Annotated in this window: 106 protein-coding genes, 2 tRNA genes, 1 other RNA gene and 3 pseudogenes (2 of these 112 running past the window's edge); 78 read left to right on the top strand and 34 right to left on the bottom strand. The window is 57.2% G+C overall.

Annotated elements, in window-relative coordinates; genetic code table 11:
• From AC1EJ1_RS01300 to AC1EJ1_RS01285, 4 genes are all read left to right on the top strand, one after another.
• On the top strand, positions 1 to 525 hold the final stretch of the coding sequence (locus AC1EJ1_RS01300; protein ID WP_480295216.1) for an aspartate aminotransferase family protein. The gene continues 735 nt to the left of window position 1, outside the view; 525 of the gene's 1260 nt are visible here — the last part of the coding sequence; its start codon lies off the left edge, out of view; its stop codon occupies positions 523 to 525.
• A 176-nt stretch (positions 526 to 701) separates the two neighbouring features.
• Complete coding sequence (locus AC1EJ1_RS01295) at positions 702 to 1565, top strand: transketolase (RefSeq protein ID WP_058237357.1); 864 nt, start codon at positions 702 to 704, stop codon at positions 1563 to 1565.
• A gap of 1 nt (position 1566) precedes the next feature.
• Positions 1567 to 2571 (top strand): transketolase family protein, encoded by a 1005-nt coding sequence (locus AC1EJ1_RS01290; protein WP_058237358.1) that lies wholly within the window; start codon positions 1567 to 1569, stop codon positions 2569 to 2571.
• An 11-nt stretch (positions 2572 to 2582) separates the two neighbouring features.
• Positions 2583 to 3368, top strand: coding sequence for a hypothetical protein (locus AC1EJ1_RS01285; protein WP_070727851.1), 786 nt, complete (start codon positions 2583 to 2585; stop codon positions 3366 to 3368).
• 750 nt (positions 3369 to 4118) lie between these two features.
• Here the strand turns inward: AC1EJ1_RS01285 and ald are convergent.
• Together ald and AC1EJ1_RS01275 are read right to left on the bottom strand one after the other, a co-directional pair.
• Positions 4119 to 5237 (bottom strand): alanine dehydrogenase, encoded by a 1119-nt coding sequence (ald, locus tag AC1EJ1_RS01280; protein ID WP_285016310.1) that lies wholly within the window; start codon positions 5235 to 5237, stop codon positions 4119 to 4121.
• Between the two features lie 18 nt (positions 5238 to 5255).
• Positions 5256 to 6668, bottom strand: coding sequence for an aldehyde dehydrogenase family protein (locus tag AC1EJ1_RS01275; protein WP_285016312.1), 1413 nt, complete (start codon positions 6666 to 6668; stop codon positions 5256 to 5258).
• Positions 6669 to 6977: 309 nt separating this feature from the next.
• Between AC1EJ1_RS01275 and AC1EJ1_RS01270 the strand changes: the two genes are divergently transcribed.
• On the top strand, positions 6978 to 7733 hold the full coding sequence (locus AC1EJ1_RS01270) for a trimeric intracellular cation channel family protein (protein WP_285016314.1): 756 nt from the start codon (positions 6978 to 6980) through the stop codon (positions 7731 to 7733).
• An 8-nt stretch (positions 7734 to 7741) separates the two neighbouring features.
• On the opposite strand, the gene AC1EJ1_RS01265 is transcribed toward AC1EJ1_RS01270, so the two are convergent.
• Positions 7742 to 8539, bottom strand: a complete 798-nt coding sequence (locus AC1EJ1_RS01265) for an SDR family oxidoreductase (protein WP_285016317.1) — start codon at positions 8537 to 8539, stop codon at positions 7742 to 7744.
• A 128-nt stretch (positions 8540 to 8667) separates the two neighbouring features.
• Here AC1EJ1_RS01265 and AC1EJ1_RS01260 point away from each other — a divergent pair, with 128 nt between their 5' ends.
• The 6 genes from AC1EJ1_RS01260 to AC1EJ1_RS01235 all read left to right on the top strand — a co-directional run bounded on the left by AC1EJ1_RS01260 (position 8668) and on the right by AC1EJ1_RS01235 (position 13785).
• On the top strand, positions 8668 to 9081 hold the full coding sequence (locus tag AC1EJ1_RS01260; protein WP_285016319.1) for a hypothetical protein: 414 nt from the start codon (positions 8668 to 8670) through the stop codon (positions 9079 to 9081).
• Positions 9082 to 9873 carry an SDR family oxidoreductase gene (locus AC1EJ1_RS01255; protein ID WP_285016320.1) on the top strand — a complete coding sequence of 264 codons (792 nt, stop codon included), beginning with the start codon at positions 9082 to 9084 and terminating at the stop codon, positions 9871 to 9873.
• Between the two features lie 162 nt (positions 9874 to 10035).
• Positions 10036 to 11067 (top strand): ABC transporter ATP-binding protein, encoded by a 1032-nt coding sequence (locus tag AC1EJ1_RS01250; protein WP_285016322.1) that lies wholly within the window; start codon positions 10036 to 10038, stop codon positions 11065 to 11067.
• A complete protein-coding gene (locus tag AC1EJ1_RS01245; RefSeq protein WP_285016323.1) occupies positions 11064 to 11891 on the top strand; it encodes an ABC transporter permease in 828 nt (275 codons plus the stop codon). Before AC1EJ1_RS01250 ends, AC1EJ1_RS01245 begins: the two co-directional genes overlap by 4 nt.
• Positions 11892 to 11896: 5 nt before the next feature.
• Complete coding sequence (locus AC1EJ1_RS01240) at positions 11897 to 13180, top strand: sensor histidine kinase (protein WP_285016325.1); 1284 nt, start codon at positions 11897 to 11899, stop codon at positions 13178 to 13180.
• Positions 13177 to 13785 carry a response regulator transcription factor gene (locus tag AC1EJ1_RS01235; RefSeq protein WP_092648880.1) on the top strand — a complete coding sequence of 203 codons (609 nt, stop codon included), beginning with the start codon at positions 13177 to 13179 and terminating at the stop codon, positions 13783 to 13785. Before AC1EJ1_RS01240 ends, AC1EJ1_RS01235 begins: the two co-directional genes overlap by 4 nt.
• A gap of 94 nt (positions 13786 to 13879) precedes the next feature.
• Here AC1EJ1_RS01235 and AC1EJ1_RS01230 read toward each other — a convergent pair whose 3' ends face one another.
• The 5 genes from AC1EJ1_RS01230 to AC1EJ1_RS01210 all read right to left on the bottom strand — a co-directional run bounded on the left by AC1EJ1_RS01230 (position 13880) and on the right by AC1EJ1_RS01210 (position 19132).
• The gene (locus tag AC1EJ1_RS01230; protein WP_285016326.1) at positions 13880 to 15331 is read right to left on the bottom strand and encodes a DUF4232 domain-containing protein; all 1452 of its coding nucleotides are present in this window, start codon (positions 15329 to 15331) and stop codon (positions 13880 to 13882) included.
• A 112-nt stretch (positions 15332 to 15443) separates the two neighbouring features.
• Complete coding sequence (locus AC1EJ1_RS01225; RefSeq protein WP_092648882.1) at positions 15444 to 16661, bottom strand: ABC transporter permease; 1218 nt, start codon at positions 16659 to 16661, stop codon at positions 15444 to 15446.
• Positions 16645 to 17409: an ABC transporter ATP-binding protein gene (locus tag AC1EJ1_RS01220; RefSeq protein WP_285016329.1), complete on the bottom strand. Its 765-nt coding sequence runs from the start codon at positions 17407 to 17409 to the stop codon at positions 16645 to 16647. Before AC1EJ1_RS01220 ends, AC1EJ1_RS01225 begins: the two co-directional genes overlap by 17 nt.
• Entirely contained in the window at positions 17406 to 18560 is a 1155-nt protein-coding gene (locus AC1EJ1_RS01215) for an efflux RND transporter periplasmic adaptor subunit (protein WP_285016343.1), read from the bottom strand. Before AC1EJ1_RS01215 ends, AC1EJ1_RS01220 begins: the two co-directional genes overlap by 4 nt.
• A 5-nt stretch (positions 18561 to 18565) precedes the next feature.
• Complete coding sequence (locus AC1EJ1_RS01210; protein WP_070727886.1) at positions 18566 to 19132, bottom strand: hypothetical protein; 567 nt, start codon at positions 19130 to 19132, stop codon at positions 18566 to 18568.
• A 248-nt stretch (positions 19133 to 19380) separates the two neighbouring features.
• Here AC1EJ1_RS01210 and AC1EJ1_RS01205 point away from each other — a divergent pair, with 248 nt between their 5' ends.
• Positions 19381 to 20049 (top strand): response regulator transcription factor, encoded by a 669-nt coding sequence (locus AC1EJ1_RS01205; RefSeq protein ID WP_058237373.1) that lies wholly within the window; start codon positions 19381 to 19383, stop codon positions 20047 to 20049.
• Positions 20046 to 21245, top strand: a complete 1200-nt coding sequence (locus tag AC1EJ1_RS01200) for a sensor histidine kinase (RefSeq protein WP_285016333.1) — start codon at positions 20046 to 20048, stop codon at positions 21243 to 21245. Before AC1EJ1_RS01205 ends, AC1EJ1_RS01200 begins: the two co-directional genes overlap by 4 nt.
• A gap of 105 nt (positions 21246 to 21350) precedes the next feature.
• Here AC1EJ1_RS01200 and AC1EJ1_RS01195 read toward each other — a convergent pair whose 3' ends face one another.
• The 8 genes and pseudogenes from AC1EJ1_RS01195 to AC1EJ1_RS01160 all read right to left on the bottom strand — a co-directional run bounded on the left by AC1EJ1_RS01195 (position 21351) and on the right by AC1EJ1_RS01160 (position 32902).
• Positions 21351 to 22076, bottom strand: coding sequence for a hypothetical protein (locus tag AC1EJ1_RS01195; protein WP_285016335.1), 726 nt, complete (start codon positions 22074 to 22076; stop codon positions 21351 to 21353).
• Positions 22073 to 22579 carry a hypothetical protein gene (locus tag AC1EJ1_RS01190; protein ID WP_070727900.1) on the bottom strand — a complete coding sequence of 169 codons (507 nt, stop codon included), beginning with the start codon at positions 22577 to 22579 and terminating at the stop codon, positions 22073 to 22075. The genes AC1EJ1_RS01195 and AC1EJ1_RS01190 overlap by 4 nt, the downstream gene beginning before the upstream one ends.
• Entirely contained in the window at positions 22579 to 23127 is a 549-nt protein-coding gene (locus AC1EJ1_RS01185; protein ID WP_070727903.1) for an MFS transporter, read from the bottom strand. The genes AC1EJ1_RS01190 and AC1EJ1_RS01185 overlap by 1 nt, the downstream gene beginning before the upstream one ends.
• Before the next feature lie 198 nt (positions 23128 to 23325).
• Complete coding sequence (locus tag AC1EJ1_RS01180) at positions 23326 to 24453, bottom strand: hypothetical protein (protein WP_285016337.1); 1128 nt, start codon at positions 24451 to 24453, stop codon at positions 23326 to 23328.
• Positions 24450 to 24767 carry a hypothetical protein gene (locus AC1EJ1_RS01175; RefSeq protein ID WP_070727911.1) on the bottom strand — a complete coding sequence of 106 codons (318 nt, stop codon included), beginning with the start codon at positions 24765 to 24767 and terminating at the stop codon, positions 24450 to 24452. Before AC1EJ1_RS01175 ends, AC1EJ1_RS01180 begins: the two co-directional genes overlap by 4 nt.
• Positions 24768 to 25866: 1099 nt before the next feature.
• Complete coding sequence (locus AC1EJ1_RS01170) at positions 25867 to 26907, bottom strand: YPDG domain-containing protein (protein ID WP_480295215.1); 1041 nt, start codon at positions 26905 to 26907, stop codon at positions 25867 to 25869.
• A gap of 49 nt (positions 26908 to 26956) precedes the next feature.
• Positions 26957 to 31417, bottom strand: a complete 4461-nt coding sequence (locus AC1EJ1_RS01165) for a G5 domain-containing protein (protein ID WP_480295214.1) — start codon at positions 31415 to 31417, stop codon at positions 26957 to 26959.
• Between the two features lie 201 nt (positions 31418 to 31618).
• Positions 31619 to 32902: pseudogene (locus tag AC1EJ1_RS01160) on the bottom strand (IS3 family transposase).
• Positions 32903 to 33115: 213 nt separating this feature from the next.
• Here AC1EJ1_RS01160 and AC1EJ1_RS01155 point away from each other — a divergent pair.
• Together AC1EJ1_RS01155 and AC1EJ1_RS01150 are read left to right on the top strand one after the other, a co-directional pair.
• On the top strand, positions 33116 to 34483 hold the full coding sequence (locus AC1EJ1_RS01155) for a glycoside-pentoside-hexuronide (GPH):cation symporter (RefSeq protein ID WP_480289148.1): 1368 nt from the start codon (positions 33116 to 33118) through the stop codon (positions 34481 to 34483).
• Positions 34480 to 36387 (top strand): alpha-glucosidase, encoded by a 1908-nt coding sequence (locus tag AC1EJ1_RS01150; protein ID WP_480295213.1) that lies wholly within the window; start codon positions 34480 to 34482, stop codon positions 36385 to 36387. Before AC1EJ1_RS01155 ends, AC1EJ1_RS01150 begins: the two co-directional genes overlap by 4 nt.
• 362 nt (positions 36388 to 36749) lie before the next feature.
• On the opposite strand, the gene AC1EJ1_RS01145 is transcribed toward AC1EJ1_RS01150, so the two are convergent.
• Complete coding sequence (locus tag AC1EJ1_RS01145) at positions 36750 to 36926, bottom strand: DUF1731 domain-containing protein (protein ID WP_480295289.1); 177 nt, start codon at positions 36924 to 36926, stop codon at positions 36750 to 36752.
• Positions 36923 to 37030, bottom strand: a complete 108-nt coding sequence (locus AC1EJ1_RS01140; protein ID WP_480295297.1) for an NAD-dependent epimerase/dehydratase family protein — start codon at positions 37028 to 37030, stop codon at positions 36923 to 36925. The genes AC1EJ1_RS01145 and AC1EJ1_RS01140 overlap by 4 nt, the downstream gene beginning before the upstream one ends.
• A gap of 82 nt (positions 37031 to 37112) precedes the next feature.
• Between AC1EJ1_RS01140 and AC1EJ1_RS01135 the strand changes: the two are divergent.
• The 15 genes and pseudogenes from AC1EJ1_RS01135 to AC1EJ1_RS01065 all read left to right on the top strand — a co-directional run.
• A pseudogene (locus AC1EJ1_RS01135) lies at positions 37113 to 37218 on the top strand (DNA-binding response regulator); the annotation flags it as partial.
• A 619-nt stretch (positions 37219 to 37837) separates the two neighbouring features.
• The gene (locus AC1EJ1_RS01130; RefSeq protein WP_480295212.1) at positions 37838 to 39562 is read left to right on the top strand and encodes a SpaA isopeptide-forming pilin-related protein; all 1725 of its coding nucleotides are present in this window, start codon (positions 37838 to 37840) and stop codon (positions 39560 to 39562) included.
• Between the two features lie 646 nt (positions 39563 to 40208).
• Positions 40209 to 40415, top strand: coding sequence for a type II toxin-antitoxin system Phd/YefM family antitoxin (locus AC1EJ1_RS01125; RefSeq protein WP_480295211.1), 207 nt, complete (start codon positions 40209 to 40211; stop codon positions 40413 to 40415).
• A complete protein-coding gene (locus AC1EJ1_RS01120) occupies positions 40387 to 42456 on the top strand; it encodes a type I restriction-modification system subunit M (RefSeq protein WP_480295210.1) in 2070 nt (689 codons plus the stop codon). Before AC1EJ1_RS01125 ends, AC1EJ1_RS01120 begins: the two co-directional genes overlap by 29 nt.
• Positions 42456 to 43787 carry a restriction endonuclease subunit S gene (locus AC1EJ1_RS01115; RefSeq protein ID WP_480295209.1) on the top strand — a complete coding sequence of 444 codons (1332 nt, stop codon included), beginning with the start codon at positions 42456 to 42458 and terminating at the stop codon, positions 43785 to 43787. Before AC1EJ1_RS01120 ends, AC1EJ1_RS01115 begins: the two co-directional genes overlap by 1 nt.
• Positions 43787 to 46774: a type I restriction endonuclease subunit R gene (locus AC1EJ1_RS01110; protein WP_480295208.1), complete on the top strand. Its 2988-nt coding sequence runs from the start codon at positions 43787 to 43789 to the stop codon at positions 46772 to 46774. Before AC1EJ1_RS01115 ends, AC1EJ1_RS01110 begins: the two co-directional genes overlap by 1 nt.
• Positions 46775 to 46880: 106 nt before the next feature.
• Positions 46881 to 47258 carry a helix-turn-helix domain-containing protein gene (locus AC1EJ1_RS01105; protein WP_480295207.1) on the top strand — a complete coding sequence of 126 codons (378 nt, stop codon included), beginning with the start codon at positions 46881 to 46883 and terminating at the stop codon, positions 47256 to 47258.
• Positions 47255 to 47926 carry an ImmA/IrrE family metallo-endopeptidase gene (locus AC1EJ1_RS01100; protein ID WP_480295206.1) on the top strand — a complete coding sequence of 224 codons (672 nt, stop codon included), beginning with the start codon at positions 47255 to 47257 and terminating at the stop codon, positions 47924 to 47926. Before AC1EJ1_RS01105 ends, AC1EJ1_RS01100 begins: the two co-directional genes overlap by 4 nt.
• A gap of 80 nt (positions 47927 to 48006) precedes the next feature.
• Positions 48007 to 48186 (top strand): hypothetical protein, encoded by a 180-nt coding sequence (locus tag AC1EJ1_RS01095; protein ID WP_480295205.1) that lies wholly within the window; start codon positions 48007 to 48009, stop codon positions 48184 to 48186.
• Positions 48187 to 48334: 148 nt separating this feature from the next.
• Positions 48335 to 49069, top strand: a complete 735-nt coding sequence (locus AC1EJ1_RS01090) for a sigma factor-like helix-turn-helix DNA-binding protein (RefSeq protein ID WP_480295204.1) — start codon at positions 48335 to 48337, stop codon at positions 49067 to 49069.
• 5 nt (positions 49070 to 49074) lie between these two features.
• Positions 49075 to 49320 (top strand): hypothetical protein, encoded by a 246-nt coding sequence (locus tag AC1EJ1_RS01085; protein ID WP_284899058.1) that lies wholly within the window; start codon positions 49075 to 49077, stop codon positions 49318 to 49320.
• Entirely contained in the window at positions 49317 to 49727 is a 411-nt protein-coding gene (locus AC1EJ1_RS01080; RefSeq protein WP_480295203.1) for a hypothetical protein, read from the top strand. The genes AC1EJ1_RS01085 and AC1EJ1_RS01080 overlap by 4 nt, the downstream gene beginning before the upstream one ends.
• Positions 49684 to 50850 carry a DUF2800 domain-containing protein gene (locus AC1EJ1_RS01075; protein ID WP_480295202.1) on the top strand — a complete coding sequence of 389 codons (1167 nt, stop codon included), beginning with the start codon at positions 49684 to 49686 and terminating at the stop codon, positions 50848 to 50850. Before AC1EJ1_RS01080 ends, AC1EJ1_RS01075 begins: the two co-directional genes overlap by 44 nt.
• 34 nt (positions 50851 to 50884) lie before the next feature.
• A complete protein-coding gene (locus tag AC1EJ1_RS01070) occupies positions 50885 to 51439 on the top strand; it encodes a DUF2815 family protein (RefSeq protein WP_480295201.1) in 555 nt (184 codons plus the stop codon).
• A 76-nt stretch (positions 51440 to 51515) separates the two neighbouring features.
• Positions 51516 to 53486 (top strand): DNA polymerase, encoded by a 1971-nt coding sequence (locus AC1EJ1_RS01065; protein WP_480295200.1) that lies wholly within the window; start codon positions 51516 to 51518, stop codon positions 53484 to 53486.
• Here AC1EJ1_RS01065 and AC1EJ1_RS01060 read toward each other — a convergent pair.
• Positions 53483 to 54436 carry an Abi family protein gene (locus AC1EJ1_RS01060; protein ID WP_480295199.1) on the bottom strand — a complete coding sequence of 318 codons (954 nt, stop codon included), beginning with the start codon at positions 54434 to 54436 and terminating at the stop codon, positions 53483 to 53485. The genes AC1EJ1_RS01065 and AC1EJ1_RS01060 overlap by 4 nt on opposite strands.
• A 475-nt stretch (positions 54437 to 54911) precedes the next feature.
• On the opposite strand from AC1EJ1_RS01060, the gene AC1EJ1_RS01055 reads away from it, so the two are divergent.
• The 8 genes and pseudogenes from AC1EJ1_RS01055 (at position 54912) to AC1EJ1_RS01020 (ending at position 64044) form a co-directional block, all read left to right on the top strand.
• Entirely contained in the window at positions 54912 to 55697 is a 786-nt protein-coding gene (locus AC1EJ1_RS01055) for a phage antirepressor (protein WP_480295198.1), read from the top strand.
• On the top strand, positions 55697 to 56137 hold the full coding sequence (locus AC1EJ1_RS01050) for a DUF7768 domain-containing protein (RefSeq protein WP_480295197.1): 441 nt from the start codon (positions 55697 to 55699) through the stop codon (positions 56135 to 56137). Before AC1EJ1_RS01055 ends, AC1EJ1_RS01050 begins: the two co-directional genes overlap by 1 nt.
• Positions 56137 to 58392, top strand: coding sequence for a phage/plasmid primase, P4 family (locus tag AC1EJ1_RS01045; RefSeq protein WP_480295196.1), 2256 nt, complete (start codon positions 56137 to 56139; stop codon positions 58390 to 58392). The genes AC1EJ1_RS01050 and AC1EJ1_RS01045 overlap by 1 nt, the downstream gene beginning before the upstream one ends.
• A 114-nt stretch (positions 58393 to 58506) precedes the next feature.
• Positions 58507 to 58797: pseudogene (locus AC1EJ1_RS01040) on the top strand (VRR-NUC domain-containing protein); the annotation flags it as partial.
• Positions 58778 to 60136 (top strand): SNF2-related protein, encoded by a 1359-nt coding sequence (locus AC1EJ1_RS01035; RefSeq protein ID WP_480295195.1) that lies wholly within the window; start codon positions 58778 to 58780, stop codon positions 60134 to 60136. The pseudogene AC1EJ1_RS01040 and the gene AC1EJ1_RS01035, both read left to right, overlap by 20 nt.
• A 21-nt stretch (positions 60137 to 60157) precedes the next feature.
• Positions 60158 to 60610, top strand: coding sequence for a hypothetical protein (locus AC1EJ1_RS01030; RefSeq protein WP_480295194.1), 453 nt, complete (start codon positions 60158 to 60160; stop codon positions 60608 to 60610).
• Positions 60611 to 60770: 160 nt separating this feature from the next.
• Entirely contained in the window at positions 60771 to 61148 is a 378-nt protein-coding gene (locus tag AC1EJ1_RS01025; protein ID WP_480295193.1) for an HNH endonuclease, read from the top strand.
• Positions 61149 to 61554: 406 nt separating this feature from the next.
• Positions 61555 to 64044, top strand: coding sequence for a glycoside hydrolase domain-containing protein (locus AC1EJ1_RS01020; RefSeq protein ID WP_004007624.1), 2490 nt, complete (start codon positions 61555 to 61557; stop codon positions 64042 to 64044).
• On the opposite strand, the gene AC1EJ1_RS01015 is transcribed toward AC1EJ1_RS01020, so the two are convergent.
• Together AC1EJ1_RS01015 and AC1EJ1_RS01010 are read right to left on the bottom strand one after the other, a co-directional pair.
• Positions 64035 to 64484 carry a hypothetical protein gene (locus AC1EJ1_RS01015; protein WP_004007623.1) on the bottom strand — a complete coding sequence of 150 codons (450 nt, stop codon included), beginning with the start codon at positions 64482 to 64484 and terminating at the stop codon, positions 64035 to 64037. The genes AC1EJ1_RS01020 and AC1EJ1_RS01015 overlap by 10 nt on opposite strands.
• Entirely contained in the window at positions 64477 to 65274 is a 798-nt protein-coding gene (locus AC1EJ1_RS01010) for a ClbS/DfsB family four-helix bundle protein (RefSeq protein ID WP_219721265.1), read from the bottom strand. Before AC1EJ1_RS01010 ends, AC1EJ1_RS01015 begins: the two co-directional genes overlap by 8 nt.
• A 40-nt stretch (positions 65275 to 65314) precedes the next feature.
• Between AC1EJ1_RS01010 and AC1EJ1_RS01005 the strand changes: the two genes are divergently transcribed.
• The 8 genes from AC1EJ1_RS01005 to AC1EJ1_RS00970 all read left to right on the top strand — a co-directional run bounded on the left by AC1EJ1_RS01005 (position 65315) and on the right by AC1EJ1_RS00970 (position 72736).
• Complete coding sequence (locus tag AC1EJ1_RS01005) at positions 65315 to 65887, top strand: P27 family phage terminase small subunit (RefSeq protein WP_004007621.1); 573 nt, start codon at positions 65315 to 65317, stop codon at positions 65885 to 65887.
• A 79-nt stretch (positions 65888 to 65966) separates the two neighbouring features.
• A complete protein-coding gene (gene metK, locus AC1EJ1_RS01000) occupies positions 65967 to 67157 on the top strand; it encodes a methionine adenosyltransferase (RefSeq protein ID WP_004007620.1) in 1191 nt (396 codons plus the stop codon).
• Positions 67129 to 68379, top strand: coding sequence for a site-specific DNA-methyltransferase (locus tag AC1EJ1_RS00995; RefSeq protein ID WP_480295192.1), 1251 nt, complete (start codon positions 67129 to 67131; stop codon positions 68377 to 68379). Before metK ends, AC1EJ1_RS00995 begins: the two co-directional genes overlap by 29 nt.
• Positions 68376 to 69782 (top strand): DNA cytosine methyltransferase, encoded by a 1407-nt coding sequence (locus AC1EJ1_RS00990; protein WP_480295191.1) that lies wholly within the window; start codon positions 68376 to 68378, stop codon positions 69780 to 69782. Before AC1EJ1_RS00995 ends, AC1EJ1_RS00990 begins: the two co-directional genes overlap by 4 nt.
• A 75-nt stretch (positions 69783 to 69857) precedes the next feature.
• Positions 69858 to 70046: a cell division protein gene (locus AC1EJ1_RS00985; RefSeq protein ID WP_480295190.1), complete on the top strand. Its 189-nt coding sequence runs from the start codon at positions 69858 to 69860 to the stop codon at positions 70044 to 70046.
• Positions 70043 to 70690 carry a hypothetical protein gene (locus AC1EJ1_RS00980; RefSeq protein ID WP_480295189.1) on the top strand — a complete coding sequence of 216 codons (648 nt, stop codon included), beginning with the start codon at positions 70043 to 70045 and terminating at the stop codon, positions 70688 to 70690. Before AC1EJ1_RS00985 ends, AC1EJ1_RS00980 begins: the two co-directional genes overlap by 4 nt.
• Positions 70691 to 70814: 124 nt before the next feature.
• On the top strand, positions 70815 to 71102 hold the full coding sequence (locus AC1EJ1_RS00975; protein ID WP_480295188.1) for an Nmad4 family putative nucleotide modification protein: 288 nt from the start codon (positions 70815 to 70817) through the stop codon (positions 71100 to 71102).
• A 29-nt stretch (positions 71103 to 71131) separates the two neighbouring features.
• Positions 71132 to 72736 (top strand): terminase large subunit, encoded by a 1605-nt coding sequence (locus AC1EJ1_RS00970; protein ID WP_004007614.1) that lies wholly within the window; start codon positions 71132 to 71134, stop codon positions 72734 to 72736.
• Here AC1EJ1_RS00970 and AC1EJ1_RS00965 read toward each other — a convergent pair.
• Positions 72706 to 73077 (bottom strand): DUF2651 family protein, encoded by a 372-nt coding sequence (locus AC1EJ1_RS00965; protein ID WP_004007613.1) that lies wholly within the window; start codon positions 73075 to 73077, stop codon positions 72706 to 72708. The two genes, AC1EJ1_RS00970 and AC1EJ1_RS00965, sit on opposite strands and share 31 nt — an antisense overlap.
• 30 nt (positions 73078 to 73107) lie before the next feature.
• Here AC1EJ1_RS00965 and AC1EJ1_RS00960 point away from each other — a divergent pair, with 30 nt between their 5' ends.
• The 25 genes from AC1EJ1_RS00960 to AC1EJ1_RS00840 all read left to right on the top strand — a co-directional run bounded on the left by AC1EJ1_RS00960 (position 73108) and on the right by AC1EJ1_RS00840 (position 97963).
• A complete protein-coding gene (locus AC1EJ1_RS00960; RefSeq protein WP_004007612.1) occupies positions 73108 to 74409 on the top strand; it encodes a phage portal protein in 1302 nt (433 codons plus the stop codon).
• Positions 74406 to 75284 (top strand): head maturation protease, ClpP-related, encoded by an 879-nt coding sequence (locus AC1EJ1_RS00955; protein ID WP_004012032.1) that lies wholly within the window; start codon positions 74406 to 74408, stop codon positions 75282 to 75284. The genes AC1EJ1_RS00960 and AC1EJ1_RS00955 overlap by 4 nt, the downstream gene beginning before the upstream one ends.
• A 14-nt stretch (positions 75285 to 75298) precedes the next feature.
• Positions 75299 to 76528: a phage major capsid protein gene (locus AC1EJ1_RS00950; RefSeq protein ID WP_004012031.1), complete on the top strand. Its 1230-nt coding sequence runs from the start codon at positions 75299 to 75301 to the stop codon at positions 76526 to 76528.
• Positions 76529 to 76563: 35 nt separating this feature from the next.
• Complete coding sequence (locus AC1EJ1_RS00945; RefSeq protein ID WP_004012030.1) at positions 76564 to 76881, top strand: head-tail connector protein; 318 nt, start codon at positions 76564 to 76566, stop codon at positions 76879 to 76881.
• 4 nt (positions 76882 to 76885) lie between these two features.
• The gene (locus AC1EJ1_RS00940) at positions 76886 to 77224 is read left to right on the top strand and encodes a head-tail adaptor protein (RefSeq protein WP_166683313.1); all 339 of its coding nucleotides are present in this window, start codon (positions 76886 to 76888) and stop codon (positions 77222 to 77224) included.
• Complete coding sequence (locus tag AC1EJ1_RS00935) at positions 77217 to 77654, top strand: HK97-gp10 family putative phage morphogenesis protein (RefSeq protein WP_004012028.1); 438 nt, start codon at positions 77217 to 77219, stop codon at positions 77652 to 77654. The genes AC1EJ1_RS00940 and AC1EJ1_RS00935 overlap by 8 nt, the downstream gene beginning before the upstream one ends.
• Complete coding sequence (locus tag AC1EJ1_RS00930) at positions 77651 to 77995, top strand: hypothetical protein (protein WP_004012027.1); 345 nt, start codon at positions 77651 to 77653, stop codon at positions 77993 to 77995. The genes AC1EJ1_RS00935 and AC1EJ1_RS00930 overlap by 4 nt, the downstream gene beginning before the upstream one ends.
• A gap of 13 nt (positions 77996 to 78008) precedes the next feature.
• Positions 78009 to 78605, top strand: a complete 597-nt coding sequence (locus tag AC1EJ1_RS00925; RefSeq protein ID WP_004012026.1) for a major tail protein — start codon at positions 78009 to 78011, stop codon at positions 78603 to 78605.
• A gap of 12 nt (positions 78606 to 78617) precedes the next feature.
• Positions 78618 to 79034: a hypothetical protein gene (locus tag AC1EJ1_RS00920; protein WP_004008481.1), complete on the top strand. Its 417-nt coding sequence runs from the start codon at positions 78618 to 78620 to the stop codon at positions 79032 to 79034.
• A gap of 44 nt (positions 79035 to 79078) precedes the next feature.
• A complete protein-coding gene (locus AC1EJ1_RS00915) occupies positions 79079 to 79228 on the top strand; it encodes a hypothetical protein (RefSeq protein ID WP_004008482.1) in 150 nt (49 codons plus the stop codon).
• Positions 79229 to 79752: 524 nt separating this feature from the next.
• Positions 79753 to 82428, top strand: coding sequence for a phage tail protein (locus AC1EJ1_RS00910; protein ID WP_480295187.1), 2676 nt, complete (start codon positions 79753 to 79755; stop codon positions 82426 to 82428).
• Between the two features lie 2 nt (positions 82429 to 82430).
• Positions 82431 to 83123 carry a hypothetical protein gene (locus tag AC1EJ1_RS00905; RefSeq protein WP_274984111.1) on the top strand — a complete coding sequence of 231 codons (693 nt, stop codon included), beginning with the start codon at positions 82431 to 82433 and terminating at the stop codon, positions 83121 to 83123.
• A 72-nt stretch (positions 83124 to 83195) separates the two neighbouring features.
• The gene (locus tag AC1EJ1_RS00900; protein ID WP_274984110.1) at positions 83196 to 86027 is read left to right on the top strand and encodes a phage tail spike protein; all 2832 of its coding nucleotides are present in this window, start codon (positions 83196 to 83198) and stop codon (positions 86025 to 86027) included.
• 16 nt (positions 86028 to 86043) lie between these two features.
• On the top strand, positions 86044 to 86466 hold the full coding sequence (locus AC1EJ1_RS00895; protein WP_274984109.1) for a DUF1617 family protein: 423 nt from the start codon (positions 86044 to 86046) through the stop codon (positions 86464 to 86466).
• Positions 86463 to 86684, top strand: a complete 222-nt coding sequence (locus AC1EJ1_RS00890; RefSeq protein ID WP_034370671.1) for a hypothetical protein — start codon at positions 86463 to 86465, stop codon at positions 86682 to 86684. The genes AC1EJ1_RS00895 and AC1EJ1_RS00890 overlap by 4 nt, the downstream gene beginning before the upstream one ends.
• Positions 86685 to 86775: 91 nt before the next feature.
• The gene (locus AC1EJ1_RS00885; RefSeq protein WP_480295186.1) at positions 86776 to 87237 is read left to right on the top strand and encodes a phage holin family protein; all 462 of its coding nucleotides are present in this window, start codon (positions 86776 to 86778) and stop codon (positions 87235 to 87237) included.
• Positions 87234 to 88055, top strand: coding sequence for an N-acetylmuramoyl-L-alanine amidase (locus tag AC1EJ1_RS00880; RefSeq protein WP_480295185.1), 822 nt, complete (start codon positions 87234 to 87236; stop codon positions 88053 to 88055). The genes AC1EJ1_RS00885 and AC1EJ1_RS00880 overlap by 4 nt, the downstream gene beginning before the upstream one ends.
• Positions 88056 to 88566: 511 nt before the next feature.
• Positions 88567 to 88776, top strand: coding sequence for a BlaI family transcriptional regulator (locus tag AC1EJ1_RS00875; protein WP_480295184.1), 210 nt, complete (start codon positions 88567 to 88569; stop codon positions 88774 to 88776).
• A gap of 46 nt (positions 88777 to 88822) precedes the next feature.
• Positions 88823 to 90073 (top strand): recombinase family protein, encoded by a 1251-nt coding sequence (locus AC1EJ1_RS00870; protein WP_274984107.1) that lies wholly within the window; start codon positions 88823 to 88825, stop codon positions 90071 to 90073.
• Positions 90070 to 91647: a recombinase family protein gene (locus AC1EJ1_RS00865; RefSeq protein WP_480295183.1), complete on the top strand. Its 1578-nt coding sequence runs from the start codon at positions 90070 to 90072 to the stop codon at positions 91645 to 91647. The genes AC1EJ1_RS00870 and AC1EJ1_RS00865 overlap by 4 nt, the downstream gene beginning before the upstream one ends.
• An 85-nt stretch (positions 91648 to 91732) precedes the next feature.
• Entirely contained in the window at positions 91733 to 93520 is a 1788-nt protein-coding gene (locus AC1EJ1_RS00860; protein WP_311586788.1) for an ABC transporter ATP-binding protein, read from the top strand.
• Positions 93517 to 95265, top strand: a complete 1749-nt coding sequence (locus tag AC1EJ1_RS00855; protein ID WP_311586786.1) for an ABC transporter ATP-binding protein — start codon at positions 93517 to 93519, stop codon at positions 95263 to 95265. The genes AC1EJ1_RS00860 and AC1EJ1_RS00855 overlap by 4 nt, the downstream gene beginning before the upstream one ends.
• 34 nt (positions 95266 to 95299) lie before the next feature.
• Complete coding sequence (locus tag AC1EJ1_RS00850; RefSeq protein WP_480295182.1) at positions 95300 to 95896, top strand: MptD family putative ECF transporter S component; 597 nt, start codon at positions 95300 to 95302, stop codon at positions 95894 to 95896.
• Positions 95889 to 96575 carry an energy-coupling factor transporter transmembrane component T family protein gene (locus AC1EJ1_RS00845; protein ID WP_480295181.1) on the top strand — a complete coding sequence of 229 codons (687 nt, stop codon included), beginning with the start codon at positions 95889 to 95891 and terminating at the stop codon, positions 96573 to 96575. The genes AC1EJ1_RS00850 and AC1EJ1_RS00845 overlap by 8 nt, the downstream gene beginning before the upstream one ends.
• Entirely contained in the window at positions 96572 to 97963 is a 1392-nt protein-coding gene (locus AC1EJ1_RS00840) for an ABC transporter ATP-binding protein (protein ID WP_480295180.1), read from the top strand. Before AC1EJ1_RS00845 ends, AC1EJ1_RS00840 begins: the two co-directional genes overlap by 4 nt.
• Before the next feature lie 149 nt (positions 97964 to 98112).
• Here the strand turns inward: AC1EJ1_RS00840 and AC1EJ1_RS00835 are convergent.
• Positions 98113 to 98186, bottom strand: a tRNA-Gly gene (locus AC1EJ1_RS00835).
• Between the two features lie 128 nt (positions 98187 to 98314).
• Here AC1EJ1_RS00835 and AC1EJ1_RS00830 point away from each other — a divergent pair.
• The 3 genes from AC1EJ1_RS00830 to trxA all read left to right on the top strand — a co-directional run bounded on the left by AC1EJ1_RS00830 (position 98315) and on the right by trxA (position 100164).
• A complete protein-coding gene (locus AC1EJ1_RS00830) occupies positions 98315 to 98752 on the top strand; it encodes a (deoxy)nucleoside triphosphate pyrophosphohydrolase (protein WP_480295179.1) in 438 nt (145 codons plus the stop codon).
• A gap of 114 nt (positions 98753 to 98866) precedes the next feature.
• The gene (locus tag AC1EJ1_RS00825) at positions 98867 to 99637 is read left to right on the top strand and encodes a TetR/AcrR family transcriptional regulator (RefSeq protein WP_480289134.1); all 771 of its coding nucleotides are present in this window, start codon (positions 98867 to 98869) and stop codon (positions 99635 to 99637) included.
• A 161-nt stretch (positions 99638 to 99798) separates the two neighbouring features.
• Entirely contained in the window at positions 99799 to 100164 is a 366-nt protein-coding gene (trxA, locus tag AC1EJ1_RS00820; RefSeq protein ID WP_058237418.1) for a thioredoxin, read from the top strand.
• A 92-nt stretch (positions 100165 to 100256) separates the two neighbouring features.
• On the opposite strand, the gene AC1EJ1_RS00815 is transcribed toward trxA, so the two are convergent.
• From AC1EJ1_RS00815 to betT, 10 genes are all read right to left on the bottom strand, one after another.
• Entirely contained in the window at positions 100257 to 101336 is a 1080-nt protein-coding gene (locus AC1EJ1_RS00815; protein ID WP_480293835.1) for an aspartate-semialdehyde dehydrogenase, read from the bottom strand.
• On the bottom strand, positions 101333 to 102649 hold the full coding sequence (locus tag AC1EJ1_RS00810; protein ID WP_058237420.1) for an aspartate kinase: 1317 nt from the start codon (positions 102647 to 102649) through the stop codon (positions 101333 to 101335). The genes AC1EJ1_RS00815 and AC1EJ1_RS00810 overlap by 4 nt, the downstream gene beginning before the upstream one ends.
• 101 nt (positions 102650 to 102750) lie before the next feature.
• Complete coding sequence (gene recR, locus AC1EJ1_RS00805; RefSeq protein ID WP_092648896.1) at positions 102751 to 103347, bottom strand: recombination mediator RecR; 597 nt, start codon at positions 103345 to 103347, stop codon at positions 102751 to 102753.
• Positions 103348 to 103356: 9 nt separating this feature from the next.
• Positions 103357 to 106344: a DNA polymerase III subunit gamma and tau gene (locus AC1EJ1_RS00800; RefSeq protein WP_480295178.1), complete on the bottom strand. Its 2988-nt coding sequence runs from the start codon at positions 106342 to 106344 to the stop codon at positions 103357 to 103359.
• 68 nt (positions 106345 to 106412) lie between these two features.
• Positions 106413 to 106508: signal recognition particle sRNA small type (gene ffs / locus AC1EJ1_RS00795), an RNA gene on the bottom strand.
• 198 nt (positions 106509 to 106706) lie between these two features.
• Positions 106707 to 107198 carry a TetR/AcrR family transcriptional regulator gene (locus AC1EJ1_RS00790; RefSeq protein WP_480295177.1) on the bottom strand — a complete coding sequence of 164 codons (492 nt, stop codon included), beginning with the start codon at positions 107196 to 107198 and terminating at the stop codon, positions 106707 to 106709.
• Positions 107199 to 107907: 709 nt separating this feature from the next.
• Positions 107908 to 108141 (bottom strand): hypothetical protein, encoded by a 234-nt coding sequence (locus AC1EJ1_RS00785; RefSeq protein ID WP_070725231.1) that lies wholly within the window; start codon positions 108139 to 108141, stop codon positions 107908 to 107910.
• Between the two features lie 4 nt (positions 108142 to 108145).
• Positions 108146 to 108382 carry a hypothetical protein gene (locus tag AC1EJ1_RS00780; RefSeq protein ID WP_480289130.1) on the bottom strand — a complete coding sequence of 79 codons (237 nt, stop codon included), beginning with the start codon at positions 108380 to 108382 and terminating at the stop codon, positions 108146 to 108148.
• Positions 108383 to 108492: 110 nt separating this feature from the next.
• Positions 108493 to 108577, bottom strand: a tRNA-Ser gene (locus tag AC1EJ1_RS00775).
• Positions 108578 to 108764: 187 nt separating this feature from the next.
• Positions 108765 to 111059: a choline BCCT transporter BetT gene (betT, locus tag AC1EJ1_RS00770; protein WP_480295288.1), complete on the bottom strand. Its 2295-nt coding sequence runs from the start codon at positions 111057 to 111059 to the stop codon at positions 108765 to 108767.
• Between the two features lie 244 nt (positions 111060 to 111303).
• On the opposite strand from betT, the gene AC1EJ1_RS00765 reads away from it, so the two are divergent.
• Together AC1EJ1_RS00765 and AC1EJ1_RS00760 are read left to right on the top strand one after the other, a co-directional pair.
• A complete protein-coding gene (locus AC1EJ1_RS00765; protein ID WP_480295176.1) occupies positions 111304 to 111690 on the top strand; it encodes a hypothetical protein in 387 nt (128 codons plus the stop codon).
• A gap of 61 nt (positions 111691 to 111751) precedes the next feature.
• Positions 111752 to 112426, top strand: coding sequence for a LytR C-terminal domain-containing protein (locus AC1EJ1_RS00760; RefSeq protein ID WP_480295175.1), 675 nt, complete (start codon positions 111752 to 111754; stop codon positions 112424 to 112426).
• 99 nt (positions 112427 to 112525) lie between these two features.
• Here AC1EJ1_RS00760 and AC1EJ1_RS00755 read toward each other — a convergent pair whose 3' ends face one another.
• Positions 112526 to 113998, bottom strand: a complete 1473-nt coding sequence (locus tag AC1EJ1_RS00755) for a uracil-xanthine permease family protein (protein WP_285015843.1) — start codon at positions 113996 to 113998, stop codon at positions 112526 to 112528.
• 285 nt (positions 113999 to 114283) lie between these two features.
• On the opposite strand from AC1EJ1_RS00755, the gene AC1EJ1_RS00750 reads away from it, so the two are divergent.
• Positions 114284 to 114733, top strand: coding sequence for a hypothetical protein (locus tag AC1EJ1_RS00750; protein WP_480295174.1), 450 nt, complete (start codon positions 114284 to 114286; stop codon positions 114731 to 114733).
• Positions 114734 to 114790: 57 nt separating this feature from the next.
• Positions 114791 to 115343, top strand: the 5' portion of a protein-coding gene (locus AC1EJ1_RS00745) for a glutamine amidotransferase-related protein (RefSeq protein ID WP_480293829.1). 185 nt of this gene lie beyond the right edge of the window; 553 of the gene's 738 nt are visible here — the first part of the coding sequence; the start codon lies at positions 114791 to 114793; its stop codon lies beyond the right edge, outside the window.

The raw sequence follows: 115343 nt of genomic DNA, 5'->3' as shown, positions 1-115343 counted from the left end.
GATGAGCGAGGCAGTGACTACCACTACGGTTTCAAGGCTGATCTGATTTGCTTCTGCAAGGCTCTGGCCAACGGGTTCAACATTTCCGCGCTGTGTGGATCTGACGAGCTCAAAGCTGCAGCTTCCTCCGTGTTCTACACAGGCAGCTACTGGTTGTCGGCAGCACCGATGGCTGCTGCGATCGAATGCCTGACAATCATGAAGGAAATCGACGGTGCCACGGTCATGAAGGAGAAAGGTCGCAAGTTGACCGACGGCTTGAAAAAGGTCGCTGAGGAAGAAGGCTACAAACTGGTCGTGACCGGTGAGCCGTCCATGTGGTTCATGCGCCTGGATAATGACCCGTCGTCGATGCTGCACCAGGCGTTCGTCGGTAACTGCGTCAAGCGCGGAGTCTTCTTCACCAACCACCACAACCACTTCATCAACTGCTCACTGACCGATGAGGACATTGAGTTCACGTGGGACGTTGCCAGAGAAGCATTCAAAGAACTGCATACCCAGGAAGATGAGTTGATCCTGTAGGCAAACCGGTCGGCGCGGACAGACGCGGCCCGCTTGGCCATGCAGCCGGCACCAGCCCACCTGTCCGCACCGGCGGCCTGTCTTCAGAAACACCTGATCTTCACCCGTTTACCTGCACGTCTGAGGCGGGCGTGCAGACTGACAGCACATATGAGAAAAGTAGTAAAGGAGCTACGATGCCCGTATCACTAGACGAGCTCAAGCGACTCGAGGATAAAGCAAATTTCCTGCGTCACGATATCGTCGATACCGTTTACCACGCGCACTCCGGCCACCTCGGCGGCGCACTCTCCATGATCGATGCAGTCACAGTGTTGTATTACCACGTGATGAACATTGATCCGAAGAATGCCAAGTGGGAGGATCGTGACCGTTTCGTCATGTCGAAGGGGCATGCAGGAATCGGATTCGTCACGGTCCTGGCCGACCTGGGATTCGTTGACCACGACGAGCTGAAGACCTTCAACCTGACAGGATCAAAACTCGGCATCCACCTGGACTGCAACAAGGTCAACGGCCTGGATGCTTCCACCGGATCGCTCGGCCACGGCCTGTCGATCGCGCTGGGCATGGGTTTGGCGGCAACGCAGCTCAAGAAAGATTTCATGACCTACTGCATGCTCGGTGACGGCGAATGCAACGAGGGTTCCATCTGGGAAGCCGCAATGGCAATCGCCAACTACAACGCGCACAACGTTGTCGTGATGGTGGACCGCAACAAGGCCATGATTGACGGCCCAACTGAGGACGTCATGAAGCTCGAGCCCTTTGCCGACAAGTGGACAGCCTTCGGTTTCAACACACTGAGCATTGATGGTCACGATCACGCAGCCATCATCGACGCCCTCGAAACGGCGAAGAACACAACAGACAAGCCCACCTGCATCGTGCTGAACACGGTGAAAGGCCAAGGTGTTGATTTCGCTGCCGGTGACTACAAGTGGCACTACGGCGCAATCAACGACGAGCTGCGCGATCAGGCGTTCGCCAGCCTCGACAAGTATCACGCCGAACGTCTAGCCAAGTTGGAGGAGAAGTAAGATGGCAGGCCTTGTTTACACCAGTATTGACACCACGAAACTGTCAACCGCTGAAGTTTACGGCGCGATGCTGTCCAAACTTGGCGAAGACGATCCCAGGATTGTTGTTCTGACCGCTGATCTGGCCAAATCCACCAAGATCGGCACGTTCATGGAATCATTCCCAGATCGCTTCTACAACCTGGGCATCGCTGAGCAGAACATGTACGGCGTGGCGGCCGGCATGGCGAGCTGCGGACTGATTCCGTTCACGTCCTCGTTCGCGATCTTCAACTCGTGCCGCGCTCTTGACCAAGTGCACACCGATATCTGCTATCAGAACCTCAACGTCAAGATGATTGGCTCCCACGCGGGCACCTCGTTCGGACAGGCCGGTTCCACGCACCACTCGATTGAGGACATCGCGATCATGCGGTCGCTGGCGAACCTGACCGTGCTGGTGCCTGCTGACGGTATGGAGACGGCGAACGCAGTCAAGGCCGCTTACGAGATGGAAGGCCCGGTCTACATCCGCATCAACCGTGGGTTCGACCAGATCGTGTACCGCGAGGCGGACTACGGCTACGAAATCGGCAAGGCTGTTCAGCTTGCCGACGGCTCAGACGCGACGATCATTGCGTGTGGCTGCACAGTCTTCTCAGCTGTTCAGGCAGCCCGCGAACTGGCCGCTGACGGCGTGAAGGTGCGCGTGCTGGACATGCACACGATCAAGCCGCTGGACGAGGAAGCGGTACGCAAGGCCGTTCACGACACCAGACGCATCATCACCGTGGAGGATCACTCGATCATCGGCGGTCTGGGCGGCGCGGTCTCAGAAGTCATCGCATCTGCCGGTATGGGCTGCGCGTTCAAGCGTCTGGGAATTCCAGACCAGTTCTCCCCCATTGGCCTGCAGGAAGACCTGATGGCCTACCACGGTATCGACACTGCCGGCGTCGTCACGGCGGTCCATGAACTGCTCAAGATGGACTTCGAAGAAGACGACGACTGGGCGGATGAGATTTAGGGCGACACTCCATGGATAAAGAAGCTATTTACACTGCGAAGATCTTCCTGAACAGTGCGATCCCCTTGCTGAAAGTCATCATCGAGGAGACCTCGCTGCACAAGATGTTCGCCAAAAAGACCGGTATCGTCCAGTTTTCCTTCCCGCACGAGGGCGACAAGTGGGCCACTCACCTCGTTTTCGACGAGGGTGACATCTCGGTGAAGCTTGGACCCAGTGAAGACGAACCGACTGTGGAGTTGGCGTTCAACGATATCGATCACTTCAACGCCTTCTTCAAAGGCACGTCGATGAAGTTACCGCAGTTCCGCCACGTGCATCACCTGAACTGGGTTGTTCCCGTAGTCATGGGGTTGCTCAAGATGCAGAAACTGCTCAGCGCTTCGGAGCCGCCGGCTGATGAGGAAACCAAGGCACTGATGGTCAAGCTCATGTTCTACCTGCTGCCGTCGGGTATCAGCCAGCTCAATAAGGCTGGACACCCGGAGGTGGCGAAATGGGCGAAGATGTCACCTGACCGTGTCTACGCCCTGGTGGTAGATGGCCGCGATGACCTGGCTGGCTACATCCGTGTCAAGGCGGGCAAGACCCGTTCTGCGCGCGGCGCATACAAGCGGTCGCAGCCCTTCTTCACGATGCGCTTCACCGACCTGGATGCGGCGCTCGGCGTGTTGTTGCAGACAGCGGACATGTTGGCGTTGACTGCACAGAAGCGTCTGATCATGGAAGGTGCGCCGGAGTTCGGTGCTCAGATCGGTGATTTCATGATGCTGGTCGGGCAGTACGCCCAAAAGTAGCCGCACGCTCAGGCTCGGCTGAGCAGCTGCTCTGTCCAGTCGAGACGGGCCCGTCAATAAGCTGTAGCCCGGCCGGGCTGCTCCTAACGCCTGAGTTGCACGAGGTGCCGGTGTTCGGATCATTCCGAACGCCGGCACCACTGCGTTGAGACCGCTTATCTGTTCATGTGACGCGCACGAGGCTCGAGATCGAAGCCGTTTTATGCACGAAGCCTTAGATTTAAGCCCTCGTAGTGCACATTCCCCTAGATTTAAGCCCTCGTAGTGCACATTCCCCTAGATTTAAGCCCTCGTAGTGCACATTCCCCTAGATTAACCGCGCTCCCCGACGCCCGCGATCACACTCACCCTCTCTGACCTGCAGGTTTGCAAATCGTCTCATGAGAACTCCGTTCTTTTCTAGGGGTATGTGCACGCAGGGCGCTTAGATCTAGGGGTATGTGCACGCAGGGCGCTTAGATCTAGGGGATTGTGCACGCGGGCCTCTTAAATCTAGGGGTATGTGCGCGCGGTGCCTTGAGATGTTGGCGGTCGTTCGCGCAGTGCGTTGAGATTCATGGGGGCGCGTGCGCGAGCCTCGAAAATCTGGGTGCTCGTGCAGGCACAGTCGCTTAGGCGAGGCCTTCGTGCGAGCCGACCCGGCATGATCTATTACGTGTTCGTCCACACTCATACATAGAAAGGGGCGGGTGTGCGGACGCTTCTGCGCCCGCACACCCGCCCGGCTGGAACCGTGAAGGTGGAATCCTCTTACGCTCCGACGATCTCCTCCGCGCTGGCACATTCCATGTCGAATGCCTCGGCAACGCCGGGGAAGGTGATCTTCCCGTCGAAGGTGTTCAGACCCTGACGCAGCGCCACATCATCGGCCAGAGCCTTCTTCCATCCCTTGTCCGCAATCGCATGGATATAGGGCAAGGTGGCGTTGGTCAGTGCCTGCGTCGAAGACACCGGGACAGTGCCCGGCATGTTCGTCACACAGTAGAACGTGGTGTCGTGCACCCTGAAGGTGGGCTCCTCATGAGTGGTGGGGTGTGAATCCTCGAAACAGCCACCCTGGTCAATGGCGATATCAACCAGAACAGATCCCGGCTGCATTGATGCAACCATCTCATTGGTCACTAGCTTGGGAGCTTTCGAACCTGGGATCAGAACCGAGCCGACCACCACGTCGGACTTCTTGATCAGGCGCGAAATTTCCAGCGGCGTGGAATAACGCGTGCACACGCGCCCTTCCCAGTGGTTCGTGATCCGGCGCAGCTTGTCGATATTGTTGTCGACAACCGTGACATCCGCGCCCAGTCCCACTGCGCCCGCAGCGGCGTTGATTCCGGCGGTGCCGCCACCGATGACCAGTACGTGTGCATCTTCCACGCCGGTCACTCCGCCCATCAGGACGCCTTTGCCCCCATGCGGCTTCTGAAGGAAATACGAGCCGACCTGGGGCGCCAACCGCCCAGCGATCTCTGACATCGGAATCAGCAGCGGCAAACGGCCGTCAGGCAAACGCACCGTCTCGTACGCAATGCCAACCGCTTTAGCTCCCAGCAGCGCATCCGTGCCGGGCTTGTCCGCAGCCAGGTGTAGGTAGGTGAAAACGATCTGGCCTTCACGGATATGACCGTACTCAGATTCGATCGGTTCTTTGACTTTCACGATCATGTCGGACTGTGCCCACACCTCGTCGGCACCGTCAACGATGGTGGCGCCCACCGCGGCATAATCCTCATCGGAAATTGCAGATCCGACACCCGCGCCCGCCTGAACCAGGACTTCGTGGCCGCCGTGCACAAGTGCAGAGACGCCACTCGGGGTCATTGAAACTCGGAACTCGTTGTTCTTCGCTTCGGTTGGAATTCCTACGCGCATTGAAACCTCCCTTGTGTGTTAACCCAGTATCTTTTTGAGGAATGAGAAGGACTTGGAATCATAGGGGTGGTGCCGCACCGGAATGTCGAAGCACCAGCTCTTATGCAGCACCGTTCGCTCGTGGCTCAGGGTTTTGAAGCCCGAGGCCCCGTGGTAGTTGCCCATGCCGGAGTTCCCGACTCCGCCAAAGGGCGCTTTTGTTGAGGACATGTGCAGCAACGTGTCATTGATGCACACGCCGCCGCTGGATATCGCCTCGACAACGCGCTGAGCAAAGCGCTTCTTCCTGGTGAAGATATACAGCGCCAAAGGCTTGTCGCGATCCTGGTAGTCCGTCAGCACGTCCTCAATATCCGTGAACTCCTTGATCGGCAAGATGGGACCGAAGATTTCTTCCTGCATGACGGGGCTGTCCCATTCGGGGTCGTCGACCAACACCGGGATGATCTGCTGCGTATCCTCCAGCGTCACATCGGCCGGCTTGGCGTCGCGCGACTTCGACGTGATCAGGCGCTGCCCTTCCAGCAATCCGGACAGACGCTTGAAATGCTTGGGGTGAATCACCTTGGCGAAGGAGTTGCGACGATACTCCTCGGTCGGCAGTGCGCTGTCGATCCCCCGCCTCAGCGCCTCGATCAGTTGGTCCTTGACGTCGCGGTGAACATACACGAAATCGACGCCCACACAGGTCTGCCCGCCGTTGGTCAGCTTGCCGAACAGGATTCGCTTCGCTGTCTTTTCGATGTCAGCGGTCTTGTCGACAAAGCACGGGGACTTGCCGCCCAGCTCCAGGACGACGGGCGTGAGGTGCTCCGCCGCGGCGCGCATCACCACTTTGCCGACGTTCGGGGAGCCGGTGAAGAAAATAAAGTCGAATTTTTCATCCAGCAGTGCCGAGTTCTCCTTGCGCCCACCTTCGATGACGCTCACGTAGCCGTCCTCGAAAATCTCCTTGCACATCTGCCGGATGAGGCGGGATGTGGCCGGCGAGTAGGCGGACGGTTTGATGACCACGGTATTGCCCGCTGCGATCGCCGCGGCGAGGGGACACATTGTCAGCTGGAAGGGGTAGTTCCACGGACTCATCACCAGTGCCACGCCAAATGGTTCATACGTCACGGACAGCACGCCGGGCATCTGCGAAAGCGCGGGAATCTTGTAGTGCGGCGCTGCCATGCATGACAGGTGCCGGCGCATGAACTTGATTTCGTCCAGGACCAGCGAAATTTCCGTCATGAAGCTTTCGGTGTCCGACTTGTTCAGGTCAGCGTGCAGCGCATCCAGAATGTCGCGTTCGTGGGCGCGTACTGATTTTTCAAATGCGGCCAGCGTGCGTTTGCGGTAGCTGAGGTCACGGGTTTTCCCAGTGAAGAAGAACTCCCGTGAGCGCGTGACTGCCTCGCGGATTTCCTCTTGTTTTGTGCGTGTCATATCCATCCTCTGGTACTCATCATTGAATGACACTCATCAGTGAGCGACTACTCACATGCTACTAGCGAGGAACGCACGGCGCTGGGTCTTCCAGATAATTTCTTCAAGATTGTTCCGATCTGCTCCATCAGCGTCCCTACTCCCTTTCTTGCCTATAGCTCCGACCAGTTTCCAAGAAGGAAAAACTATGTTTTCAAGATATGCACGGAGGAATAAAGCAGGTGAGGAGCGCAAGTATCCAGCAGGCGTTGCCTCGCACTCACAGGCAGGCTTGTTAGAGTACATTGCATGTGGCTGACGGTGCTCTTTATGATTGGAATCACGGCCGAGGCCATGACAGGCGCCCTGTCAGCGGCCCGCGAGCGCATGGACCTGTTCGGCGTGATGATGGTGGCCGCGGTGACCGCCATTGGCGGTGGCTCCATTCGTGACGTTTTGCTGGGACACTACCCACTCACCTGGGTGAAGAACCCCCACTACGTGGTCATTGTCGTGTGCGCCGCAGTGATTTCGGTTCTGATTCCCTCATTGATGAAGCATTTCCGCAAGCTGTTCCTTGGTCTCGACGCACTTGGGCTGGCGGTGTTCTCCATTTTCGGCACACGCATCGGCTGGGACGTCGGCATCCAGCAAGGCCCCGCCCAGGCGTTCATCCTCGCCTGCGTCGCCTCAGTGATTACCGGCGTGATGGGCGGTGTGCTGCGAGACCTCCTGTGCGACCGTATCCCCCTGGTGTTCCTGAAAGAGCTGTACGCCGCGGTGTCATTCCTCGCCACCTGCACGTACGTCACACTTTCCGAACTGGGCGTGCACGATGACTGGGCCGTGACCATCACGCTGATCGTCACCTTCGTCTTCCGCATTCTCGCGATTCGCTTCAGCTGGCACCTGCCTGTCTTCGACTATCAGGAACAGCACTACGAGCGCAGTCAGTCGGTGCGTCCCCGCCTGTTCATCCACCGCCTCAAGCAGTGGAGGCCAAGGCGCCCTCGTCAATTCATCAGGAAGAACTCGAAGCCTGTGCGACCAGATTCCACCGCCCCCACCATCGACGAGGGTGACTAGTGGACCGCCTACTTACCCAGTTTGCTGCGCGGCACGACCGGGCGAATTTCGAGGTTCTCCACCATTGCTTCCTCACTCGCGTCCACTGCCATGCGCACCGCGGCGGCAACTGACTGCGGGCGCAGGTGATCGCTGGGGCGGTAGGAGCGGCCGGCGCGCTGCTGAATGTCCACCTGCATATCTGTGTCAACACGACCCGGATGCACGGAAGTGACGCGAATCGTGCCGCGCTCCTGCTCACGCAACGCGTCAGTGAAGGCACGCAGGGCGAACTTGGAGGCTGAGTACACCGCGTTGTCAGCGCCCACGCGATAACCGGCTCCGGAGTTAATCGCAACGACCTGGCCACCGGCAGCGCGCAAAGCCGGCAGCAGCAGGCGTGTCAGCTCGGCCACGGCAACCACGTTCAGGCGCAGGACTCGGAGCCACTCGTCAGGCATGGTTTCGGCGATTGTACTTGAAGGCGCCATTGTTCCGGCACTGTGCACCAGTATGTCGAGGCGCTCCAGGTGCAGGTCTTCGACGGCTTGGTGCATCTGTTCGAAATCACTGAGGTCTGCGACAAATGGACGGACCGTGGCTGCTGCGTCTCGGCTGGAGATGTCCGTATTACTGCCAGTGGCAGCTGCCTGGCGTGCTGCGATGAACCTGTCGCAGGCGGCCGCCACTGATTCGTCCGAACTGCCACCAACGATGATGGTGTGTGTGCGGGACAGTTCCTGGGCAATGGCTGCACCTATACCGCGCGTTGCGCCGGTGATCAGGGCAATGGGTCGATCTGTCGAAAGCTCGTGCGTAATCGTCATGGGGTCAGCTTATCGATTCGGGCAATGCCTGTTCACCCCCTTCGATACACTGGACGCACGACACTCCTGTGTCGACTTGGCAATGATCGAGCACCAACAAGACGATCCTTTCATGCGAGGAGGCCCCCATGAAACTTGCATCCGGCATCATGCGCACCATCACCGGCGCTTACATTCTGAACTCAGGTATCGGCAAACTGCATCTGGATGCCGAGGCCGCTGCCGGACTGCAGGAAATGGCCGCCACAGGCATTCCCCAGCTCGGTGAACTTGACCCGGAGGTATTCGGCAAGTTCATCTGCGCATCGGAAATCGGAATTGGCGCATCGCTTCTGACACCGTTTATTCCTCGCAAACTCGCCGGATTGGCGCTGACAGCATTCGCCTCGGGCATGCTCACCATGTACTTCCGCAACCCTGCGATGACCGAAGCAGACGGAATCCGCCCCTCGCAAGAAGGCCTGATGCTCTCAAAGGACGTCTTCATGCTGGCGATCGGTTTGGCTCTGATCACCATGAAGAAAGACAAGAAAGCGCAGTAAATGCCTCGTGATCAGTTCCCGCTGGCCGGCCGAGTCATCGTCATCACGGGAGTGAGCCGGCGGGCAGGGATCGGATACGCTATTGCCCGGCGCGCCGCCGAATGGGGCGCTGACGTGGTATGCCACCACTTCAGCACCCATGACGACAAGCAGCCGTGGGGCAGCGATGACATTGCAGCCGTGTGCGCCGGCATCCGATCCCACCTTCGGTCCGGCGCCCGCATGATCGACGTCGGTGGTGATTTAACTGACGAGGGAGCCCCCGCGGCACTGATCGATACAGCGCGCAGCGAATATGGCCGCGTTGATGCTGTTGTGTGCAACCAGGCGCTGTCTGGCAATGACGGCGCGCTCAGTGACATCACAGCGGACGATCTTGATGCCCACTGGCGTGTCAATGCGCGCACGTCAATCCTGCTGGCGCAGGCCTTTGCGGCCGTTGCCGGCGACCAGGGGTCGATCGTGTTCATGACATCCGGGCAGGCGATGGGGCCGATGCGCGGCGAAGTTGCCTACGCCGCCTCAAAAGCAGCAATCGCAGGCATCACGCTGACACTGTCAGATGAGCTTGCGGCCAGGAACATCCGCGTCAACACTGTCAATCCTGGCCCTGTTGACACCGGCTACATGACGGACGAGGTGCGCCAGCATGTGCTCGAGCAGTTCCCCGGTGGCCGGATGGCCACCCCTGATGATCCGGCACGGCTGGTTGTGTGGCTCCTCAGTGATGAGTCTCAGTGGGTCACGGGTCAGGTGATCAACACTGAAGGCGGGTTCTCACGCTGGAAGTAGCGCCACGCTCACCGCTGCCAGGCACAAGTGTGCACACCACCAGGAAGCACGGTGGCGAAAACAGGGCACGAGAGTGTCCGCACCCACCCCATGACATTTGTGATAGATAGATCGTGACAATCGCTCTATCCACATGCGGGTAATCATTTGTACTGTGAAGACATGAACACAGATGAGATTGCCACCACACGTGGCTCCACAGTGCGATCCGAAAACGCTCACACAGCACAGACGTCATCGCAGGCATCATCGGCGGCGCCTACACGCGCACCACAATCCGCTCCACCAGCAATCGACCTCGTCGACATTCACCGCTCGTTCGGTCAAGTCCACGCAGTCGACGGTGTCACCCTGTGCGTTGAACAAGGTGAACTCGTCGCACTGCTGGGACGCAACGGCGCGGGCAAGACCACACTCATTGACATCGCTCTGGGTCTGGGCCATCAGGATTCGGGCACAGCCAGGCTTTTCGCCATGGCTCCTCATGACGCAATCAAGCGCGGCCTGATCGGAGTCATTCAGCAAACTGGCGGACTGCCGCCCGAACCGTCCGTTCGTGAAACAGTGTCAACACTGGCCAGCGCATACGTCGATCCCGCACCTGTGGATGAGGTGCTGGAGCTGGCCGGAATCACCAACCTGGCAACGCGCAGAATCGGCAAGTGTTCAGGTGGCGAACAGCAGCGCGTACGCCTGGCGATCGCCCTGCTTTCACGTCCGCGCCTTCTCATCATGGATGAGCCGACCGCCGGAATGGACGTGGATTCACGGATGCAGTTCTGGCAGACGATGGAGAAACTGACAACAGGCGGCTTGACCGTCGTGTTCGCAACTCACTATCTGTCAGAAGTTGAAGCAGTTGCTCACCGCATCATCATCATGAATCGCGGTCACGTTGTCACAGATGAAAGCTCCCGAACTCTGCTGAACACGGAGCGTGCCCATATTCGCGCAACCGTCTCAGAAGAGCATAGGGACGCCCTCGTCAATGAGATCACTGCGCTGCCCGGGGCCGACAAGTGGACCTACAAATTCGACGACGGGCAAATCGCGATCGACGGAGAAAAGCTTGAACCGGCTGCTCTTGCGGTGCTGAACACCGCAGGCATCAAGGATTTCCAAATGAAACGAACCAGCCTGGATGAAATGTTCACCCGCCTGACCGGCGCGAACACGGAGGAGTCAGATTCATGAGCACGCACGCCGCAACGACACATACCCTGACGAAACAAGACCTGACAGACCGACCTGTTCCCCCGCCGCTCAAAGGACTGGGTGCACAGTTCATGATGGCGTTGCGTGATAACACGCTGCGCAACCCGTGGTTCATCGGCGGTTCCATCGGCATCCCCGTTCTGATGTATTTCCTGTTCGCAGTTGGCAAGGAATACTCAGATACCAGCGTGGGGCACGCGAACGTTCAGGCAGCCATTCTGGCCGGTCTGACATGCTACGGAGCGCTCATATCGGCTGCGAGCGCAACATGCAACACCGCGCTGCAACGTCGAACCGGATGGTGGCGCACACTGGCACTGACTCCAATGAGCCTGTCAACATACCTGTGGGCTCAGATCTGTGCGGCAATCCTGGTCGGCGCTCTGGCTGCACTGGTGACCTATGGTGTAGGGGCACTCACCGGCGCTGAAATGTCAGGAATTACCTGGGTTGTGACGTTCGCGTTGATTGTCGTGTGCAGTTTTCCCCTGGCGGCATTCGGATTCGCGGTTGGCCAGCTTGTCGGTGAGAACGCCGCGAACTTCATCGTCTCAATGACGGTGCTGGTCAGTGCATTCCTGTCCGGCATGTTCATACCGATGGAGCAGATGGGCTCATTGGTCCAGAAAGTCGCGAAGTACACACCAATGTATGGGATCATCAATCTTGTTCGGGCACCGCAGCTTGGCTGGGATACCGCGTTCGAATGGAGCTGGGTCATCAATATCGCGGTCTGGTCGCTCGCAATGTTGGCCGCAGCTGTCTGGACGTTTACTCGCTCGAGCCGTACTGAAAGGAACTGACAGCGATGAGCTGGAGCTGGCTGTGGCACTCACCGGCGGCTTCAAGTTCGCTGCACGAGCGCCTCAGCTCGTTGCCGTGGGCACTGCCGTACCTGATCTTCATGATCATCGGCATCATCCTGGGAGTGCGCAGCAGCCCGGAGCAGGCTGTGCCCATGTTCGCCTGGCTCACCGTGTTCATCCTGGTGTACGTTTCCACGTGGATCCGTTCCGACTCTGCCCCCGTTTCACGGTCAACGGACCCGTGGGTGGTGGCGACGATCGTCGTCATGAGCGTCCTGCTCGCAGGTATGATGCCGTTTTCGGATGCGGTGTCGGTGTTCTTTTTTCTGCCGTACATCAGCGCGGTGATTGTGCTGCAGCTTCCGCGCCACCTGTACACGCGGTGGGCGTGCGCGCTGCTGATCGGCTCAGTCCTGCTCGCAGTGCTTTTGGTGATTCTGCGTCTGGCCAACATCAATGAGGCGTCCTTTGGGCTGGCGATCCTGCTGTGCACGATTTTCATGACGTTCATGGCTCGTCGCGCCATCGACAATGACCGAGAAGACAGGATCCGTCAGGCCGAGCGCGTCCAGACCTCCCAGTCAGAAGAACGCAGCCGCATCAGCGCGGATCTGCATGACGTCCTCGGGCAGACCCTGACCGCCATCAACGTCAACGCGCAGGTCGTCGCCCGGTTCGCCCAGTTGGGCAAGATGGACGAGGGCGTCCCCTACCTTGAACAGCTCCAGGAATTATCACATGACGCCCTGGCGCAGATGAGACAGGTTGTTGCCGCCACGCGTGAAGCGGATCTGGATCAGGAGCTGGCGCAGGCCGCGCACCTGGCGGACGCTGCGGGCATCGTGCTGACGCTGAGCGATGAGGGGCATCCACCTGAGGGCAAAACCAGTCAGGTTGCCGCTCACCTGGTCCGTGAATCGATGGCGAATGTCGTCCACCATTCCGGTGCTGACCGGGTATGGGTGGAGCTCAGTCCGGTTCGCGTGAGCGTACATGACAACGGTCGGGGCAGCAGGCCGGCTGCCGCGGGTCGAAGCCGGGCCGCTGCCGGCCAGAAAACCATTGCGGACAGTCAGCAGAGCGCTCACGCGGGACAGCGCATGTCCACCGGTTTGGAGTCGCTGGAAAAACGTGCCGAAGGTGTGGGCACCGTGACCTGGGGGCCTGCTGACGGGGGCGGATGGCACGTGACGTTCACGGTAGATCCGGTCGATGGGGCGGATTCTCCTGCCCTGTCAATGGTGGGCGACACTATTCGTCCCGTCAGTGAAGGAGCACTCTCATGAGGGTCGCAGTTGTCGATGATCAGGGAGTTGTCCGCGCCGGTATCGCCGCGCTGATCGGTTTGGAGCCTGACATTGAGGTGGTCGCTCAGGCTTCGAACGGCAGCGAAGCGGTTGACCTTGCCGAGACCATGGGCGCAGAGATTGACGTGATGCTGCTGGATGTGGAGATGCCCGGTATCGATGGTTTGCAGGCGCTGCCGCGCGTGCGCGAGGTGAGCCCTCATACACGCGTGTTGATGCTGACAACGTTTGACCGTCCGGGGTGGGTGGCGCGTGCCCTGTCGCTGGGGGCGGCCGGCTTCGTGTTGAAGGACCAGCCGGCGGAGGCTCTGGCCGCGTCGATCCGCGCGGTCAACGACGGTAAGCAGGTTGTTGATCAGGAGCTTGCCGCGCGCACACTGGGCCTAGGGATCAATCCGCTCACCCCGCGTGAGATCGATGTGCTGCGTGCGGCCGAGGGCGGCGGCACCACTGCTGATGTGGCGCGTGAAGTCGGTCTGTCTCAAGGCACCGTCCGTAACCATGTCACCAGTGCCATGGCGAAAACCGGTGGCTCATCCCGCATGGATGCCGCGCGCCGCGCCCGCGACAACGGCTGGCTGTAGGGACTGCCCGCGGGGCTTGCGTAGGGGCCCGAGGGGCCCTGCCTCTGGTTCAGGCGTCGTGCTGACCGCTGCTGATCGGCACGATGAGCGTTTCCTATCGCCAGGGCTCGCAGGTGATCTGGGTTCCGGTCTCCATATCCAGACTGCCGCCATCCTGGCCCTGTGCTACGTCGACCGGCACTTCACCACCTGCGATGCCCAGTGTCATATCAACCGTGTCAGATTCCTCCGTCCCCGCTCCGCGCCAGGATAGTTGCATCGCGGCGCTTGCACCTGCAGGAATATCCACTCCCCGGTCAAATTCGGCCGCCGAGGCGCGGGGCGAGGCAACAGTGCTCACCGCTAGGTCTGCTCCACTCATCGTGATCTGCAGGTCGGGCACACCGCTCACAGAGCACGCGGTGTCGCCATTGTTAATCACTGTCAGTATCGCGCCTCGAGCACCCAGCGCTCCCTGCACCGGACCGAGCACGGCAGTAAGAGAGTCCGGGCTGCACAGTGGCTCCACCGCCGACATCGCTTCACCTCCAGACTCAGCGACCGCCCCAGACTCAGCGACCGCCCCAGATTCAGAGGCCACCGCAGCTCCAGACTCAGCTTCTTCCGGCGGCACCGAAGACGAAGCAGGTGGAGTCTGATCAATCGGGGTCGACCGGTCAGCCGGTGCAGGCAGAATCATCAGGGCGCTCACGCTGACAATCCCCGCCACCGTGCACACCACCGCCGCGCATCGGGCGATAGGACGCCACGCAGCGGTGGTCGGGTCACCCTCGTCGATGATGATTGCCGAGGATGGAGCACCGCCTTCATACTCGACGGCAGAGTTTTCGCGAATGCTCTCGTAGGCGGCGGCGCGAGCCAGCAGCATGGCGACAATCCCGATAACAGGAACCGCGAACAGGCCCGGCCCAGTGAAAAGCAGCGCGATTCCGGAGATGAAGACTGCGATGATCGCTGTGAGCGCGACGGCTCCGCCTGCAATCCAGGCGGGTCGGGTTGTGCGAGTCTGAATACTGGTCGTGAGGGCGAACACCAACGCGAGCAGCACGCCGGCCACGCCCGCAAATCCAAGTGCCGCGGCGTATCCACCGAAGGCCAGCGCCAGGCCACCGACTGCCAGGATCGGCGGCGCAACGACGCATAGTGCCACATCAACGACGAGGGAGACCCATTGACTGGCTGTCCGTGAACGCGTGGGGCTCTTGCGCGACTGATCCAACAGCTCAGCAGAGCCGCCAGAACGCGGCATCCCCGACCAGCTGCCTGTCAGTTGGCGCGCCAGCGCGACCCACAGCCCGATAACGGCAATGACGAGCAGCAGCATCGCGATGAGGTAGCCGTAGGGGAAGGGGTAGTCACGGCACTGCCCGGGGAAGTCATTGCAGTCGAACTGGAGTTCGGGACCGGGCATGCGGATGTCCTGTCCTGTGATGACGATCAGTGCGCTCAGTGCGAGGCCGAGGAGCGCTGCGGTGCCCAGCAGGTTGCGTCTGCGCCTGATGGGGCAGGCCCCTGTTGGTACGCGCCGCCGCCGTGTGCTCTTCACAGTGTCAGTGTGCCACACAGGCGGCACAGCCAACCGGATGTGCCTGTAAGAGATGACAGGCACATCCGGCAGGACATGCCACGCGGGCAGGACTGCAGCCTCAGTTCTGGATCTATTGCGAGTTCAGGGCGGCTGTGGGGGGTGTGCGTGCGGCGCGCACTGCCGGGTACAGGCCGGCGACAGCGCCAATCACCACGGTCACGGCCAGACCTGCGGCCACCACGTACAGCGGCATGACGAACAGCCATCCACTGACAGTGGCCACGACAGCAGTGATCAGTGTGCCGATGATGCAGCCGAGTGCTCCGCCGATACCGGCCAGCAGCAGTGCTTCAGACAGGAACTGGATACGGATGTGAGCGCGCGTTGCTCCCATGGCCCGACGCAAGCCGATTTCCTGGCGGCGCTCGAGGACTGAAATGATCATCGTGTTGGCAACGCCGATACCGCCGACCAGCAGAGCAATTGATCCGACGCCGGCCAGCAGCGTCGTGAATGCATGATCGGCAGCGGCTTTCGCACTGAGCGCTTCTGAAGGTCGCGACACTTTGATACCACCTGATGCCTGCGGTGAAATGGTCGGTGCCAGGAGGTCACGGATCCGGGCGACCTGGTCATCGGCGCTGCGCTCGTACACTGTGGTGGGATGGTCATCATGGCCGTACAGTCGTTGCGCCACTGTGCGACTGATCAGCGCCGCGGAGTCCAGTTCCGGTGCCAGTGGTACCGGTTTGAGGATACCGGCCACCGTGACGAGCTGGTTGCCCATCCAGATCTGTGTTCCGGGAGTGACAATGCCGAGGCGCTGGGCTGCACTCGCCCCCAAAACGGTTGTCGGATACTGCGCGAGCGCTTCGTTGAGCCACGTTCCATGCGCCACTTCGCCTGCCACCACGTCCAGCAGTGTCAGATCAGTGGAGACGGTCGCGATCCCACCTGTTTCTTCTGCAGGAATCAGCGAGCTGCGATAGACCTTGATGTCGGTCAGGGCAGCTGTGCTGGTTGCATCGGTAACACCCGGCAGGAGCGCCACTTTCGCTGCAGCGTCTGGTGGCAGTGTGGCAGCGGCTCCCGTCATGTCGCTTCCGGCAGTGACTGTCAGCAGATTTGTGCCGAGGGCGTCCAACTGTCGAGTCAGTTGAGCTCTGCTGGAGGTGGAAATTCCGATCACCGCCACCATTGCTGCGATCCCGATCGCGATGCCCAGTGCTGACAGGAAGGCACGCATCGGGCGTGAGCGCAGCCCCACTGTGCCGAGCCGCACCGCATCTGATGCCAGAAGCGTTGACGCGGCCGGCGCTGAACGAGTGTGATCAGATGTGTGAGTCATGGTGCTCCCTTCCAGCCACGCCGCCCGCCGGGCATTCAGTCGAACCGCCTGTCGCGCCGCCCGCCGCACCGTCGGCCGAGTCAGCCACGATCCGTCCGTCACGGATGGCGATTCTGCGCGGCAGGCGCGCAGCCAGGTCGTTGTCGTGTGTAATGACAACGATGGTTGTGCCCGCCTCATTCAAGTCGTGGAGAAGCTGGACGATTGAATCACCCGAGCGTGAATCCAGATTGCCTGTCGGCTCGTCTGCCAGCAGCAGCGGCGGTTCAGCGACAACGGCTCGTGCAATCGCCACACGCTGGCGTTCTCCACCTGACATCTGGTGGGGTCTGTGCTCCAGACGATGCCCCAGTCCGACGCGTTCCAGCGCTGCTCGTGCTCGCTCACGGCGCTGCGAGCGCGCTACGCCCAGGTACAGTAATCCGTCAGCCACATTGTCCAGTGCGCTCACTCCCGGTGAGAGATGGAACTGTTGAAAGACGAATCCGATCATGCGGGCGCGCACCGCTGACACACCTGCATCATCAAGTTCACTGACGTTGATTCCATCAATGAGGACCCGTCCCGACGTGGGAGTATCCAGTGTGCCGATCATGTTAAGCAACGTTGTTTTACCTGATCCGCTCGGTCCGACAATGGCCGTGAATTCGCCGCGATTAATCGTCATGCTCACACCCGCACATGCTTGGACGGGCGGGGAGCCGAACGAACGAGTCACGTCATCCAGTTGCACCAATGCGTCGGTCATCGTGATGGCACCACCACGTGCTGACCTTCGGCAAGGTCGTCTCCGGATACTTCCACGCGTCCGGCTGAAAACAGTCCCGTTTCAACAGGTATCTGTGAAAATGAGCCGTCCTCGCGTGCGATTTCCACGCCGAACTGTGTCGGTGTCAGGGCAAGCAGGGCGTTGACTGGAACGGTCAGCACGTTTTCGCGGGTTTGGGACGGTAGCGCAACTGTCACGGATGCTTCCTGGAGCGTTGATGTGGCTTCCGGGTCGGAGGGGGTCACGGTGATGGGAAGGATGCGTTCCTTGTTTCCCGCAGCCGGGCCTGCCTGGTTTGCCTGTGAGCCCTGCCCGTCGGCCTGGCTGTCCTGACCGTTTCCAGCGCCACGCTCAACCGGGGTGCCAACTGAGCTGATGGTGCCCGGCGTTGTTGACCCGTCGGGAAGCTGAATCGTCACCTCGCGGCCCTTTTCAGCCAGGTCCTGCTGTGCGAGCGAGACGTTCGCATCCACGACCTGTTGCATGGAGGACACGCTGAAAAGGCTGGTGTCCAGCGTGACTCGATCTCCCACACGGGTAGACAGTGTTCCGACGCGCAGGTCAGCTGGCGCAAAAATGATTCGTCCCAGCTGCAGGCGACCACTACGTGTCAGTCCGACTGCGTCCTGCCAGTTCTTGATCGCACTGATCGTCTGCGCATCGAAGCGCTCATCTGGCTCATCGGCAAAATAGCCCAGATCCTTGAGGGACTGTTCGAGCTGCTGAACATCCTGCCCGTTACTCATACCGTCTTCAAAGTCACGCCACGCAGGGGTGGCACCGCGCATGAGGTAGGCCGGGTCGTCACCTATCTGGTACAGCTGTGCACCGGCGCTGATTTGAGTGCCCGGTTCAGGCAGCTGTGTCACGATTCCGTCGAATCCGGCACGAAGCTGGTGCGAATCAGCGTAATGTAACGTGCCGGCAACATTCACACTGCCATGCAGATCCTCGCGCACAACGGGTTCGGTGGCAATTGCAGAGCCTGCCTGCCCCGTTGCACCGCTCTGACCCGATTGTGCGGCATTGGCCTGCCCGCCGTGCCTGAGCCAGATGGCACTTGCCACCACCAGCGCCACAACCAGGATTGCCGCAATGCCGAGGACGACAAGCGTGCGCCGCTTCGTCATAGCTTTCACTTGGTGTTCTCCGTCCCGGTGTTGGAGGCATTGGCCGCATCAGCCTTGTCGAAGCATTGAGAAATGGCTGCTGGCGGCACGTCATTGAGTCGGATTCCCTGGCCTCGCACTGGATCTTCCACGTGATAGCCGTCCTGGCGCAGGCATTGAGCGACACGCACAAGCCGATCGAATTCTTGGTCAGTCATTTCACTGTCCGCGCCTGCCGTTGGGCTGTCACCGACTTTTTCCCAGCAGCCCTGCACGGCGGTGTTCCACGCGTTCGCATCGACACCAAAATCTTCGCCCGGGCCGTAATTTTGAAGGTCGTCGGGCACATTCACACCGGCTTCGCGCATACAGGCAGCGAATTTGAGATTGTATTCTTCCACAGCTTTGGTCTCTGACTCTGATGCGCCAGCGCCCTTGCCCGCAGCGTTGCTGTCCGATCCGGCTGCGTCGCTTCCGACCGGCATATTGCTCGAACAGCCTGCAAGCGCGACCAGGCTCATCAGCGCAGCTCCAGTCACCGCGCGCGCCCTGAAAGCTTTCAGCACGCCTCCAACTGAGCTCTCTGCCGTCACGTTCGAAGCCCTACCATGTATGCGCAGTTGCATCGTCAATTTCCTCCACGTATTTGGTCCTGCAGTTTGCGCGAGGTACCCGGATCAGTACTCCACGCGTCTGAAGAGATTTAAACGCATCATGCGTTGCCGTAGCGTTGCGGTTTTTGTTTATGTTTTGCTAACACTGACATCGTTAAGATGTCGCCAGCGGAAGGGGCTCAACTGAGTCGCCCTCGTCAAGAGGAATGAATGAAAGGCACACCACTATGAAGGTTCTCATCGCCGAGGATGAAGAATATCTCGCACAGGCAATCGCTCAGGGGCTGAGGCGCGAAGCAATGGTTGTTGACGTGACTTTCGATGGCGATGACGCGCTGGAGATGGTGCGTAGTTCTTCCTACGACGCGATAGTTCTGGATCGTGATTTGCCGGGAACTCATGGTGACGAGGTGTGCAGGATTCTCGCGCACCACTACCCTGAGGTGCGCATCCTGATGCTCACTGCCGCCCGCACGCTCAACGCACGCGTCACGGGGTTCGAACTGGGAGCTGACGACTATCTGGTCAAACCGTTTGAGTTCCCGGAGCTGGTTGCCAGACTGCGAGCTCTCGGCCGCCGCTCTCAACCGGCACGAGAACCTGTCCTTGAATCGTGCGGAGTGCGTCTGGACCCGTTCCGTCGCGAAGTTTACCGCAATGGGCGCTTCGTCCGTCTGAGCCCCAAGGAATTCGCAGTTTTGGAATTGCTGATGGAGGCTGACGGCGGGGTCCTCAGCCAGGAAACGCTGCTGGAGCGCGCATGGGACGCGAACGCTGATCCCTTCACCAATTCGATTCGCGTCACTATTTCACATCTGCGTCAGCGGCTCGGATCCCCCTGGGTTATTCAAACCGTGCCGGGCGCAGGATATCGCTTTGGGGAGGCAGACAGATGACGAGGACACCGCGCGGGGAACGCCGCCTGACCCTGCGAATGCGCCTGACCTTGTCGTATGCGGGACTGGTGGGCGGTGTGGGCCTGGTGATGATTGGCCTGGTGTACGCCTATATGCGCCTGGTGCCGATGCGACTGAACACCACGTTCGCTCCTCCCGCGCCTGACGGGCAAAGCGCCAGTTTTGACCTGGTGATCCCAGTGGCCCGCTCCATGCTCAACACCATGCTGGTCACATCGCTTCTGGTTCTGACGATTCTGACGCTTCTTTCCGGCCTGGTCGGGTGGATCGTGGCGGGACGCGTGATGGCGCCGCTGGTTGACATGAAGAAAGCTGCAGCTCTGGCAACATCAGGCGATTACAGTTACCGCCTGAACCTGAAGGGACCGGATGATGAGGTGCGCGAGCTGGGCGTTATGTTCGACGCGATGCTTGATTCGGTCGATCAATCACTGCGCTCCCAGCAGCAGTTCGCGGCCAATGCGTCGCATGAGCTGCGTACTCCTCTTGCCACGACTCAGACAATGATTGATGTGACGCTGTCTGATCCGGATGCGACCACTCAGGAACTGCGGGACCTTCTGCGACGGGTACGCGAAACCAATCACGCCAACGCTCAGACTGTGGATGCGCTGCTGGATCTGTCGGCAGCTCAAGGCGGGATGCTGGCGCGCGAAGAGGTGGATCTAGCCGAAATTGTTCGCCAAGCCGTCCATGAAGTTGAATCTCTGGCGAAAGACCATGGTATAGCCATCCATACGAGCATCACTCCCGCTGCAGTTACTGGAGATCAGGTGCTGTTGCGCCAGGCAGTCTCGAACCTGCTGCGCAACGCCGTCACCTACAACCAGGCGGATGGATCTGTGAACGTCACCCTGCAGGTACACCATTCGCCTTATGCCAGTGCTTCCTGCGCAGTGCTGAACGTGACCAACACCGGTCCCCTCGTCGATGCTGATACCGTCAGCTCACTGTGTGAGCCTTTCGTGCGTGGATCCAGACGTACAGCCGGTACCACGCGCGGACATGGCCTGGGACTCGCAATCGTGCAGGCTGTCGCTCAAGCTCACCGCGGCAGAGTCACTATTTCCGCACTCGACGAGGGTGGTCTGAGCGTGACACTCACCGTTCCTGCAACAGCGCGCATTGCCAGCCGTTCAGTGGATGCGACACGGGCTACGCCCAGCACCACGTGAAGACGTCCGGCCCCAGACAGTGATCCCGGTCAGTATTGCCACCCCAGAGATATGGCGGGTAGCTCAACAAAGACCTGCGGCCTCGCGTGGAGGCCGCAGGATCGATCAGGCGAACAGGTAGGGGTTGATCATCTGCCACGCGAGCGGCGATGTCAGCCCTGCCAACTCCACTTCCGGTTCATCGGCCTTGGTGCCGTCCATCGCGTACAGGCACGTCGGAGTACTCAGGAAGAGCAGGGATCCAGCGGGCGCCATCTGCTCGTCGACCGCGGCGAAAATGTCGAACACATTCATCGCCCAGGTTCCCTCAAGACCGGCCTTGCCAAATCCTGTGTCGTCGTGATCTCGGCATTCACTGGCGATGACGCGTTGCAGCTGATCGACATCACCTTGGTGTGCCAGACGAATGACGTCGGAGGGCAGGTGAAGTGGGCCGTCGAAAACATTCATGTGCGGCCCGAAAACCAGCCAACGCAGAATCAGTGAGGGAACTTCTTCCGGGTCGGAGCGGAACAGGTTCATCGAGTCACCCTCGGGCACGATCCACGTGACGTCCGTTGAAGAAATCCACACGGTGAGGGTGATCCGTTTGACGTCTTCCGACGGTGCGATGCGGGTCAGTTGAATCATGTGGGAACGCTGGAACAGACCGGCGAAGAGGCGTTCGGCACCGTCCGTCAGGGATTCCTCATCGCTGATGAACCCCAGGTCGACCAGATTCTTCCAGCCGTCTGAATTCGTGTCAGCTTTGCCGTCCAGCAAATCGGTTAGGGCTTCCCAATCGGCCTCGTTGAGAATTGCAGCTGATTCTTCCGGGTTAAAACGGCTCATTGTGGGTTCCTCAAGCTATTCGACATTTCAACAAACGTGTCGTACATCGGGTCAAATTCGCGTGTCGCGCATGTCAGGGTGGCGGTCAGTCCGGCCTCGCCGTTCACCCACAGCCACTGGCACGACGACACGGACAGATCTTCCATCATGTAGACCCCCATGCGGGCTACACCATTGAGGTGTTCGTTTTCCCATGCTGCGTTTTCCAGCACCAGGAATCCGGGGATAGATTCGACGAGTTGACGCAACGTGCCGTCGTACCAGTCGATCGGATCGTCCGAGCCGGTCGCGGCTTTCGTCACGACGAGGCTGGGGCGGAACCCTGATGCAGCTTCAGGACCAAGTGCGATCAGCGGGAAGGTGCTCTCAACTTCCTGGAGCATCTGCTGAGTCGGGCCTTCTTCCGGCACTTGCTGGGTGAATTGCGCTTTTTCTTCAGTGCTGAGTTCTTCCCAGTCTGCGGGAAGAGTGACGAACTCAGCGTCACTGCTCGTTGGACTCATCAATATCCTCCATCGCTTCGGTGGTTATTGTCGGACTTAAATTCTTGATGTTCGGGCTGGGTCAGGCGGGTCGGATCACTGTGGGAAGTAGTCGGATCACTGTGGGAAGGCGGGACGATACCTTCAGCAAAATGGCGATCGGCCGGGTACGAGCCCGGATCGACCTGAGTCAGGGCTTGCTGCTGACGTTTTTCCAACCGCTTCTCCGGATACATCGCGTCAGGCAGACGGAAGGGGATCACTGATATCAGCGCGACAACCATACAGGCCATTGCAACGATGACGATGATACGCATTCCCTGTTTGCTCATCCCCAGTGTTCCAGCAGTAAATGCAACTCCGAAAAGCAGGAACGCCAGACCGATGGCAGGAGTGGTGAGTGCTTCGGAGTTTTTCCACCATCCGAAGATGTTCCCAACTGAGCGGGCGAGTTTTCCGAGCGTGGAGTCTGAAAACATCGCAAGAGCCCATTGAGCCAGGATGAGGCCCCCAAACAGGAATGCCAGTGTGATCATCCAGAAGGTATCACTACTCGAAAAATCATCCATCGATTTCCTCATCCTCAGCTACAGAGCCTGTACTGCCGTGGCCGGAGCAGCGGCGGGACAACGCAAGAAGTGGTTTCGCCGTCAGTCCGCAGCCACATCCAAATCTTCGGCTCTCGTCAGATTACCTTGAGGTCACTACGCCTCGCAGCGTTAATCACCATGCACAACGCTCACACATCAGTATCGGTCTTGCTGGCGCTAATCGAACAGGCCGAAGGTAAAATCTGTTGCTTTTCCGCCAAGCCACTTACCGCCGGCACCACCCGCGACGCCACCGATGATGCCGCCAACAGCCGCTCCGATCGGTCCGCCAACAGCCATACCAATAGCTGCGCCACCCATCGCGCCAGCTTTGCCGCCAGCCCAGCCACCGCCGACTTCCAGCAGTGTTCGGGTTCCGGCACGTGCAACCTTTTCTCCGGTTCCCATATCAGGATTGAGCACACTGTCCGTCTTCCACTGGTCGTAAGCGGTGGTGCCAGCATCGACTGCGGTGAGCACACGCCCGGCATGCTTCGTGACCTTGCTGACTTTGTCGAGGATCTCTGGCGAATCTCCCCATCCCTTACCAAGGTTAACCTTGTCTTTAAATGTGTGGAACCGAACCTCTGGCGTATCTTTGAAATGCTTTCCGAGCCTCTTCGGATCGAACGTGGCACCGTTGAGCTTGAAGTTGATGCCCTTAATAAGCTTGACGGCATCGCAGGTGCGAGACTTCAGCATCTTCAGGAAGCCCAGCGTCGTACCGCCACCTGAGAACATCCCAGTGAAAGCCTTGACCAGCCAGTTGGCGGAAGTAACGGCACTGCATGCGTTCTGCAGCTCACTGTGAGCAACGTCCTCATCGCGGCGGACGATGCTCACCTCTCCCGCGAGGGTCGAATAGAGGGCCTGCTTTTCCATGTACTCAGTCCACGCCTGGATGAGAGTCGCATTCGTCACCGGATCCGCCGGAACCGGCAGCGGAGGCGGAGGCGGAGGCAGTTCGATTGAAGTCTTGGGGATAACAATCAGCTTGCCTGTTGCCGCCCGACCTTCAATGTCTTTGAGGCGGGTCTTACATGAACGAATCAACGTCACAAATGAGTCAACGGCACCAGCAAAAGTTTCGATCTCATCATGGATCTCCTGCGCTGATTTAGTGGCAGACTGGATAGCCGCGGACGCTTCAGCTGCCGTGTAGCCCACCAGCTCAGACTGCACGATGCTATTGGCCCGATCGAGGTCCTTAATACCGTCGTACACTTGGCCCCTGCCATGCAGGAGGACTCCACTCTTCCAGGAGGAGAGCGTTTCGGGTTCTATATCGAGCTTGGTGTCAATCATTTACCCATTCCTCCTGACTGGGGGTAGTAAACCCCGCCCTGGGGGTAAACCGAGGTAAGTTCGCTAAAGATTCGAGCTTCTGAAGCTTCGAAATTCTGATCAGCGGTCGACAGACTGCCACTCACCTTCGCTGTTCCATCAGCTAGGGCTTTCAGGCCTTCAGTAAACTTGCTCAGTACAGCATTCACACTTGCCGTGGACTTGCCAAAATCAGGCGGTGCCCCAAAATTCACTCCCGCGAACGTGCTGTTCGCCTCGTTCAATCGCCCTTGCGCTGCTTGCGACCGATCCTGCTTCCATTTCAGATCGCCCATACGATCCCCTTACATGTCTCATCGCAGATACGTCGTGACCAACGCGCCACGCCAACTCTTCGATTGCCGCACTTAGGTTAGGGATTCAGATTAAACAGTGGGTAAACAGAATGTGAGCAGTTTTCAGGCGCCCGTCACAAGCGGGTCGGCCGCCCTCGTCAATCACGCCAACACTGAGCGAGACCTTGCCGCGTCTGGCATCCACCGGGCTGCATAATCCACGTCCGCGGGCACCTCTCTCACGAGGAAGAACACACATCGACGCTCCTACCTCACGCGCGAGCGTTACGATTATTGAGGAGGGGGAACCGCAGGCCCTCACAGCCCAGTCCCCGACACGTCATAGTGAAATCGACCACATCAAAAACATCTACATCGAATCGGGCATTTCTGGCTTCCGCACTGGAATTTCACTATATGGACGGGCGTGAGAGCCGAAGACAGATCAACCTGGCACGCCCCGCCAGTGCTCCACCACGCAGCGACATGCCCTGTTAAGTGAACTAGCCCCTGAAAGTTGGACTGGTTTAATTCTAGGCGTTTAGGGCTTCAAGGCCGTAGTTGAATTCGCGGTTACCAGCACCCACCGCATCGTATTTCAAGTAGTTGAACACACTAGCCATCGGGTCAACAGTGCTATCTGTCCGGTTCGAGTGGTACACCATTTCGATTCATGAGCCCTGCGCAGCGTCGCCGTTGTCTAGAAGCAGCACGGCGTTCTTACCTTTTTCTTCACGAACGTTTGGATTGCCGTTGAGGGGTGATCCATACCGCGAACATTTTGGGGTTTGGAAGAGCCAAAGGGCTGCCCGGTGAAGTAGTCGTGGTCCACTAGGGTGCCATAAATGAAGGTTTTGGTTTTCAAAACAAAACAGGCAAGGTTACTCTTGTACTTTAACTTCACTTGAGATGCAGGTCTTACAAATTTGCGCTCGTACATATCACGGATTTGGCCGGGCGGAGCAAACAACGTTGTTTTGGTGCCTCACCGCAATTTCGTTCAGCACTGTTCGGACTATAGGAGAAATTGGCGACGGGGGTGAGACCGTTTAAGGTCTCACCCCCGTACTGTTATGCCGGTGTTTCGTCGGCTAGGCGATTAGTTCTCCTCGCCTTCTCGACGGCGTCGCACGAGCGCCAGGCCAAGGCCTGCTACGCCCATTACGGCTGCGATACCAACGAGTCCTCCTACCTGCGCGCCGGTGCGTGCAAGCTTAAACTTCTTGACTCCCGGCTCGGTGGTCATATCGCCAGCGGCAGGCTTCTCAACGGTGACCGTCACGCGATCAATCTCGTTGCCGTTCTTGTCCTTGACGATAACTACGATCTTGTCACCAGGCTTAGCGTTGTCGTCGATGTCAACAACGAGGTTGCCGTCGCCATCGATTTTTGCCTTGCCGGGGCCGTCGGTGTCGACCGTCGTGCCGTCCTCAACAGGGCCGCCATCGTTCGGGATTACGACCTTGCCACCCGGTTCGCCAGAGCCGTCCTTCCAGTCCGGAGTCTTGGTGTCAGGTTCGCCAACCGCGACAGTGACAGTCACGTTGTCGGTGGTGCCATCAGGGTAGGTCACAACAACAGGAACATCAAACTCCTCAACAGTGTCCTTATTCAGCTTCGACCCATCCGGGAACGTAACCGTAATCTCACCAGTGTTCTCATCAATCGTCACTACATAGCCCTCAGGAGCCTTGTAATCACCAATCGAGAACTTCGAACCCTCAGGAACATCTACACCCTTACCATCCTTACCAGTAAAGGTCGGGGACGACTTGGTCTCCTTACCAGGAACAACCAACTTACCCTCATACGCAGGCTCGTATTCGTCTGATTCCTTGGTCACCAGAACAGTCCATGCGGACACATCGTTACCACCAGAAACTAGAACCACGTTGAAGTAGTCGCCCTTCTTGGCAGTCTCGGGGATATCAAAGGTGCAAGCTGCAACCTGAGCCTTGATGCCCTTGGACTGGTCAAGTTCACAGGTCTTTAAGACTGTGCCCTTGGAGTCACGCCACTCAACCTTCGAAGGCAGAGCTGACAGGTCACCGCTAAACGCAGGAGTAACCGTTACGCCAGGCGCAGCCGGCTTATCCGTTGCATTGTAGTCGGCGGTAATAGTGACCGGAGTGTACGGCATTATGCCGTACACTCCGGTCACTCTTACCCTAAGGCTCGCTACTACTCGTTTAGCGCTGGGAGTTTCGCCTGCGCATCGCGGTGAGGCCTGCGCCTGCCAGTAGCAACGCTGCGGCCGCTGCTAGTGTGCCCTCGACGCTCACACCGGTGCGGGCCAGTGATGAACCGCTCTGAACGCCCGACTTAGCAGACTTGCTGCCCTCAGTGCTCGGAGTAGTCACCTTGTCGCTTGGCGTCGTGCCCGGCGTTGTCTCACCTGGGTTGTCACCAGGTTGCGTCGGGTCAGACGGGTTAGCTGGGTCCGTCGGGTCACACGGGTTAGCTGGGTCCGTCGGATCTTCACAGACGCACTTGGTGCCAACGCGTAGCTTGCGCGTTGTCGGATCCTTGATGATCTTCTCGGACGTTTCCGGATCGCCTACCGGCTCTCCATTCTCGAGCTTCCAGGTCTTGGTGATTTCCTTCTCGCCGAATACACCGGCCTGGTCCTCAACAATCTTGCCAACTTCGAGGTTCGGATCGAACTCAATCTCAGTGTCATACGGAGTTTTCTCCGTGTGCTTGTCCGTCAACGTTGTCTGAGTCTTGGCAGGGCCAACCTCAACGATGTGCTTAACCGGATCGCTGATCTTCTCGGAGGAATCCTTCTTGGAGACCTCCCCGTTCTCAACATTCACCGTGACGGTGTGCTTGATCTCGCCCTGCTTGCCTTCCTGAACAACCTTGGTTTCACCAGGCTTCAGTTCAGGGTTGACCCGCACCTCGACCTCGAACGGAGTCTTTTCCGTCCACTCAACCATGGTTGAGGCAGGCTTGCCCTTGGTGCCGACCTTGATGATCTTCTTGACCGGCTCCGCCACGCGCTTGGTTTCGGTCTTGGTATCCACAACCTGCGAGTTCTCAATGGTCCGGGTAGTGGTTACCTTATCCTTGCCAAGAACACCTTCCTGCACGGTTTCCTGCTTGCCAGCATCCATCGTGTCATCGAATTTGATCTCGGTTTCGAACGGAACATCCACCTCGTATTCGGAGGTCTCAGTGCCGGTGGTCTTGGTGCCAACGCGAATGATCTGCTTGACCGGCTCTGCAGTGCGTTTGGTGTCGACCACTGGATCACCGTTCGGCTTTCCATCAACAAGCTTCTGCGTCGAGGTTACGGTGTCCTCGCCAAGCTTTCCTTCCTGGTCAACCTTCTGTTCACCAGCTGCCAGAGTGTCGTCGAAGACAACTTCAGTCTCAAACGGGACAGGCTTCTTCACCGTGGTGACCAGTTCGCTAGCACCCAAGCGTGGACCGTACTCAATGATGCGAGGCTTCGCATCCTTGGTGGTCTGTTCCTCTGCAACCTGAGCCTCGGAACCATTAGCGGTGAACTTAGCGGTGTAGGTCTTCTCGCCGTTCTCACCTTCCTGGACAACCCTTGTCTCACCAGGGGCTAGATCCGGGTTTTCGCGAACCTCGGTTGGGTACGGGATCGGAACCGTCCAGGTCACGTCCTTGGCGCTCTCAGCAGGCTTGGTACCGACGAGGACAACCTCGTTGACCGGCGCCTTGGTGCTCTCCCACGTGCCGTCCGCGTTCATCTTCTCAGCGCCAGGCACGCCCTTAGTTTCAACCTTGTACTCGCCGGCAGGAATGGTGTCGTCGTACTTGTACTCGACCTTGAACGGGACTTCACGCTCCGGAACTTTAACAACGTTGACCACAGCGGATGTGACGTCCTTAGAACCGTCCTCATAAGTCACGGTTACGGGAACCTTGACCTGGTCGCCCGGCTTCGCGGTCTTAGGCGCGGTGGAGATGACGTGGCCATCTTTATCCAGGCTAACGATCCAGTCGCCGTTATCAGTCTTCAGCGTGTAGGTCGGGTTGCCAAACTCGTTCGTGTCGCCGGTCGGAGTGATGTGCTCCGGTAACGGAGCAATCTCGTAAGGCTTGTTCTCAGCAACCTTGATGTCTTCCGGCTTTTCGATTGCCAGCGGCGATGTCACCGTGTCGCCCGGGTACACCGTCTTCGGCGGGATAACCGGGTTGGACTCCCAGTTGTTCATCAACTTCACCACTGTGGTTACAGGAACCTCGGTGGTCAGACCGCCAGGCGCATTCACCTTGACAGTAACGGTGTTCTTGTCACCCGGCTTCGAATTGGCCGGCGGAGTGGAGGAAACCACACCGGTATTAGGATCGATAGTGTACTTCCAGCCGTTATCCGTGGTCTGCGTCAGCACGGGCTTGCCGTCCGCGTAGCCGAACGAGAACGTGGAGCCGTCTGGAGCACCATCAACATGGTGGTCGACGGCCTGATTCGGCCCGGTCACCTGGACGTCGTATGACGCTTTCAAGTCACCCTTGATGACGACGACAGTGCCTACAACCGTCTGCGGCTTCTGCTTGCCTTCCTCACTGTAGTGGGCCTGGACGGGAACGTTCAGGATGTCGCCTTCCTGCGCTCCCTTCGGAATCGTGGTTGTGATCTCGCCAGTCTTCTCGTCGACGTAAACGGTCCATGTCTTACCGTCCTTGCTGGTAAGAGTGGTTTCGTTCGTGCCGTCTTCGAAGGTGTAGCGCTGCGGCGCCTCATCTGACGTGTTACCACTCAGACCGCGCTCCGGGATTTCCGGAATAAGGCTGACGTTCGCGTTTGGCTGCCCCGTAACCGTGTCATAGTTCGGGATCTTGATGTCCATGATCGCCTGGAACTGGACCTCGATCTCATCCGTGGTCTGGTCCGGGTAGGTAGCTTTGAGCTTCGGCGTAATAACCGTGCCCGGGACAACGGTGTCATCTGCCTTCGCGGTGACCTTACCGGTCTCATCGACGGTCACGGTCCAGCCGGCTGGAATGGTGGCTGGGTCGATCTCGAACTTGGCCGGGTGGACAGGCTTGTGGCCCTTCATGATGGACCTAGTGCCCACCTGGGACGTGATTTCCTGGTTGAGTTTGCCCTTGGACAGGCCCGGGCGTACCAGGTCGGTCACCTGCGTGTTGTTCGGATCAACAACTACCATAAGCTGTAGCACGTCAGTGGAGCCGTTAGAGTACTCCACCGTGATCTTCGGCTGCGCGAAAGCACCCGGTTTCGGGTTCTCTGGAGCAGTGACGGTGACGTTGTAGTCACCGTCCATCTCAACGGTCCAACCCTCATAGACGTACTTCTCGTCCAGCTCGACCTTGGCCTCGAATCCGCCCTCGGTCTTTTTCTTTGCCAGCTCCTTGATCAAGTCAGCGGTCTGAGTGAAGGTGACCTTTTGCGGCTCGGTGGCCAGCGGGCCGGTTGGGCTATCTACACCCGAAATAATCGAGGCATCGGTCTTGTCGTACTGCGGGTTGTGGTATTCGGTGTCGTCCAGGGAGAACGCCTTGGAGTCGATGACGTTCGCCTTGTTGTAACGGGTCAGCGAGTTGGAGCTGTCGAACGTCTTTGGCGCGCCATACAGATCGTTGTTTTCTCCGGCAGCCTGAAGCTGCTCTACTGTACGCGGCTTCGCGATTACCGAAAAGTTCACGTTCTTGTCAGTGGCCAGGTCGGTACCACGGTATTCAGGCCACGTGAAGTAGATGTCGCCGGTCGTTTCGTCGATACGCAGGTTTTGAGTGCCGCCGGATGCCTCCGTGTCCGAGGTGCCGATGAACTTGCCGTTGCCGTCGTAGGCCTCCACAACCATACGGGCCATCGAGTCATCCGTACCTTGGCCGGTCACAGCTGGGATGTTGATTGTACCGACCTTGGTTTCGCCCTCGACCCCAGGGACGATCACGTGCTTTTCGAAGTTCTCCCACGACACCGTGATCGGGTTACATTCGATGTTCTCGCTCGGCCAGGGGTTCACGATGGCCGTAAAGGTTACGCTGCTTCCCGTGGTAGCCCTTGGTCCCTGAGGATTTTCCTGCTTATAGTCGCCCTGCCAGGCGTAACGTACCGGGTTAGCGGCTGTGGCCTCAGCGAACTGCTTGACTTTCTGATCGGTCAGTTCTGCGACAAGGTTCAAGTTCCGTTGTTGCCTATAACCATCAATTACGAGGATTTCGTCGGCCTTGTGAGTGACAATTTTGTCAACAAGGGTCTGACCGGGATCCATAGCGGGAATTTGAGCCGCGTCGAGGTACTTACCCATTAAGCCTGAATTGGTAAAGCCCCAATCAGCGAACGTGCGGTCCTGTGAGTTATCGAAGGCGACGCTCAAACCCCACCGGGTTTTCGAGGGGCTTTCGACAGCCGGCTCAAAAGTATACCAGCTGAAACCAGCCTGGCTACCCTCACTAGCTTCTTTGTCTTCTGCAGAAACAACACACGAGCCAGCCGGCAAATCCGAGGCCAGTTGAGCATCCTTCTCAATCGCTCCGGATTTTTCGAGGATGCCGCCGGTAAATGTTGCCGCAGCAGCTGACTGCGGGGCGATAAAGCTTGGTGCAACTCCAAGCGCGCTTCCTACCAAAGCTACGACTGATAGCGTAACCCAAGAACGACGCAAAGCGCGTTTTGGTTCGGTGGCGGGTTGTGGCATACGCATGTATTTTCCTTACTCCAACTAGTCCTGGGACATTCTGGAAGTCTCAATGGCCCCAATGAAGTCAGTATTGTCTTGTGGCCGCCCATATACTCCGACGCACTATGACTTCGTTCTCGTCCGTGGAGCCCCCTATACTATGCCACTCGCGGGCAACGGCTTTACAGGCGAGTGTATACATTATGCAGGCGATATTACGGTCCTTTAGGCTGCGAGGGCATGATTCCGATATTCGTTCGGGGTCATGCCCTCGAGTCGTTCCTGGATGCGTTTGTTGTTGTACCAGTGGATGTATGCCTTGATCTGGTTGACCAGGTGCTCAGTGGATGTGAAGGTGTTGTTGTAGAACATCTCTGATTTGAGGTGGCCGAAGAAGTTCTCGGCTACGGCGTTGTCGTAACAGTTTGCCTTGCGAGACATTGACTGGACTGCGTGGGAACGGCTGAGTTGCTTTCGCCACGAGTGGTGCTGGTATTGGAATCCTTGGTCGGTGCGGGCTACCAGACCCGGGCCCGGCTTAGCCTTGTTCAAAGCCTTGCGGAGACTGGTGTTGGTCAGTTCAAGATTGGGTGATTTCCCGACCGTGTAGGAAACGACTGAGTGATCGAACAAGTGGATGATTGGTGAGAGATAGATCTTGGACGATCCGAGACGGAACTCGGTAACGTCAGAGACCCATTTTTGGTTCGGGCTAGTAGCAGTGAAGTCGCGGGCTAACACGTTTGGGGCAATGGTCGATAGTGTGCCTCGGTAAGAGTTATAGCGTTTCTTCTGACGGACCAGGCAGGTCAGTCCTTCACGCTTCATAAGCTTGGCGACGAGTTTACGAGAGACCACCAGGCCCTGGCGGTGTAGGGCGAGTCGGATCCTACGGTGACCATACCGACCGCCCGAAGCTTCAAAAATTGTTCTGATCGTGGCTCGAAGATCAGCATGTTTATCTGGCTGTCCTAGGCGGGCTTGATGGTAGTAGAACGTTGATCTGGCCAATCGCGCTACCCGCAAAAGAACATCGAGATCATGGTGGGACTTGAGTGTAACGATTACTCGAGCTCGGTCTATTGCTCGTTGTTCATCAAGTCCCTTAATGCTTTTAGGTAGGCGTTCTCCGCTTCTAAGTCCCTGATCCGTTGTTCAAGTTCCTCAGTTTGAGATAACACCCTGGGACCGGTCTTAGGTCGCCTGCCCTTAGGCTTAGGGCGCAAGCGTCTTCGCCTTGGTCGCGATAGATCCGCACCCAGCTCGTCACCACGTTGACAGAAGCCAATCCCAAGTCCTGCGCGATACTCATCCGGGTCTCGCCGGCCAGAAAGCGTTGAACAGCATCACGTTTGACTTCAAAGGTAAAAACTCGCTTATGTGACTTATTCACAAGAACAAGCCTGCCATGAATACGCCACCGATTATAGAAACGATCGCACGGCTTGAAACTCAAGCCAAGGCAAGAAGCAGCCGCTGCGGCACCACACCCCTGCTCAAACAAAGCAACTAAAAACGTCTGATCAGACTCAGTCAATGAAGATAAAGAAGAAAGCATGAAAATGTCCCCCGGAAAAAGAAACTGAATAATCCAGTCCAACTTCCGGGGGACACTTCATAAGCGACATGCCCCATTAAAGGCCACGCGGTCTGCACACTCAGTACAATGGTGGCGCTACCTGCCGCGAGCAGGCTGCGCATCAAACAGTGAGGATTGACGCCATGAAGAACGCCTTGGGTTTCGGTTTAGGGACGCTGGGGCGCGACATGATGTACGGAATGGTGTCGATGTACCTCATGTTCTACCTCACCGACGTCTTGGACCTGTCGACCGGTGCGCTCGCAGCGGTCACCGTCGTGCTGGTGCTCATGCGGATCTTCGACGCCGTAAACGATCCGTTTATGGGTTACGTCGTGGACAACACGCACACACGCTGGGGCAAATTCAAACCGTGGATCACGATCGGCGCATGCGGATGGTGCATCGGCACGGTGCTGCTGTTCACCGACTGGGGAGTGCGAGGCTGGCAATTCATCACACTGTTCGTCGTGGTCTACCTGGTGTTCGAGGTCGCCTACACGATGAACGACATATCGTACTACGGGATGATGCCATCACTGACCCGCGACAAGGCTGAGCGTGAACGCATCGGAGTGGTCACACGTATCTGCGCGAACATCGGCCTGTTCTCCATTGTTGTCGGCATCGTGCCGGTGACTCAGTGGCTCACAGGTGTGCTGGGGGATGCGCAGCGTGCCTGGCAGCTGCTGGCAATCGTGTTGTCAGTCATTGCGATCGCTTTCCAGTCCATCACGCTGATCTTTGCGCACGAAACCGTGCATGTGAAGTCGGAATCGACGCCGCTACGTGAACTCGTCAGCGTCATCTTCAAGAACGATCAGCTGCTGTGGGTGTCGTTAACATTCCTGCTGTATATGTCCGGGTACACGCTGCTGACTAGTTTGGGATTGCACTACTTTAAGTACCTGGTGGGAGACGAAGGCAAGTACCCGATTTTCGCGCTGGTTCTGGGCGTCACCCAGCTGGGCACGCTGCTGGCATTCCCCTTGATTTCTGCCCGCATGCCGAGGCGACAGGTCTTCACCCTGGGATGCGGCGCTTCCGTCGTGGGATACGTGGTGTTCATCTCTGCCGGCAGCAGCATGGTCGTCATTTTGTGCGCCGGGTTGTTCCTGTTCTTCGGGGAGGCACTGTTCCAGGTGCTGCTCATGATGTACATCGCGGACAGTGTGGAGTACGGCGAATGGAAGCTGGGGCGGCGCAACGAGTCCATCACTTTTTCCCTGCAGCCTTTCATCTATAAGCTGTCCGGTGCAATTTCCTCGGGCCTGATGGGTATCTGCCTGATCTGGTCGGGTGTGGAGAGCGCCACCGGCCCTGCCGATGTCACCGAGTCGGGCACGTGGATTTTCCGACTGTTCATGATGGTTGTCCCCCTGATTCTGACCGTCGCGGCGTTCCTGGTGTTCCGGCACGGCTATCGCATTGACGAAGCCACATACAGTTCAATTGTCGCAAGCCTGCAAGACAGTGAAAAAACCAGCACACCCGAGGAGGAAGCACGATGACGCGACACGCTGTGCGCACCCTCGGCGATGTGTACGACCACCCTGTTGGACGCGACGTTCTGGACAAAATCGCGTTGCAGATCGGAGTGTCGCCCTCGTTCATCGTGAACCCGCTGACGCGCCGGATCCCATTGACGGTTCTGGATCGCGTGGCTGGGCGAGCAGCGCCGGGGCTGGTCGAGGCGCTCACAGATTTGTTGGAGATGAATCCCGACCGGCTCGATGACGCCGACACCCACACCGAGGGACAGTCCGAGCCCCCCTGGTGGCAGGGCGCCGTTTTCTACCAGATCTATCCGCGCAGTTTCGCAGACTCAAACGGCGACGGGATCGGTGATCTGCGCGGCATCATCAGCAAACTTGATTACCTTCAAACACTGGGCGTCGACTGCCTGTGGCTCTCCCCCATCTTCGATTCACCTAACGATGATATGGGCTATGACGTGCGCGATTATCGCGCAGTCATGGATCTGATGGGGACGATGGAGGATCTGGACGAGCTCATCGAACAGGTTCACGCGCGCGATATGCGCATTATTTTGGACCTGGTTGTCAACCACTCCTCCGCCGAGCACGAATGGTTCCAGGAAGCGCTGCGGGATCCAGACGGCGACAAGGCAGCGTACTACTTCCTGCGTGAAGGCTCTCCCGACGCGCCGCCCAACAACTGGGTGTCGTTCTTTTCCGGGTCGGCCTGGCGCTGGTTTGATGACATCAAGCGTTGGGGCATGCACCTGTTCGCACCCTCGCAAATGGATCTGAACTGGGACAATCCTGCGGTTCGTCGCGAAGTTGCCGACATTGTGCAGTTCTGGCTGGCTCGAGGCATCGACGGTTTCCGCATGGATGTCATCAACTACATTTCGAAAACCGCGGGCCTGCCCAATGGCGTGCCGGCAGTGGGTGAGCTGGTCGGATTCACCGGTATTGAGCGCTACTTCATCGGGCCTCACCTGCACGATTATTTGCGTGAGCTCCGTTCGGCCGGTTTCACGCGACCGGACGGCTCCCACGCCCTCATGGTGGGTGAAACACCCGGTATCGGCATCGAGGTAGGTCGCCTTCTGACCAATCGGCAGCGTCGCGAGATGGATCTGATCTTCAACTTCGACGTCCTTGAGCCGCCCGGAAAGATCCGCTGGGATGACTACCGCTATCCCCCCGCCTATTTCCTGGACTTTTATCTGCGCTACCTGCGCCGTCTGGGACCCGACGACCAGATGGCGATTTTCGCGGAGAATCACGATAATCCGCGCATCGTCAGCAAGATCACCTTCGATCCGCGCTGGCGCGGCGCGGCGGCCAAACTGATAGCCGCGATTTCACTGACCCTGCCCGGCACGCCCTTCATTTTCCAGGGGCAGGAGCTCGGCGCAGTCAACCAGGATTTCACCAGCCTCGACCAGCTTCGCGACGTCGAATCACTGAACTATTTCCGTGAGCTCATCGACGGCGGTGCGACCCGCGACGAGGCATGGGATCGCATCCTCGCTGGTTCACGCGACCATGCGCGCGTCCCCATGCGCTGGACTGACGAGGGTGGCTTCACGACTGGCCAGCCGTGGATTACGGGGACCGACATGGAGGCGGGATGGAGCGCCGCCGAGCAGCTGGACGATGAGCATTCGGTTCTGAACTTCTACCGCTATCTAATCAGTGTGCGCCAGTACTTTGCACACGATGACTTCACGCTGCTCACACGCAGCGGACACTATGCGGCGTGGACGCGCGGACACTACCTGGTTGAGGTCAACTTGTCAGAGCGAACGATCAGGCGTCCCCTGAGCGTGAGCCGGATGCCCGGCCGAACGGTGATGACATCACTGGGATCAACGGTTAGGAGCGAACGCCCTCGTCCCGATGAGTTGCCGCCGTACGGGGTGCTGATCCGCCTGCTCGACTAGCGCTAAGGAGCGATCCGCGATCCGGCACGTGGGCGCCTGCGCCCCGAACCCGCGACGGCAGTAACTTTCGATCCTGTGCCGCTGCGCCGGCGCAACTCCACCTCCGCCGCGGCTACGCACATTCCCCTAGATTTAAGACCTCGAGCCGCGAGCAGTGAAATCCGCACGCACTCTGACCAGCAACAATAGAAAAACACCTCATTGAGGAGCCGTTAGATCTAGGGGTATGTGCACGCGAGTGCTACTTTTTAGGGATATGTGCACGAGGCGGAGATGACCACGCCACGCTCGCGCCATAAGCAGCCCGGTCCCAATCTGCAACCGACTCAACCGCGGGGCGAGGATACCCTCGACGACCTCCGTCACAGAGCAAAAGACATTGCGCGCGACACGGTCGGGTGCACAAAGGTGAAGCCAGCTTTTTCCAGGACGCGCGCATGCACACGCTGGTCGGTCACCAGTAAGGAATCGGCGGCATCATGCATGAGCGACATGCGCAGCGCCCACTTCGGAACCGGGAGCCAGAAGAGGCGGCTCAGACGACCAGCGCAATCACCCGGTACCCGTCTTCGTGCAACGATCGCGACAAGGTTCGACCGATCAGGCCTGACGCGCCGGCAAGAACCACAGTTCCCTGTACCATCAGTGCTCACGCTACACGACGGTTCGTTCTCGGTGAAGACGATCGACCACGCGTCTTAGACGCATGTTGCGATAATGACCCCATGACTTCACAGCCCCTTCTCCACGCCGACGGAAGGCCTCCGCGTCCTGATTGTCGATGACGAGGTCTGTCTGGCCGACCTGCTCTCCTCGGCACTGCGATACGATTGGTTGCTGCACATACGCTCCTACGTGAACTCACACTCAGCAATACTTACCGTTCATTTACTTTTCGAACGATCGATAATACTGCTATGATTTTTCTGCATCCCATCTAGACCTGATGACATTCAGTGCGGGCATTCACAGACGCCCTCGTCACTGCACATGGACGATAAGACGCCGTGGCGCTTCACACACGATGCCCATCGGGTGGCAATGGGACTCAACAGATTCTTTAACTCAACTGTGAGCGCCCGACTATCCCGTCTCGTGCTCACTGACCTACGACGTTGCGATGCCATCAGTCGGCAACGCAACAGGCGAAAGGGCTGAAAACGCCATGAAATCTCACTTCACAGTGCGTGCCAGAAAAGTCGCGGCGCTGCTCGGGGCGTCGATCGTAGCTGCCACAGCGTTTGTTGTACCGATACAGCAGAGCAGCCAGGCTGCAGAGCGACCATTCCCTAGTTATGAGCTGTCGTACCAACGCATCGTTGGACAGAAAGATCCAAATTTCAATCCTGAGACCGATGAGGGGGACGGATGCATTCACTCAGCAAATCCGGAGCTGGCGCCCCTCCCCTTCTTTGGCTTCAAATCGGCTGCCATCAACCAGTGTGACGGCATGCGCGTAACAGTTCGGTGGTCCTACGACAAGAGCCTTGATCCCGAAACTACTGCTCCTACGCTCGAATTCCGCTTCGGCACGACGTGGCAGTACACGCAGGTCGATAATCCCGATCCCAATGCGTATATCTGGAAGCCCGTGGAGAATTTCCTTTACGACGGGCAGCCAACCGACATTTATAAGGCCGACGATCCGGTGGTCAAGGACAGCAAGGGCAATTTTGTGCGTATGCACAACGGCGACGGGTTCTACGAGCCTATTCACTTTGTCTTTGAAGACACCTTCGGCCCGGGCGTTGAGCACACCATGCAATACGACGTCTATTTGCCGTACAACGCTGACTGGGGCGGCATGACTTTTGGCACCGGGTCCACGGGCGATACACACGGCGGATCGATCGGCGCGAAGGCGAACGGTATGACTGTGCCGATCGCTGCGAGCATGGATGTACGCTACGTCCTCGACTCCGAGTATCGTGCAGCTCGCGGTTTTCCTCAGGCGTCCGGCAGCCCGACCGATGAATCCCAGTCGGCAGGTCTTCCGAACGAAATTGCTGGCACAGACGAAGTACTGAAGAACCAGTATACGGCACGCCCACAAGCCGGATGGGGTGGCCAATTCGAGGGCTCAACCTACACAACGCTTGACTGCCTAGAAGCTGAAGGTCAGCAGCTTACCGAACTTGCCAATTCAGTGCCGATCAACAAGATTTACCCGAACCTGAATTCTGACGCGGCTGTTCCGCTCGAGGCAGCGCCGGGTACTGCGTTCTTCGCAGAATATCCCTACCAGTATTACCTCACCGGCGGACGGACGTGGGATTCCCTTTCGGGGCAAAGGTTAATGAATCTCAATTCTGAGACAGGGGAATTTGAGCCATTCACCGATGAGAATGGTAATCAGCTCGTTTTCCCATATAAGCCGACGCCGCAGTCCCTCATTGCCGACATTCCGGGATACAAGTATGTCGGCTTCGACCTGCCGACGATGAAAGACGGCGCATATAAGGGCATGAACGTTGAAGGTGGTTATCCTGAATACCAGGACGGCCCGAACGTGGCGTCCAGATACCACAAGTCGAATGAAAAGACTCAGCACTTCTACTACACCTATGAGAAGATCAAGGGAGCCTTCAACCTGTCGAAGGTGAGCACGCTCGATAAGACGCCCATTGCCGGAGCTGAGTTTGAGCTCTACCAGGTTGTCGATCCCACGGTCAGCAAGTGTGGCGTGCAACCGGATCTGACCGATACGACTACGGTGAATATCTGCCCGCTCAAAAACGGCGCTGAAGACACTGCCTCCGAGTGCAGCAAGACGGTTCGCCGCATCACGTTAGACAACATGACTGACGGCAAGATCATCACTGACGCTGAAGGTGCTTATGCGGCACCTCAACAGTCACTGGCGTCTGACGCCACCTACCTGCTCAAGGAGGTCGCTGTTCCCGATCCCTACCGCATCGACAATGCGTGGACGCAGTTCAATGTTCCGTTGCAGACATCTGACGACCAGACTGTGTCGACCCCGACGGTGACAGTCGAGAACCCCGGATCGGTTCCTCCGCCGGAAGTGCCTCCAACACCGCCGACGAAGACCCCGCCCACAAAGATCGTCCTGTCGAATACAGGCGCCAACGCTGCAGATCTTGCGACTGCGTGCGTCGCCTTGGTGGCTGCAGGTGGCATGACGCTGATGCTTCGTCGCCGCTCGTCCAAGTAGCTATTGCCGAGGGGGTTGTCGACTGACCGCCCCTCAACGGCATCGCTCAATATCGGCCGGGTTCGTTACCTTCACGGTAGCGAACCCGGCTTTCATATCTGCAGTTCATGATTCGTAGCATCTGGTGGTCACACATCCGCACAATGCGCCCCACACTGATTCATTCGGTATGTCAGTCAAGAGCTGCATGATGCAGACTTATCTGCTGGACGCCGGAAAAAGCGGCGCATAATCACGCCTTTTCGTTGATGCTACGCAAGAAGCATGGATATTAGGACGTCGGATTTGATAACCAACGCTTGTGCGTAATAACTGCTTTTGAACAGGTATTTTAACCTTTCGCAGGTGGGCTCAGGCAGCCTCATGCCTTGTTGCTCCCCATTGGGACGCGGTTCTCTTATTTGATCCTTAACACCCTTCACGACGCAGGGGGGTGCGATTATTACCTTGCGTTAACGAGTTTCATTCGTGAGGGTATCCAACTACTAGCAGACGAGCCATCCCAATCAATACTTAGAGATTTACACAAATTTCTACATGTAATTTAACTACTTATTCTAAATGTAAATTAACCCGTGTTTTACATGTGTTTGGACACTTAATTGTGGGAAACTTAAGACAAGACGTTCGAGTTAGAGGGAGAGCTATGGCAGCCAAACGACGCAAACCGCCAATGCGTCATATCAACATTGGCGACCTTTCGCGAGGTCAGGCCTCCAAACTAATCAAGGAAGCCGTAGAAAAAGATGAGTCTGCCTATATTTTGCGTTACGGCAAGCCAATTGCTGTGCTGATCTCAAATGACCGCTACGAACGAATGATGAATGAAGGAATTGATCCAAGTGAGCACTGAAAAACTAGCGAGTCATGTTTCGCTGATCTGGAATATCGCTGAGATTTTACGTGGCGACTACAAGGAACACGAATACGGTGACGTGGTCTTGCCCTTCACCGTGCTCACTCGCCTCGATTCGGTTCTGGTCGATACCAAGCAGGCAGTTTTGGACATCAAGGCCACGTCGATGCCGAACCAGATCAAAGAGCTCCAGTACGCCAAGGCAACGGGATACCCGTTTTGGAACACCTCGAACTTCACCCTAAAAACCTTGCTTGATGATCCCGACAATTTGGAGCAAAACCTGTCGTACTATGTGCAGGCTTTCGCCCCAGCTGCGCGCGAGGTTATGGAGGCCTACAACTTCTACAACGTGATTGAGCGCCTCGACAAGGCCAATCTGCTGTATCACGTGCTCAGCGAGTTCACCTCCGCGAAGGTAAACTTCCACCCTGACGCGGTGAGTAACGACCAGATGGGTTACATCTTCGAAGAACTCATCCGCCGATTCTCTGAACTGTCGAATGAGACCGCTGGTGAACACTTCACCCCGCGTGAGGTCATCAGCCTGATGGTCAACCTCTTATTCAACCCAGAAGAAGACATCAATCGACTCTGCGCAGACGGAGCCATGGCCTCACTGTATGACCCTGGGGTCGGCACCGGAGGAATGCTCTCCATCGCTGCGCAGCACGTTGATGACCTGAACGGGACTGCACGCCTCGAGGTGTACGGCCAAGAACTAAACCCGCAAACCTATGCAGTGGCTAAGTCCGACATCATGATCAAGGGCGAACGCCAAGAACGCATCTACCTCGGCAACTCACTGACTAACGACAAGACAGTAGGCATGCGGTTTGACTACATGTTATGCAACCCGCCCTTCGGCGTGAACTGGAAGAAATACGCCGACCCGATTCTAGAAGAGGCTGAACGCAAGGGCTACCAGGGGCGCTTCGGAGCGGGAACGCCGCGCGTGTCGGATGGCTCGTTCCTCTTCTTGCAACACATGATCTCCAAAATGAAGCCCTACGACCCCGAGGACCTCGTCAATGCCCCGGGCACACGGATCGGGATCGTGTTCAACGGCTCACCCCTCTTCACAGGTGGAGCCGGGCAGGGCGAATCAGAGATTCGCCGTTGGATACTTGAGAACGACTGGCTCGAAGCTATCATCGCCCTACCGGATCAGATGTTCTACAACACCGGCATTCTCACCTACATCTGGGTTCTTTCAAATAAGAAGGAACGTCGCCGCAAGAACAAGGTGCAACTGATCGACGCGACCAGTTACTTTCAGAGGATGCGTAAGCCCTTGGGTGAAAAGCGCAAAGAACTCACCGAAGACAACATCGCTGACATCACTCGCGTCTACGGCGCGTTCCAAGAAACCGAAGAGTCGAAAATCTTCGACACCGAAGACTTTGCTTACCACGAAGTTGTCGTGGAACGCCCACTACGTTTGAGCTTCCAAACCACCCCAGACGCGATCGAAGCACTCAAACAAGCCAAGCCATTCGTGGATCTTGCCACGTCGAGGAAACGAACCGAACCTGCGCGCACCGAAGAAATCGAGGTGGGCAAGCGGGTGCAGGACGCGGTCATCGCCACTCTCGAGGCACTCGACGCCGACCAGGTGTACTTCAACCGGGACGAATTCACCGACCTCCTCCGTAGCGGCATTAAAGACCATGACGAGAAGATCAGCATCACAGTGTTACGAAAGATCGTGGCCGAACTCGGCACAAAGAACCCTGACGCAGACATCTGCGTGGATGCGAAAGGTAACCCGGAGCCAGACGCGGACCTGCGTGACACTGAGCAGATCCCGCTCCGAGAGGATATCGAGGCATACTTCCAGCGCGAAGTGATCCCCTATGCCCCCGACGCCTGGATAGACCACGACAAAACCAAAATCGGCTACGAGATCCCCTTCACCCGCTACTTCTACAAATACGAAGAACTCGGCGACCCAGCCGAAACCCTCACCGAGATCCAAGCCCTCTCCGCTAGCATCCAAGCGGACATCGCCAAACTATTCAAAGAACAGGTGAAGTAATGGCTACAGGGAAATCGGGAGGACTTAATAACGGCTATCCGTGGCTTTCTGCAGTGCCTAGCGCGTGGAAAGCCAGAAAGATTAGTTCGATGTGTTATGTCCACGGGCGAATCGGATTTAAAGGGTACTCCCGACAGGATTTAGTCAGCAATGAGACTCCTGGAGCGGCCGTTGTGTTCGGGGGCACTAATATAGAGAAGAATGGAACGCTTGATTACGAAGTTCTATCATTCTTATCCCCACAGAAATACTTAGAATCACCCGAAATTGCTTTGAATGGCGGCGAGATTCTGATGACAAAAGTTGGTGCGGGAGTCGGTGATTGCGCAATCTATGATGGCAGATTTGAGAGGGCGACCATTAATCCTAATGTTCTGATTATTGAGCCAAAGTCTCCGGATATTTCAGCAGATTTTCTTCGCTATCGGCTCATATCATCGGATGCGCAGCTTGAGATTCGTCGCGAAAGTACAAAAGCGGGCGCTCAGCCAGCAATTAATCAAGCTTATGTGAAGCGGCTACGCGTCAGCATTCCAGTGCTAGCCGAGCAGCAATTCATCGTTGAGTTTTTGAATCGCAAGACGGCTGAGATTGATTCTCTCATCGAGAAGCTGTCTCTCCAGGTAGAGCTGTTGGAGCAGTATCGGCGTGAGTTGATCGCCCGCACAGTGACTCGTGGCCTTGATCCGGATGTGCCGATGCGCGACAGCGGAATTTCGTGGATCGGAGAGATTCCTTCAGCTTGGTCAGAAGACTCTCTCAAATCCATGCTTCGCAGAGTGAGTACCAAAAACAAGCCTGAACGCCGAGTTCTATCCGTGGAACGAGTGAATGGGGTCGTAGACCGAGAAACTGAGGGATCTCCGGATAATCACAACCGGCTACCAGATGATCTGAGTGGGTATTTAGCCGTGGATCGCGGGCAGTTTGCCATGAATAAAATGAAGGCGTGGCGTGGGTCTTACGGCGTTTCTAGGCTGGACGGGATCGTAAGCCCTGCATATTACGTGTTTGAGCTGAATTACCCCAACCCCGAGTTTTTCAACTGGGCGATCAGGTCTGATGCATACGTGCCCTTCTTTGGCCGAGACTCCTATGGAATCAGAACGGACCAATGGGATTTTAAGATGTCTGCACTTCGTTCGATTCCATTCTTTTCCCCACCTATCGACGAGCAAAATGAAATCGTTGCGTACCTAGAGCGAGAAACAAAAGCAATCGATTCCTCCGTAGAGGGTATCAACAGGCAGATTGAGTTGTTGAGTAAGTATCGCAAGCAGGTTATTAATGATGCAGTAACGGGCAAGGTCCGTGTGGGAGAGGTGGCGTGATGGATACGTCTGAGCGTAGGTTTGAAGACGAGATCGAGTATTGGTTGACTCACGTTGGCCCGTCCGAATTCGATCTCTATGAGTCGAAGTCGCCCTCGGGGTATGACAGGCAGCTCGGTTTGTATCCGCAGGACCTGCTGGATTTTGTGCGGGAGACTCAGCCGCAGCAGTGGGAGCGCCTGGAGCGTATTCATGGGGAGAAGGCTGGCGAAAAATTCTGTAAACGGGTGGCCAAACAGCTCGATGACCGTGGTGTGGTCGAGGTGTTACGCCGTGGCGTGGAAGACCTTGGGGCGAGGTTCAAGCTGGTGTTCTTTGCCCCGGGTTCGGATTTGAACGAGTTGTTGGCAGAGAAGTACTGGGCGAACCGGATGACGGTGGTGCGACAGCTGCACTATTCGACGAAGAACGAGAACTCGGTGGATACTGTGCTGTTCGTCAACGGCATACCTGTCGTCACACTGGAGTTGAAAAACCAACTTACTGGGCAGACTTATCGGAACGCAATTGACCAGTACAAGCGGTCCCGCCCAGCCAACGAGGTGCTGTTTGGGTTGAACCGGCGTGCGGTGGTGCATTTCGCGGTTGATACTGACGAGGCGTGGATGACCACCAAGCTCGCAGGGATGGACACGGTGTTTCTCCCGTTTAACCGTGGTTTTGACAATGGTGCTGGTAACCCGCCGGTACCAGGTAAGTACAAGACGTCTTATCTGTGGGAAGAGGTGCTGGCGAAGGATTCCCTGTTAGATATTCTGCATCGTTTCGTCCAGTTCATTCCGCATGAGAGCGACCGGCGTAAGGATAAGTTGATCTTTCCGCGCTACCACCAGCTTGATGCGGTGCGTGCGCTCGTTGCCGACGCTAAGGATAATGGTGCTGGGAAGAATTATTTGGTGCAACATTCTGCTGGGTCTGGTAAGTCGAACACGATTGCTTGGCTGGCGCATCATTTGTCGAACCTTCATGATGAACAGCAGCGTGCAGTTTTTGATTCGATTATCGTGATAACTGACCGGCGCGTGCTGGACAAGCAGTTGCAGGACACTATTTACGCGATGGATCATACCGCTGGCGTGGTGGTCAAGGTTGACAAGAACGCCCGCCAGCTTACCGAGGCGCTAGCTGATGGTGTGAAGATCATCATCTCCACTCTGCAGAAGTTCCCGTTTGTTGATGTTAGTCAGATCGCTACTTCTGGTAAGCGTTTTGCAGTGGTAGTGGACGAGGCGCACTCTTCCCAGACTGGTGAGGCTTCGGAGAGGCTCAAGCAGGTGCTCGCGGATACTGCCACGGCGGGTAAGGAGTCCGAGGAGGATCTGCTTGACCGCTATGCGGCTGCCGAGGCGCAGGTGGAGGCCGAGCAGCTGGAGATTGATGAACAAATCGCGGAGGAGCTGCGCGCGCAAGGACGCCAGCAGAACCTGTCTTTCTTCGCGTTTACTGCGACCCCGAAGCAGAAAACGCTCGAGATCTTTGGCACCCCGGTACCTGATGCCACCCCGGTTCCGTTCCACGTGTATTCGATGCGTCAAGCCATCGAAGAGGGCTTCATTCTTGACGTGCTCAAGAACTACACCACCTACCAGACCTTTTACCGGGTCGGGAAAACCACTGCGGATGATCCTGAATACTCGACCAAGCAAGCTAACAAGGCGCTCGGCAAATACTTGAGTCTGCATCCTTATAACCTGAGGCAAAAGGCTGAGATTATCATCGAGCACTTCCGCGCCAACGTCGCCCACAAGATTGGCGGCAACGCCAAGGCAATGCTGGTGACTGGTTCACGCCTGCATGCGGTGCGCTACTATTTTGCTTTCCGCAACTACATCAAGCAGATGGGGTATACGGATCTTGGCGTGCTGGTGGCGTTCTCAGGCACGGTCGAGGACAAGGGGGCGGAGTACACCGAGGAACAGCTCAACCAGATCCCCGAAGCGGAGTTGCCGGAGAAGTTTGCCACTGGCGAGTACCAACTGCTGCTGGTGGCTGAGAAGTATCAGACGGGCTTCGATCAGCCGCTTCTGCACACGATGTATGTGGACAAGAAGCTCCACGGGGTCAAAGCGGTACAAACCCTGTCGCGGATCAACCGTATGCATCCGGGTAAGACCGACACGTTCGTGCTCGACTTCGTCAACACCGCAGAAGATATCCAGAAGTCGTTCCAGGACTACTATATTTCCACCGGGATCACCGAGGAAACCGACCCGAACATCGTCTACGACCTCTATCACTTCCTCGCTTCCTATCATTTGTGGACAGACAAGGAGATCGAGGGCTTTACCAAGGTGTTCTTCACCGAGTCAAAGAAGCAAACGAACCTCGATTTCAGCCGCCTTAATGCTTACCTTGACCCTGCTGTCGCCCGGTTTGACGAATTGACCGAAGAGGACAAGCTCGAGGTGAGGGCGCGGATGAATAAGTTCAACCGTAACTATGATTTCCTGACCCACATAATCCGCTACGACGACGAGCGGCTCCACCGCTTCGCCGCCTACGCCAAGCTGTTGGTGCGCAAGCTCCGCATCGAGGGCGACCCCACCCCACATTTGGAAGACGAAGTTGCCCTGCAGTACTACCGCCTCCAGCAGGTCTACGAAGGCTCCATCGACCTGTCCGCTGAGCAAGGGCAGCTGTCGAATAACCCCGACACCGGCGGTGCGAGCGAGGACGAGAAGGACAACCTGTCCAACATCATCTCCAAGCTCAATGACCGCTGGGGTACTGAGTTCACCCATATGGATAAAGTCATCGAGCAGCTCACTGAGGACATGGTCGAAGATGCTGAAGTCAAGTCCCGCGCCCACAACTCTCTCGACATGTTCTCCATCGTGTACGCCGAACGCATCCAAGACATCGTGCTCGACCGGATGAACCAGAACCAAGACTTCGCGATCAAGTATCTGTCGGATCTGCAGTTCAAGGCTGACATTGACCGAATCTTGCTCCCGCTGATTCATTCCCGTCTAAACCGTAAAGACTAACTAGCCATCCAAGATATAGACCCACTCGACACGCCATCGAGCGGGTCTACTTGCACCCCACTTATTAACATGTTAGCATGTTAGCGAACGCTGGAAGGGAGAAGGAATGAGCGACAATCTAGAGTTCGGTGAATTTATCGCCGAACGCCGCAAACAGCATGAGTACACAATGAGGCAGTTTGCCAACATGATCGGCGTAACCGCCCCTTACCTCAGCGACATTGAGAAGGGTCGCCGAGCGGCACCCGACAGCAAGCTCAACGAGATTGCAACAGCCCTGCGCCTTACCAACGCGGAGCGTGAGCAGATGTTTGACCTGGCTGCAAAGACCAGAGACAACCAGGTTTCCGCAGATATATCGGGCTACATCATGGAAACCGATCTAGCCCGCGTAGCTCTGCGTCGCGCGAAAGAACGCGATCTTAGCGACAAGCAGTGGAAAAGCATTATCGACATTATTGAAGGCGAGGATTTTAGCCAGTGAGCATTCCACCCCAGTACCTCAGCAAGGACAAGCTTGAATCCAAGGCCGAGGAAATCCTTGCAGAATATCGTGGCGGCGCGCATCTTGAATCTCCCGCGCCGCTAGATGTTGACAGCTTCGCAGAGTTTCACTTGGAAGCCACCATTGACTATCACCGACTCTCCGCAGATGGCAGCGTTCTGGGCATGTCAGTCTTCCAAGAACTCTCTATACCGGTCGTTGATCATGCGGGCTGCAGTAGCGATGTCGTATTTCCATCACGGACGATCGTGATCGACCATCAAGCACTCAGCGGCTCACCCGAGAGCCGACTGCGATTTACCGTCGCGCACGAGTGCGCGCATCTGATCTTACATCGGAACATCTACTACCGGGATCCTTTAATGAAATGCTCAGGCAACACCGGCTACCGCCCCTTTACGACCAACACTGAAGGTGTGCGAAGCGACAAGGTCGACCGTGCGGAATTTCAAGCAAACTACCTAGGGGCCGCACTCTTGATGCCTCGAGACCCCTTCTCACAGATGTATCGGACGCTGGTTCCAGGTAGCTGGTACGACCTTGCCGAGCGGCGGAAAAAAGCTGTCGTATGCAAACTTGCCGATACATTCGAGACATCGTTGCAGGCAACTAGCCTTCGAATCAAAAACCTCAAGCTCGCCGCGTAATGATCACAGCTTTGAGCTTGAGGCTCTTTTTTATCTATTTTGTTCGCAAGTTAGCGAACTAGTAAATGAAGGGAGGTGTGATGGAAACAGTCAAGAACGCAGCAGGAAAAACAATCCGCCGAGTCGATCTACGGCGCAGGCAAATCGAAATCGTCCACAAGGGCTATTTGTCACGGCTGTGGTTTGACGAAGTTGGCCACTTCCACGAATGCCATGAGCGCAGGCCTCACCAGGTCATTAACGCTCAAGCACACAACTGAATACCGATCACACAAGTTCGATCCGCAGAACCGCTAGACGGGCATGGGTCACGCATCACCTCAATTTCGAGGCGCGTGAACCTGCCCGTCTTGTCGTTTCTACGGCTCGACGGGCTCCTGCGGATCTCAATCCGACAGGAGAACGCCAATGCGAAATCGCAAGACAGGGCAAAGCCCCCACAATTCAAGCCCATCACTGACCATCCGCTTCAAGCATGAATCCGACCGTGGTGGTAACAAGTCCGAAACTGAAACCTACATCCTCAACCCGGACGAATTCGCGCTCATGATCGAAAATGATCGCCGTGAACGCGCCCAGCAGGCTGGGAAATCTATCGAGGACATCAAGCCGCGCGATCCACAGGAAATCGTTGATGAACTGTGGAATGCCGAAGAGAAGGTGAATCACGAGTTCCATCGCGGTGACCGAGGACCTGGTGCGAACAAATGCACCTGTGGCGCGGGCTGCGGTGAGCGTCGTGGATGCCGTCTTCCCTCAACTCACCCTTGGTCGCTGGATCAGATGTTCGAAATCGATCGTGATCCTACCACCTCAGGGCACACTCCAGAAGACGCCCTGATTGCCGCAGAGGAGTCTCGCAACCGTGCAGCTGATCTGGCGGCCATGTGGGCAGCTATCGCACAGCTCGGTGACCGGCATCAGCTTGTCGCTGAACTGATGGTTGAGCAGGGCATGAGCCAAGCCGATGTGGCCAGGCATCTGGATCTGTCGCGAGCTCGGGTTTCGCAATTGTTTCGCGAGGTGAAGACCGCAGTGATCGAGGCAGTTGAACAGTCGCGGCTTAACACTCCTGCGGTTCTCGGCAGTGGGGTGAGAGGGCCAGCCGATGAGGCAGGTCCCCAACCCAAGAAAGGCAGGTAACGGAGATGACCCAGCACAGGCTCAAGCTCCACATCGCCAAAGATATCCCGACCGATCCGGGAATCGTTGGCACCAAAATCGTAAAAATACGCGAACGAATAGCACGAGTTTTGTTTGGTGCTCCGCGCAGGTTGATGATCATCGTCCCTGGCGACAGTGTTGACGAGATTGATATTCGTGAAAAACCCGATGACTCTTTGATGGCTCTAGCTGAAGCTGTCGGTGTGGCTAAAGGCGGTGAATCGAAGTGAACATCACGCAAGCGAACAACGTTATTGCTGCTCTTAATCGTGTTGCCGAGCTGGTTACTAGTCTAGCGGCTGATGTGGAATCGGCTGCCTGGGAAGGCTTCGAAGATCATGTCGGCATGCCAGGTACGCGTCCTATTGCTGCTGCCCAGCTCGCTCAGCCAGCCCTTGAGGCTGCAGCAGCTGAACATGAGCAGGCGCAAGCAGAGGATTCGCCTCAGGTTGAAACTCCAGATTTGGCGCTTTCACTTGAGGATGTACGCGCGGTTCTTTCTGATCTTTCCAGTAAAGGACTGACCAAGCAGGTGCGTCAGCTGATTGTGGATGCGGGGGCTGATCGTCTCTCGGAAGTAGATCCAGCTAATTATGAATGGTTGCTTACGCGGGCGAGAGGACTTGCTGATGCCTGATCAACATGCTCTCTTATCGGCTTCTGGGGCGCACCGGTGGCTGAATTGTCCGCCATCAGCCCTAGTGGAGGCTGGCTTGCCGGATTCTACTTCGGCTGCTGCCGAGCAAGGCACCATCGCTCACGCTCTTGCGGAGTGGAAGTTACGTCGCGCCTTACACCTCTCGCCAAGCATGAAACCGGAGTCCACCTGGATTGATAGTGAAATGGAGGCCCTCACCGACGACTATCTTACTTTCGTGCAAGAGCGCCTGCGTGAAGCGCGCAAGACGTGCAAGGATCCCGTGGCGCTCATCGAGCAGCGCCTTGATTACTCGCATCTCGTTCCTGGTGGGTTTGGTACCGGGGACTGCGTGCTTATTGCCGAGCCTTTGTTGCAGATTATTGATTTCAAGTACGGCCAAGGCGTACTGGTTGAGGCTGAGAAGAATCCGCAGCTCGCGCTGTACGCCCTCGGCGCACTTCACGCTTTCGATGCTCTTTACGAGATTAGCGAGGTTGCGGTGACGATTTTCCAACCCAGACGATCCAACGTAGCGACCTGGCATGTCAGCGTGGCAGATCTTCAAACCTGGGCTGAAGAGGTTGTGCGCCCTACAGCGAAGCTGGCTTCGAAAGGCGAAGGCTCTTTTACCGCAGGTAGCTGGTGTCGGTTCTGCAAAATAGCCCCTACCTGCCGCACCAGAGCCGAAAAGAATCTGGAGCTAGCCAAACTCGAGTTCGCTCCCCCACCCCAACTCTCCGATGCAGAGATTGCCCAGGTACTCACGAAACTACCTGAGCTAAAGAGATGGGCATCCGATGTAGAGTCCTACGCACTGTCCCTTGCGGTCAATCAAGGCAAGACCTGGGCTGGTTTCAAACTCGTCGAAGGCAGAAGTATCCGCAAATATGTCGACGAAACCAAAGTCGTGGAGACAGCCCAGGCTGCCGGGATTAACGACATTTTCGAGCGCAAGCTCAAGACGATCACGGCGCTGGAAAAACAGCTGGGCAAGAAACGGTTCAACGAACTCCTTGGAGATTTGGTTATCAAGCCGCCCGGTAAACCCACACTGGTACCTGAAACCGATAAACGACCCGCGCTAACACTCAGCGCGGCTGAAGAATTTCAAAAAAAATAAAACCAAGAAAAATACAGAAAGAAGGTAAATAACCATGTCAGTAAAGAATCCAACTCGAGTCATCACCGGCGAAGTACGTCTTTCGTACGCGAATCTGTTCGAGCCGAAATCCATCCAAGGATCCAAACCGAAATATTCGGTAAGCCTGATCATCCCAAAGTCTGACAAAGTGACGCTGGCGAAGATTGAGGCCGCTATCGACGCAGCCATTGAAGCAGGCACAGCTAAGTTCGGCGGTAAACGCCCAAACAAGGCTGCGCTGAAGTTACCGTTGCGTGACGGGGATACAGAACGCGATGATCCGCCATATGAGGGAGCGATGTTTGTTAACGCTAACTCCACTACCCCACCTCAAGTGGTAGACGAGTCACTAGCCCCAATCTTGGATCGATCCCAGGTCTACTCAGGGTGCTACGCCCGCGCGAGCATTACCTTCTATGCATTCAACACCAATGGCAATAAGGGAATCGCCTGCGGACTGGGCAACATCCAAAAAATTCGGGACGGTGAACCGCTCGGTGGCGGACACGTCAGCGCTGAGGAAGACTTCGCTGCGTTTTCCACTGCTAACGAGGACTTCCTTAACTAGCAGGTAAATACATACCAGTGGTGGGCAGTAGCTACATGGTTGCTGCCCACCACACCTGATTTTGAAGGATTAAACCTTGAAATATCTAAGTATTGATCTGGAAACTTACAGCCCCCTTAACCTCTCCAAGACCGGGGTCTACCCATATTCTGCCCATCCTGACTTCCAGATCCTCCTGTTCGGCTACGCCATAGACGAGCAGCCAGTGCAGGTGGTTGACCTGGCGAGCGGAGAAAAACTACCCGATGAGATACTTGCGGCTCTGGTGGATCCTGGTGTGGTTAAGTGGGCGTTCAACGCGTCCTTCGAACGCATCTGCCTCTCATCTTGGTTACACCGCTACCACCCAGAACTATTACCTCAAGGCAGTTTCCTGGATCCTACTCAGTGGCGCTGCTCCATGGTATGGGCTGCATATCTTGGGATGCCAATGAGCCTAGACCAAGTAGCTCGCGTCCTTGACTTGCCGGTGAAGAAAGACGCGGCCGGTAAGAAACTAATCAAGCAGTTCTGCACGCCAGCGACCCCAAACCTGATTAACAAGGGCGCGCGGCGTAATCTACCCTCGGCGGATCCGGAAGGCTGGAAAGCGTTCATCGAATATAACCGCCATGACGTAGAAGTAGAACAAGCCATCCACACCCGCCTGGCAAAGTTTCCCGTACCAGAGGCCGAGTGGGAAGCCTATAGCTTGGATCAGCGCATTAACGATGCTGGGATCAAGCTCGATGCGACCTTTGTGGATGCCGCCGTTACCCTTGACGAAAAGCATCGGCATACAACTCTGGATCGTGCCCAAGAGCTGACTGGTTTGGAGAATCCGAATAGCCCGATCCAGCTTAAAGACTGGCTGACCCAAAATGGTTGTCCTCTCGATTCGCTTACGAAAGCCGAGGTGGCAACCGCCCTCGAGGACGCTAGAGGCGTAGTTAAAGAAATACTTCAGCTGCGCGGGGATCTCGCAAAATCTTCCGTCAAGAAGTATCAGGCCATGCAAAACGTCTCCGGGGCGGACGGGCGAGCGCGCGGACTCCTACAGTTTTATGGGGCAGGGCGTACCGGACGTTTTGCAGGCAGGTTAGTTCAAGTGCAGAATCTGCCGCGTAATTATCTGCCTGACCTCGATGAAGCTCGTACCCTTGTAAGGACCGGGAATCTTGAGGCGCTGGAGTTGCTCTACGATTCGGTGCCAGACACTCTCTCTCAGTTGATTCGCACCGCTTTCATACCCGCCTCCGGTAACCGTTTTATTGTCGCTGACTACAGCGCTATTGAGGCCCGCGTGATTGCCTGGCTCGCAGGTGAAAAAACTACACTCGAGGCCTTTCGCGATGGCAAGGATCTATATTGTGAGACTGCTAGTCGCATGTTCAAAGTTCCAGTTGAAAAACACGGTGTAAACGGCGAGCTACGACAAAAAGGCAAAATAGCGGTACTGGCTTGCGGCTATGGCGGCTCCGTCGGCGCGCTTAAAGCAATGGGCGCGTTGCGCATGGGACTGGCCGAGGACGAGCTCAAACCCATCGTGGATGCTTGGCGGGCTGCTAACCCCCATATTGTCTGGTTGTGGCAAGAAGTAGAAGATGCAGCACTTACAGCCATCACCACTAGACAGCCTATTCGGCTACGCAACCTTACCTTTACGCTTGAGTCTGGCATCTTGTTCATCACCTTGCCATCCGGTAGAAGGTTGGCATATGTGAAACCAGGTTTGGGTCAAAACAGGTTCGGTGGCACCTCCATCACCTACTGGGGAATCAACACCGGACGCAAGTGGGGACACCTGGAAACCTATGGCGGCAAACTCACAGAGAATATCGTTCAAGCCATAGCCCGCGACCTACTCGTTAACGGTATGCAAAACGTTGCTGAATCCGGCCACCAGATTGTGATGCATGTTCACGACGAAATCGTCATCGACGAGTCCGTAGATTCCGGCTTCACGGTAAAAGACGCCTGCCAGCTGATGTCACGCCTGCCAGGTTGGGCTAAAGGTTTGCCCTTGACCGCAGACGGATACGAGTGCGCCTACTACCGCAAAGACTAGATGGTTTTGGTTGCCCAGAGAGGATTTTCTTGCCAGTTATCGGGCATGCCAAGGTGGCTTATCGGTAGCGGCTTAGCCTGGGGGTACTTTTCAAGGAGTTTAGGAAGACGAGTTGTGTTCCCTAGGTCTAGGCGAACGAGAAGATACTGGATCAAAGTTAATTGCCCGAAAGTGCGGTTTACCACGCCTGCAATCATGTCCAGTTCGGTATGGCGGCCTTTTCTAGGTAACCGTGGCTTGATGGTGTAAACCCTGTTAAACATGCGCGCGTGATGGGCTGAATAATTACGCAAAATATTTAGCGCCTTCAACCACGAACCGAATTGGGCTGCAGTCAAATCTACGCGAGCCGCGATTGTGTCTCGCACACCGATGGGAGCTAACTGGTACAGGTAGGTCAGTGAACCCCAATCCATCACTTCTACAGCAGCCCAAATAGGAAGCTTGCCACCATACTTTTTATTGTGGTGAGCAACGAAGTCTTCGCGCGATGCACGTAGTTCTTTTTCGTAACGTGCCAGCCACTTTTGGTACCCGGCAGACGACCCTTCGCCGTCAGATGCTTGTGATAGCGGCCCGAGAACATTTGGGTGTAGATGCGCGAAAGTGTCGATGCGACCGAGTTCGTGCCCAAGCATGGAGCGCACCGAAAGCTCTATCGGAGCAAGACAGGCAAACACAATCTCACGAAGCTTGCAGTCGAACATGTAGACGGCAGCTACATCATCCAAGGTCGTGCCCTCGATAAAACTATCAGCACGTTTCCCCGGTTCTAGTAGTTTGCGCCATGAATACCAGTATCCCGAAAGACGATAGTAATTCACCCGTTCGAGTAGCCGGCACGCTTCAGAATCAGATTCGATTAGCATGCCGCGTTCACGCAGCAAAGCTATCTGCTCGCCATGCGTTTTGAACTGCTTAGCCAAAGGAGCATCTAGAGACTGTGGCATCACCAACTCCTACTCGGCCGTAGAAACAATGAGGACCGGCCCTGGACCCTCACGGGCGGAACCGGTCTTGATAGCACCATTCTAAGCGAGAACAACGAAAATAACAACCAGTAAACGTCTTGTGTCTGTAGCAAACCCAGCCCGTCTGCGACCAGTATTTCTCGAACACAACCATAGAGCTGTTCCTAGATACTGCTGCGCAGCGTCACACGGTCTAGTTCACGCGCTTTGCTTATCAATGTTTTTCACGCCCCTGATCAAGCCAATAGGTCAGGGATTGTTCCACGGGATAAACCCAGCATCGCTACAACGTATATTCCCTATTCGTTTCTGGTTCCGCTGCCCGTCGTGGCAGTTGCGTGACAGCTTGATTTAACATTTTCGGGTTCGTCGGCAGTCGGGTAAGAGCCCTACTCTTTTCGCGCCGCCGGCGCACCTATTTTACCTACCTGGGGCTCTCAGGAAGGAGCCCCCCATGGGTAATCAGATTCAAACATTCACCAGCCAGAGATTCGGGAAAATCCGTACCATCAATGAGGAAGATCGCGTCTTGTTTTCTGGCCGCGATATTGCCTCCGCACTTGGCTACGCGAACACGAAAGACGCTCTGGCGCGGCACTGTAAGGGGGTCGTGAAACGCTACCCCCTTCAAACCTCAGGCGGTATTCAACAAGCCAGGTTCATTACCGAAGGTGACGTTTACCGGCTGATCATCTCCTCTAAGCTCCCTGCCGCTGAGCAGTTTGAGACTTGGGTTTTCGACGAGGTTCTCCCTGCTATCCGCAAGCACGGCTTGTATGCGATTTCAGATGTTGCTGAAAACCCTGAAATGCTGCTGACTGCTTTGCAGGCTCTTATCGCCGAGAAAAAACGCGGGGAACAGCTAGAGGCACAAAATCTTGCCCGAGCCCAACTTCTCCTTGAGGCTAGCCCGAAGTTGTCGTACTACGAGAAGGTTCTGCGCGCTCCGGGTGCGGTGGCGATTTCTAAGATTGCTAAAGACTACGGGATGAGCGCACGCCGCCTCAATAAGCTCTTGCATGATCTTGGTATCCAGTACAAGCAGGGCGACCAGTGGCTGCTCTACCAAGAACATGCCGCTAACGGTTATACGAAGTCTGAGACCGGAACCAGTAAGGACGGTCACGTGTGGATGCATACCAAATGGACTCAAGCTGGACGGCTTTTCCTCTATGACCTGCTCAAAAACCGCTGCGGGATTCTGCCAGTCATTGAACGCGAAGGGCAGGTGGAAGCCTGATGAGCGCTACAACAGATCAAGTCGTTGGGCTCTCGCGCACAAATGCCCACGGTTATGCTGACCCGACCAGCTACAAGGCTTTGAAGAAGATCCAAGGAGCTGAATATGAGGCTCGTCCGCTTACATATATCTGCTCCCCCTTTTCCGGTAATGTCCGAACGAACCAGGATTTAGCGCGGGAGTTTTGCGCCTTCGCGGTAGCTGCTGGACAGATCCCGCTAGCCCCACACTTGTTCTTCCCGCAGTTCATGGATGATACCGACCCTGATGAGCGCGAACTAGCCATGGCGTTTAACCGCGTACTTTTAAGCAAATGTGAGGCCATGTGGGTTTACACAGATCGCGTTAGCCGCGGGATGCGCGCCGAGATCGAGTGGGGCCGCGAACTTGAACTACCCATCCACTATTTCAACGCTGATTTCCAGGAGGTTACCTTTTGATGCATCCCTTCACGCTTTACGCCACTGACATGGCAGGCAAGCAAACCAACAGCCACTACCCCAACCGCCACGAGATCACCAGCAGACCCGACTTAGAAATGGCGGTACGTTTTGATCATGTCGCAGCCACCTACAAGAATAATCATCGCTCGAGCGCGAACTTCCTGGTTTCGGATTGCGTGGTGATGGATATCGACAACGACCACACCGAAAACCCCGACGAATGGGTCACGCCCAAATCTTTGTCTGAGGTGATGGCAGGGGTCGAGTTTATGACCGCCACCTCCCGCAACCATATGAGAATCAAGGGCAGCGAGTGCGCTAGGCCGCGTTTTCACGTCTACTACCCCATAAACAAGATCGGTGACGCTAGCGAGTATGCAGGGATGAAGAAGCGCCTGGCTGCTCGTTTTGATTTCTTTGACCATAACGCGCTGGACGCTGGCAGGTTCATCTACGGCAACCCCGCCGGCGAAGTGCATGTTTTCAAGGGTGAACAGCTACTGGTTGAATGGATCGCGGCAGCTGATGAGCAGGACATGTTTGCTGCCTTCGATGCCTCCACGATTGCTATCGGCGAGGGCTCTCGTAATGCCACGCTCTCTCGCTTCGCGGGCAGAGTCTTGATCCGCTACGGCAACACCGCCCAAGCACGGGAGTTATTTGATCGTAAAGCCACCCTTTGTGACCCGCCACTACCAGATGCAGAGTTAGCACTAATTTGGGATAGCGCCTGTAAGTTCGCTGCCAAGGTTGCCGCCGAGCCAGGTTATGTGCCGCCGGAGGTTTATGAGCAGCTGACCAGTCTACGCCCTGACGATTTTACCGATGTTGGTCAGGCGACGATTCTTGCTGGTGAGTATGCTGACCGGATTTGTTATTCGCCTGCTACCGCGTGGATGGCCTACGACAAGGGTGTATGGGAGGAAAACGAGCCTAAAGCCCAGCATGTTGTCCAAGAACTCACCTCCCGGCAAATAGAACAAGCCCAAAAAGAACTGGATACAGCCACCCAGCAAGCAAGCCGGCTGGGAGTAACAGCAATGCTGGTAGCGATGAGCAAGGCCAAAGCCCTCTCTGCATTCACCCGGGAGCAATCCCAGGTCTACCAGGAAATGATGGCAGCGCAAGAATGGTTAAAGTTCATACACAAGTGCCGCTCAGATCGCACAATCTTGGCGGTCATGCGCCAAGCACGCCCGTTAGCGTTGATTAACCCGCAGGTGCTCGATGCCGACCCTTATCTGCTCAACACCCCAAGCGCCACCTTTGATTTGCGCGATACTTCCCGGCACGAACACAGCCCCGCTGACATGTTGACTAAACAAACCGCCCTTGACCCATCCGATGAGGGGATGCAGATATGGCTAGACAGCCTCGCCGTCACTTTCGGAGCAGATAAAGAGTTGATTGGGTATGTGCAACGAGTGTGCGGGCTAGCAGCAATCGGCAAAGTCCTCATCGAAGCCCTGATTATCGCCTACGGGGATGGAAACAACGGCAAATCCACTTTCTGGAATACCATCGCCCGCGTGTTGGGCTCATACGCGGAGACTATCTCCTCTGAAGTGCTGATCGCTGGTAAGAAAAACAACGCCAAACACGAGATGGCAGAAACCAGGGCTAGACGCTTGTTGATTGCCGGCGAAAACGATGAAGGCGTGCGCCTATCAACCTCATCAACCAAACAATTAGCTTCGACTGACAAGATCGCAGCAGAGAAGAAATACAAAGACCCCTTCTCCTTCACCCCTTCCCACACCTTGGTTTTGTACACGAACCATCTACCGCGAGTGGGAGCTATGGATACCGGCATCTGGCGCAGATTAATTGTGATTCCATTCGAGCAAACCATCACCCCGAGTGTGGACATCAAAAATTATGCCGACCATCTATACGCCAAAGCTGGCGGAGCGGTGCTGGCGTGGATTATGGAAGGTGCTCGCTTAATCCACTCTGAAAACTACCACCTGACCCCACCTAAACAAGTCGTTGCCGCATCGGAGGCATACCGGGCTGCTAACGACTGGTTCGCTCACTTCCTTGAGGACTGCTGCCAGGTAGGTCAAGGCCTATCAGAGCAGTCCAAAGATCTCTACGACGCGTACAGGTCCTGGGCAATAGGCAGGGGCGAGTATGTGCGCTCCACTAGCGACTTTTATGCTGCCGTCGATAAAGGCGGATACACACGCAGGCGAACAGCTCGGGCACGATTCGTAGACGGGCTCGCCTTGATCAGCGAATTCGACCTGTAACCGGCCAATAGTGACAGTCGTGTCAGTCGTTACTAGCCCTTTCTATAAGAAAATAAAAAATACAGTCCTATATAGGGTTTAGGGACAGACCGACACGAGTGTCACAGATCTTATGAAAGACGTGACATGAAAGAAAAACACCTAGAAAACGAACTGAAGAAATCAGTCGAAAACATCGGCGGAATCTGCTGGAAACTCGTGTGCCCCGGCGTCACTGGCGTCCCAGACCGGATCTGCCTGAAGAGCGGACGAGTTATTTTCGCTGAAGTAAAAGCACCAGGAGCCAAACCTAGACCAATCCAAAATCGCCGTATCAAACAGCTGCAAAATCAAGGCTTCCAAGTCTTCGTGGTAGACAGCGTGGATGGGATTGCGGAGGTGACAAATGCGCTACAAGCCGCATAAATACCAAACCCAGGCAACAAGTTTCATCATCAACCATGACGAAACCGCAGTGTTCTTAGGCATGGGTTTAGGAAAAAGCGTCATTGCGCTGACCGCGATCTGGCAGCTCATCCTCGACTACTTCCTCGTACAGCGAGTACTAGTAATCGCGCCACTACGCGTGGCACGCGATACCTGGCCACAAGAAGCAGCCAAGTGGGACCACCTCAAGGGATTATCACTCGCGGTAGCCGTAGGAAATAAGCAAGACCGCCTGGATGCGTTAGCGAAATCTGCAATGGTGACGGTGATTAACCGGGAAAACATCCCCTGGCTGGTTGCCCACTACGGCTCGGCTTGGCCTTTCGACATGGTCGTCATTGACGAACTCTCTAGCTTTAAAAACCACCGTGCCAAACGCTTCACCACGCTGGTGAAGATGCGACCCTATGTAAGCCGTTGGGTTGGGTTAACCGGAACCCCAGCCTCTAATGGGTTGATGGATCTATGGGCACAGTTCCGGCTCCTAGATGGCGGTACCAGACTAGGGCGCTATATCACCCGGTTTAGGGATCGCTGGTTCCTACCTGATAAACGGGGCGGCATGCAAGTGTTTACCTATAAACCGCGAGCAGGTGCTGAGGACGAGATCTATGAGGCCATCTCGGATATGACCTTGTCTATGCGCACCACTGACCACCTGACTTTGCCTGAGCTGACGCTAACAACCACGAAGGTAAAACTCGCTAAAAAAGAGCGGGCAGTATATGAGCGTCTAGAGCAGGATTTAGTGATTGAGCTAGACGGGCAAGTAGTGGATGCGGCTAACGCGGCAGTCCTATCTGGAAAACTTCTACAACTGGCAAGCGGCGCTATCTACGACGAAAACGGAGATGCCATCGTTGTTCATGGCGCGAAGCTGGATGCACTCGAAGATTTGGTTGAGGCGGCGAACGGGCAGAACCTCCTCGTTGCCTACTGGTACAAACACGACCTGGAACGCATCATCGAGCGCTTCCCGCAAGCCCGGCTCCTAAAGACCGCTGAGGATATAGCGGCTTGGAACAATAGCGAGATCGCTCTCGGTTTGATTCACCCGGCCTCTGCCGGCCATGGTCTGAATCTACAAGCAGGCGGGCACCTACTCATCTGGTTCTCCCTGACCTGGAGTCTGGAGCTGTATCAGCAAACTAACGCCCGGCTTTACCGGCAAGGCCAAACCCAGCCGGTAACGATCATCCACCTGGTCACTGAAAGCACCCTCGATGAGGCAGTACTTACAGCTTTAGATACCAAGAACCTCACCCAGACTGCCTTGATCGAGGCAATCAAAACACAACTGGCAAACCACTCTAGATAAGGAAAATTCATGATGCATGTGATGACGAAATACTTAGATACCCGCAAGGCAGCAATCAGCGCCCTAGAGGACTACCCACTGATGGAACAAGCAGCCAGCCAAGACACGCAAGCTGAGGCAAACCAGCTACGCGAAGACCTCGCCAGCCCCACTAGCCCCAAAATCACTGGCATGCCCCGCTCACGCGACCCCCACGCTGGTGAACGCCGCATAGCTGCCACCCTCGACAAGATTGATCTGCTCGCAGTCCGCAGCCAAGAAGCCCAAGAGTACCTGGACTGGTTCCTGCCCGCCTGGCAAGCACTCAACACCGATGACCAGTTCGTGTTGGAAAACTTCTTCCTCGGCCAAGGCAATCAAGACGAACGAGTCCAAATGATCGGTGACCACTTCTATATTGAACGAGACAGTGTCTACCGGCGAAAGAACCGAGCATTAGATCGCCTGGCAGTAGCACTGTATGGCAGACGCTAACTTGCACCCATGCGTTAGCAAGTATCCGAACCCTGCTATGGAAATCGTTATTTAACCCTGAAATACTGTAGGTGGTTGAAAATATAGGAACGAACCCTCCGGCAAACAGTTATCACTGCCCGGAGGGTTTCGTCTTGGCCAGCAAAGGACGGTGAGGCTGGTGCCAAGCAAACCAAAACGTCCCTGCTCTGCACCTGGCTGTCCCGAACTAACCCGCGACCGGTTCTGCCCGCTCCACGCCAAAAAGGCAGACAAGAACTACCGTAAGTTTCAACGTGACCCGAGAATCAACAAGCGTTACGGTGCGCGCTGGCGACGCATCCGTGCCGCATACATTTCCCAGCATCCTTTGTGCGAAGACTGCCTGGACAAAGGAGTGACCACCCCCGTTCAGGAAGTCCACCACGTCTTACCCTTAGAGCATGGTGGCAGCCACGACTTTTCTAACCTGCGCAGCCTGTGCAAACCCTGCCACTCCAGGCAGAGCGCGTTAGACGGTGACAGATGGAGGCAAGCCCCTCAGGTCTATACCTACTAGATTTCTTGAAAACCGCAACACAACCATTGGTACTTCCCCACCCTAAAAAATATTGACCTTGTTGCCACGCCAAGTTACGGGACCAGTCAAGGATTCGGCTAGGGGTTGGGGGCCTCAAATCTCTACAGCTTCGGCGAAGGTCAGCGGACGGGGCCAACCGTGCGCAAAGTCCCCGAATCAAACAAGGTATTAACACTTCGGGCTTCGTCGGCAGTACCAGTGAGGGGTGAAATCCCGCTGAGTGTTGCTCGGTTTTCTTGCGCTTTGTCCGTCCGGATTTGGGTTTCCCAGGGACGTACAGGTGAGGGCAAAAAACTCGGAGCTTCTCATCCGGTGTTCTGGATCCCTCTCTGGCAGGTGTTCGCCTGTCTTGAGTTAACAAACTGGTTTCTAAAAAGGAGGAATCATGACAGATCAAATGGTGCTAAAAACACAGCAATGGCTCAATCGCACCTATAGGAGCAAGGCTGGATTCGGTTCAGTCGTAGAGGACGGATATACCGGCTGGGGCACGGTCAACGCTTTGATTCGGGCCCTGCAAATCGAGCTGGGTATTACGACAACGGCGAACAATTTCGGACCGGGAACTATCAGTCGCTTCCAGTCTCGGTGGCCTAACGGCATCCACCAGCAGGATGACGGTGCGCAGGAGACTTCTAATGTGTACGGCATTATCCAAGGTGCTTTGTGGTGTAAGGGATATTCTGCTGGTGCCAGCGATATCACTACGCATTTCTATAGCGGAACTGGAAAGGCCATCAAACAGCTTAAGAGCGACATGGGCATTGGTGGAGATTCCACTGTGACGCTCGACGTCATGAAAGCGCTGTTGTCAATGCAGCAATTCGTCCTGCTTCGCTCTTATGGGGGCATTTCAGCGATTCGGCAAGCACAGCAACAAATCAACCAACAGTATCGCGCTTATACCGGAATCATCCCAACCGATGGACTCTACGGTCGGGAAATGAACACTGCTCTGATTCAGGTCTTGCAAGCCATTGAAGGATTTAGCCCTGCGGAAGCCACAGGTAATTTCGGCAATGGCACCAAAGCGCGTCTAACAATAGTTACACCCAGCAATGCGGCAAGTTTACCGAAGTGGGCTTGGCTAGCTCAGGTTGCTCTAGTGTGTAACCGGATTTCTCCCGATATCTATCCTTCTGCACAAACCGCACTGTCAACGTTCGTTCCGCAATTCCAAGCAAAGTATCAGCTCCCACGAAGCGGGGTGGTCGACTCGACTACATGGATGAGCCTGTTGACCTCGAAAGGTGATCCGAATCGCGCCTGCAAAGCATGCGATACACGCTTCGAGATTACGGCTGAGCGACTCAACCTACTTAAGGCGAACGGCTATGAGATTGTGGGGCGTTACCTGACTGAGCCGAATCAGGATTCAAAAGATCCGTCTGACTATTTCAAAGCAATTCGCCCCGGAGAACTTGAACGCATCACCAACGGAGGAATGAAGTTCTTCCCGATTTTCCAGGAGTACTCAACCAAGCTTCGACACTTCACGCGGGAAAACGGCGCTCGGCACGCGACGCTCGCAAGGCAAGCAGCCCAAAGACTTGGCATTCCGGGAACGTATATCTATTTCGCAGTTGATTTCGACGCGACCGACCCCGAGGTCACAAGTCACATTCTTCCGTATTTCCAGGGTGTGCGTGGAAGCCTGGGAGGCGGATACAAAGTAGGCATCTACGCCTCGCGTAACATTTGTAGCCGCATCATTAAAGCCGGCTATGCTGGAAGCGCGTTCGTCTCGGACATGTCTACAGGATTTTCTGGCAACCTTGGCTTCCCTATTCCTGACGATTGGAACTATGACCAGTTCACTGAAATCAGTGACTACAAGGGTGCTGGTTTTGACCTAGACAGGGTCGCCTATTCAGGACAAGCAGCGGCAGTTGATCATGTTGCTCCTTCGAGTGCCGGTGGCGCTGCGCCCGACACCAGCATTGATTACACCAAGCTGGCTCCGATTGATCTGATCTGGCATTTAGAGAAACGCTTCGAAGAACTTCGTGCCAGTGGCAAGGTTGGAAAAGACTACGTTGCGGGTTCTCATGGTGCGGGAACGCGGATTGCCGTTCCGACTTGGCGTTGCATCCTCAACTATTTAGCAAAAGCCTACCTGCGTGACGGTGGTAGTGGATCTGCGGTGAATTGGTCCGTGTCTGCCGAAAGTTTCAGGAGTGCTGACGCGAGCGTACTCGAGAAGGACGCTGTAGGCAAGAAGATCATCGCTGCCTTGAATCGCTATATTGATAACACGTGGCGGCAATCCATGACCGACAAGACCGGAGAATCGGTTGATCTGGCGCATCTGGCGGCAACAACACTTGGATACACCAACTGGAATGTTATCCCTGATGCGTGGACTGGCTGGGCCGGAGACCTAGCTACTGCCATGGAGAATATTCAGAAAACACTTGAGTGGAATCCCAGTGCGAACCTGGATCAGGTGGCCACAGCTCTAATCGGTCAAGGTAACGATTACCGTCAGCATCCTGGCTTGAAGGGGCTAGTACTTGACAAGAAAAACGACAAGGGAAAATGGGAATCGGTAGGAAACAACTGTAACCGTGACGATCTCTGCTGTGACGGAGATGCCATCGTTATCGCTAACACGCTAGAAAACGGCAACGACTCCAACGCTCATCTTCTGTCAGCAACATTGCGAGAGTACTACAACAATTCCAGCAAACTTGCCAACAGATTCAAGCAGATTGGCTGGAGCTTGGGGGCGAATAATTCCACTGAGGCATATCAGAAAATAAGTGAATATGCCGACTTGGATAGCGCCGTTTTAGGATGGTTCCTGGCTGGATACGTCAAGGAAGAGATTCGTTTGACAGCTTGCCGAAAGCTAGCTGAATTCATCTACCGATAATTGATTTGGTCTTTTCCTTGGTGTGGCGCTTGGGTAAAAACGCTAAACCCAAGCGCTACACCACCAGCAACAAGAGCGCCGATGGCGGGAACGGAAAACTGGCTCAGCAGTTGAGAAAAAGAATCACTATGAACTAACGAGCCGACACCATCGAGTGAAAAGAGAAAAGCTGAGAGTCCGATAAAGGCTCCTGCTGAAAGTTGCAACGCGCGGGCAGATTGAATACCGATGAAATGCTTATTAAAAAGCAGAAGAAGAATCGTGAAACACACATACATGAGTGGCATCAATAAGAAGACCACAAAAAATCTCTGATCCTGATCCTTGCACCGTAGAAAGATGGCGGCGAAAAGCCACGCGCCGACAAAATATGCCAGAGCGGATACAAGAAACACAGATATTTTTTTGATGACCAGTCCCTTCAACTTTTCGCTACACATTTTGATACGGCAACGGCATCAGGAGTTGTATGCCCCAATAAGTTCTCATTCTACAAGAAGGGTTTCCCTGCATTGCTAAGGATAGCGCTGATCGGGCGGATGTTGCGTGAATGCAGGCACGAGGCCTGGTGCGTTGAACCCGACAGTCACGAAAAGGCGCACGGGAGCGCCTATACCAGAGGCTCCCGAGTATCTGTCTGTGGTGTACAGCGTGGTAAGAAGCTACTGGGGGGGCGGCTTGGTTATGGGGTTGTTCTGGCGGCTTTCTGGTGAATGCACGGAGCTTTTTGATTGCCCATTCGTAGTGGCTTGATGTGGCTGACACGCAGTAGGAGCCGAGCGAGGTTGTGCCCGTCCACGGGAAATGCGCCTTGGTGAATAACTCCTCGTTGGTGAACTCGCCGATGAGAGCCACTACTGCGGTGTGGCTGTCAGCGAGGTTCTCGCGGATAGCCTCAAGCTCAGTGCCCTGATATTGAGTCCAAATCTCTTGGTTGAGCGTTGGCGTGGTTCGCCACGTGTGAGGAAACGGAAGAAACGGTCGAGGCTGACCCTGGCGGTTGGCGTCGACGAAGCCAAGCAACATGCGCTGCCACTCGTGCAGGTGGGCAAGGACGTCGCGCAGGTTTTTGTCCCGCGCCCAGTGGGCTTCTTTACCGATTTGAGTGATGCTGGGATCAAAATTCGTATGCTGATCGTCGGAACTCATGCCCTCAATGAGGCTGTCCAGTTTCGCATACTGCGCCTCGGCGGCATCCAATAGTTCAGTTTTCGTCTTCGGTCTCGGCACGCCACTAATTGTCTCACAGCAGGAAAGCAGATGAAAACCTATGGCGAAAGACGGAACGAACCGGGGTGGCCGCCGTGTGCGGGCAGGTGCGAAACCCGATCCGCTGAATGCGAAGCTCGCAGCTGGCCGCCCAGCCACGCGGCTTGATGATCCGCTGGGTGAGCCGTTTGACTTTGAAGGCTCAGATATCGGGGATGGTGCGGTGCTTGCTGGTGAGGTGATGCCGGAGCCTGCCGAGTATCTGTCGGAGATTCAGCGTGATGGTAAACCCCTCGGCGCTGACCTCGTCTACCGAGAAACATGGCAATGGCTCGATCAACGTGGCTGTTCCCAGTTCGTCGCACCGCGCTTGATCGAATCCTATGCGCAGGCGTTCGCGCGTTATGTGCAGTGTGAACAGGCGATCTCCAAGTTCGGCTTGCTCGGCAAACACCCAACCACAGGGGCTGCGATCGCATCCCCTTTCGTTGCTATGTCCCAGTCTTTCGGGAAGCAAGCGAACGTGTACTGGTACGAGATTTACGAGATAGTGCGCGCCACCTGCACCAGCGACTACTCAGGTTCGGCGCCGGGTGATGACGTGATGGAGCGCCTGCTGCAAGCCCGCTCCTAACACCCCTTTGATTCTCGTGTGCCTGCCCGAGATGGGTGGGCACTTTTCTATGTCCCGATTCTTTGGAAAGTGAGTGTGTATGTCTGTTACGAAGACTGCTGAGGCCGTGTGTATCGGCCATCCCGATAAGCTCTGTGATTTGATCGCTGACACGATCCTTGACGATATCCTCTACGAGGATCCTGCTGCCCGCGTTGCAGTAGAAGTGATGGCATCTGGCCGCAGGATCATTGTGACTGGCGAGATCACTTCGAAGGTTCGTCCGCGTATTCGTGAGTCGGTGCGTTACGCGCTGGTGAAGGCGGGTTATGTGCCGTGGAAGTTCCTCGTTTTCGTCTGGACACGCCGCCAATCCCCAGACATCAACGCAGGAGTTTCCAAGTCCTTGGAGGCTCGCTTCGGAGACACGAGTGAGTTTGCGTTGCAGGGCGCTGGCGATCAAGGCACCGTCTACGGATACGCCACCAACGAAACCCCGCAGCGTTTGCCATTGCCGCTCGTACTCTCGCATGAGATCTGTGGGCGTCTTGATGACGCCCGCAAGGACGGCACGATCAGCGGTATCAAGTCCGATGGTAAGGCGCAGGTGACGGTTCGCTACGACGCCGCCGGACAACCCGTAGCAGTCGAAACCGTGGTGGTGTCGATCCAACACGACGCTACGAAGACTCTGGACGAGCTTGCGGCTGAGGTCAAAACACTGATCGTCGCACCCGCGTGTAAGCCGTATCTGCCAATTAGCGCTGACACCGAGATTCTGGTGAATCCCTCGGGCTTGTTTACGGTGGGTGGTTCAAAGGCAGACACGGGGCTCACTGGTCGCAAGCTGATGGTCGACACTTACGGCGGTCTCGCCCCACATGGTGGTGGGGCGTTCTCGGGTAAGGACGCGTCCAAGGTTGACCGCTCGGGTGCGTATATGGCGCGTCTGATAGCCAAGACTATCGTCGACTCCGGTCTTGCGCAGGAATGCCAGGTCGCGATTTCCTATGCGATTGGGAAGGCTGATCCGGTCGCCTTCACCATCGACACGCTCGGCAGTGGTGAATACTCCGACAAGATCCTGACCGAGGCTGCGCGTGAGGTGTTTCCGCTACGCCCAGGAGCGATCATTGACGCTTTGGGGTTGCGAGCACCCGGCTACACCCGCTACTCGACCTACGGACACTTCGGCCATGCCGGTTTGCACTGGGAGAACTCGTTCGCTCACGTCGACGCATTAAAGAAGGCGGTGACCACACATGCTCATGAAACCAATGCCCATCAGTGAACTCAAGCCCGCTGACTACAATCCGCGTAAAGACCTCCAGCCTGGCGATGCCGAATACGAGAAGCTCAAGCGATCCTTGACCGAGTTCGGCTACGTCGAACCCGTCATCTGGAACTCCACCACTGGCAACATCGTCGGTGGACACCAGCGTTTGAAGGTGCTCGAAGATCTCGGCCACACGGACGTGGACGTGATCGTCGTGGAGCTGGATGAGACGCGCGAGAAAGCACTCAACATCGCGCTCAACAAGATCAGCGGCGAATGGGACCAGGACAAACTCTCACTCTTGATTGCCGACCTCGATGCTTCGGATTTCGATGCTGAACTCACCGGTTTCGATGACGCTGAGATCGCGCAGCTTATCGGCTCATTGGATGAGGGTGAGGTGGAGGATGACGAGTTTGACCTTACCGCCGCACTCGAAGCATCCGCGTTCGTGGAGCGTGGGGATATCTGGACGCTTGGCCGTCACCGACTCGTGTGCGGCGACGCCACCAGCGTCGAGGACGTCGAGTTGTTGATGGATGGTAAGCGTGCGAATCTTGTGTTGACTGATCCGCCATATAACGTCGCCTTCGAATCAGGATCCGGATTGTCCATCAAGAACGACAAGATGGATGGCGATAAGTTCTACGATTTCCTGCTATCAGCGTTTTCGAACATGGTGGGCGTGTGTGAGAAGGGCGCGTCCGCGTATGTGTTCCACGCTGACACTGAAGGCTTGAACTTCCGTCGCGCTTTTCAAGATGCTGGTTTCTATCTGTCGGGCTGTTGTATTTGGGTTAAAGATTCCCTCGTATTGGGACGTTCCCCGTATCAGTGGCAGCACGAGCCGGTGCTATTCGGGTGGGTGAAGACGGGTAAGCACAAGTGGTACGCCGACCGGAAACAAACCACGATCTGGAACTTCGCCAAGCCCCGCCGCAACGCTAACCACCCCACCTCCAAGCCGCTGGATTTGTTGGCGTATCCGATCGGGAACTCCACCCAGGCGAACACGATCGTGCTCGACACCTTCGCAGGCTCAGGCTCCACACTCATGGCAGCTGAGGCAACCGACCGCATCGCCTACTGCATGGAACTCGACGAAAAATACGCCTCCGTGATCCTGCGCCGCTACGCCGACGCCACCGGAGACGCCGCAGGAATCACGTGTCTCCGCGACAGCCAGCAGCTCGCCTACCTGGATGTCGTGAAGGCAGTGGATCGAGGCACCACATGACCGCGTTGACGCTTGGCTCTCTGTTTGACGGGTCGGGCGGCTTCCCACTCGCCGCCCTCAACGTCGGTATCCGCCCCGTCTGGGCGTCCGAGGTGGAGCCGTTTCCGATCCTCGTCACCACCACCCGTCTGCCCGCGGTCACCCACCTCGGCGACGTCAACACTATCGACGGCACCGTGATCGAGCCGGTGGACATCATCTCGTTCGGGTCGCCGTGCCAAGACCTGTCGGTCGCAGGACGGCAGACCGGGCTGGCAGGTTCACGTTCCGGCCTGTTCTTTCAGGCTGTTCGCATCATCAAGGAAATGAGGGAGGCGACTAATGACCAATATCCCCGATTTGCTGTCTGGGAGAACGTGCCGGGAGCCTTCTCCTCCAACCAAGGGGCGGATTTCGCCGCCGTCCTCACGAGCCTCATCCAGGTCGTCGCGCCGTCCGTCCCTGACGTGCCTGTTCCTGACACGCGGTGGGCCGACGCTGGGACCGTCGTGGCAGGCGGATGCTCGGTTGCGTGGCGTGTACTCGATGCGCAACATTTCGGCCTCGCCCAACGACGCCGCCGCATCTACCTTGTCGCAGATTTTGCAGGCCGATCCGCACCCGAGATTCTTTTTGAGCCCGCGAGCTTGCCAAGGAATCCTGAATCGTGCGGCACGCAAGAACAAGACCATGCCCACACCCCTGAAGCAAGCCTTGGAGGCCGTAGCAGCTCGGTGATGTTGTTGGATCATCATCCGCAGGACTCGAGGTTGACCGTTAACTCCTTGGGGGTGGTGCAGACGCTGACTGCCCGGATGGGCAACTCACCCACCAACGTCCCCATCCTCCTCGACGCCCCAGAGGAACGCAGGGTGTTTGGCCTGAATTCGATCCACCAGTCCCGCAGCGGTGGCGGCCACTACGGCTACGAAGCGGAAGTGTCGAAAACCCTCGACTTGAAAGGCGGGGAGCCGACCTGCAATCAGGGCGGCATGGTCATCTTGGAGCCCGTCTATGCCGCATCCAAGGCCGACTATTTCACCCGCGTCACCAAGGATCAGGCAGGTGCGCTGCTGGCCACGGATTACACCGATCCGCCCATGGTCGCCAGCTCGTCGCTGTGCCCCAGGCGGTTGACGCCGGTCGAGTGTGCCCGGTTGCAGGGGTTTCCTGACGATTGGTGTGACGGTCTTGCTATCGAGGATCCGACAAGCGAGGACATCGAGTATTGGACGGGCATTTGGGCTACCTGGAACTTGGCGCGCGGCGTGAAACCACGAACCGCACGCCAAGTCACTACTTGGTTGGAGAATCCAACCAGTGATAGTGCCCAGTACAAGTTGTGGGGTAACGCGATCGCTTTGCCCGTTGCTCGCCACGTCCTTGAAAGACTGAAGAATTTTGCTCGCGCAGGGACTGGATAAGCACTCGCACCTATGGCTGTATGTACATGACCAAACGACCCCCTAACTAGAGGAAAGAGGAGATGGAGGATGGTCATGAGTGATCTACATATTGAGATCAGCGAGATGCTGGAGGCAGGCATCAACATCTGGGACGTCGAGGAAGCCCTCGACATTGCACGAAAGTGGAACTTCTCCCTGGTTGCCGGTGCGATCGAACACGACGCAACCGGCTACCTGCAACTGGTCGAGTCTTGGTTTGACGGTGAGGGTGTGGCGGCATGAACCAAATTTCGTTCGTCCCGAACAAGAGCGGGCGTAAGAAACTCGCCAACACCATCGCCGCTCACCTTGGTCTCACGGCAGTTTATGCGGGAGCACCCACGTTCGACTACCAGATCGGAGATGCACGGTTGGATCGGGACTGGACCCTTCACCTCCCAGAGGACATCGACGCCGAAGCGCTCATTGAAGCCACACAGAAGGCCGGGTTCGCGCCCACGAGCGAGGAGTACGGGCTGACGCTTGCTTTCCCCACGACAGGTTGGGACGAAGCCACAGGCGCGAAGCTCGAAGCCCTGCTCGCCGCCAAGGGAGAACTCATCGCTAAGGCGCTGGGCATTCCGGCCACTCCGATGAATTTGAATGCGGTGGAGGGAACGGTTGAGTTTGCCTGGTTCGAACAACTTCCTGACGCGGAGGTGATCGAGGCGGCCAGTGTGCTCCTTCAGCTCATGATCGAGCAAGCCAAGACCTCCACCCGCATCTCACCGAAACCACCTGAACCAGGGAATGATAAGTATGCGATGCGCTGCTGGTTGCTGCGCCTGGGCATGATCGGCGACAGCTACAAGCACGTGCGCCGAGTCCTGCTGACCAACTTGGAAGGGAATGCGGCGTGGAAAACCACGCCCACACAGGCCGAATAAACGGGAAATATGCAAGAGATCAGAATCTCTATTCTTCCTGTGTAAATACGCCGAAAACGGCTGGATAACCGCGCACACCTATGGCTGTATGTACATGATCGAACAAGAGGACAAGGAGAAAGTCATGAACAACGGCAAGACCACGATGGAGCAGCTGCAGATGGCGACCGACAGCTACGGCACGGTTATCGCCTACGGAGACTTCGTCCTCGCCTCGGCATACCGGCACCTGGGCAAAGGCCGGATCGGAAACGACGCCCGCGTCTACAAACTCGCCGAGCAGCCCATCCCTGGCTGGGGATCGGACGCCCGCAGTTTCATTGAATGCGAACTCGCCCTGGTTGCTGAGGCTGAGGAACTGTTCGAAGACGCCGGCCACGCCATCGCCTGGGCGCTTGCCCACACCAACTAACCAGCACAGGAAGGAGCCTGAAGGGCGTGATGCGCACTCTCGACACCTACACGCCGACCCGATTCATGGCCACAGGCTCACGCTACGACAAGCGTAAAGCCGACTTCGCGGTCGCGTTCATCCAAGCCTTAAAGCACACCAAAGGCCGCTGGTCAGGCAAGCCCTTCCAGCTCATCGACTGGCAAGAGCAAATCATCCGCGACCTGTTCGGCACTGTCAAAGAAGACGGCTACCGCCAATTCACCACCGCCTACGTCGAGATACCCAAAAAGATGGGCAAAAGTGAGCTCGCCGCCGCAATTGCGCTACTACTCACCTGCGGGGATGGTGAAGAACGCGCTGAAGTGTATGGGTGCGCGGCTGATCGCCAGCAAGCATCCATTGTGTTTGAGGTCGCAGCGGACATGATTCGCATGAGTCCAGCGCTGTCCAAACGCGTCAAGATTCTTGCCTCGCAGAAGCGGATCATCTACAAGCCCACCAACTCCTTCTACCAGGTGCTGAGCGCGGAGGCGTATTCGAAGCACGGGTTCAACATCTCCGGCGTTGTCTTCGACGAACTCCACACCCAACCCAACCGTGCCTTGTTCGACGTCATGACGAAAGGATCAGGCGACGCGCGCACCCAACCCCTGTACTTCCTCATCACGACAGCGGGTACCGACACGCATAGCATTTGTTATGAGCAACACCAAAAAGCCCAAGACATCCTAGATGGCAAAAAGCACGACCCCACGTTCTACCCGGTGATCTATGGGGCGGCGCAAGATGATGATTGGACCGACGAGGACGTGTGGCATAAGGCTAACCCGAGCTTAGGGATCACTGTCCCGATCGAGAAAGTCCGCCAAGCCTGCACGAGCGCGAAACAAAACCCAGCCGAAGAAAACACATTCCGCCAACTTCGCCTCAACCAATGGGTCAAACAAAGCGTGCGGTGGATGCCCATGCACATCTGGAACCAAAACTCAGCACCCGTCGACCTGTCAGATTTGGAAGGACGCGTGTGTTACGGCGGCCTCGACTTGGCTTCCACGACGGACATCACTGCTTTCGTTCTCGTATTCCCACCCTACGGGGACGATGACAAATATACGGTCGCGCCATGGTTTTGGATACCCGAAGACAACCTCAAACTAAGGGTTGCCCGTGATCACGTGCCCTACGACCTGTGGCAACAGCAAGGCTTCCTACAAACCACTGAGGGCAACGTCGTCCACTACGGCGCAATTGAAGCCTTCATCGAGCAACTCGGTGAACGCTTCGATATCCGCGAGATCGCATTCGACCGGTGGGGCGCAGTCCAAATGAGCCAAAACCTTGACGAAGCAGGTTTCACGGTTGTTCCGTTTGGGCAAGGCTTCAAAGACATGAGCCCACCATCCAAAGAACTCATGAAACTCGCTTTAGAGGGAAAACTGGCACATGGCGGGCATCCAGTGCTTTCGTGGATGGTAGACAACATTCACGTCCGCACCGACCCAGCAGGAAACATCAAACCCGACAAACAAAAGAGCACCGAGAAGATCGACGGCGTCGTCGCAACAATCATGGCCCTCGACCGCGCCATCCGAAACGGCACCGGGCACGTCAGCGGCAGTGTTTATGACGAACGCGGCCTACTCGTGCTGTGAGCACGCTCATGGATGAACGCGCCGATGCCTGCGCCGATCAGTCCCAAGATCGAGTAGGCGACGCCGTAGATGAGGGCTGAATCGTTGTAGTACACGAACAGTGTGGTCAAGAACCCTGCGAACGGGGCCAGTAGCCACCACCAGCCGAACCCGTGGCGTGCCCCATCGATAACGCTCAAAACGATGGTGAGTAGTGGAAACGCGAGGAAGAGCAACGCGATGAACCACTTGGCGTTGGGATCGCTCAGCCTGCTGATCCACATGGAAATGAGCGGCAACAACCAAAATGCCGCTAGCAGGACACTCATCAGTGCCCACGACTGTTTTGAGGGCGCTTTCATATTCCAATTCTACATGTGAAAGGACACCGCATGAGTTTTCTGAATTGGCTGCGTGGCGACACCACCCGCTCCGCTGACGATCACGCGATCAGCTCTGGCTACAGCTTTTTCTTCGGGGCAACGAGCTCTGGCCGTCCGGTGACAGAACGCAGCGCGATGCAAATGACCGCCGTCTACTCATGCGTGCGGATTTTGGCTGAAGCTATCGCGGGTCTGCCGTTGCATGTTTACCAGCAGAGCAGTGATGGGGCGAAGGTGAAGGCGCTCGACCATCCCTTATACCGGCTGTTGCATGATGAGCCGAACCCTGAAATGACATCCTTTGTCTTTAGGGAAACTCTGATGACGCATTTGCTTCTTTGGGGTAATGCGTTCGCCCAAGTGCTGCGCAACGGTAAAGATGAAGTGATTGGTTTGTATCCGTTGATGCCGAACCGGATGATGGTGGGGCGCGACGAGGCTGGGCGACTCTATTACGAGTATCAGCGCACCTGGGACGAACCAGCTGGACGCTTCGACACGGTGCGACTCTCGGCGCGCGAGGTGCTGCACATTCCAGGGTTGGGCTTTGACGGGCTGGTTGGTTATAGCCCGATTGCGATGGCAAAGAATGCCATCGGCCTCGCCCAAGCAACAGAAGACTACGGCGCATCGTTTTTTGCTAACGGTGCTGCACCTGGTGGTGTGTTGGAGCATCCGGGAACGATCAAAGACCCCGCGCGCGTTAGGGAGTCCTGGCAGTCCACGTTCGGCGGAGCCCGCAACGGGAACAAGATCGCTGTGCTCGAGGAAGGCATGAAATACACGCCCATCTCCGTCAGCCCAGAACAAGCTCAATTCCTTGAAACGAGGAAGTTTCAGATCAACGAAATTGCTCGAATCTTCCGCATACCCCCGCACATGATCGGCGACCTCGAAAAATCCTCGTTTTCCAATATTGAGCAGCAGTCGTTGGAGTTTGTGAAGTACACGTTGGACCCGTGGGTGATCCGGTGGGAACAGGCCATCACCAAAACACTCCTCAGCTCGCGTGAAAAACCTGGCGTGTATGTGAAGTTCAACCTCGAAGGCTTGCTACGTGGGGATTACGAATCCCGAATGAATGGTTATGCGGTGGCAAGGCAAAACGGCTGGATGAGCGCCAACGATATCCGCGAACTAGAAAACCTCGATCGCATCAGTCCCGAGGCTGGCGGCGACCTCTACCTCGTCAACGGGAACATGCTCCCGCTCAGTCTCGCAGGTGCATACGCGCAGACAACCGGGTCTGAATCGGAGCCTGAACCGGCTGAGGAACCTATGAGTGAATCTTCTGTAAGGAGGAGGATATGAGACGTTTTTGGAACTGGCTCACACCAGAGCCATCAACTGACCCGGACGCAGATGCAGTCCGGGTTTTGCGCATTAGCGGCACGATCGCTGAAGAATCCTGGTTCGATGACGACATCACACCCAGCATCTTCGCCAGCGAGTTGAACGCTGGGTCGGGGCCGGTGACGATCTGGCTCAACAGCCCGGGTGGTGATGTGGTGGCTGCGGCGCAGATCTACAACATGCTCATCGACTACCCAGGCGAGGTGACCGTCAATATCGACGGTATCGCCGCATCGGCCGCGTCTGTGATCGCGATGGCCGCCACGAAGGTTGCCATGAGCCCGGTGTCGATGTTGATGATTCATAACCCGGCCACCATGGCGGTTGGCGATAAGGACGAACTCGCACGTGCGATGAGCATGCTTGATTCGGTCAAAGAATCGATTCTGAATGCATATCAGGAGAAGACGAACCTGAGTCGGGCGAAGCTGTCCAAGCTCATGGACGCTGAGACGTGGATGGATGCGCGGGCTGCGATCGACATGGGTTTCGCCGACGAACTCCTCACCAACCAACGCGACCCAATGTTTGCGATTGAGCCGGACAACGAGCCGGATGACGATGAGGACGAGGCCGAGTCACCAGACGAACCCGACGAAGACGACGAGGATGAAGATCCGAAGCGCCTGCCGTTTCCACCCAAGAACGCGGGACAAGGCACGGTGTTTTCCCGCCGCGCCTCCGAACAAAAGCTCGTCGCACACCTGACCGCCACATCACCGCCACCTCCGTCGAAGCGAGTGCGTCCACCACTCCCAACCATTCAACCCGCCGTGCCTGTTGGTCGGCGGGTTCTCGATTTGTACGCCGAACTAGCGAACCAACCCCACTGAAAGGACCAACACCCATGACAACCCCTATGACTGTTTCTGACCTTCGCACCAAGCGCGCAGATGCTTGGGAGAAGGCGAAGGCATTCCTTGACGAGCGCCGCGACACCACAACCGGTTGCCTGTCTGCTGAAGATGATCAGGCTTACGCGAAGATGGAAGCCGAAATCGATCGTCTCACCAACGAGATTGCCCGTTCTGAACGTGCCCTGCGCCGCGACGCCGACCTCGCTAAGGCAACCAACACACCGCTCACCTCCATGCCCGGCATCAACCCCGACAATGACGAGGTCAAGCACACAACCCCACGCGCTACATCCTCCTATAAGCGAGCCTTCTGGGATGCCATGCGGCTCAACGCTTCTCCGATGGAGGTGCGCAACGCCCTTAGCGAGGGTGTTGATACTGAAGGCGGCTATCTGGTGCCCGACGAGTTCGAACGCACGCTGATCTCCTCACTTGAAGATCAGAACATCATGCGCGGCCTGGCCAAGGTCATTCAAACCACCAGCGGGGATCGGAAGATCCCAGTCGTCTCCACGCATGGCACTGCCGGGTGGCTCGATGAAGGCAAGCCGTACACCGAATCCGATGAAACCTTCACGCAGGTCACTTTGTCGGCGTTTAAGCTCGGCACCTTCCTCAAAATCAGCGAAGAGCTACTCAATGACAGCGCGTTTAATGTCGAGCAGTACCTAGCAGCTGAGTTTGCTCGCCGTATCGGCGCGGCTGAAGAAGAAGCCTTCCTCACCGGAGACGGCAAGGGCAAACCCACCGGCATCTTCACTGCATCTGGCGGTGGCGAGAAGGCGGTGACCACGGGCAAGGCCACCGACATTACCGCTGATGAGCTCATCGACCTGCACTACGCCCTGCGCGGCCCGTATCGGAAGAACGCGGTGTGGCTGATGAACGATTCCACTGTGAAAACCATCCGTAAGCTCAAGGATGGTAACGGCCAGTACTTGTGGCAACCTGCCCTGACCGCAGGAACGCCGGATCTGGTTCTTGGCCGCCCGGTCCACACGTCGACGTTTGTGCCGGAGATCAAGGCTGGTGCGTCGACGGTTGCTTTCGGTGACTTGTCGTATTACTGGATCGCCGACCGACAGGGCCGCTCCTTTAAGCGGCTCAACGAACTGTTCGCCACCACCGGACAGGTCGGATTCCTCGCATCCCAGCGACTGGACGGCAAGCTCGTCCTACCCGAAGCAGTCAAGCTGCTCACCCAAAAGGCATCCGCATAACCAGCGGTTCTACACACTGAGAGGAGGTGGCCGCAATGACCACGACTGAGCTTATCGATCAGGTGAAGGCGAATCTGCTCATCACCTTTGACGATGACGATCAATTGATCGGCGCGCTGATCAACGCGGCCACCTCCTACGCCTGCTCCTACCAACACCTTGATGAGGGCTACTACGAGACACACGACATGTCTGGGGCAACCAGGCAGGGCGTTGTCATGCTCGCCTCCCATTTTTATGAGTCGCGTGATGGTTCCACGGCAGGGTTCTGGGCAGATAAGCCAGATGCGGCTCGGGCGGTATGGAACGCGGTGAACAATCTGCTGCGCCTGGACCGGGATTGGAAGGTGTAGACCAATGGCTTCTTTGGGATCCATGCGCACCACCATCGACCTCATCCAGCCGACGGTTGTTCGGGATAAGGCGGGGTTCACCACCACGCGCGATGAAGTGAAGGCGACGGTGCGGGCGCAGATCGAGGTGCGGCACGCATCGAGCGCGTGGGTGAACCGGGCAGCGTACTCAAAGGCCGACGTCCTCTTCCGCATCAGATCTTTTCCCGGACTGTCCGTGACCACTGATATGGAGATCAGTGGCCCGGATGGGCGGTATGTGATTGACGCAGTTGAGGTGATCGGCAGGTATGTTGAGATTCTTGCCCACCAGACCACGCCCGAAGGAGACGCCCATGGCTAGAGTTCAGATTCGTCTGCCGAACGCGTTTATTGATTCTCTTGATGCTGCCAGCCGTGTGCTAGAAACATCGGCGGATGAGGTGCTTGAGGCGGGAGCCGCGGTGGTTGAGCCGCGTATGCGAGCCAACCTCACGGGCGTGATCGGACGTGCCACCAATCAGCCCTCGCGGTCAACAGGGCAACTACTCAGCGCGCTTGGTACGACCTCGGTGAAAGTCAATAGCCGAGGCGATCACAACATTAAGGTCGGCTTCGCTGAGAACCGCCGCGACGGCAGAGCGAATGCGTTGATCGCCAACGTCCTCGAACATGGCCGGTCCAACCAGCCCGCACGCCCGTTCCTTGCACCCACACGGTCGCAAACACGGCGTGGTGCAATCGAGGCCATGAAGGCGGCGCTGACGGCGCGGATTGAGCAGGTGGGGCCATGACACCGCTACTCGAACAACTCATGGAGATTGCTGACAAGCTCGGATTGCCGTTCGAGGTCGGTCTCTACACGGCTACGCCTGCGCCGCAGACGTATCTGGTGGCAACCCCGCTGACGGACGTGTTGGACGTGTTCGCCGATAACCAACCCAGCGTTGAGGTTGAGGAAGTCCGCCTCGCACTCTTCACTCGCGGAAACTATCTCGACCTGCGTAGCCGCATTACCCGCGCCCTGCTCGACACTGGACTGACGATCACTGCCCGTACCTATGTCGGCTTCGAAGCGGATACCGGATTTCATCATTACGCGATAGATGTCGCAACCCACCACACCTACACATGAAGGAGCATTACTCATGGCGACTATTGGTTTAGACAAGCTCTACTACGCCACCATCACTGAAAACCCCGACACGGGTGAGGAAACCTACGCCAAACCCAAACCCCTCGCCAAAGCCATCTCCGCAGAACTCAGTGTTGAGGTCGCTGAAGCGATTCTGTATGCCGATGACGGGCCGAGTGAGATCGTCAAGGAATTCAAATCCGGCACCCTGACTTTGGGTATCGACGACCTGGGTGGTGAAGCAGCCGCAGCCTTGACGGGTGCGACCGTGGATTCCAACGGGGTGCTCATTTCAGCTTCCGAGGACGGCGGGGCTCCGGTGGCGATCGGTTTCCGAGCCGCACGCTCTACGGGGAAGTATCAGTATTTCTGGCTGTACCGGGTCAAGTTCGCCCTGCCCACCGAAACCCTGGCAACTAAAGCCGACTCCATCACGTTCTCCACCCCTTCAATTGAGGGCACGATTTTGCGGCGTAACAAACCCGATAGTAAGGGGCGGCATCCGTGGAAGGCCGAAGTCACCGAAGGCACAACCGGCGTCAAGCCCGAGACGATCACGAACTGGTATGCACAGGTTTACGAACCCGCCAGCACCACATCTGAAGCCTAAGGAGCATGAGCCATGACAACCAAGAAGAAAACTGAATCAGTTGTTGACCCAGGGCGCTCCGCCACTGTCAGCATCGGCGGTACCGACTGCGAGCTTGTCTTGACGACGAAAGCCACGCGTCTGATCGCCGAGCGATACGGCGGGCTCGAACATCTGGGCAACGCCCTCGAAACTTCCGACGATCTGGGCAAAACATTGGGTGAGGTGATTTGGCTAATCACGCTGCTGGTCAACCAGTCCATCCAGATCCACAACCTGCGCCACCCAGACGACAAGCGCCCAGAGCTGAGCGAGGACGAGGTTGAACTACTCACCGTTCCCGCTGATCTGGCGGACTATCGCGGCGCGATCGCCGAAGCCCTCCAGCGCGGAACACGACGAGACATCCTTACCGAGCCAGCCCCAAAAGCACCACCGACGGACGAATAGTCGAGACCGATCAGGCTGTGTTCACGCGGCTGACCTACATTGGAATGGCCCACCTTCACCTATCACGCGTGGAGGTGGGTCTGACTGTCTTCGGAGAACTCCTCGACCTCGTGGACTGCTGGCGCATCGAAACCGGACGAGCTGAGCCGCTGCGTCAATGGTTCATCGACGACGTCATCCCGCCAGGGATTTAGTAATTTCGATGAGTCATGGGTGATTCGTTCACGAGACGATGGAATTCCTTACGTGCTGCATCTTCGATTTCGTCCCAAGTAAACAAATCCTTGAGGTACGTGCAGCGAGAAGTATTCGTCTCCATCTCAAGCATGGTTTTCAATACTTCCTTGTCGTTTTTAGGAGTCCCAACGCTTCGAGGATCCATAGGCGAAGCTCAGGTCGACGAGTGAACGAATGGCTTTCCCAAACCTTTCGAGCCAAGAGTTCCTTATAGCTTCGCTTTACTTTGTTTCTCCTTGCAGTTTCAAAATCAAAGTATTCCTTCGATAGAAAAACTGACGTAGCGTGAGTCCGGATCGAGAACCACCAGCGGTTGTCGTCTTGTTGAGGGAAACACGTCTCGAAAGCATCAGCAAGCGGCGTAGGTCCATTTAGCTCAGCAAGCACAGCTCCGAAATCTTCTGCACTCATTCCCATAGGTTTCCCCTTCGTTTAGCAATTTGATCCCTTTTCATTATCCCTTCGAGGAGGTGACTTTGCCATGGCCGACTCCAGTTTTGGTTTGAAGATTGGGCTTGAGGGCGAGCGGGAGTTTAAGCGCGCGATTACGGATATTAACCGTGAGATGCGTGTGCTTGGCAGTGAGATGAAGCTCGTGGCGTCCTCGTTTGATAAGAACGACAAGTCTGCCGAAGCCTTCACGGCCCGTAACCAAGTGCTGGGCAAAGAGATTGAGGTGCAGAAAGCCAAGATCGAGACCCTACGCGCCGCACTCGAAAACTCCGCTACGAGCTTTGGTGAGAACGATAGTCGGACGAAGAACTGGCAGATCCAGCTCAACAACGCAGGCGCGGAGCTCAACCGGCTCGAAGGCGAACTCAAAGCCAACAACGACGCCCTCTCTGATTTCGGGAACGAGGCAGACGGTGCGGGCGACGATGCTAAAGACGCCGCCAAGGACGCAGGACGTCTTGAGGGCGCGGTGGATGATCTCGGTGACGAGATGGACACCACCAGTTCCAAGACCCGCATTTTCGGCGACGTGTTGAAAGCCAACCTCGCCTCCGAAGCCATCATCGCCGGAGTCAAAGGCATCGGGCATGCGATCGCCAGTATTGGTCGCGGCATGGTAGGCGCGTTGAAAGAGGGCGTGGAGTACAACGCTCGCATGGAGCAATACTCCACAAGCTTCACGACGATGCTCAGCGACCAAGCAAAAGCCCAACAGCTCGTCAACGATCTGAAAGTTCAAGCGGCGAAGACTCCGTTTGGTATGGAAGAACTCGCGGGCAACATGCAAACCCTCCTGAGCTTTGGCATGAGCCTTGAGGATGCGAAAAAGCACCTGAACGAAATCGGCGACATCTCCCAAGGTGATGCGGTGAAGATGGAATCGCTCACGCTCGCCTTCGCCCAAATGTCTTCGACCGGCAAGCTCACGGGTCAGGACTTGCTGCAGATGATCAACGCCGGATTCAACCCGCTCGAAGAGATCAGCCGCAAGACCGGCAAAAGCATTGGTGAGCTCAAGGAGGATATGGCCAAGGGTGCTATTTCGGCTGACATGGTCGCTGACGCATTCGCCAGTGCTACTGCTGAAGGCGGGCGTTTCTACGGGGCCATGGACGCCCAATCCCAAACCTTTTCGGGCCAGTTGGCGACGATGCAGGATGGGGTTGAAAATCTCAAGGGGTTGTTGGCTGGTGGTCTGTCAGAGGCGTTGGCGGGTTCGGTGTTGCCGATGCTGAACGGGTGGATCGACGAACTCACGGCAGCGTTCGAAGAAGGCGGAACACCCGCCCTCATCGACACCCTCGGCACCGTCTTACAGGAAGCTCTCGCATTTATTGCCGAGCAGCTACCGATGGTGGTCGAGACCGGCATGAGCATTTTGACCGCGCTCCTTGAAGGCATTATCAAGGTGTTGCCACAAGTAGCAGAAACAGCCGTGACGTTGATTATCGCTCTGGTCGAGACAATCATCGAAGCGTTGCCGTCCCTGTTTGAGGCGGCGATACAGATCATCGCCACACTGGTCTCTGGTATCGGCGAAGCACTACCGGAACTGGTTCCTGCGGCGGTGGAGATGCTCATGGCTTTGGTACAGGGTCTGGTCGACAACCTCCCGTTGCTTCTTGATGCGGCGTTGCAGCTCATCACCGGACTTACCGAAGGCTTGATCGCTGCCATTCCCGTGATCATCGAAGCCCTCCCACAGATCATCACCGGGATTGTCACGTTCCTTGTGGGGGCGATCCCGCAGATCATCGAAGCAGGAATCCAACTACTCACCGCCTTGATCGGGGCGCTGCCTCAGATCATCACAGCGATTGTCGCAGCACTCCCGCAGATTATTACTGCAATCGTGGACGGCGTGGTTGGTGCTATCCCACAACTGATCCAAGCAGGCATTCAGTTGTTGACGGCTTTGATTGGGGCGTTGCCGCAAATCATTACAACTATCGTGGCCGCGCTCCCGCAGATTATCGGAGCTATTGTGTCGGCGATTGGTGGGGCGATCCCGCAACTCGTCCAAGCAGGCATCCAACTCTTGACCGCGTTGGTACGAAACCTGCCGCAGATTATTTCCACAATCGTCGCAGCAATCCCATCGATTATTTCTGGGATTGTGTCTGCTGTTGGTCAGGGCGTCTCAGCGATGGCCCAGGCGGGCAAAAACCTCGTCTACGGCCTGTGGAACGGTATCCAATCCTTAGCGGGGTGGCTGTGGAATTCGGTCTCGAACTGGGCATCAGGTATTTGGGACTCCATCACTGGCTTCTTCGGCATCCACTCACCGTCACGCAAGATGGCCTGGGCAGGACGGATGCTTGTCGAAGGCCTCGCAGGCTCCATCCGCACGGACGGCAACAAGGCTGTCACCGCAGCTTCAGGGCTCGCGCGCAACACGATAGACGCCTTCGCCGACCTTGAGGACGGGCTGGCCGTGCCGATCGAGGCGGTGGCAGACCTGCAAGTGCCGAGCGTTGACCTCACCCCACAACCCGTGACTGTATCTCAGCGAAGTACTGATGAAGCGGCAGAGCGTGTGGATGTCGCTGGGATCGTGGATGCGACTGCAAAGCGTATCCTCGGGTCTTTGGATATTTCGGTGACGTTGTCGGATGGGACGCTGGTGGGCAAACTCGCACCCGCCCTCGATAAACAACTTGCCCGCCTTGATCGGCGGCAGACCGTGATGGCAGGAGGATACTAACCATGTTCGGCTTCACCCTCAATAACCAGGTGTCTTCTGCTTCGCTGGGTCTGCGACTCACGGCACCCGTTGCGATCCCAGCGTCGGTGCGCAGGGCTGATGATATTGAGGTCGAAGGACGCGCCGGAACCCTCACGCGCTTCACGGGCTGGGAGGACACCGAGATCGATCTCGACCTCGCGGTGCCTGTTCGTGACGGGCTCGACCAGTATCGGCAGGCTGCTCACGAGCTGACGGGCTCTTCGACGATTGCGTTGACTGCCGAGCCTGGTGTTTACCGCAAGGTTAAGCACTGCGAAGTGAGCGAACTGCGCCGGGAGCTGTCGGGGTGGGGGTTCTTCACCGCGCGCCTGACCTGCCAGCCCTTCACGTACCTGACCGAGGGATTGAATCCGGTAACGCTCACTGCATCTGGGACGATCACGAACCCCGGCCTACTGGAAGCTGATCCGATCATCACAGTCACCGGCACCGGGGCGCTCTCGCTGACGATCAATACGAGCATTTATCACGTGAATTCGCCAGCAGGTTCCGTCACGCTCGACAGCGAACGTCTCGTCGCTCACGCCCACGGGAAAGTCCAGACCGATGCGCTCACCGACGCCTTCCCGACCTTCAAGCCTGGGATCAATCGCCTCACGCTCGGCGCGGGTATTTCGAAGATCGTGATCACGCCGAACTGGCGCAACCCCTAACACCCAACTCACTACATTCTCTGACGGCCATCCCTTCGTGGGGTGGCCACTGTTGTCTTTGGAAGGCTCCTCATGATTACGGTTCACGACCGCACCGCCACGACATTCACCACCACCGGGCTAGGAGTCTTGGATCGGGAGATCATCAATCCGATCGTGGTCGAGGAACTAGGTGGCGAATTCTCACTAACCTTCACCTACCCGGCAGACGGTCCAGCAGCCACGCACCTGACGCTTGAGAACATTGTGGCAGCGCCCGTGCCAGGGCTGGAGCAACGTCAGGGGTTCCGCATCAGCGAGGTTGTCACCACGCTTGACGGCATGCTCGAAGTGACGGCGTTTCACGTGTTCTATGATCTGGCGGGGAATCTCATCGCCGACACCTACGTGGTCAACAAAACCGCGAAAGGCGCACTGACCCAGATCCTTGGGGCGGCGAACACGAGCCACGGGTTTACTGCTACCTCGTCGGATACGGTGACGCGCTCGTCGGCGCGGATGGTGCGCATGCCCATCACCGCCGCTCTCATGGACGCGGGCGAGGACAACACGCTCATCTCGCGTTGGGGCGGCGAACTGGCCCGCGATAATTTCCATATCCATCACGCGCCCATGCGCGGAGCCAACCACGGGGTGGTCATCCGTGATCGGAAAAACCTCACCGGCTTCGAATCATCCATTGACTTCTCAACAGTGGCGACGCGGATTCTGCCAGTCGGATACGACGGCCTACTCCTACCCGAACTCTATGTGGATTCGCCGAAGTTGGGTGATTATGTGGTGCCGCGTATCCGCGTCATCCGCTACGGACAAGTCAAAGCCATCACCGACAAAGACAACCCGCGTGAGGGTGAACTCCCACTCGACCAAGCCCACTCTGAGCTGCGCCGACTAGCTGCAGCAGAATTCAGCGCAAGACATGTCGATGAGCCGTCGGGCTCGTATAAGGTGCGCTTCGTCGACCTCGCCACCACCCGTGAATACGCTGATCTTGCACGCCTGGAAACCGTCGAAATTGGCGACACCGTGACCGTCCATCACGCTGATCTTGGGATTGCGCTCACAGCACGGGTGGTCGCTTACGAATACAACCCGCTCACGCTCCAGTACATCTCCGTTGAGCTGGGTTCTACCGCTCGGAAGTTCACGTCTGTCACCCGGCAGGTCAAAACCGCCATCAATACGGCGGTGGCTGCGTCGGATGCGGCAGGATTCGCACTCGCTTCAGCGGATGGGAAGAACACCAACCACTACGGCAGCATCCAGCCCGCCAAGGCCAAGCTGGGTGACACGTGGTTCCGGCAAAATGGCGAACAGGTCGAGATCTGGATCTACCAGCTCACTGATACCGGGCAGCCCGGCTGGGTGGCACTCGCTACTGATCTGAATCATGCCCAGCTCGGTGCGGAACTCGATGCCGCCCGCACACAAGTCGGCCACGCCCTGCTTGCGGCCCAGGATGCACAAACCGCCGCCGATGCTGTCGCCACTCAGATGGCGTCGGCGCAGGTGGAGATTGACCAGGCCAAGACCGCAGCCGCTGGTGCTACCCAGTTGGCGCAGGATGCCCACGACATCGCGGTAACCTCGGATGGGCGGCTCACGGTTGCCGTTGTTGATCCTAGCGTAGCGGATGCGGCTGGCCGACCGGAGGGTGCGCTGTGGCAAGTGCGCGTAGACGGAGTGATCGCCCGCCAATATCTGCTCACCAACAACCAATGGGAACAAACACCGGTCGGTGCCGCGATGATCGGGCCGAAAGCGATCAGCCAAGCACACATCGCAGATGCCGCCATCGGCACCGCACACATCGCTGATGCCGCTATCACCGACGCGAAAATCAGTTCACTGTCGGCAGCCAAAATCACGGCTGGGTTCTTGGCGGCTGACCGTATCGCCACGGGAAGTATTACCTCCGACAAGCTGACCATCGCGAGTGGGTTCATCACCACCGCAATGATTGCCAACGCCGCGATCACGGACGCAAAGGTTGGCAGTCTATCGGCGTCGAAGATTACGACCGGTACCTTGTCGGCGGCACGGATCGCTGCCGGTTCGATTACCTCGGACAAGTTGACGATCGCTAACGGTTTTATCCAGTCCACGATGATCAAGGACGCTGCGGTCACATCGGCCAAGATTGCTTCGCTGGATGCTGGGAAGATCACCACCGGGACGTTGTCGGCGGCTCGGATTGGGGCGCGCTCGATTACGGCAGACAAGCTCGCAGCCAACGCGATCCAAGTGGGGCTGGCAGGTTGGACGCAATCTATCCGCATCACCCCGTATCAGATCGCTTGGTATAACGGCTCGACATTGGAAGGGACAATCTCCAGTTCCGGGATGAAATTCTGGTACGGCACCCGCTACATCGGGGAAATGGCACGCCGTGCCCACAAGGACAAGCCCGACGTGCAAGGCGTCGTCAACCAGGTCGCCTATCAAGGCGACTATGTGGCCTGGACATACCAGACGGTTTCCGGCGGCACCTACTACACCTGCCTCACCCTGGATCCGAAGGGACGCTTCTACGGCAAGGCCGGCATTCATCTCGGTGCTGACTTGCGCACCAACGGCTACAAGTTCTACACCACCGGCTCGCGCTACGTGACCTTGCAAGACTGCACGCTCACCGGGAAAGGCACCTACGCCGGGTGGGCGTCGAGCAATGGGCTGGCGAAGATCGTCTTCCACACCTACGACGTCATGGTCGTCACCAATGGGTCGTATTACAACATGACCCGCCTATTCGACCGCACCAAAGATTTGATGTCGCGGATGAACGCGATCCTCAGCCTGCTCAATCAGGGGTGGATCACATCCATCTCCGGAACCGGATCGAACATCACGTGGCGGTACTTCTCCAACACTGGATTATCGGCCATGTCCACCAACCTCGCATAAGTAAAAGGAAACACTGATGAAGATCAAGATCGCCAACCAGCACCTCCAACCCGTCGCCGACCTACTCACCAATATGCCGTTGAAGGCGGCACAGTCCCGTGCCCGCTCGAAACTTCTAACGTTGGTGAGGGAGGCGATTGCTCGGTTCGGGGAGGACGAATACGACCTCGTCACCCAATTCGCAACACTTGACGATCAGGGTCGCCCAGTCTTTGGTGACGACGGCACCTTTGCTCTCGCTGACCCCGATAAAGCGAGTGAATTCCTCGAAGCTCGCCAGGCCCTGCTCGCGTCGATCGCTGAAGTATCTGGTCCGACCTACGACGGCCACGACAAGGACGTGAAAGCACTTCTTGACGGTTATGAGGGTGAACTGTCCGGCGAAGCGGCCGAGGCCTACGACGTCCTCTACGACGCGATCACCAAGGACAACACATGAGCACCGAAGAAGAAAAGACCAAAGAACTCACCGAACTCTCCGCTGATGAGTCAACGCCTGACGATGAGGTGCAGTTGCCGATCGTCCCAATTGAATCCGATACAACGCCCGCACCACCAGCAGAGGCTATCGAAACCCACGAACTCCCAGCACCCAAGGCGGCGTCCTTCGACTTGAGCCTGCCGATCTTGGAGGTCTTGACTGACCCGACCATGTAACCCGCTACGACGCGGGATTCTTTGTTGCCTTCACCTCAGATGGGTGGGGGTATTTTTCATTTGCCCACCCACCCTGGAAGGAACACGCTCTATGTCTATTCACGCTATCTGGCACACCACCCAAGCAGGCGTCGCAGGCCTCGGCGCATGGCTCGCCGTCTACCTCGGAGGCCTAGACGGCCTCGTCTATGCCCTGATCGTCTTCGCTATCGCCGACTACATCACCGGGGTGCTGGCCGCCATTTCAGAGCGCCGCCTCTCCAGCGCAGTTGGTTTCAGAGGTATCAGCCGCAAAATCCTCATCTTCACCCTCGTCGGCCTCGCCCACCTCATCGACGTCCATATTCTCGGAGCACCCGGCGTGCTACGTGCGGCGGTCATCTTCTTCTACCTATCCAACGAAGGCATCTCCCTGGTCGAAAACGCCACCCGCCTCGGCCTACCCGTCCCACCCCAAATGCGTGGGGCGCTCGATGCGATCGCCAACCGCGCCGAAACAAGACCCTCACTGACCGAAACAACCACTGAAAATACAAAGGAGAACCAGTCATGAAGAATTGGCTCGCGCTCGAGGCCGACATCGACCTCATCATGAACACACACTACACACCCGGCCGCAACGGCAGGCGCATCGATAAGGTCATCATCCACCACAACGCCGGAAACCTCACCATTAGGGGCTGCTACGACGTGTGGCAAACCCGTCCAGCTTCCGCCCACTACCAAGTCCAAACCGACGGCACAATCGGCCAGCTCGTATGGGATCGCGACACCGCCTGGCATGCAGGCAACTTTGCCGCCAACACCACCAGTATCGGCATCGAGCATGCGGACGTGAGCTCCAGCCCGTGGGCTGTGTCGGAGGCGTGCCTCGATAACGGAGCACACCTCGTCGCCGCGATCTGCAAGTTCTACGGCCTTGGCCGACCCCAGTGGGGCAAGAACGTCTTCGGGCACAAAAACTTCTCTGCCACGGCTTGCCCGGCATCGTTGGCTGGTTCCCAGCATGCCGCCTACATGTCCCGCGCACAGTCTTGGTATGACCAGATGACCGGCAACACCCCAGCCCCAGCACCAGCACCAGCCACACCGAACATCGACGCTCTCGCCGATGCAGTGATTCGTGGCGACTACGGCAACGGTGAAGAACGTAAGCGTCGCCTCGGAGCCAACTACGCCGCTGTCCAGCAGCGAGTCAATGAAAAGCTCTCCGGCAACACGCCTGCCACGAAGCCCGCCGCACCCAACATCGATGCGCTGGCTGACGCCGTGATCCGTGGCGAGTACGGCAATGGTGAGGAACGTAAACGACGTCTCGGAAAACTCTACAGCGCGGTGCAAGCGCGCGTGAACGCCAAGCTCGGCTACTAACCACACGCGCCACTGTGCAACTTAGCCCCGCTGCTACCCGTCATGGGTGGTGGCGGGGCATTTCGTCATTTTACGGGCGGATTTAACACATACGGGTTTGTCGGCAGTGGGGTGAAGGGAGTGACCCCACTGTGAAGAACATTGAAGAAGAACGTATCCGTAACCTGCGCACAGCAGGCTGGGGATATAAAGCGATTGCCGAGTTTTGCGCCTTGACCCGTGACCAGGTCCGTTCATACTGCACCAGCCGAAATCTCGAGGCCGGTTCAGTGGTGGCTCAGCGGGTGTGCCGCTGGTGTGCCAGCCCTATTCGGGGAGGTGCTCGGGCTCGGTTTTGCTCGCCCGCCTGCAGGCATAAAGCGTGGCGGGAACGGCAGAAAACCGAGCCAGTGCGCGAGCAGACCTGTGCGCACTGCGGGCACCGCTTCGTGATCGTGGACAAGCCAGGTCAAAAGTATTGCTGTCACGCCTGTTATGTGCGTGCTCGCTTTGGCACCCGAGGTGGGCGCTCATGAACACGCTCGCCACCACGGTCGATCAGATGACAAGGCCCGAGGTGTTCGCCCGAGAACTCGCCTTCATTACTGACGCTCACACGTTGAGCATGCTGGCAGGTCGAGGAGTGCTAACCCCCGCAGAGTATCGGCGTGTCTATCGGTTGTTGTTCCAGGCGTGGAGCCCGATCTATCAGTCACAGATTGTGGGCAAAACGACTGGATAAACACCTGGTTTAGAGCGTGTATAGACCTAACACGAAAGGAGAAAATGTGGCGCAGGTTAGTGTGGTGACACCGGTTCGGACGCTTGCCCCGAAACTGGTCAACGTAGCAGCATACGCTAGGGTCTCGACCAACGGTGCGGAGCAATTAGCGTCATTGTCGGCGCAGGTTTCGTATTATTCGCGCCTGATCCAGTCCACGCCCGGATGGGCCTATGCGGGTGTATTCACTGACGAAGGGGTTACTGGCACTTCGATGAAATCCCGGCAAGGCCTGGCCGACCTGATGAACGCTGCCAGAGCAGGAAAGATCGATCTTGTGTTGTGTAAATCGATCTCGCGCCTGGCCCGCAACACTGTCGACCTTCTCGCTACGGTTCGTGAGCTGAAAGACCTTGGTGTGGCTGTGCGATTCGAACGCGAACGCATCGACACTCTCAGCGCTGACGGAGAACTCCTGCTGACCTTGTTGGCGTCGTTTGCTCAAGAAGAATCCCGTTCCCTGTCCCAGAACGTCAAATGGGCAATCCGTAACCGGTACAAGAACGGTGGAACAAACTCCTTCGTCGTCTACGGCTATAGCTGGGCAGACGGCGAGTTCACCATCATTGACGATGAAGCCAAGATTGTGCGCCTGCTGTTTGCCAACTATCTCGAGGGTATTAGCCCTGAAAAGACAGCCGCGATCCTCAATGGTCAAGGGGTGCGTTCGCGCGGTGGAGGACGCTTCTACGGGTCAGTGTTTCGTCGCATGCTCGAAAACGAGCGCTACAAGGGCTGCCAGATGCTGCAGAAAATGTACCGCCCTGCGATCCAAGCACCCAACCGTGCTCTCAATGACGGGGAGCTGCCGCGATACTGGGTTGAGCAAGCCCTCCCACCCATCATCGATAAGTCTGTGTTTGACGCGGTGCAAGCAGAAATCGCCTATCGGCGTGAGATTGGTCCGGCTGCGACCCCGTCAAAGAACACGGGCGTATTCACTGGACGGATCTGTTGTGGCGCGTGCGGGAAGAACTATCAACGCAAAACCCGCACCTACAAGTCTGGAACCTCGTATAAGTTTTGGCGGTGCTGGAGTGCCTGCACCGGGAACGGCAACCCCTGTAGGGGGCACAACCTGCGCGAAACACTCCTCGAACAAGCCTGCGCAGACATGCTCGGCACCCAGGGTTTCGACCCCGTCCAGGTTGGCGAGCAGATCGTGATGATTGAAGTCTTTCCGCACCAGCTCACATTCCACCTCGCGGATGGAACTATGACGCCGGTGGGCTTAACCAGTGAGGGGAGGTTGGCATGAGTCGCACGGTCACTGCGATACCCGCAACAAAGAAGGTTCGATCTGCCGCAGCCTCATCTGGGGTACCGGCGCGCAGAAGGGTCGCCGCCTACGCGCGAGTCTCTACCGAGATGGAAGAACAAACCTCCTCGTATGAGGCTCAAATCGACTACTACACCACCTACATTCGCTCCCGTAATGATTGGCAGTTCGCGGGCATGTACTGCGACGAAGGTATCTCTGGCACTTCTATGAAGCGCCGTGAGGGATTCCAAACCATGATCGATGACGCACTGGCAGGCAAAATCGACCTGATCCTCACCAAGAGTGTGTCCCGGTTTGCTCGCAACACCGTCGACTCCTTGACCACAGTCAGGAAACTCAAAGAAGTGGGAGTGGAGGTGTACTTCGAAAAGGAAAATATTTACACCTTTGACGCCAAAGGCGAATTGCTCATCACGATCATGTCCAGCCTGGCCCAGGAAGAATCCCGCTCGATCTCCGAAAACGTCACCTGGGGACACAGGAAACGTTTTGCCGATGGAAAAGTCATGGTGCCCTACAAGTCGCTGCTCGGATATAAGAAAGGCGAGGATGGCAGTCTCGTCATCGATGAAACCCAGGCACCGACTGTCCGGTTGATCTACCAGCTTTTCCTTGACGGGATGGCTATTAGTGAGATCAAAACCGAACTTGCTGCCCGCAAGATCCTCACCCCGCGTGGGAAAGAAGTGTGGTCAACGTCGACAGTGCGCTCGATCTTGTCGAATGAAAAATATAAGGGCGATGCCCTGCTTCAAAAGACGTTCACCACCGATTTTCTTACTAAGAAGATGAAGGTCAACGAAGGCGAAGTACCCCAATACTACGTAACAGGCAATCACGAGCCGATTATTGCTCCGCGTATCTGGGATCAGGTGCAATACGAACTCGCCACCAGGCATGCCAACATATCCTCAGCGAAGGTCGGCTTGTTCTCCACCCGGCTCAAGTGTGCGCAGTGTGGGTCGTGGTATGGGCGTAAAACGTGGGCGTCGAACACGAAATATAAGTACACAGTCTGGCAATGCAACCATAAATACGCAGGCGAACACCCTTGCAGCAGCGCGACTATGAAAGACGAAGATATCAAGAACGCTTTCGTCCAAGCACTCAACCAACTGATCGCCCGCCAGCCACGGCAAAGCCACCTACTGCAAATCTTTGACTCCATGTTTGATACGAGCCGTATGGAAGAACAAGCCGCCGCCTGCCAGGCGAAAATCGTGGAACTCACTGAGCAGATCGAAGCACTGATAGCCGAAAATCAGCAACGCGCGCTCGACCAGGACGCCTACCAAAACAAGTACACCGAACTCGATACTGCCTACCGTAAGACACTCGCACGTAAAACAAGCCTCGAAGCCGACATCACAGCAAAGACAGCCAAACATGCGGCCGTGACTACAGCCCTCGACGATCTCACGGGCGAACCTGTGAGCGAGTTCCGCCCCTCACAGTGGAGCGCTCTCATCGACCACGCCATCGTAGACGAGGATACGATCCGGTTCGTATTCCGAGTTGGTGAACAGGTGAGCATGGCCCTGAAAGGGTGATGCTCGTATCGGTTGACGTGCACGGTTAGACACACCTCCCAGAAATTAGGTAAGGTTATCCTTACCTAATAAGGACGGTGTTTACGTGAACGATAGTGTAACAGATCAGGTTGTTGAAGGCGAGTATGGATCCGCGAAGGAAAAATCTGTCGCTGGCCAGAACGCGATCCGTCAGCTATCGCAGCCGGTGAAAGGCAAACTGTTCGTCGCGCAGGTCTTAGCGTTCGCCTCCGGGGTGTTGGCCATTGCCCCGTATGTGGCTCTGGTGGAGCTTGGCAGAGAACTTATGCAAGACCAGGTGGACCCGGCGCGAGTGAACTGGATCGTCATACTCCTCGTCAGCGCATACATGACCCGGTTGACCTTATATTTTGTTGCATTGGGCGTGACGCATTTTATTGACCTGTCGTTGCGTAACCAGATGCGCCGGCAAATTGCCGCCCGAATGTCGACTGCTCCGCTGTCGTGGTTTACCCGCGAGGGTGAGGGGAAGATCCGCAAGACCATTCAGGATGATACGGCCACGGTGCACACAGTGATCGCGCACGGGCCGATTGAGAAACTGAACGCGATCGTATCCCCGCTCGCCTTGTTAATGTATGCGTTCGTGGTGGATTGGCGACTCGCATTGCTGTCGATTGCGACGATTCCGATTTATGTGGGCATGTATGGCATGTCGATGCGTGGGATGAATGAGAAGACCGCGCAAATGGACACCAAGCTCGCCCAGGTTTCGGCAACAATGGCCGAGTTCGTTGCCGGTATTTCAGTGGTGAAAGCGTTCGGCAAGGTCGGCCAAGCACATAAAGCCTATTTAGATGCAGCTAACGAGTTTTCTAAGTTCTACCGGGCGTGGTGTATGCCGCTGGTGTCGATGTCGGTCGCCTCATTTTCGTGGGTGTCGATCCCGGTGTTGTTGATCGTGAACCTTGGCGGTGGCGCGTTGATGATGAACGCCGGTTGGGTGAGCATCTACGAGGTGATAGCGACGACGTTGATTGCCTTGGTGTTGCCGGGCGCATTGATGACGGTCGCGACAATCGCCTGGTCTTACCAGCTTGCGGGATCGGCTGCGGTGCGCCTCGTTGCGGTGATGGAGCTACCGGCATTGAGCCAACCCGATGCACCACAGACACCACACGGTCATGATATCGAGATTCGGGGTGTGTCGTATGCCTATGACGACACCCAGGCATTAGACGAGGTAAGCCTGAGCATTCCGGCAGGCACGGTGACCGCGCTGGTTGGCCCGTCGGGTGCGGGCAAATCGACGTTGGCAAGTCTAATGGCCCGCTTCGATGACCCGGACGCTGGCATGATCACTATCGGCGGGGTTGATCTAAAGAACATTTCCCAGGATGTGTTGTATTCGACGGTTGCATTCGTCCTGCAAGATGCACAGCTTATTCGCGACACCATCCACAACAACATTTCCTTGGGCGCGCCAGACGCAACCTTGGATCAGGTGCGGCAGGCGGCGCGGGCAGCGCAGATCGACGAGTTCATCATGAGCCTGCCAGATGGTTACGACACCGTGTTGGGGGAGGATACCCACGTTTCGGGCGGGCAGGCAGCCCGTATCGCGATCGCCCGGGCGCTCATGGTTGATGCCCCAGTGTTGGTGCTGGATGAGGCGACGGCGATGGCGGACCCGGAATCGGAATCGAAAATTCAACAAGCTCTCTCGACTCTTGCCAAAGGCAGAACCGTGATTGTGATCGCCCACCGGTTGGCCTCGATCAGGGGCGCGGATCAGATTGTCGTCATGGAACGCGGGCGCATTGCTGTGGTCGGTAAACACGACGAGCTGTTGGGTAATGCGCACTATCAGGCACTTCTTGCCCAAGGTGCATGCGAGGAGATGACACGATGAATCAACTATTGCTGCCACGCTTTAAGCGTTTGATGGAACCCGCCTCGTGGCGAGACCTTTCGGTTGGTCAAGCGTGGGGTGCGGTCTCAGGACTGTGTCACGGCTTTGCCCTGCTGACTCTGCTTCCCGCCGCAAGTGCCCTAGCAACCGGAATGCCGGTGTGGGGGCTGTCGTTTTCGGGCTGGCTCATCGCCTTGGCGGTGATCGCGATGCTGGGCGTGGGCACGGAGTTTTATGGCATGCGCACCGGCTATATCGGCGCGCTCGGATTCATTCACGACGTCCACCAAGCGGTCGGCAACAAGGTAGCCCGCCTACCGTTGGGAGTGTTCGATTCGGGTAGCTCTGGACGGCTGTCGCGCATGGTCACCCAGGAAATGATGAACCTGGGCGAGTCGGCGGCACATTTCATTTTCTCCCTCGTCCAAAAACTCTCAGCCGTGCTGGTGATCACTGTGGGAACCTGGTTCTGGGATTGGCGACTGGGACTGACCTTGACGATCGCCTTCCCGATCATGCTCGCCTTCCTCCATATCTCCCGCGTGCTTCTTGATAAAGGTAAGCAGGTTTCCGAACCAGCCGAATCGGAGCTGGCGGCTCGCATGGTCGAATTCGCCACCTGCCAAGGCGCGCTGCGCTCCTGCCATGTCGCCGACGACTACCCGGCCCTTGATCGGGCATTCAAACAGGCTGACCGCAAAAGCCGCAAAGCATTGTGGATCGAAACATTAGCGAACCTGATTAATGGAATGTTCGTCCAAGCGCTCATTGTGGTGATGATCTGGCTGACCGCCCAACTCGCCCTCGGCGGGCAAATGAATGCGTTGAACGCTGTGGTCACAATCGGCATGTGCCTGCGGTTCACCACCATGCTCCAAGACATCGGTGGCTGCATGACCGGGCTGGAAGAACGCCGCCAGCAGATGAACCACGTCGACAAGGTCATGGATGCCCCCGAACTGTCCGAACCCGATGCCTCCACACCGATAAACGCCCCTGGCGATGTTCGTTTCGAGGACGTCACCTTCAGCTACGATCCGGACACCCCGGTTCTCCGTGATATTTCCTTCCATGTCCCGCAAGGCGGCATGTGTGCCCTGGTTGGTCCATCTGGGTGCGGGAAGACGACGATCGCCCGGTTGGTTGCACGTTTCTGGGATGTGCAGTCCGGCAGCGTGCGCGTTGGCGAAGTGGACGTGCGCGAGCAAACCATCGAAGACCTGATGCGCCAGGTGTCTCTCGTCTTCCAAGACGTCTACTTATTCAACGACACTCTCGAAGCCAACATTCGCCTTGGCAACCCCGAAGCCACCGATGAAGAGATTCGATGGGCGGCTGACCTGTCGGGCGTGACGGAAATCGTCAACCGGCTCCCAGACGGCTGGAATTCATTGGCGGGTGCTGGCGGGCGTGCACTGTCAGGTGGGGAACGCCAACGAGTGTCCATCGCTCGCGCCTTGGTGAAGAAAGCCCCGATCGTGCTATTCGACGAGGCCACCAGCGCGTTGGACGCGGAAAACGAAGCCAACATTGTTGCGGCGATGAATGAGCTACGCAAACACTCCACACTGATTGTCATCGCCCACAAACTTGAAACCATTCGCCAAGCTGACCAAATCATTGTGCTCTCCCAAGGTGGACGTATCGCCCAGCGCGGGCCTCACGACGAGCTGGTCAACCAGCCAGGTCAATACCGCGATTTCTGGCAAGAACGCATCAACGCAGCCGGATGGCAACTCGTCTAAACACAGCACGTATAAGCACATGAAAGGAAAAACTATGTCCACACCCACATCCTCGCGCCTCAACGCGCGCGACTTCATCAACATTGGCGTCTTCACCGCCTTGATGTTCGTCATCGTGTTTGCATTCGGAATGCTCGGGTTCATCCCCGCCGCCATGTATGCCGGTTTCTTGCTTTCTATCCTCGTTAACGGCATCGTCTTTGCGCTGTTCACAGCACGCACTCCGAAGATGGGGGCGTTGACAATCATGCTGATTATCATCGAAATCCTCTTTTTCGTGACCGGTCACTGGGTGGGCGGCGTCGCGGTGGCCGCTGTATTCGGCCTGCTCGCCGACCTAGTCATCACCAAGGGACCGAAGAACGTGAAAGTTCGCGTCCCGCTGGCATACGCACTGTTTATTCTGCCGATCTATGTTTCCCCGTGGATGCCGCTATTTATGAACCAAGACGCATATATGTCGCAAATCGCCGAACAAATGGGCGCAGATTACGCCGCCAAGATGGCACAGGTCGTCACGATCCCGATTCTGCTGGGCTTCTTCGTCGTGATGCTCATCGTGGGCTGGCTTGCTGGCCTGTTGGGAACCCGGGTCGCGCGCAAACACTTTGAACGAGCCGGTCTTGTCTAAACTGCCCGACCCGCGCACGATTATCACCGCGCTCGTCATCGTCTCCACCACGATCTACAGTGCCTACTCGCCGTGGTTCGTGTGTGCTCTGGGCGGATTCGCCGCCGTGATGCTGACGAGCGCTGCGATCAACCCCAACACGCTCGTGCGCCCGAGCTGGGTGGCCGTCTACCTGGCCACGTTTGCGGTCCTCAGCGGGCTCATCTTCGCGATACCACTGGTGTGGAAGTCAACGGCCAGCGCGTTCCTCGTGCTGTTTTTGCAGTGGATGTGGCGATTCAGTGTCAGCGCAGGAATGGGAGCCTACGCGATCGGCGTAATCCGACCCGCCACCTTGCAAAAAGCACTCGCCAGCTCACGAATCCCAACCTGTTTCACGATCCCAATCTCGGTTGCCTTACGTGTGCTGCCCGTGATCGGCCACGAGGTTAAAGCGATCTCAGATGCCATGAAACTACGCGGGATGCCCGTGCTCTCACTGCGCGCTGCGCAATACTTCACAATCCCGCTGCTATCGACCGTGGTACGCAGCGGGGACGAACTGGCATCGGCCGCCCTCGTGCGCGGACTGGGCGGAACCGCAAAGCCCACCTCAGTCACGGTCGTAAAATTCCGGGTGGTCGACGCAGTCATTCTGCTCGTCGTTATCGGCTTCGCGATATGGAGAATCGTCCTATGACAACAGCCCAAGCCACCAGGGTCACCTTCACCTATCGAGGAGCAGACCACCCCTCAATCAACGACGCAACCATCACCATCACACCCGGAACCGTCACCTTGCTGTGTGGCGCGTCAGGGTCAGGGAAAACCACTGCGCTACGGCTGTTTAACGGGCTCATCCCACACTTCCACGACGGCGACCTTACCGGAAACGTCACAGTCGACGACATTGACGTGGCACGAGTAGATCTATCAGAGCTTGCCCACCACTGTTCGACAGTGTTTCAAAACCCGCGCACCCAGTTCTACACCACTCACGTGCGCCAAGAACTCGCCTTCGGCCCAGAAAACCTCGGCCGCGACCCGCAGGAGATCTGTGCCCGCATTGACGAGGTCGCAGCCGAGTTAGGTATCGCCGACCTGCTGGAATCCCGCGTCACACAACTATCAGGCGGACAAATGCAACGCGTGGCCTGCGCCGTCGCCATGTGCAACAACACGTCGCTGATCGTCTTTGACGAGCCGACCGCGAACCTGTCAGCTGACGTTATCGACCAACTCGCCACACTCATCGCCAGGCTCAAAGCCGATGGACACACCATCATCATTGCCGAACACCGGCTAAGTTTCCTTGCCGGGATCGTCGACCGCGTTTACTGCTTCGACAAAGGCAACATCGCCCTCACCGCAACCGGCGAGGACTTCTACGCTACCTCGGATGAGGAGCACAAACAGCTTGGACTGCGATCCCTAGTGCCCGTACCCATGCCGAGCCTGCCCGAACCAGAAGGTGAAGGGCTCACGATCGACAACCTCACCTTCGCCTACCGCCACGGGAAAACGGTTCTCAATGTCGGCCATGTGCTCTTTCCGGCAGGGAAAATCACAGCGCTCATTGGCCCGTGCGGGTCGGGCAAATCAACACTGGCACGCATCGTCTGCGGACTCGAAAAAGCCAAAGGTGCATCCATCACACTCAATGGGCAAAAATTCGCCGGCCGGGACGCCTACCTCGTCATGCAAGACCCCACCCGGCAGCTGTTCTCGGACACCGTTATTGACGAAGTCACGCTCGGCACGACCAAAGCCGAAAAGCAGCACATCGACGCCCACACGATCCTTGAAGAACTCGATCTTGCGGAGCACGAGTCCGATCATCCTCAGGCTCTGTCCGGTGGGCAGCGCCAACGCCTGGTTATTGCTACAGCGCTTGCCGCGAACAAGAAAGTTTACATCTTTGACGAGCCAACATCAGGTGTGGGCTACAAGCACCTTGTCGCGATTTCCCGAGTAATGCGTAAACTCGCCGATACCGGTGCCGTCGTCATTGTCATCACCCACGACGCCGAACTCGTTACCGAGGTCGCCGACCATAGCGTCCGCCTCGACCAAATCAACGCCTGCTAACGCAAACGCTCGCTCAGCCGAAAGAGAGGAAAGCGTTTCCGCAGGTCAGGGCAAACGCGCTATACACTCGCTAACGCAAGCGATTTTCTTGACCCCCTTGGGGCGTACTCGCTAACGCAAAAGGGTACTTATCATTTTCGACGTCATAGTGGAGCGGGCGACGGGAATCGAACCCGCCTTTACAGCTTGGGAAGCTGTCGTTCTACCGATGAACTACGCCCGCAATGGCGTCACTTTCTTCTCAAAGACGCTTCACGATGATAACTGTTTCCGAGCGCTAACACCAATTCAGAACACAAAGTGGACACCCACGCAAATCGCGCCACACGCATTACGCCTACCATAGAGGCCGTGACCATCACGCAGCATCAACCGGTACGCCCCGTCGTGGGCGCAGCAATCGTCGACAGTCTTGACCGGCCCCACCAGCTCCTGGCAGCGGCACGCTCCTATCCACCCGAGTTGGCCGGCCGGTTCGAACTTCCCGGCGGAAAAGTGGAGCCAGGTGAGAACGCGATGGACGCCCTCGTCCGTGAGGTGCGTGAAGAACTAGGGACGACTATTGAACTGGGCGCCCAGGTCGCAGGACCGCTCGACGGATGGTGGCCGATCCTTGGGACACGCACAATGGCCGTGTGGCTGGCGCAGGTCTCGCCGGGTTCCAAGGCGCCGCGAGCTGGATCCTCCCATCAGCGTATTCAATGGGTTCCGCTCGAGGAAGCGCTGAGGTTGAACTGGCTGGATCCTGATTTTCCAATCGTGCAGGCGATCGTTGACCAGTGCGCATGAACCAACACGGGTGAATCCGCGCTCTCATTTTCCGCTGGCACCGCGCTATTCGTGCACCCAGCAGATTTCAACATAATTTGACGACACACAGTACGCTTCTGTCAGAATACGATTATGCCGAAGATTATTGGATCGACTCTTGCGGCTCATCGCGAGCTGACTCGCAGCCGACTTTTTACTGCACTGTCAGAACTGCTGTCCGAAGAACCGTTCGATGCCATCACCATGTCACAGATTGCCGAACGTGCCGAAGTGGGTCGAACTGCCGTGTATAACCACTTCAGCGACAAGGAAGCGCTGCTGCTGGCATTCATGGAGGATACCACCGCCAAGTTCGCTAACCTCCTCAGGGACAAGCTGGCCGGAATTGACGATCCGATCGAACAACTCACCGTATATCTGCGCTCCTATCTCGATCTCAAAGATCAGTTTCATCTCGCATCGAGCATCACGCTGAGCAAGCAGGTATCGTCACAGCACACTGCCCGCCTCCATGACCACGCCGGAATCGTTGAGCATATCCTGTTCCACATCCTGGAAGCAGCAATGACACAGGGGCGCATTCCACAGCAGAACTTGTTGACGCTGGTTGCGCTGATTCACTCATGTCTGGCCGGCGTGCGAGTACCGACACATTCGTCTGCAGACTCACCGGCAGATGCGCCTGACAACGCGCGCGCAGGAAGCGACGAGGATGCCGCGAGCCTCACCGATGCCCGAGAAGCCACAATCGGCACCGTCGTGGCGTTTATTCTCAAAGCGGTCGGTGTAGCTGGCGACGAAGTTTCCCTGCCTCCAGCTGAGCAGCTTGAACGAGCACACTCGCAAACCTCCGGCAGCACCGATTCTCTCGCGATACTGCGCTGCCCTGTTGCGCACGGCTGATACTCACAATACGGCCACTCAGCACGAGTTTCCTGACTCACAGTGAGGCGAGGATCTTCACAGCCTGATTGCTCCAGTCATGGAATAATCGTGCATACAGCACAGTTGAGATAGGTGAAAGGCTGCGGACCGACCGTAGACCACTCATGATGGGAGGCCCTATGAGCACTGTTGAACTGACCAAGGAGACATTCGAGCAGACTATCAAGGACAATGACATTGTCCTGGTCGACTTCTGGGCAACGTGGTGCGGACCGTGCCAGCAGTTCGGCCCTGTTTTCGAAGAAGCGTCGAACAAGCACGAGGACATCGTCTTCGGCAAGATCGACACCGATCAGCAGCAGGAACTGGCCACCGCCATGCAGATCAGCTCAATCCCCACGGTGATGGGTTTCCGCGATGGTATTGCCGTTTTCCGCCAGTCCGGCGCTCTGCCGGCAGTCGCGCTGGAGGATCTGATCACTCAGATTCAGAACCTCGACATGGATGATGTGCGCGCCAAGATCGCAGAGCAGAAGAACCAGTAGGCTTTTCGCACTCACGCGTGAACGCCGTCGCCCTCGTCAGTAAGTAATTGACGAGGGCGACGCTGTTTGTCTGGGGCGCAGGTGGATGGAAGCTAGCCGGCGAGCAGCTCCTGAGCGACCAGTTCGGCCAGCTGCACCGAGTTCAATGCTGCGCCTTTACGCAGGTTGTCACCGGCCACTACCAGCACAAGACCCTTACCGTCATCAACGGCCTGATCCTGGCGGATCCTGCCGACCAGCACGTCATCAATGCCGGCGCATTCGAGCGGTGTGGGCACATCCACCAGGCGCACTCCGGGAGCCTCGGCCAACAGTTCGCGCGCACGGTCAGGAGTGATCGCGCGGTCAAATTCGGCGTGGATCGTCAGAGTGTGGCCAGTGAACACGGGCACGCGCACACACGTTCCCGACACCTTCAGATCCGGGACGTGCAGGATGCGGCGCGACTCATTGCGCAGCTTCTGCTCCTCATCGGTTTCGTCTGACCCGTCATCGACGAGCGCCCCCGCGAAGGGCACCACGTCAAAGGCGATCGGTGCGACGTATGTGGACGGTTCTGGCAAGGTGACGGCCTGGCCGTCCAGTGTCAGTTTGCTCAGATCCTGGTGCGCACCGGCACGAATACCTTCTTCCAGTTCACGCACGCCTTTCAGCCCGGATCCGGAGACAGCCTGATAGCTGGAGACGAAGAGGCGGCGCAGGACACCCTCGTCGTGCAGGACTTTCAGTACCGGCATCGCGGCCATCGTGGTGCAGTTCGGGTTCGCAATGATGCCTTTGGGACGCTGCGCGATATCCTCGCCGTTAACTTCGGACACGACCAGCGGCACGTTCGGATCTTTGCGCCAGCCGGAGGAGTTGTCCACCACGACTGCGCCTTTTTCAACGAAACGTGGGGCGTAGATGCGTGAGGCGGTGGCTCCGGCGGAGAAGATTGCGATGTCGATACCGGACAGGTCAGCGGTTGCCACGTCTTCGACGACGATGTCCTGGTCACGCCAGGTCAGTGTCTTGCCTGCTGAACGTGCGGTGGCAAAAAAACGCAGGCTGGTCAACGGGAAGTCGCGCTCATCGAGCAGGGTGCGCATGACGGAGCCGACCTGGCCGGTGGCTCCTACGACGGCGACGCTCAAGTCGCGCTGGGTGTGACTACGGGTTTCAGGCGTGGTCATCGTCCTGTTCCTCCATATACGACGGCTTCAGATTCGGTGGAATCCAGACCGAAAGCGGTGTGCACTGCCTGCACGGCGCGGTCAAGGTCTTCCAGCTTGGTCACCACAGAGATGCGGATCTCTGAGGTGGAAATAAGATCAATGTTGATGCCGGCCTGGGACAGTGCGCCGAACAGTTTGGCCGATACGCCGGGGTTGGTTCGCATGCCAGCTCCAACCAGGGACAGTTTGCCGATATCGGGGTTGTACTTGAGTTCCTTGAAGCCCAGTTCTTCGCGCGCAGCTTCCAGCGCCTGCATGACGTGGTCGGCGTCCTCGGCGGGCAGTGTGAAGGAGATGTTGGCGCGATTTTCCAAGGTGACGGGAATGTTCTGCACGATCATGTCAATGTTCGCACCTTGCTGCGCCACCAGTTCAAACAGGCGTGCGGCCATGCCGGGTGAATTCGCAATGCCGACCACGGTGATCTTGTCCTGTGACCGGTCGTGAGCAATGCCGGAGATAATCGGCTCTTCCATTGGGTCCTCCTGGTTGGCAGCTAACGCAGCTTGAGGGACGAGGCCGGCCAGTGCAGGGTTTGCGGGTCTGTCGGAAATCCATGTCCCATTCTTGTCGGAAAAAGATGAGCGCACGTGCAGCGGAACGTGGTATCGACGAGCGAACTCCACTGCCCGAAGGTGCAGAATCTTTGCTCCATGTGCGGCAAGTTCGAGTGTTTCTTCCTGGCTGATGGTGCGCACGCGCCGCGCGGTCGGCACAATGCGCGGGTCAGCAGTGAACAGCCCATCAACGTCGGTGTAGATTTCGCACACGTCGGCGTGCAAAGCGGCAGCCAGGGCGACCGCTGTGGTATCGGAGCCGCCGCGACCCAGCGTCGTCGTTTCGTCATCTTCTGATATTCCCTGGAATCCTGCGACGATGGCGACCTGACCGTCACGGATGGAGCGCGCGACACGTTCGGGCACCATGCCGACGATTTGTGCTTTACCGAAGTGAGTGTCGGTACGGATGCCGGCTTGTGCACCGGTGTAGGCCTGTGCAGGCACGCCGCATTCATTGACCGCCATTGCCAGCAGTGACATGGAGATTCTTTCCCCGGCTGTGAGCAGGATGTCGAGTTCGCGGTCAGGTGGTGCGCTGGTGATCTGGGCGGCTGTGTCCAGCAGATCATCTGTTGTGTCACCCATCGCGGAGACCACCACGACGACCTGGTGTCCTGCATTTCGAGTGTCCACGACACGCTGGGCGACCCTCTTCATCGCGTCTACGTCCGCGACAGATGAGCCACCGTATTTCTGAACAATCAGTGCCACTTTGTCTCGTTTCCTTGTGATCAACCTGGGATGGGTTTCCCCTTCATCCTATGAGTCTGCGACTCGTGACGGAAACGTGCCCGCTATGCGGTCGCGTGGAGTTATTCGGCGCGACGGCGGCCTTCGAGCGCGCGCCCCAACGTCACGGGATCGGCGTATTCCAGGTCGCCACCCATTGGCAGTCCCATAGCCAGGCGCGAGGTCATCACGCCGATTGTGGACAGGGTGCGCGAGAGGTAGGAGGCGGTTGCTTCGCCTTCAATGGTGGGGTTCGTGGCCACGATAACTTCTTGAACCGTGCCGTCCTGAAGGCGCGTGAGCAGTTGACGCACACGCAGTTGATCAGGCCCCACGCCATGAATCGGGTCGATTGCTCCGCCCAGGACGTGATAGCGACCTTTGAACACCCTCGCATTCTCAATGGCACGAATATCTTTGGGCTCTTCGACAACGCAGATCACTGATCCGTCGCGCGCGGGGTTACGGCAGATGGTGCACTGGTCGGCTTCGGTGAGATCACCGCAGATTTCGCAGTGGTGTACTTTTTCGCGCACGGCCTGGATGGCGTCCACCAGGTGCGTCACGTCATCGGGTTCAGCGTCGAGCAGATACAGGGCCATGCGTTGAGCTGACTTGGGTCCGACACCGGGCAGCATTCCCAATTCATCGATCAGGGTCTGTAAGGCGCCTTCAAACACGAGTCACACTCATCTTTCTTCGCTCTGGTCTTTTTCTTCGATCACTGTACCGCCGAGTATCTCCAGTATGGCCGGCAACCCGACGCTGGTCGACATCTCCAGATCCACGTCATCCATGCTGGCCGAGTCATCCTCATTGGGCGGCACGATAACTGGGTCAGGTTCACCACCAGGTGCGTCGTGGCCGTATGGGGCAGCGAAATGGTCCTGCTGGCGATGCGGTCGTGTACCGCGCACCTCTGCCTCGTGGGCGTGAGTATCGCCTGTGTCCTGCTCCCCTGCTTCGTCAGCTCGTTCCTGCTGCACTTCACGGATCGCTTCGGCGCGCATCTCCTCCACGCTGCCTGGTGAAGGGGCGTCCTCACCCTGCGGTTCAGGTGGTGTGGATGAGTGAGCTGTCGACGGGGCGGTCGGTTCTGTGTCACCACTGTCTCGCACATCCTCAACAGCGTGTGCCACTCCTTGAGGACGACCGCCGATCTTCTGCTCCACTAATTGTGCGGCGTGCTCGGCGTTCTGCTCGTCATGGTCGCGGTCGCGCAAGGGTTCGGCGCGACCGGAAGTCGCTCCGTCTCCCTCGCCCTCGTCGTTTTCGTCGTCCTCGTCATCAAAGATCGGGCCATGTGCGGCTCGAGGCGGCTGTTCTGTGCCATTCTCGCGCTCAAATGGACGATACTGGCGTGCTGCCGGATGAGCGTCACGCTCTGACTGGTGATCACGCGCTACCGGGTCAGAGTGGACGGGCTCGGAGGAAGACGCCGATGCGGCCGGTTCAGATGCCTCGGCACGTCCGCCACCGGGTATGGCTACCGGCCCCCAGCCGTCATCATCGTCATCATCGTTAACTGTCGGAGTCGAGGGTGAGGGCGGCGCTGAAGGCTGGTCAATTTGTGGGCGTGACGGCGCGTTCGCTGCCTGTTCGTCGTGCGTTGCCTGTTCAGAGCGCATCGACTGTTGGCCGGGCATCGCGCCGTGCTGCTGATTGGACGAGGGCGGCTCGTGACCTGCAGTGCGCTGGGGCGTGCCCTCGTTACTCGGCCCGTGTGCCTGATGATCAGTGCGTTGTGATTGCTGTGGAACCGATGCAGGCGTAGTCAGCGACGCGCCGCCTACTGACTGCGCGATCTGAGCCCTGACCTGCACGTCTGCACCGCACACGTCGTGGACTGCGCGGGCGACGTCCTGGGCTCGGGAACCCGAGTCGAATGCCTTTACCAATCCTGGAGTGGTGAAGCTGAGGATCACGGTAGATTCGTCCACGCCTCCCAGCTGGGCGTGAGAGTCCACGAGCGACCATGTGGCTCGGCTGAGCAAAGCGATACGATCGACAATTTCCTGCCAGCGCATGCGAATCGAATCTGCAACCGCGCCGCTTCGATGAGATTGTTCGGACGCAGCGTGCTGTTCAGGCGCAGGGTGGTGGCCGGGGCGGTCAGGTTCAGGACGCCTCTGCTCAGCCTGACGCTGCTCAGTCGGGCGCTGCTCAGCCTGGCGCTGGCCATTTTGGTTGTGTTCTGGCCGACCGCGCTCGACTCCCGGTGCCACGTCAGATGCCCGCGTTGCGTGTGCCGGCCTGTCCTGCGTGCCGGCTTGGGGCATAGCCGCCCCCTGCGTCTCCCCGGTTTGCTGGGAGCGCTGAGATTGTTGCTCGCGACGACGACGCAGATCCGCTTTCGCCTGAGCCGCGCCATAAGTTCCGCCGCGCTCGTGGTCATACTGACCATCGCCAGCACCACTCGCACGACCAGACCCGCTGCCACTTCCGACACTGCCATGTCCAGCATCACCGCCTGGCGACTGGTAATTCGGTGCGCCTCCGCCGACTGTTCCCACTGTTCCGGGGAAGCCCTCCTGGTCCTGCGGCGCTGCCACCTCTGTGCGGGATGCAGGTGAAGTCTGTGACGGCACCAGGATTCGGCCCAACAACAACTCCAGCTGTATACGCGGAGATGTCGCGCCCACCATCGAACGCAAGGCCATATCAGTCAGATCGGCTGCGCGCGACAGGTGGTACGGCCCCCAATTTCGGGCCTGCACCTGCATGCGTTCAAACTGGTCACTGGGCGTTCCCGCCAGGACATCGACTGCCGCATCTCCCGACACGGCGATAATCAGGAGGTCACGCAAACGCTGCAGGAGGTCCTCAACGAACCGACGAGGATCATGGCCCGACTCCACCATGTGCTCCACAACTCGGAAAGCGGCAGCACCATCACCGCCCGCGAGCGCATCAACCGTCTGATCAAGCAGAGCAGTGTCGGTGTACCCCAGCAACGCAACAGCAAGGTCATAGCTCAGCGCCCCCTCCACTGCGCCAGCCATCAGTTGATCGAGGACCGACAACGTGTCGCGCACAGACCCTCCACCCGACCGCATCACGAGGGGAAGCACGCCCGCGTCTGGATGAATCCCTTCTTCCTCACACAGATGCTCCAGATACGGTTGCATCACGTCCGGCGGCACCAGTCGGAACGGGTAGTGATGGGTACGCGAACGAATCGTCCCGATCACTTTTTCGGGCTCAGTCGTGGCGAACACAAACTTCACATGCTCAGGGGGTTCTTCAACCAGCTTCAGCATCGCGTTCGAGCCCTCTTTGGTGACCATGTGGGCTTCGTCGATAATGAACACCTTGTAGCGGTCGCGCACGGGCGCAAAGGTGGCGCGCTCACGCAGATCCCTGGCATCGTCAACGCCGCGGTGTGAGGCTGCGTCAATTTCCACAACGTCGAGGGAACCGGGCCCGCCAGTTGCCAGTTCGCGGCATGATTCACACTGTCCGCATGGGGTGTCGGTCGGCCCCTCCGCGCAGTTCAGACAGCGTGCCAGGATACGTGCCGACGTGGTCTTTCCACATCCGCGTGGACCTGAGAACAAGTAGGCATGTGTCACTCGGTCGGCACGAAGAGCTGCACGTAACGGCTGCGTCACGTGATCCTGGCCGATCATCTCATCAAACGTATCGGGCCGATAGCGGCGGTACAGAGCTGTGGTCACACTCGAACCTTAAAGGTATCCATAGGCATTTGGCGACACCAACCGTCCTGAACAGCAACGACGATGATAATAAAGATCCTCCGCGCACCCGGCAGAGCGCCCTTATCCTTGCTGCCTTCCAGCCCTGGGGAGGTTCGGACGGTACCGTCACGCGGAGGACCGCCATCTAGTCTACACAATTCCAGTCCGCTCAGCGCGCCGCGTCACCCTCGTCAATTACTTCGACCAATGAGGCCATGAGTTGCCAGCTGATAATTCAGGAATCGTTTCCTCATACCCTTTCTCACTGGCATTCACGAGGCGGTCACGTGCTGGATAAAATCGCGCATCGTTTCAGCAATATCCAGAGAGGGGTCATTGAGCTACAGCAGCTGCAAACCTTCGATTAACGCCCTAATTTCATGCGCCAACTGCTCAACATCAACGTCGTTTGACAGCCTGCCAACACGCTGTTCCCGAAGCAGTTCGATACACAATGATTCTTGAAAGTCCTCCTCGCGCTGGCGGACGAAGTCATGGGCGGGATGCTCAGCGTCGATCGCCTCCAGCGTCAAGGTTGTGTCCAACCTGATAATGGCCGGCATGGTCATATTGTGTGCCAAGACCTCAGGTAGAGCAGCTAAGAGCCCCCGCTGTTCAATCAATTCAGATCGCCAGTCTCTCTCACCTTTTTCGCGCTGCTCCAGCACAGCTTGAAGCAAACCGTCTTTTGAACCGAAATATCTCAAGAGCGTCGTATGCGAGATGCCTATTTCATCGGCAAGTTGGCGCATCGAGAGGTGACGAAATCCGTTTTCACCGATGGCCTCAACAGCAGCAGCAATAATCCTTGTTCGTCGACGCTGACTGTTCATATAAGGGAGATAGCGGCCATTTTTAATGTTTAAACTAATGACTTGTCGTTGGTATGGTGCCGGAAAGTCGTGTTTTTAATGGTTGTGAACCTTATGGTGAGGTAAAGCCCGGTAAATCCCACATATCGCGGTTTTGTATGCTAAACGTCTTTCTTGGTCTGCTTCCTGAATGGCAGACCTGCATCAACAAGAAAATGCCCAACGTGTGGCGAACCTGGGCTCAAACGTAACGGGACTCGGGGCGGCAAAACCCGATGACGGAACGCCAAGTGCGGCTCCAGTACTTTACGGCGCCGCGAACACGCCGGCGAACTGGCAACATTCCAACGCTTCCTGGCATGGGCCAAAGATCAACGCCCCCAAAGGGACTTTGGCGCCACCACAACAGGACGCACCCTACGCCGCCACAGCGCATGGTGCTGGAATATCCCAATCCCCCCGCCACCTTGCACAGGCCAGGTCCATGATCAGATCTTCATTGACGGGACCTACCTCGCCTACGGCTGATGCGTCCTCATAGCCCGAGCAAGCACAGGACCAGTAGTGGCCTGGCAATGGTGCCACACGGAAAACAGCACAGCCTACGGAAAACTCCTGTCCACCATCCCAGCCCCGCGGGTCATCACAATTGACGGCAACGGCGGTACACTCAAAGCCATCGCACATCACTGTCCAAGAATTGGGGTTCAGCACACACATTCAGGTTTGGTTATCCGAATCGTTTTTGTGCGCCTTGTCGGGTGATGCCGAGCGCGGCTCCGATGATGGTCCACGAGTCGCCTGCCTGGCGTGCGTCGTCGACGGCTTGGCGTAGGCGCCTTTCAGCTTCTTCTACTTGCTTGTTGGCTGCGACTATTTTCCTGAAGTTTTGTGCGTCTCGCGCGTGGTGTGTGGTGACGTCGAGTTCGTCAAGCCCGGTGTCGGTGTCGGTTGCGTATGTCATGTTTTCACCTCAAAAAGTCGTAGAACTTTGCTCTGAGTCTGTCAGCGTGAATGATTCGGTCGGGCGTTGGGGCTGGGACTGCGACGAGTTCGAGCAGTGTGCCGTCGGCGGCGGGCCCGATCAGGAGCATGCGGTCTTGTCCGTGGTATTCGTATTCGATTATCCGTATGGCGTTTTCCCACGCGTGTGTAATGTCAGCATGTGTGATGCCGTGCTTGTGGGCGCTGGGAAGAACTTTCACACTGTCAACTGTAAGTTGACGGCATGGGGGTGTCAACCCTTGCTGGCTTGGTGCGCTGGCGTGGGGAAAACGAAAAACCCCGCCGTTTCAACGAAACAGCGGGGCGTTTGCGGAGGATGGGGGATTCGAACCCCCGAGGGCTTGCACCCAACACGCTTTCCAAGCGTGCGCCATAGGCCACTAGGCGAATCCTCCAAGGCGCTGCACCGATTCGACCACACAGCTGATCAATACGTGCAACAACATAGGAGCATATCTGATTGACCGCCCTTTCGGCCACCTCGCAGCGTTCACATCAGGGTGTAATCGCTCACGCAGCGCCAGCCAGGTGCAGCGTGGTCGCCCTCGTCAATGCAATCAATCAACGAGGGCGACCCATGCACTACTCGTCGTACACGCCCAGGTAGTCCAACCACCCTTCGTAATGATCCAGAACGTCGTGCGCGATCTGGTCAGAGGACCATCCCACAATGTCGTACCCCTGACCACCGCCCGAGGGACGCACTTCCAAGCGCACCGTCACGTCATTCGCCTCAGCAACCATCGCGGTGCCCACAGACGGAACGGGAGACTCGACCACTCGCACGGTGTAGCGGAACGGATGCTCGGTCAGCAGGCCCGCGATGCTCGGTTCAGCGTCAGCAGAAGTACTCCCGGCCGTTCGAGGCTTCGCATCATCAACCATTTCACTGATCTGCTCGTGCAGTTCAGTGGTGGAATCGGTCTGTGGTTGCTCGCCCGTAGCAGTGGTCTGAGCACCTGAATCCCACTCCTGCGCGCCCGATGCCCTGGCCTCCGATTCGCCGCCAACTGTCAGCGTGACGCGGCCCAGGAAGTTACGCTCGTCATCCGGATCCTGTGCTTCGGGACCCTCAACAACCACCCATGCGGGCAGATCTTCCTTGTGGAGCTCATCGGCCACAGCCTGCAATGCGGGAACCACTCGCCTGTCAAGGGCACGCTGAGCGCGCGCAGGGGTGACAACGTCGAATGTCTTGCTCAGACGGTCACGCCAGGAGCGGCGAGCCATCGTTCCGGCTCCTGATGCGAGCACGCGGTTTTGGACGATGCGGCGACGACGCTGAGCCATCGACACTTCTTGCGACAGCGAGCGCCACAAGCCGATCATCACCAGCACAAGGACGAAGGAGAATGGCAGCGCCATAACGATCGTGGCTTGCTGCAGAATCGTCAACCCACCGGCAACCAGCATCGCAATGGTCAGCACACCGGTCAGCGTCGCCCAGAAGATACGCAGCCACGGCACAGCGTCCTGGCGAGCGTTCGTGATGCGGCTGGACAGGTTTGACATGACGAGGGAGCCTGAGTCCGCGCTGGTGACATAGAACAGGATTCCGACGAACAGGGCGACGGCGACAACCACTGTTGAGCCAGGTACTCGTTGCAGCAGGGCGTAGAACCCCTGTTCCGGAGCGTTCACGGTGATTTCTGCGAATTCCTTGTCTCCGTTCATCACGAGTTCCAGTGCAGCGTTACCGAAAATTGACACCCACATGATGACGTAGCTCAGGGGCAGGATCAGTGAGCCCATGACGAACTCACGGATGGTGCGGCCGCGTGAAATACGTGCCAGGAACATTCCGACGAATGCGGCCCAGGTGATCCACCACGCCCAGAAGAACAAGGTCCAGCTATTGAGCCACGTGTTGATCGCATCTGCCGTTGCCGGGTTCACACGCAGGTCAGCGTAGGTTTCCAATGTGAGCGCAGGGAACATGCGCACCAGGTCGCCCACAGAGCGAACCAGCGAATCCAGCAGATACGTAGTGTTCTGCGTGACCAGAACCCACACGGCCAGACCGATTGCCAACAGCACGTTCACGCTGGACAGGACGCGCACGCCGCGATCGACACCGGACACGGCGGAAATTGTCGCCATGATGACACTCAGTGAGATCAATCCGATCTGAGTGGAGGTCGCCTGCGGCAGTCCGAACAGTATCGTCAGACCGACATTCAGCTGAATGACGCCCACGCCCAGGGATGCGGCGATACCGAAGACACCGCCCACAACGGCTGCGCCGTCAATGATGTTGCCCAGCGGGCCGTCCACGTGTTTGCCGAAAAGCGGCCGCAAGGCTGACCGCACTGCGAGGTGGTGCTGGTGACGGTAGGCGAAGTATCCCAGAGCAATTCCGACCAGTGCATACATGCCCCACCCGGTGATGCCGTAGTGGAACAGCGTGTAGACCACGCCGGCGCGGGCAGCTTCCACTGTCTGCGCTTCACCGGTGGGAGGTGTCATGTACTGCGCGATCGGCTCTGCGACAGCAAAGAACATGATGCCGGTGCCAATGCCTGCGGCAAACAGCATGGCTGCCCATGAGAAAGTCGAGAAGTCAGGTGTCGCGTTGTTGGGCCCCAGCCTCACGTTGCCGAACTTGCTCAAAGCGAGCACAACGACGAACACCAGGATGAAGGTTGCGAGAAAAATATAGAAAGATCCGAACCAGTGACTGATCCAGTCCACCGCCACGGTAAACCCTGCTTCCACGCTTTGCGGTGATGCGATCGCGATGATGGCAATGACCGCAACGATCAGAGCTGATCCGATGAAAACCGGGTAGTTGACTGGTGGTGATTGGGGTGTGGGTCGAGTGGCGATCTCCCCTTCACGAGGCCGTCCGTCCGGCGAGGATTCTGCCTGCTCATCCATATCGTGACTTGCGCTGTTTGTGTTGATGTGCGCGCTCACGCATCGTCCTTTCGCTCGTGTGCGCGACAGCTGGGAGCCGCACACTGCTCTATCACCATAAGGCGTTGATGATGACAACTGCATATCAACCTTATCGAAGAGGATCAACACGACACCTTCGTCGCGACAGACTCCAAAATGTGAACAAACCGGCCAAAATTCTCGCGCTCCTGAGCACAGTCGCCATCACCGTGACCCTGAGTGCATGTGGACCACTCGTCAAAAAGGACCCCACTGCACAGGGCATCCAACCCACACCGCAAAGCACGCAGCCCGTTCCAACTCCAACTCCGACTCCCACCCCGGCGCCGGCTCCCGCCCCGTCCCCCCAATCCACGGGCCTCACGCCGGGCGGCTCACAGACGACGATCGCACGAGGAAGAACCTACTCTCACTGGCCGACAAGGCTGAGCAGGGCGACTACATGGGCGTTGTCAACGTGTCGATGAATCACGCACAGTTCTGCTATCCAGACACTTTCTCGGGTGACGTCGAGAACCTCACGAGTGACCTTGACGAGCAGTTCGCAGAATTGGATGAGCAGCTCGAGGAGCTTGACAAGATGCTCGAGGACTTGGACAGCGGCAGCTGAGCTTTCACCGCCCGTGCATGGCGAGGTCACATTCACAGTGTATTTCGGCTAAGTTAGTGACGTGAACCCGCAGCAATCTCGGCGTCGAACAGCACGTCAACGCTTCCTTGATGCCCGACAGAGTAAGCAGAATCTGACATTTTCCGTCGTGGCATCCGTCATGGCAGTACTGGTCATTGCTGCGCTCCTCGTGATCACGAACATCATTTCGATGCCCTCCGAAGAGTTCTCCAAGACGGAAAAGACGGCAGGTCTGGGCGACATTGTGTGCCCGACGGAAGGTACGACACCGCTGCCGGCAGACACGATCCATGTTCAGGTTCTCAACGCCACCTCACAGTCGGGCCTGGCCAGCTCGGTGACGACGATGCTGGCCGAGCAGGGATTTGTCATGCAGGATCCTGCCAACGCGGCAAGTGAGTTGACCGGCACCGTCGAAATTGACGTCTCCCCCAAGAACATTGATGCCGGCTACACGGTTGCGCGCTTCTTCCCTGATGCGCGCGTGGTCTTAAGTGAAGGCACCGACGAGGTTGTCCAGGTCATCCTCGGTACATTCTTCGATTCACTGCTGCCTAAGGAAGATATCGAGAAAATCGCAGAGTCTCAAAGCGCCCTCAAAGGCAGCGACTCGTGCCTGCCTGTTGACCCGGAGCTTCTTGCTCCCACCACGAGCCAGACAGGCAACGATGACCAGTCAGGCCAAGGCAGCCAGTCAGAGGGACAATCCGAGTAGCGTCCGCCGCGGTGTCACAGCAGTGGCGTTGCGTCCGCTTTTAATAGGAACGAGGGCGACTCGCAGGAGCCGCCCTCGTTTGATACCTGAAGAATTGGCTTAGCCAGCCTGTTCAGCGCCGCCAGTCTGTTCGGTGCCATCTGCCAGTTCAGCAGCGTCCGCCAGTTCCCCTCGTGAATGATGACGGGTCGAATAGGCCGTCGACTCCAACTCGGTACCTGACGGGGCTGACGCAGGTGAAGCAGCCTCAAGCGTCGTGCCGCGCAGCTTAGAAATCCAGCGCATGACATGGTAGATCAGCAATGCTGCACCTGAACCCAGTGCAATACCTTCGAACTGCATGCCGCCGGCAACCCACGTGAAGTTCGCGATTGCGACGATCAGGGAAACCGCAGCGGTGTTGAGGTTAACCGGGTCAGAGAAGTCCACCTGGTTCTGCACCCAGATACGCACGCCCAGCATGCCGATCATGCCGTACAGGACGGTGCCTGCACCGCCCAGAACGCCAGCCGGAATCGTCGAAATGAGGGCGCCGAACTTGGGCGTGAGAGCCAGAAGGAACGCCATGCCTGAGGCGACCAGGTACGCGGCCGTGGAGTACACGCGGGTCGCTGCCATCACGCCGATGTTTTCTGCGTACGTCGTGGTACCTGAACCACCGCCGGCACCGGCAAGCATGGTGGAGCAGCCGTCAGCGATCAGTGCGCGCCCGGTGATGCCGTCAAGATCGCGCCCGGTCATTGCTGACACTGACTTCACGTGACCAACGTTTTCAGCAATAAGGACGAAGACAACCGGGACAAACAGGCCCAGCGTCGATGGATCAAAAGCAGGTGTGGAGAACTCAGGCAGACCGATCCAAGAGGCTTCAGCAACGCGTGAGAAGTCAACCTCGTGCTGGAGGATTGCGGCAACGTAGCCGATCAGCACGCCGAACAGGATGGACAGGCGTCCGATAATACCCTTGAAGAGCACGGTGATCAGACAGATTGACACGATGGTGACCACTGCCGTCAGTGGGCCTTCCTTGACCCAGTTCCATGCGGCTGGCGCAAGGTTCAGGCCGATCAGCGCGACGATTGCGCCAGTGACGACCGGGGGCATCACGACATCGATCCAGTGTGCGCCGGCGAAGTGCACGATGATGCCGACCAGCGTCAGGGTTGCACCAGTGGCGATTACGCCGCCCAGGGCGTAGTTGTGGCCGAGGGTCTGCGTGACAGCGGTGATCGGCGCGATCAGCGCGAAAGATGATCCGAGGTAGGACGGCATGCGCCCGCCGGTGATCAGGAAGAACAGCAGTGTGCCGACTGCGCAGAAGAACAGCGTGGTCGAAGGTGGGAAGCCTGTGATCAGAGGGACGAGGAACGTCGCACCGAACATGGCGACAACGTGCTGCGCACCGATTCCGATGGTGCGCGGCCAGGACAGACGCTCTTCGGGGGCGACAACCTCGCCGGGAGCGATTGACGTGCCATCACCGTGAAGTCGCCATGAAAAAAAGCCGCCCCGAGGACGACTTGATGAATGGGAAGACTCGCGCGAGGCGCGAGGGGTAGCTGAACCGCTCATGCGGATGTCTCCGATCAGTTGATAAGGATGCAAAAGTGCAGGCCGTTCACCGGTCGGAACATCACAGTATCGAACTTGCCGACAAAAGGCTAAATTCCGCGGCAAATCATGGTTGATTTCACACGGGTGAACTGATGGGCGAGTTGCCTGAGCGTGCAGATAAGCTGTGACCATAGATGAACCCAGTCGTCATGCCGTAGGGTGGGACGTAGCAGGATCGTCACAAGGGGATACCAAAGATGCCCTCGGTCAGCACAGGGCCGCGGGGAGTGAGGGGGGGAACTGGTGAGTCAGCCAGCGACAGGTTCGCAGTTGCACGTGCTGGATCCTTCTCTTGATTCCTCACACAGTGCCACAGAAAATCCGACGCTGGATCCGTCCTTGGATCCATCCCTTGATCCTGCACTGGATCCCTCGTCGCCCCAGTTCGTTTTCCCCGGAACCCAGGACATTGACCCGGCCATGGTTTTCTCGACCCCCGGATACAACGCCCCTCGCCATAACTCCAACACTGCCGCCACGATTGGCCTGTGGATGGCAGCCCTTTCCCTGCTGGCGTTCCCTCTGACAATCTTCGCCCTGATCTTGAGTATTGCCGGACTCATCACCTCGTTTTCACGCGGTGGTCGAGGAAGGCACGAGGCCGTCGCCGGGCTTGTTGTATCGGGCATCGTGATCATCTCGATCTGTCTCGTTGTCGGCATCTTCGTCATCGGTTTCACGGCCGGTCTGTAGATCCCATGTTTCGACCGTAAGGGTACCGGAAATTCTTTCTTTGCCTACACTTGAAGCATGAAGCCTTTCTTGCTGGTATCAACACGCCCCGAAGAAGAAGCGATCGACGCTGAATACCATTCGTACCTCCTGGTCAGCGGTTTGACGCCGTCCACGCTCGAACAGGTTCGCATGGATATGCTGGGGCTGCCCGAAGTTGACGTCAATGCCTACAGCGGCATCTTCGTGGCTGGATCGCCTTACGGCACCACTACTCCCACTGAGAAGAAGTCATCGTCCCAGCGCAGAACTGAGGAAGATCTGGCTCACTTGTTCCATCAGATCCTCGAGGCGAAAACCCCATGTCTGACCACGGGTTACGGAACGGAGGTTGCCGCGACGGTTCTGGGCGGCACGGTGACGACACGGTGGGCTGAACCGGCTTCGATGGTGACAATCACCCTGGCTGAGGAGGCCGAGGATGACCCGCTGCTTGAGGACTTTCCGCGCACATTCACAACCTACGTCGGCCACCACGAAGCAGTAGAAGAAGTGCCGCCGGGCACGACGGTTCTTGCTAAATCAGTCACGTGTCCCACGCAGATGATGCGTTTTGGGCCGGCTTTTTGGG

It is taken from the genome of Pauljensenia sp. C0170B4, from assembly GCF_056590235.1.
This window is presented reverse-complemented; position numbering and strand designations above follow the sequence as displayed.

Coding starts and splice junctions, on each gene's coding strand:
- AC1EJ1_RS00925 (WP_004012026.1), top strand. CDS start 78,009: ATGGCGACTATTGGTTTAGACAAGCTCTACTACGCCACCATCACTGAA.
- AC1EJ1_RS01085 (WP_284899058.1), top strand. CDS start 49,075: ATGACCCAGCACAGGCTCAAGCTCCACATCGCCAAAGATATCCCGACC.
- AC1EJ1_RS01130 (WP_480295212.1), top strand. CDS start 37,838: ATGCGCGTAACAGTTCGGTGGTCCTACGACAAGAGCCTTGATCCCGAA.
- AC1EJ1_RS01170 (WP_480295215.1), bottom strand. CDS start 26,907: ATGCCGTACACTCCGGTCACTATTACCGCCGACTACAATGCAACGGAT.
- AC1EJ1_RS00840 (WP_480295180.1), top strand. CDS start 96,572: ATGACAACAGCCCAAGCCACCAGGGTCACCTTCACCTATCGAGGAGCA.
- AC1EJ1_RS01095 (WP_480295205.1), top strand. CDS start 48,007: ATGGAAACAGTCAAGAACGCAGCAGGAAAAACAATCCGCCGAGTCGAT.
- AC1EJ1_RS00985 (WP_480295190.1), top strand. CDS start 69,858: ATGAGTGATCTACATATTGAGATCAGCGAGATGCTGGAGGCAGGCATC.
- AC1EJ1_RS01220 (WP_285016329.1), bottom strand. CDS start 17,409: ATGACCGACGCATTGGTGCAACTGGATGACGTGACTCGTTCGTTCGGC.
- AC1EJ1_RS00980 (WP_480295189.1), top strand. CDS start 70,043: ATGAACCAAATTTCGTTCGTCCCGAACAAGAGCGGGCGTAAGAAACTC.
- AC1EJ1_RS01235 (WP_092648880.1), top strand. CDS start 13,177: ATGAGGGTCGCAGTTGTCGATGATCAGGGAGTTGTCCGCGCCGGTATC.
- AC1EJ1_RS00785 (WP_070725231.1), bottom strand. CDS start 108,141: ATGACATACGCAACCGACACCGACACCGGGCTTGACGAACTCGACGTC.
- AC1EJ1_RS00950 (WP_004012031.1), top strand. CDS start 75,299: ATGACAACCCCTATGACTGTTTCTGACCTTCGCACCAAGCGCGCAGAT.
- AC1EJ1_RS00885 (WP_480295186.1), top strand. CDS start 86,776: ATGTCTATTCACGCTATCTGGCACACCACCCAAGCAGGCGTCGCAGGC.
- AC1EJ1_RS01125 (WP_480295211.1), top strand. CDS start 40,209: ATGGCAGCCAAACGACGCAAACCGCCAATGCGTCATATCAACATTGGC.
- AC1EJ1_RS00790 (WP_480295177.1), bottom strand. CDS start 107,198: ATGAACAGTCAGCGTCGACGAACAAGGATTATTGCTGCTGCTGTTGAG.
- AC1EJ1_RS01060 (WP_480295199.1), bottom strand. CDS start 54,436: ATGCCACAGTCTCTAGATGCTCCTTTGGCTAAGCAGTTCAAAACGCAT.
- AC1EJ1_RS00855 (WP_311586786.1), top strand. CDS start 93,517: ATGAATCAACTATTGCTGCCACGCTTTAAGCGTTTGATGGAACCCGCC.
- AC1EJ1_RS01035 (WP_480295195.1), top strand. CDS start 58,778: ATGCGCTACAAGCCGCATAAATACCAAACCCAGGCAACAAGTTTCATC.
- AC1EJ1_RS01285 (WP_070727851.1), top strand. CDS start 2,583: ATGGATAAAGAAGCTATTTACACTGCGAAGATCTTCCTGAACAGTGCG.
- AC1EJ1_RS00930 (WP_004012027.1), top strand. CDS start 77,651: ATGACACCGCTACTCGAACAACTCATGGAGATTGCTGACAAGCTCGGA.
- AC1EJ1_RS01190 (WP_070727900.1), bottom strand. CDS start 22,579: ATGAGTCCAACGAGCAGTGACGCTGAGTTCGTCACTCTTCCCGCAGAC.
- AC1EJ1_RS01200 (WP_285016333.1), top strand. CDS start 20,046: ATGACGAGGACACCGCGCGGGGAACGCCGCCTGACCCTGCGAATGCGC.
- AC1EJ1_RS01055 (WP_480295198.1), top strand. CDS start 54,912: ATGGGTAATCAGATTCAAACATTCACCAGCCAGAGATTCGGGAAAATC.
- AC1EJ1_RS01175 (WP_070727911.1), bottom strand. CDS start 24,767: ATGGGCGATCTGAAATGGAAGCAGGATCGGTCGCAAGCAGCGCAAGGG.
- AC1EJ1_RS00955 (WP_004012032.1), top strand. CDS start 74,406: ATGAGACGTTTTTGGAACTGGCTCACACCAGAGCCATCAACTGACCCG.
- AC1EJ1_RS01030 (WP_480295194.1), top strand. CDS start 60,158: ATGACGAAATACTTAGATACCCGCAAGGCAGCAATCAGCGCCCTAGAG.
- AC1EJ1_RS01265 (WP_285016317.1), bottom strand. CDS start 8,539: ATGACGATTACGCACGAGCTTTCGACAGATCGACCCATTGCCCTGATC.
- AC1EJ1_RS01140 (WP_480295297.1), bottom strand. CDS start 37,030: ATGGTACAGGGAACTGTGGTTCTTGCCGGCGCGTCAGGCCTGATCGGT.
- AC1EJ1_RS01215 (WP_285016343.1), bottom strand. CDS start 18,560: ATGACGAAGCGGCGCACGCTTGTCGTCCTCGGCATTGCGGCAATCCTG.
- AC1EJ1_RS00875 (WP_480295184.1), top strand. CDS start 88,567: ATGAACACGCTCGCCACCACGGTCGATCAGATGACAAGGCCCGAGGTG.
- AC1EJ1_RS01070 (WP_480295201.1), top strand. CDS start 50,885: ATGTCAGTAAAGAATCCAACTCGAGTCATCACCGGCGAAGTACGTCTT.
- AC1EJ1_RS01240 (WP_285016325.1), top strand. CDS start 11,897: ATGAGCTGGAGCTGGCTGTGGCACTCACCGGCGGCTTCAAGTTCGCTG.
- metK (WP_004007620.1), top strand. CDS start 65,967: ATGTCTGTTACGAAGACTGCTGAGGCCGTGTGTATCGGCCATCCCGAT.
- AC1EJ1_RS01110 (WP_480295208.1), top strand. CDS start 43,787: ATGGATACGTCTGAGCGTAGGTTTGAAGACGAGATCGAGTATTGGTTG.
- AC1EJ1_RS00765 (WP_480295176.1), top strand. CDS start 111,304: ATGTGGACCACTCGTCAAAAAGGACCCCACTGCACAGGGCATCCAACC.
- AC1EJ1_RS00895 (WP_274984109.1), top strand. CDS start 86,044: ATGAAGATCAAGATCGCCAACCAGCACCTCCAACCCGTCGCCGACCTA.
- AC1EJ1_RS01245 (WP_285016323.1), top strand. CDS start 11,064: ATGAGCACGCACGCCGCAACGACACATACCCTGACGAAACAAGACCTG.
- AC1EJ1_RS00970 (WP_004007614.1), top strand. CDS start 71,132: ATGCGCACTCTCGACACCTACACGCCGACCCGATTCATGGCCACAGGC.
- AC1EJ1_RS01150 (WP_480295213.1), top strand. CDS start 34,480: ATGACGCGACACGCTGTGCGCACCCTCGGCGATGTGTACGACCACCCT.
- AC1EJ1_RS00995 (WP_480295192.1), top strand. CDS start 67,129: ATGCTCATGAAACCAATGCCCATCAGTGAACTCAAGCCCGCTGACTAC.
- betT (WP_480295288.1), bottom strand. CDS start 111,059: ATGGATGAGCAGGCAGAATCCTCGCCGGACGGACGGCCTCGTGAAGGG.
- AC1EJ1_RS01045 (WP_480295196.1), top strand. CDS start 56,137: ATGCATCCCTTCACGCTTTACGCCACTGACATGGCAGGCAAGCAAACC.
- AC1EJ1_RS01015 (WP_004007623.1), bottom strand. CDS start 64,484: ATGTGTAGCGAAAAGTTGAAGGGACTGGTCATCAAAAAAATATCTGTG.
- AC1EJ1_RS01075 (WP_480295202.1), top strand. CDS start 49,684: ATGAATGGTTGCTTACGCGGGCGAGAGGACTTGCTGATGCCTGATCAA.
- ald (WP_285016310.1), bottom strand. CDS start 5,237: ATGCGCGTAGGAATTCCAACCGAAGCGAAGAACAACGAGTTCCGAGTT.
- AC1EJ1_RS00815 (WP_480293835.1), bottom strand. CDS start 101,336: ATGACCACGCCTGAAACCCGTAGTCACACCCAGCGCGACTTGAGCGTC.
- AC1EJ1_RS00975 (WP_480295188.1), top strand. CDS start 70,815: ATGAACAACGGCAAGACCACGATGGAGCAGCTGCAGATGGCGACCGAC.
- AC1EJ1_RS00755 (WP_285015843.1), bottom strand. CDS start 113,998: ATGAGCGGTTCAGCTACCCCTCGCGCCTCGCGCGAGTCTTCCCATTCA.
- AC1EJ1_RS00920 (WP_004008481.1), top strand. CDS start 78,618: ATGACAACCAAGAAGAAAACTGAATCAGTTGTTGACCCAGGGCGCTCC.
- trxA (WP_058237418.1), top strand. CDS start 99,799: ATGAGCACTGTTGAACTGACCAAGGAGACATTCGAGCAGACTATCAAG.
- AC1EJ1_RS01180 (WP_285016337.1), bottom strand. CDS start 24,453: ATGATTGACACCAAGCTCGATATAGAACCCGAAACGCTCTCCTCCTGG.
- AC1EJ1_RS01120 (WP_480295210.1), top strand. CDS start 40,387: ATGAAGGAATTGATCCAAGTGAGCACTGAAAAACTAGCGAGTCATGTT.
- AC1EJ1_RS00935 (WP_004012028.1), top strand. CDS start 77,217: ATGGCTAGAGTTCAGATTCGTCTGCCGAACGCGTTTATTGATTCTCTT.
- AC1EJ1_RS01050 (WP_480295197.1), top strand. CDS start 55,697: ATGAGCGCTACAACAGATCAAGTCGTTGGGCTCTCGCGCACAAATGCC.
- AC1EJ1_RS00910 (WP_480295187.1), top strand. CDS start 79,753: ATGGCCGACTCCAGTTTTGGTTTGAAGATTGGGCTTGAGGGCGAGCGG.
- AC1EJ1_RS01005 (WP_004007621.1), top strand. CDS start 65,315: ATGGCGAAAGACGGAACGAACCGGGGTGGCCGCCGTGTGCGGGCAGGT.
- AC1EJ1_RS01270 (WP_285016314.1), top strand. CDS start 6,978: ATGATTGGAATCACGGCCGAGGCCATGACAGGCGCCCTGTCAGCGGCC.
- AC1EJ1_RS00850 (WP_480295182.1), top strand. CDS start 95,300: ATGTCCACACCCACATCCTCGCGCCTCAACGCGCGCGACTTCATCAAC.
- AC1EJ1_RS01105 (WP_480295207.1), top strand. CDS start 46,881: ATGAGCGACAATCTAGAGTTCGGTGAATTTATCGCCGAACGCCGCAAA.
- AC1EJ1_RS01290 (WP_058237358.1), top strand. CDS start 1,567: ATGGCAGGCCTTGTTTACACCAGTATTGACACCACGAAACTGTCAACC.
- AC1EJ1_RS00990 (WP_480295191.1), top strand. CDS start 68,376: ATGACCGCGTTGACGCTTGGCTCTCTGTTTGACGGGTCGGGCGGCTTC.
- AC1EJ1_RS00865 (WP_480295183.1), top strand. CDS start 90,070: ATGAGTCGCACGGTCACTGCGATACCCGCAACAAAGAAGGTTCGATCT.
- AC1EJ1_RS01275 (WP_285016312.1), bottom strand. CDS start 6,668: ATGACACGCACAAAACAAGAGGAAATCCGCGAGGCAGTCACGCGCTCA.
- AC1EJ1_RS00900 (WP_274984110.1), top strand. CDS start 83,196: ATGATTACGGTTCACGACCGCACCGCCACGACATTCACCACCACCGGG.
- AC1EJ1_RS01185 (WP_070727903.1), bottom strand. CDS start 23,127: ATGGATGATTTTTCGAGTAGTGATACCTTCTGGATGATCACACTGGCA.
- AC1EJ1_RS01165 (WP_480295214.1), bottom strand. CDS start 31,417: ATGCGTATGCCACAACCCGCCACCGAACCAAAACGCGCTTTGCGTCGT.
- AC1EJ1_RS01260 (WP_285016319.1), top strand. CDS start 8,668: ATGAAACTTGCATCCGGCATCATGCGCACCATCACCGGCGCTTACATT.
- AC1EJ1_RS01225 (WP_092648882.1), bottom strand. CDS start 16,661: ATGACTCACACATCTGATCACACTCGTTCAGCGCCGGCCGCGTCAACG.
- AC1EJ1_RS00825 (WP_480289134.1), top strand. CDS start 98,867: ATGCCGAAGATTATTGGATCGACTCTTGCGGCTCATCGCGAGCTGACT.
- AC1EJ1_RS01195 (WP_285016335.1), bottom strand. CDS start 22,076: ATGAGCCGTTTTAACCCGGAAGAATCAGCTGCAATTCTCAACGAGGCC.
- AC1EJ1_RS00940 (WP_166683313.1), top strand. CDS start 76,886: ATGGCTTCTTTGGGATCCATGCGCACCACCATCGACCTCATCCAGCCG.
- AC1EJ1_RS01155 (WP_480289148.1), top strand. CDS start 33,116: ATGAAGAACGCCTTGGGTTTCGGTTTAGGGACGCTGGGGCGCGACATG.
- AC1EJ1_RS01205 (WP_058237373.1), top strand. CDS start 19,381: ATGAAGGTTCTCATCGCCGAGGATGAAGAATATCTCGCACAGGCAATC.
- AC1EJ1_RS00905 (WP_274984111.1), top strand. CDS start 82,431: ATGTTCGGCTTCACCCTCAATAACCAGGTGTCTTCTGCTTCGCTGGGT.
- AC1EJ1_RS00890 (WP_034370671.1), top strand. CDS start 86,463: ATGAGCACCGAAGAAGAAAAGACCAAAGAACTCACCGAACTCTCCGCT.
- AC1EJ1_RS00960 (WP_004007612.1), top strand. CDS start 73,108: ATGAGTTTTCTGAATTGGCTGCGTGGCGACACCACCCGCTCCGCTGAC.
- AC1EJ1_RS01115 (WP_480295209.1), top strand. CDS start 42,456: ATGGCTACAGGGAAATCGGGAGGACTTAATAACGGCTATCCGTGGCTT.
- AC1EJ1_RS01250 (WP_285016322.1), top strand. CDS start 10,036: ATGAACACAGATGAGATTGCCACCACACGTGGCTCCACAGTGCGATCC.
- AC1EJ1_RS00915 (WP_004008482.1), top strand. CDS start 79,079: ATGGCCCACCTTCACCTATCACGCGTGGAGGTGGGTCTGACTGTCTTC.
- AC1EJ1_RS01255 (WP_285016320.1), top strand. CDS start 9,082: ATGCCTCGTGATCAGTTCCCGCTGGCCGGCCGAGTCATCGTCATCACG.
- AC1EJ1_RS01090 (WP_480295204.1), top strand. CDS start 48,335: ATGCGAAATCGCAAGACAGGGCAAAGCCCCCACAATTCAAGCCCATCA.
- AC1EJ1_RS01295 (WP_058237357.1), top strand. CDS start 702: ATGCCCGTATCACTAGACGAGCTCAAGCGACTCGAGGATAAAGCAAAT.
- AC1EJ1_RS01020 (WP_004007624.1), top strand. CDS start 61,555: ATGACAGATCAAATGGTGCTAAAAACACAGCAATGGCTCAATCGCACC.
- AC1EJ1_RS00880 (WP_480295185.1), top strand. CDS start 87,234: ATGAAGAATTGGCTCGCGCTCGAGGCCGACATCGACCTCATCATGAAC.
- AC1EJ1_RS00965 (WP_004007613.1), bottom strand. CDS start 73,077: ATGAAAGCGCCCTCAAAACAGTCGTGGGCACTGATGAGTGTCCTGCTA.
- AC1EJ1_RS00945 (WP_004012030.1), top strand. CDS start 76,564: ATGACCACGACTGAGCTTATCGATCAGGTGAAGGCGAATCTGCTCATC.